The sequence below is a fragment of the Myroides sp. DW712 genome (assembly GCF_046557355.1).
GTDB lineage: Bacteria > Bacteroidota > Bacteroidia > Flavobacteriales > Flavobacteriaceae > Flavobacterium.
On sequence record NZ_JBKFDO010000020.1, the window covers coordinates 1 to 103,668 of the forward strand.

General features: G+C 37.2%; 86 protein-coding genes, 6 tRNA genes and 1 riboswitch. Of the genes, 55 read left to right on the forward strand and 37 right to left on the reverse strand.

All coding sequences use genetic code 11. The features are described from left to right. The first annotated feature begins 484 nt into the window (after positions 1 to 484). From ACLJX0_RS13425 to ACLJX0_RS13455, 7 genes are all read left to right on the forward strand, one after another. Positions 485 to 958, forward strand: a complete 474-nt coding sequence (locus ACLJX0_RS13425) for an Lrp/AsnC family transcriptional regulator (protein WP_410881088.1) — start codon at positions 485 to 487, stop codon at positions 956 to 958. A 2-nt stretch (positions 959 to 960) separates the two neighbouring features. After that, positions 961 to 1,986 carry an EamA family transporter gene (locus tag ACLJX0_RS13430; protein WP_410881089.1) on the forward strand — a complete coding sequence of 342 codons (1,026 nt, stop codon included), beginning with the start codon at positions 961 to 963 and terminating at the stop codon, positions 1,984 to 1,986. A 264-nt stretch (positions 1,987 to 2,250) separates the two neighbouring features. Then, complete coding sequence (rpsA, locus tag ACLJX0_RS13435) at positions 2,251 to 4,005, forward strand: 30S ribosomal protein S1 (RefSeq protein WP_410881090.1); 1,755 nt, start codon at positions 2,251 to 2,253, stop codon at positions 4,003 to 4,005. A gap of 143 nt (positions 4,006 to 4,148) precedes the next feature. Then, positions 4,149 to 4,676, forward strand: coding sequence for a GNAT family N-acetyltransferase (locus ACLJX0_RS13440; RefSeq protein WP_410881091.1), 528 nt, complete (start codon positions 4,149 to 4,151; stop codon positions 4,674 to 4,676). A 204-nt stretch (positions 4,677 to 4,880) separates the two neighbouring features. Then, on the forward strand, positions 4,881 to 5,681 hold the full coding sequence (locus tag ACLJX0_RS13445; protein WP_410881092.1) for a hypothetical protein: 801 nt from the start codon (positions 4,881 to 4,883) through the stop codon (positions 5,679 to 5,681). Continuing rightward, entirely contained in the window at positions 5,681 to 6,472 is a 792-nt protein-coding gene (locus ACLJX0_RS13450; RefSeq protein WP_410881093.1) for a hypothetical protein, read from the forward strand. Before ACLJX0_RS13445 ends, ACLJX0_RS13450 begins: the two co-directional genes overlap by 1 nt. A 110-nt stretch (positions 6,473 to 6,582) precedes the next feature. Next, positions 6,583 to 7,674 carry a toxic anion resistance protein gene (locus tag ACLJX0_RS13455; protein WP_410881094.1) on the forward strand — a complete coding sequence of 364 codons (1,092 nt, stop codon included), beginning with the start codon at positions 6,583 to 6,585 and terminating at the stop codon, positions 7,672 to 7,674. A 52-nt stretch (positions 7,675 to 7,726) separates the two neighbouring features. On the opposite strand, the gene pepT is transcribed toward ACLJX0_RS13455, so the two are convergent. Beyond that, positions 7,727 to 8,974 (reverse strand): peptidase T, encoded by a 1,248-nt coding sequence (pepT, locus tag ACLJX0_RS13460; RefSeq protein WP_410881095.1) that lies wholly within the window; start codon positions 8,972 to 8,974, stop codon positions 7,727 to 7,729. A 199-nt stretch (positions 8,975 to 9,173) separates the two neighbouring features. On the opposite strand from pepT, the gene ACLJX0_RS13465 reads away from it, so the two are divergent. Genes ACLJX0_RS13465 through ACLJX0_RS13475 form a run of 3 tightly spaced genes read left to right on the forward strand, consistent with a single transcriptional unit; the run spans position 9,174 to position 11,575 of the window. Then, positions 9,174 to 9,989: an alpha/beta hydrolase gene (locus ACLJX0_RS13465; RefSeq protein ID WP_410881096.1), complete on the forward strand. Its 816-nt coding sequence runs from the start codon at positions 9,174 to 9,176 to the stop codon at positions 9,987 to 9,989. 9 nt (positions 9,990 to 9,998) lie between these two features. Continuing rightward, positions 9,999 to 10,562, forward strand: coding sequence for a pseudouridine synthase (locus tag ACLJX0_RS13470; RefSeq protein WP_410881097.1), 564 nt, complete (start codon positions 9,999 to 10,001; stop codon positions 10,560 to 10,562). An 11-nt stretch (positions 10,563 to 10,573) separates the two neighbouring features. Next, the gene (locus tag ACLJX0_RS13475) at positions 10,574 to 11,575 is read left to right on the forward strand and encodes a cation diffusion facilitator family transporter (protein ID WP_410881098.1); all 1,002 of its coding nucleotides are present in this window, start codon (positions 10,574 to 10,576) and stop codon (positions 11,573 to 11,575) included. Here ACLJX0_RS13475 and ACLJX0_RS13480 read toward each other — a convergent pair. Further along, on the reverse strand, positions 11,559 to 12,332 hold the full coding sequence (locus ACLJX0_RS13480) for an ABC transporter ATP-binding protein (RefSeq protein ID WP_410881099.1): 774 nt from the start codon (positions 12,330 to 12,332) through the stop codon (positions 11,559 to 11,561). The genes ACLJX0_RS13475 and ACLJX0_RS13480 overlap by 17 nt on opposite strands. Before the next feature lie 167 nt (positions 12,333 to 12,499). Here ACLJX0_RS13480 and ACLJX0_RS13485 point away from each other — a divergent pair, with 167 nt between their 5' ends. Next, positions 12,500 to 13,351, forward strand: coding sequence for a transketolase (locus ACLJX0_RS13485; RefSeq protein ID WP_410881100.1), 852 nt, complete (start codon positions 12,500 to 12,502; stop codon positions 13,349 to 13,351). A 22-nt stretch (positions 13,352 to 13,373) separates the two neighbouring features. After that, positions 13,374 to 14,336 carry a transketolase family protein gene (locus tag ACLJX0_RS13490; RefSeq protein ID WP_410881101.1) on the forward strand — a complete coding sequence of 321 codons (963 nt, stop codon included), beginning with the start codon at positions 13,374 to 13,376 and terminating at the stop codon, positions 14,334 to 14,336. 119 nt (positions 14,337 to 14,455) lie between these two features. Here the strand turns inward: ACLJX0_RS13490 and ACLJX0_RS13495 are convergent, their stop codons facing one another. Beyond that, a complete protein-coding gene (locus ACLJX0_RS13495; RefSeq protein WP_410881102.1) occupies positions 14,456 to 15,547 on the reverse strand; it encodes a hypothetical protein in 1,092 nt (363 codons plus the stop codon). An 82-nt stretch (positions 15,548 to 15,629) separates the two neighbouring features. Between ACLJX0_RS13495 and ACLJX0_RS13500 the strand changes: the two genes are divergently transcribed. Genes ACLJX0_RS13500 through ACLJX0_RS13510 form a run of 3 tightly spaced genes read left to right on the forward strand, consistent with a single transcriptional unit; the run spans position 15,630 to position 17,083 of the window. Then, positions 15,630 to 16,019, forward strand: a complete 390-nt coding sequence (locus ACLJX0_RS13500) for an RNA-binding S4 domain-containing protein (protein ID WP_410881103.1) — start codon at positions 15,630 to 15,632, stop codon at positions 16,017 to 16,019. Next, positions 16,006 to 16,611: a methyltransferase domain-containing protein gene (locus ACLJX0_RS13505; protein WP_410881104.1), complete on the forward strand. Its 606-nt coding sequence runs from the start codon at positions 16,006 to 16,008 to the stop codon at positions 16,609 to 16,611. The genes ACLJX0_RS13500 and ACLJX0_RS13505 overlap by 14 nt, the downstream gene beginning before the upstream one ends. Next, a complete protein-coding gene (locus ACLJX0_RS13510) occupies positions 16,586 to 17,083 on the forward strand; it encodes a phosphoribosyltransferase family protein (RefSeq protein WP_410881105.1) in 498 nt (165 codons plus the stop codon). The genes ACLJX0_RS13505 and ACLJX0_RS13510 overlap by 26 nt, the downstream gene beginning before the upstream one ends. On the opposite strand, the gene ACLJX0_RS13515 is transcribed toward ACLJX0_RS13510, so the two are convergent. Further along, positions 17,080 to 17,601: a shikimate kinase gene (locus ACLJX0_RS13515; RefSeq protein WP_410881106.1), complete on the reverse strand. Its 522-nt coding sequence runs from the start codon at positions 17,599 to 17,601 to the stop codon at positions 17,080 to 17,082. The genes ACLJX0_RS13510 and ACLJX0_RS13515 overlap by 4 nt on opposite strands. A 139-nt stretch (positions 17,602 to 17,740) precedes the next feature. Between ACLJX0_RS13515 and ACLJX0_RS13520 the strand changes: the two genes are divergently transcribed. The 6 genes from ACLJX0_RS13520 (at position 17,741) to ACLJX0_RS13545 (ending at position 18,445) form a co-directional block, all read left to right on the forward strand. Further along, positions 17,741 to 17,813, forward strand: a tRNA-Lys gene (locus ACLJX0_RS13520). Between the two features lie 32 nt (positions 17,814 to 17,845). After that, a tRNA-Lys gene (locus ACLJX0_RS13525) sits at positions 17,846 to 17,918 on the forward strand. A 53-nt stretch (positions 17,919 to 17,971) separates the two neighbouring features. Beyond that, positions 17,972 to 18,044: transfer RNA gene (locus ACLJX0_RS13530), tRNA-Lys, on the forward strand. 38 nt (positions 18,045 to 18,082) lie between these two features. Further along, positions 18,083 to 18,155 (forward strand) — tRNA-Lys (locus ACLJX0_RS13535). Between the two features lie 41 nt (positions 18,156 to 18,196). Next, positions 18,197 to 18,269: transfer RNA gene (locus tag ACLJX0_RS13540), tRNA-Lys, on the forward strand. A gap of 94 nt (positions 18,270 to 18,363) precedes the next feature. Then, positions 18,364 to 18,445 (forward strand) — tRNA-Leu (locus ACLJX0_RS13545). Positions 18,446 to 18,543: 98 nt separating this feature from the next. Here the strand turns inward: ACLJX0_RS13545 and ACLJX0_RS13550 are convergent. The 4 genes from ACLJX0_RS13550 to gldJ form a co-directional block, all read right to left on the reverse strand. Next, on the reverse strand, positions 18,544 to 18,846 hold the full coding sequence (locus ACLJX0_RS13550; protein ID WP_410881107.1) for a hypothetical protein: 303 nt from the start codon (positions 18,844 to 18,846) through the stop codon (positions 18,544 to 18,546). 124 nt (positions 18,847 to 18,970) lie between these two features. Beyond that, a complete protein-coding gene (locus ACLJX0_RS13555; protein WP_410881108.1) occupies positions 18,971 to 19,423 on the reverse strand; it encodes an NUDIX domain-containing protein in 453 nt (150 codons plus the stop codon). Positions 19,424 to 19,487: 64 nt separating this feature from the next. Further along, positions 19,488 to 20,792 (reverse strand): UDP-N-acetylmuramoyl-tripeptide--D-alanyl-D-alanine ligase, encoded by a 1,305-nt coding sequence (locus ACLJX0_RS13560; RefSeq protein WP_410881109.1) that lies wholly within the window; start codon positions 20,790 to 20,792, stop codon positions 19,488 to 19,490. Positions 20,793 to 20,860: 68 nt separating this feature from the next. Continuing rightward, positions 20,861 to 22,390, reverse strand: coding sequence for a gliding motility lipoprotein GldJ (gldJ, locus tag ACLJX0_RS13565; protein WP_410881110.1), 1,530 nt, complete (start codon positions 22,388 to 22,390; stop codon positions 20,861 to 20,863). A gap of 205 nt (positions 22,391 to 22,595) precedes the next feature. Here gldJ and porU point away from each other — a divergent pair, with 205 nt between their 5' ends. The 5 genes from porU to ACLJX0_RS13590 all read left to right on the forward strand — a co-directional run bounded on the left by porU (position 22,596) and on the right by ACLJX0_RS13590 (position 30,364). Further along, positions 22,596 to 26,444: a type IX secretion system sortase PorU gene (gene porU, locus ACLJX0_RS13570; protein WP_410881111.1), complete on the forward strand. Its 3,849-nt coding sequence runs from the start codon at positions 22,596 to 22,598 to the stop codon at positions 26,442 to 26,444. A gap of 39 nt (positions 26,445 to 26,483) precedes the next feature. After that, positions 26,484 to 27,626: a type IX secretion system outer membrane channel protein PorV gene (gene porV, locus ACLJX0_RS13575; protein WP_410881112.1), complete on the forward strand. Its 1,143-nt coding sequence runs from the start codon at positions 26,484 to 26,486 to the stop codon at positions 27,624 to 27,626. Between the two features lie 87 nt (positions 27,627 to 27,713). Then, the gene (locus ACLJX0_RS13580) at positions 27,714 to 28,196 is read left to right on the forward strand and encodes a cytidine deaminase (RefSeq protein WP_410881113.1); all 483 of its coding nucleotides are present in this window, start codon (positions 27,714 to 27,716) and stop codon (positions 28,194 to 28,196) included. Positions 28,197 to 28,414: 218 nt separating this feature from the next. Then, on the forward strand, positions 28,415 to 29,806 hold the full coding sequence (locus ACLJX0_RS13585; protein ID WP_410881114.1) for a hemolysin family protein: 1,392 nt from the start codon (positions 28,415 to 28,417) through the stop codon (positions 29,804 to 29,806). 141 nt (positions 29,807 to 29,947) lie between these two features. Beyond that, positions 29,948 to 30,364: a GNAT family N-acetyltransferase gene (locus ACLJX0_RS13590; RefSeq protein ID WP_410881115.1), complete on the forward strand. Its 417-nt coding sequence runs from the start codon at positions 29,948 to 29,950 to the stop codon at positions 30,362 to 30,364. A 189-nt stretch (positions 30,365 to 30,553) separates the two neighbouring features. On the opposite strand, the gene bshC is transcribed toward ACLJX0_RS13590, so the two are convergent. Both bshC and ACLJX0_RS13600 read right to left on the reverse strand, forming a co-directional pair. Further along, a complete protein-coding gene (gene bshC, locus ACLJX0_RS13595) occupies positions 30,554 to 32,146 on the reverse strand; it encodes a bacillithiol biosynthesis cysteine-adding enzyme BshC (RefSeq protein WP_410881116.1) in 1,593 nt (530 codons plus the stop codon). 102 nt (positions 32,147 to 32,248) lie between these two features. Next, the gene (locus ACLJX0_RS13600) at positions 32,249 to 34,153 is read right to left on the reverse strand and encodes a gliding motility-associated C-terminal domain-containing protein (RefSeq protein ID WP_410881117.1); all 1,905 of its coding nucleotides are present in this window, start codon (positions 34,151 to 34,153) and stop codon (positions 32,249 to 32,251) included. A 136-nt stretch (positions 34,154 to 34,289) separates the two neighbouring features. Between ACLJX0_RS13600 and ACLJX0_RS13605 the strand changes: the two genes are divergently transcribed. Next, on the forward strand, positions 34,290 to 36,488 hold the full coding sequence (locus ACLJX0_RS13605) for a B12-binding domain-containing radical SAM protein (protein WP_410881118.1): 2,199 nt from the start codon (positions 34,290 to 34,292) through the stop codon (positions 36,486 to 36,488). On the opposite strand, the gene ACLJX0_RS13610 is transcribed toward ACLJX0_RS13605, so the two are convergent. The 10 genes from ACLJX0_RS13610 to ACLJX0_RS13655 form a co-directional block, all read right to left on the reverse strand. Further along, complete coding sequence (locus tag ACLJX0_RS13610; protein ID WP_410881119.1) at positions 36,485 to 36,826, reverse strand: SdpI family protein; 342 nt, start codon at positions 36,824 to 36,826, stop codon at positions 36,485 to 36,487. The two genes, ACLJX0_RS13605 and ACLJX0_RS13610, sit on opposite strands and share 4 nt — an antisense overlap. Positions 36,827 to 36,836: 10 nt before the next feature. Further along, a complete protein-coding gene (locus tag ACLJX0_RS13615; RefSeq protein WP_410881120.1) occupies positions 36,837 to 37,772 on the reverse strand; it encodes an alpha/beta hydrolase in 936 nt (311 codons plus the stop codon). A gap of 1 nt (position 37,773) precedes the next feature. Then, positions 37,774 to 38,355 (reverse strand): hypothetical protein, encoded by a 582-nt coding sequence (locus tag ACLJX0_RS13620; protein WP_410881121.1) that lies wholly within the window; start codon positions 38,353 to 38,355, stop codon positions 37,774 to 37,776. 25 nt (positions 38,356 to 38,380) lie between these two features. Then, a complete protein-coding gene (locus tag ACLJX0_RS13625; protein ID WP_410881122.1) occupies positions 38,381 to 38,662 on the reverse strand; it encodes a DUF2089 domain-containing protein in 282 nt (93 codons plus the stop codon). A 408-nt stretch (positions 38,663 to 39,070) separates the two neighbouring features. After that, positions 39,071 to 39,418, reverse strand: coding sequence for an SdpI family protein (locus ACLJX0_RS13630; RefSeq protein WP_410881123.1), 348 nt, complete (start codon positions 39,416 to 39,418; stop codon positions 39,071 to 39,073). Positions 39,419 to 39,715: 297 nt separating this feature from the next. Beyond that, positions 39,716 to 40,243 (reverse strand): TlpA family protein disulfide reductase, encoded by a 528-nt coding sequence (locus ACLJX0_RS13635; protein WP_410881124.1) that lies wholly within the window; start codon positions 40,241 to 40,243, stop codon positions 39,716 to 39,718. A gap of 5 nt (positions 40,244 to 40,248) precedes the next feature. Next, complete coding sequence (locus ACLJX0_RS13640) at positions 40,249 to 41,328, reverse strand: efflux RND transporter periplasmic adaptor subunit (RefSeq protein WP_410881125.1); 1,080 nt, start codon at positions 41,326 to 41,328, stop codon at positions 40,249 to 40,251. A 23-nt stretch (positions 41,329 to 41,351) separates the two neighbouring features. Beyond that, positions 41,352 to 44,525: an efflux RND transporter permease subunit gene (locus ACLJX0_RS13645; RefSeq protein WP_410881126.1), complete on the reverse strand. Its 3,174-nt coding sequence runs from the start codon at positions 44,523 to 44,525 to the stop codon at positions 41,352 to 41,354. A gap of 11 nt (positions 44,526 to 44,536) precedes the next feature. Continuing rightward, complete coding sequence (locus ACLJX0_RS13650) at positions 44,537 to 45,922, reverse strand: TolC family protein (protein ID WP_410881127.1); 1,386 nt, start codon at positions 45,920 to 45,922, stop codon at positions 44,537 to 44,539. A gap of 132 nt (positions 45,923 to 46,054) precedes the next feature. After that, positions 46,055 to 46,468: a hypothetical protein gene (locus ACLJX0_RS13655; protein ID WP_410881128.1), complete on the reverse strand. Its 414-nt coding sequence runs from the start codon at positions 46,466 to 46,468 to the stop codon at positions 46,055 to 46,057. 326 nt (positions 46,469 to 46,794) lie between these two features. Between ACLJX0_RS13655 and ACLJX0_RS13660 the strand changes: the two genes are divergently transcribed. The 3 genes from ACLJX0_RS13660 (at position 46,795) to ACLJX0_RS13670 (ending at position 49,734) form a co-directional block, all read left to right on the forward strand. Beyond that, positions 46,795 to 47,502 carry a hypothetical protein gene (locus ACLJX0_RS13660; RefSeq protein ID WP_410881130.1) on the forward strand — a complete coding sequence of 236 codons (708 nt, stop codon included), beginning with the start codon at positions 46,795 to 46,797 and terminating at the stop codon, positions 47,500 to 47,502. Between the two features lie 127 nt (positions 47,503 to 47,629). Next, complete coding sequence (locus ACLJX0_RS13665) at positions 47,630 to 48,223, forward strand: PH domain-containing protein (protein WP_410881131.1); 594 nt, start codon at positions 47,630 to 47,632, stop codon at positions 48,221 to 48,223. Continuing rightward, positions 48,223 to 49,734: a PH domain-containing protein gene (locus tag ACLJX0_RS13670; protein ID WP_410881133.1), complete on the forward strand. Its 1,512-nt coding sequence runs from the start codon at positions 48,223 to 48,225 to the stop codon at positions 49,732 to 49,734. The genes ACLJX0_RS13665 and ACLJX0_RS13670 overlap by 1 nt, the downstream gene beginning before the upstream one ends. Before the next feature lie 82 nt (positions 49,735 to 49,816). Here the strand turns inward: ACLJX0_RS13670 and ACLJX0_RS13675 are convergent, their stop codons facing one another. Continuing rightward, a complete protein-coding gene (locus tag ACLJX0_RS13675; protein WP_410881135.1) occupies positions 49,817 to 50,554 on the reverse strand; it encodes a DUF4369 domain-containing protein in 738 nt (245 codons plus the stop codon). A gap of 9 nt (positions 50,555 to 50,563) precedes the next feature. Continuing rightward, positions 50,564 to 50,887: a YbaB/EbfC family nucleoid-associated protein gene (locus ACLJX0_RS13680; RefSeq protein ID WP_410881137.1), complete on the reverse strand. Its 324-nt coding sequence runs from the start codon at positions 50,885 to 50,887 to the stop codon at positions 50,564 to 50,566. Positions 50,888 to 51,067: 180 nt separating this feature from the next. Here ACLJX0_RS13680 and ACLJX0_RS13685 point away from each other — a divergent pair, with 180 nt between their 5' ends. The 5 genes from ACLJX0_RS13685 (at position 51,068) to ACLJX0_RS13705 (ending at position 55,936) form a co-directional block, all read left to right on the forward strand. Continuing rightward, positions 51,068 to 51,385, forward strand: coding sequence for a GNAT family N-acetyltransferase (locus tag ACLJX0_RS13685; RefSeq protein ID WP_410881139.1), 318 nt, complete (start codon positions 51,068 to 51,070; stop codon positions 51,383 to 51,385). Between the two features lie 10 nt (positions 51,386 to 51,395). Beyond that, positions 51,396 to 51,941, forward strand: coding sequence for an NADPH-dependent FMN reductase (locus ACLJX0_RS13690; RefSeq protein WP_410881141.1), 546 nt, complete (start codon positions 51,396 to 51,398; stop codon positions 51,939 to 51,941). Between the two features lie 125 nt (positions 51,942 to 52,066). Then, positions 52,067 to 52,684, forward strand: coding sequence for a GNAT family N-acetyltransferase (locus ACLJX0_RS13695; RefSeq protein ID WP_410881143.1), 618 nt, complete (start codon positions 52,067 to 52,069; stop codon positions 52,682 to 52,684). A 90-nt stretch (positions 52,685 to 52,774) separates the two neighbouring features. Further along, positions 52,775 to 54,835: a S9 family peptidase gene (locus ACLJX0_RS13700; RefSeq protein ID WP_410881145.1), complete on the forward strand. Its 2,061-nt coding sequence runs from the start codon at positions 52,775 to 52,777 to the stop codon at positions 54,833 to 54,835. Positions 54,836 to 54,901: 66 nt separating this feature from the next. After that, positions 54,902 to 55,936, forward strand: a complete 1,035-nt coding sequence (locus ACLJX0_RS13705; protein WP_410881147.1) for a PLP-dependent cysteine synthase family protein — start codon at positions 54,902 to 54,904, stop codon at positions 55,934 to 55,936. Positions 55,937 to 56,238: 302 nt separating this feature from the next. On the opposite strand, the gene ACLJX0_RS13710 is transcribed toward ACLJX0_RS13705, so the two are convergent. Further along, positions 56,239 to 57,762: a SulP family inorganic anion transporter gene (locus ACLJX0_RS13710; protein ID WP_410881149.1), complete on the reverse strand. Its 1,524-nt coding sequence runs from the start codon at positions 57,760 to 57,762 to the stop codon at positions 56,239 to 56,241. A gap of 175 nt (positions 57,763 to 57,937) precedes the next feature. Here ACLJX0_RS13710 and ACLJX0_RS13715 point away from each other — a divergent pair, with 175 nt between their 5' ends. Together ACLJX0_RS13715 and ACLJX0_RS13720 are read left to right on the forward strand one after the other, a co-directional pair. After that, on the forward strand, positions 57,938 to 58,810 hold the full coding sequence (locus ACLJX0_RS13715; protein ID WP_410881150.1) for an ABC transporter ATP-binding protein: 873 nt from the start codon (positions 57,938 to 57,940) through the stop codon (positions 58,808 to 58,810). 3 nt (positions 58,811 to 58,813) lie between these two features. Then, entirely contained in the window at positions 58,814 to 62,473 is a 3,660-nt protein-coding gene (locus ACLJX0_RS13720) for an ABC transporter permease/M1 family aminopeptidase (RefSeq protein ID WP_410881152.1), read from the forward strand. Positions 62,474 to 62,606: 133 nt separating this feature from the next. Here the strand turns inward: ACLJX0_RS13720 and rplS are convergent, their stop codons facing one another. Both rplS and trmD read right to left on the reverse strand, forming a co-directional pair. Next, positions 62,607 to 62,957 carry a 50S ribosomal protein L19 gene (gene rplS, locus ACLJX0_RS13725; RefSeq protein ID WP_410881153.1) on the reverse strand — a complete coding sequence of 117 codons (351 nt, stop codon included), beginning with the start codon at positions 62,955 to 62,957 and terminating at the stop codon, positions 62,607 to 62,609. Between the two features lie 216 nt (positions 62,958 to 63,173). Then, positions 63,174 to 63,854 (reverse strand): tRNA (guanosine(37)-N1)-methyltransferase TrmD, encoded by a 681-nt coding sequence (gene trmD, locus ACLJX0_RS13730; protein WP_410881155.1) that lies wholly within the window; start codon positions 63,852 to 63,854, stop codon positions 63,174 to 63,176. A gap of 175 nt (positions 63,855 to 64,029) precedes the next feature. On the opposite strand from trmD, the gene ACLJX0_RS13735 reads away from it, so the two are divergent. From ACLJX0_RS13735 to ACLJX0_RS13745, 3 genes are read left to right on the forward strand one after another with little or no spacing between them, the layout of a single operon-like run. Then, positions 64,030 to 65,196: an MFS transporter gene (locus tag ACLJX0_RS13735; protein WP_410881157.1), complete on the forward strand. Its 1,167-nt coding sequence runs from the start codon at positions 64,030 to 64,032 to the stop codon at positions 65,194 to 65,196. A gap of 13 nt (positions 65,197 to 65,209) precedes the next feature. After that, positions 65,210 to 66,142: a peptidylprolyl isomerase gene (locus ACLJX0_RS13740; RefSeq protein ID WP_410881159.1), complete on the forward strand. Its 933-nt coding sequence runs from the start codon at positions 65,210 to 65,212 to the stop codon at positions 66,140 to 66,142. A gap of 59 nt (positions 66,143 to 66,201) precedes the next feature. Further along, a complete protein-coding gene (locus ACLJX0_RS13745; RefSeq protein ID WP_410881161.1) occupies positions 66,202 to 67,137 on the forward strand; it encodes a pyridoxal-phosphate dependent enzyme in 936 nt (311 codons plus the stop codon). A gap of 41 nt (positions 67,138 to 67,178) precedes the next feature. Here ACLJX0_RS13745 and ACLJX0_RS13750 read toward each other — a convergent pair whose 3' ends face one another. Next, entirely contained in the window at positions 67,179 to 68,876 is a 1,698-nt protein-coding gene (locus tag ACLJX0_RS13750) for a hypothetical protein (protein WP_410881162.1), read from the reverse strand. Positions 68,877 to 69,082: 206 nt separating this feature from the next. Here ACLJX0_RS13750 and ACLJX0_RS13755 point away from each other — a divergent pair, with 206 nt between their 5' ends. Further along, a complete protein-coding gene (locus ACLJX0_RS13755) occupies positions 69,083 to 76,699 on the forward strand; it encodes an MBG domain-containing protein (protein ID WP_410881164.1) in 7,617 nt (2,538 codons plus the stop codon). 79 nt (positions 76,700 to 76,778) lie between these two features. After that, positions 76,779 to 77,636, forward strand: coding sequence for an outer membrane beta-barrel protein (locus ACLJX0_RS13760; protein ID WP_410881166.1), 858 nt, complete (start codon positions 76,779 to 76,781; stop codon positions 77,634 to 77,636). 314 nt (positions 77,637 to 77,950) lie between these two features. On the opposite strand, the gene ACLJX0_RS13765 is transcribed toward ACLJX0_RS13760, so the two are convergent. The 4 genes from ACLJX0_RS13765 to ACLJX0_RS13780 form a co-directional block, all read right to left on the reverse strand. Next, entirely contained in the window at positions 77,951 to 79,504 is a 1,554-nt protein-coding gene (locus ACLJX0_RS13765; RefSeq protein WP_410881168.1) for an FMN-binding glutamate synthase family protein, read from the reverse strand. 324 nt (positions 79,505 to 79,828) lie between these two features. Next, positions 79,829 to 81,046, reverse strand: coding sequence for a chloride channel protein (locus ACLJX0_RS13770; protein WP_410881170.1), 1,218 nt, complete (start codon positions 81,044 to 81,046; stop codon positions 79,829 to 79,831). Positions 81,047 to 81,075: 29 nt separating this feature from the next. Then, a riboswitch (Fluoride riboswitch) is annotated at positions 81,076 to 81,136 on the reverse strand. Between the two features lie 64 nt (positions 81,137 to 81,200). Then, positions 81,201 to 81,572: a PUR family DNA/RNA-binding protein gene (locus ACLJX0_RS13775; RefSeq protein WP_410881172.1), complete on the reverse strand. Its 372-nt coding sequence runs from the start codon at positions 81,570 to 81,572 to the stop codon at positions 81,201 to 81,203. 74 nt (positions 81,573 to 81,646) lie between these two features. Then, on the reverse strand, positions 81,647 to 83,398 hold the full coding sequence (locus tag ACLJX0_RS13780; RefSeq protein WP_410881174.1) for an ABC transporter ATP-binding protein: 1,752 nt from the start codon (positions 83,396 to 83,398) through the stop codon (positions 81,647 to 81,649). 432 nt (positions 83,399 to 83,830) lie between these two features. Between ACLJX0_RS13780 and ACLJX0_RS13785 the strand changes: the two genes are divergently transcribed. From ACLJX0_RS13785 to ACLJX0_RS13795, 3 genes are all read left to right on the forward strand, one after another. Then, on the forward strand, positions 83,831 to 85,150 hold the full coding sequence (locus tag ACLJX0_RS13785) for an aspartate kinase (RefSeq protein WP_410881176.1): 1,320 nt from the start codon (positions 83,831 to 83,833) through the stop codon (positions 85,148 to 85,150). A gap of 10 nt (positions 85,151 to 85,160) precedes the next feature. Further along, a complete protein-coding gene (gene lysA / locus ACLJX0_RS13790; protein ID WP_410881178.1) occupies positions 85,161 to 86,318 on the forward strand; it encodes a diaminopimelate decarboxylase in 1,158 nt (385 codons plus the stop codon). A gap of 80 nt (positions 86,319 to 86,398) precedes the next feature. Beyond that, a complete protein-coding gene (locus ACLJX0_RS13795) occupies positions 86,399 to 86,632 on the forward strand; it encodes a hypothetical protein (RefSeq protein ID WP_002987186.1) in 234 nt (77 codons plus the stop codon). A gap of 42 nt (positions 86,633 to 86,674) precedes the next feature. Here the strand turns inward: ACLJX0_RS13795 and ACLJX0_RS13800 are convergent, their stop codons facing one another. After that, on the reverse strand, positions 86,675 to 87,163 hold the full coding sequence (locus tag ACLJX0_RS13800; RefSeq protein ID WP_410881180.1) for a hypothetical protein: 489 nt from the start codon (positions 87,161 to 87,163) through the stop codon (positions 86,675 to 86,677). A gap of 126 nt (positions 87,164 to 87,289) precedes the next feature. Continuing rightward, entirely contained in the window at positions 87,290 to 88,513 is a 1,224-nt protein-coding gene (locus ACLJX0_RS13805; protein WP_410881182.1) for a porin, read from the reverse strand. Positions 88,514 to 88,635: 122 nt separating this feature from the next. Here ACLJX0_RS13805 and prmA point away from each other — a divergent pair, with 122 nt between their 5' ends. Next, entirely contained in the window at positions 88,636 to 89,466 is an 831-nt protein-coding gene (prmA, locus tag ACLJX0_RS13810) for a 50S ribosomal protein L11 methyltransferase (RefSeq protein WP_410881184.1), read from the forward strand. A 27-nt stretch (positions 89,467 to 89,493) separates the two neighbouring features. Continuing rightward, positions 89,494 to 89,769, forward strand: coding sequence for an ATP-dependent Clp protease adaptor ClpS (locus ACLJX0_RS13815; protein WP_410881186.1), 276 nt, complete (start codon positions 89,494 to 89,496; stop codon positions 89,767 to 89,769). Positions 89,770 to 89,845: 76 nt separating this feature from the next. Here ACLJX0_RS13815 and ACLJX0_RS13820 read toward each other — a convergent pair whose 3' ends face one another. After that, a complete protein-coding gene (locus tag ACLJX0_RS13820; protein ID WP_410881188.1) occupies positions 89,846 to 91,237 on the reverse strand; it encodes an RtcB family protein in 1,392 nt (463 codons plus the stop codon). 457 nt (positions 91,238 to 91,694) lie between these two features. Between ACLJX0_RS13820 and ACLJX0_RS13825 the strand changes: the two genes are divergently transcribed. Continuing rightward, positions 91,695 to 92,438, forward strand: a complete 744-nt coding sequence (locus tag ACLJX0_RS13825) for a hypothetical protein (RefSeq protein ID WP_410881190.1) — start codon at positions 91,695 to 91,697, stop codon at positions 92,436 to 92,438. Positions 92,439 to 92,700: 262 nt separating this feature from the next. On the opposite strand, the gene ACLJX0_RS13830 is transcribed toward ACLJX0_RS13825, so the two are convergent. Together ACLJX0_RS13830 and pyrE are read right to left on the reverse strand one after the other, a co-directional pair. Next, the gene (locus tag ACLJX0_RS13830) at positions 92,701 to 93,093 is read right to left on the reverse strand and encodes an SRPBCC family protein (protein WP_410881192.1); all 393 of its coding nucleotides are present in this window, start codon (positions 93,091 to 93,093) and stop codon (positions 92,701 to 92,703) included. A gap of 16 nt (positions 93,094 to 93,109) precedes the next feature. Then, positions 93,110 to 93,751 (reverse strand): orotate phosphoribosyltransferase, encoded by a 642-nt coding sequence (gene pyrE, locus ACLJX0_RS13835; protein WP_410881194.1) that lies wholly within the window; start codon positions 93,749 to 93,751, stop codon positions 93,110 to 93,112. Positions 93,752 to 93,758: 7 nt separating this feature from the next. Here pyrE and ACLJX0_RS13840 point away from each other — a divergent pair, with 7 nt between their 5' ends. Next, on the forward strand, positions 93,759 to 94,364 hold the full coding sequence (locus tag ACLJX0_RS13840; RefSeq protein WP_410881196.1) for an NUDIX hydrolase: 606 nt from the start codon (positions 93,759 to 93,761) through the stop codon (positions 94,362 to 94,364). 46 nt (positions 94,365 to 94,410) lie between these two features. Here ACLJX0_RS13840 and coaD read toward each other — a convergent pair whose 3' ends face one another. Next, on the reverse strand, positions 94,411 to 94,863 hold the full coding sequence (coaD, locus tag ACLJX0_RS13845; protein WP_410881198.1) for a pantetheine-phosphate adenylyltransferase: 453 nt from the start codon (positions 94,861 to 94,863) through the stop codon (positions 94,411 to 94,413). Positions 94,864 to 94,877: 14 nt separating this feature from the next. After that, positions 94,878 to 95,852: a D-alanine--D-alanine ligase gene (locus ACLJX0_RS13850; protein WP_410881200.1), complete on the reverse strand. Its 975-nt coding sequence runs from the start codon at positions 95,850 to 95,852 to the stop codon at positions 94,878 to 94,880. Between the two features lie 114 nt (positions 95,853 to 95,966). Between ACLJX0_RS13850 and ACLJX0_RS13855 the strand changes: the two genes are divergently transcribed. The 6 genes from ACLJX0_RS13855 (at position 95,967) to purB (ending at position 103,525) form a co-directional block, all read left to right on the forward strand. Then, positions 95,967 to 96,560, forward strand: a complete 594-nt coding sequence (locus ACLJX0_RS13855; RefSeq protein WP_410881201.1) for a PASTA domain-containing protein — start codon at positions 95,967 to 95,969, stop codon at positions 96,558 to 96,560. A 12-nt stretch (positions 96,561 to 96,572) separates the two neighbouring features. Continuing rightward, positions 96,573 to 97,616: an RluA family pseudouridine synthase gene (locus ACLJX0_RS13860; protein ID WP_410881203.1), complete on the forward strand. Its 1,044-nt coding sequence runs from the start codon at positions 96,573 to 96,575 to the stop codon at positions 97,614 to 97,616. A gap of 161 nt (positions 97,617 to 97,777) precedes the next feature. Beyond that, a complete protein-coding gene (tilS, locus tag ACLJX0_RS13865) occupies positions 97,778 to 99,100 on the forward strand; it encodes a tRNA lysidine(34) synthetase TilS (protein ID WP_410881205.1) in 1,323 nt (440 codons plus the stop codon). Continuing rightward, positions 99,097 to 101,079, forward strand: a complete 1,983-nt coding sequence (locus tag ACLJX0_RS13870; RefSeq protein ID WP_410881207.1) for a protein-disulfide reductase DsbD family protein — start codon at positions 99,097 to 99,099, stop codon at positions 101,077 to 101,079. The genes tilS and ACLJX0_RS13870 overlap by 4 nt, the downstream gene beginning before the upstream one ends. Before the next feature lie 133 nt (positions 101,080 to 101,212). Then, entirely contained in the window at positions 101,213 to 102,067 is an 855-nt protein-coding gene (locus tag ACLJX0_RS13875) for a DUF2911 domain-containing protein (protein WP_410881209.1), read from the forward strand. A gap of 114 nt (positions 102,068 to 102,181) precedes the next feature. Next, positions 102,182 to 103,525 carry an adenylosuccinate lyase gene (gene purB, locus ACLJX0_RS13880; protein WP_410881211.1) on the forward strand — a complete coding sequence of 448 codons (1,344 nt, stop codon included), beginning with the start codon at positions 102,182 to 102,184 and terminating at the stop codon, positions 103,523 to 103,525. Positions 103,526 to 103,668: the final 143 nt, after the last annotated feature.

The following is a 103,668-nucleotide window of genomic DNA, read 5'->3' on the forward strand; positions in this document are numbered from 1 at the left end:
CCCATTTCGAACAGAGAAGTTAAGCCCGCTAGCGCAGATGGTACTGCCACATGGTGGGAGAGTATGTCGTCGCCCTTCTTTTAAAAGCCTGATTACGCAAGTAGTCAGGCTTTTTTTGTTTACAGTTGACAGTGAACGGTTTACGCTAGAGAAGGGAAATGGGAGATGAGTGTTTTCCTCACCTAACCTCACCTAATCCTCACCCAATATCACCCAATCCTCACAAACAACAAACCGAACGAAGTACAAAAGCCGAAAGCCAAACAACAAAAGTCAGCACGCTACTCACTTTTTACTACTCATTAAACATAATTATCAAATATGTTTTTTTTATCTTTTTTTATTGAGTAATCCTCAATATTTGATTTTAGTCCAGAATTTTTTTGTTTACAAATATTTAACTACCGAATAATATTCATTAAACTTTAAATATTTCCGTATATTATTCTTTTGTATTATCTTTGCCGTGTAAAACTAGAAAACAATGGAATATAAGTTGGATGAAATTGATTTGAAGATCTTGCGTATGATGCAAGACAATGCTCGAATCAATAATTCTGAATTAGCTCGTGAGCTTGGTATGGCACCTTCAGCTGTATTAGAACGTGTGAAGAAACTCGAACATAAGGATGCAATTGTTGCTTATCATGCCCGAGTGAATCCCAATGCGATTAATCAAAAGATGCTTTCTTTTATCTTTATTAAAGTAGATGAAATCATTGGAGATGAAAATACAGGAAAAGCTCTTGCTGAGATTCCAGAAGTTCTAGAAGTACACGATATAGCCGGGGATGATGGTTATATTGTAAAGGTGAGAACATCCGATTCGATTGCCCTTGTTCATTTAATGCGTAATTCTTTATCTAAAATAGATGGAATTATTTCAACAAGAACAATCATCGTCTTACAAACAGTAAAAGAAGATAATAAATTAATAATTCCAGATACATTAGAATAGTTATGAAAGCAGTAGCTACAAATCAAGCGAATAATAAAGTAGTACTTGGTGCCTATTTAGTAGTGTACTTTGTATGGGGATCTACTTTCTTTTTCATTCATAAAGCATTGAGTGATTTTACGCCCTTTGTTTTAGGTTCTTTGCGTTTTTTTGCAGCCAGCATGATTTTATTGACTTATTGTAAAATGCGTGGCTACAAGATTTTTAATAAACAGGTAGTAAAACAAGCTTGTATCACGGGGTTTTTATTGCTCTTTATTGATATGGGGGCTTTAATCTGGGCTGAACAACACGTGTCTAGCGGTATTGCCGCGATTATGGCAGCAGCAGCGGCCTTGTGGTTTATTATTTTAGACAAACCACAATGGAAACAAAATTTCTCAAGTTTGCCTATTATAGTAGGGTTAATTCTTGGTTTTGTTGGTGTAATTATGTTGTTTGCAGAACAGATTACTATTGCGGGAGATGAGAGTCAACGACTATTGAATATATTTTGTATGGTTTTATTGATTCTAGGATCAATCGCCTGGACTGTAGGATCGTTATATTCCAAATATTCAAAAGCAAAAAATGAAGACAAAGGAGAGGATTTACACGTGATGGTTAAAACATCTTGGCAAATGATTACTGCAGGAGTGTTGTTCACAATTGTTGCTTTATTGAATGGCGAGTATGCACAATTTGATATCTATGAAATTTCTGCATCAGGCTGGTTTTCTTTGGCGTATTTAATTACGTTTGGATCGATTTTAGCCTTTGGGTCTTACATTTGGTTGATTCAAAATAGACCTGTTACAGAGGTTAGTACGTATGCATATGTTAATCCGGTAGTGGCGGTAGCGTTGAGCTATTTCTTTACCGATGATATTATCACCAGTCTTCAAATTGGTGGATTAGTTGTTGTTTTGGCAAGTGTTGGATTAATGAATTGGGATCTTTACAAGGATAGTAAAATCTTTAAACGTGCGTTTTCTAAAAAGCGCGCAATATCCACACCAGACGAAGAACAATTAAATATGAGTAATTAATTCTTTTTTCATTATTATAAAATTGATTAGGCTAGCGGAGCGATTCGCTAGCTTTTTTTTTGTAAAACTTTCAAGGCGAGTTATTTGATTATAAAAAACATAGAAATATTTTTTTTACAATTAAAAAATATCGTACTTTTGCACAGCTTTTAGATCAGCGTAGTTTCCCTAAGAGTCAAAACATTATATATGTAAAACCACTTCTGTTCTTTATTGCTGAGTAACGAAACAAAATAATACAGAATACAAATTTTTTATCAGCATATGTCTGAAAACATCAAAACACAGGAAGAATTTTTAACTGATTTTAATTGGGATAACTATGAAAATGGTATCGATGCGGTTGATGAAGCACAATTAAAAGAGTTTGAAAGCTTAGTAGACAAAACTTTTATTTCTACAGATGACGAGGAAGTAGTTGAGGGAGTTGTTGTAAGAATCACTGACAGAGACGCAATTGTAGATATCAATGCTAAGTCTGAGGGTGTTATTTCATTAAACGAATTCCGTTACAATCCAAACTTAAAAGTAGGAGACAAAGTTGAAGTATTAATCGACGTTAGAGAAGATAAATACGGACAATTAGTTTTATCTCACAGAAAAGCTCGTACAATCAAAGCTTGGGATAGAGTTATTGCTGCACATGAGTCTGGAGAAATCGTTAATGGTTTCGTGAAATGTAGAACTAAAGGAGGTATGATCGTTGACGTATTCGGAATCGAAGCATTCTTACCAGGTTCTCAAATCGATGTTAAGCCTATTCGTGATTACGATCAGTATGTAAACAAAACAATGGAATTCAAAGTAGTTAAAATTAACCACGAATTCAAAAACGTTGTTGTATCTCACAAAGCGCTTATCGAAGCAGATATCGAAGTTCAGAAAAAAGAAATTATCGGTCAATTACAAAAAGGTCAAGTGTTAGAAGGTGTTGTTAAAAACATTACTTCTTACGGAGTATTCATTGACTTAGGAGGTGTTGACGGATTAATCCATATTACAGATTTATCTTGGTCAAGAATCAATCACCCAAGTGAGGTGTTAGAGTTAGATCAAAAATTAAATGTTGTAATTTTAGATTTCGATGACGAAAAAACAAGAATTCAATTAGGTTTAAAACAACTTTACGCTCACCCTTGGGATGCTTTAGATGCTAACTTAAGTGTTGGAGATAAAGTAAAAGGAAAGGTAGTTGTTTTAGCTGACTATGGTGCTTTCATCGAAGTTGCTGAAGGTGTTGAAGGTTTAATCCACGTTTCTGAAATGTCTTGGTCTACACACTTACGTTCAGCGCAAGATTTCGTAAAAGTTGGGGATGAAGTAGAGGCAGTTATCTTAACTCTTGATAGAGAAGAAAGAAAAATGTCTTTAGGTATTAAACAATTATCACAAGATCCTTGGACAGATATTACATCTAAATATCCAGTTGGATCTAAGCATTCAGGTATCGTTCGTAACTTTACTAACTTTGGTGTATTCGTTGAATTAGAGGAAGGAATTGATGGATTAATCTACATCTCTGACTTATCTTGGACGAAAAAAATCAAACACCCATCAGAGTTTGTAAACGTAGGGGATAAATTGGATGTTGTAGTGTTAGAGTTAGACGTTGAAGGACGTAAATTATCTTTAGGACACAAACAAACAACTGCTAACCCATGGGATAAATACGAAGATGCTTATGCAGTAGGTACAGTTCACAATGGTGAAATTTCTGAATTAGTTGACAAAGGAGCTACTGTAGTATTCGAAGAAGACGTTGTAGCTTTCATTCCAACTCGTCACTTAGAAAAAGAAGACGGTAAGAAATTGAAAAAAGGTGATGCAGCTGAGTTCAAAATCATTGAGTTCAATAAAGAATTCAAAAGAGTTGTAGCTTCACATACTGCTATCTTCCGCGAAGAAGAAGAGAAGAATGTGAAAACAGCTGAAACTTCAGCAAATACTAGTGAAAAAACAACTTTAGGAGATATCGATGCTCTTGCTGAGTTGAAAGAAAGAATGGAAAAAGGAAACTAATCCTTTCGCTATATAAGCTTAAAAGCCCTAACACATTGTGTTGGGGCTTTTTTTTATTTAGATAAATGAAGAAAGTATCCTTTTTTTGCGAATGAGCTATATCTTTGACGATTCGATACAATATAAATACAACAGTAACAAGTATGATAGAATTAAAACCTTTGTCAAAAGAAGATGTAAGGCATTTTTATATGTGGTTGAACGATGAAGAAGCGATTAAATATTCGTTGAGTCTTTTTCAGCGCTTAACCTCAAAAGAGCAAATAGATACCTGGTATGAAAGTTTGTTTGTCGAACAGAATGTCTACAATATCGGCGTGTTTTTAAAAACAACAGGGCAGTTAATAGGCTATGCTGGTCTAAGTGGTCTATCGAAGCTTAATCACAGCGGAGAGTACTTTATTTTTATTGGAGATAAGTCCCAGTGGGGAAAAGGAGTTGGAACAAAAGTAACAGAAGAAGTAGTTGCATATGGATTTGATGTATTGCAGTTGAATCGCATTATGCTTACGGTTTCTGAACTAAATTATGGTGGAGTAAAAGCATATGAAAGAGCAGGATTCACCGTTGAAGGTGTACTGAGAGAAGCCTGTTATCGCGATGGTGCTTATCACGATAAGATTGTCATGGCAATGTTGCGCTCCTCCTATGTAAAGAACAGCCAAGAATAAACCATTAAAAAAGAAAGTAGATGGTTCTCTAGTGGAAAAGATTGAAAAGGAAAACCAATTAGGCATAAATAAAGTTATTCGTTTTATTATGTTATTAAATGAATTAAATTATATTTGATAAGTCGTTATTTTAACTATAATTAATAATGTTTGTCGGAAATAAAGTGGATTTCTCTTTTTTTATTCACAGGAAATTAATGTTATATGGGAAGATATACTGATAGAAGTCGATTGTGGGAATTGTCTCATACATTTTCTTTATTCTCTGTATTGGTGGTTTGTTCACTTTTGACTTACGGTCTATTTGCGCCTTTAGTCATTTTGTTTGTTGGATACCAGGTGTCTTACTTTTCCTGGGTGATAAAGTCCTTGGTTGTATTAGCTATTCATACACTTGTTTCTCTTGTTATTTTATATGGATTTACTTCACAGGGAGGAGATGTTTTTGTAAAAACATTTCTTATCATGGCGGGTGGAGCTTATGTTTTTGTTGTGTTTTTGTCCTTTTATATTCGAGAGTATTTGGAGCGATTAGATTTGAAAAAATACATGAAGTTAGAAGCAGATGTGTCCTATAGTTATCGTGAAGTGAAAGATAGTATACGAAAATTACAAGCGCAGGAACCAGATGAAAAAGAGCTTTTTTTGGCTATGTTAGCTGGATTTCGAGCGAAAATAACGGATTCCACTATGCAGGATAATATAAAAAAAATGGAACATCTGGCTAGTTTAATTGTAGAAAAAGAAAAGGAAAGAAGTGGACTCTTTTTTCTTAAACATTCTTCTGCTTTAGAAAGTATAGTAAAACAGTATATTGAATTACAAGATTTGCCTTTAGTTGATCCAGAAACGGAACAGCTGAAAATAAAACTACGGGAAGTCATCGGGTTGTCTAGAAAAGCATTTGAAAATGAATTGCTAGCGCTGTTCGATGAAGAAATCATGTCGATGACTAGTGAAGCGGATTTTTATAGAAATTACGTCCAATCTAAAGGGTTAATATAATGGGATGGCTAACAGAAAAATCTGTACTATGGGAAATACGAAAAGGAAGTGTGCTCTTAGGGTGTTTATTGTTTCCTATTTTCCTCGTCTTTGGTATTTGGTATATGGGAAAACAAGCGAAAATGACCAAAATGATGCGTGGATTGTGGGGGGTAGGTGTTTTGTTTGTCCTTAATGTATTGAATGTTATTGTGATATGGATCACAATTAAGACTTCATTCACTATTAATGATACATTACATATGATTGTAAGTATGCTTTTGTTTGGAAGTTTTCTTTTTTATGCTGTAATTTTATTAAGTGCAAATGCTAGAGAGTTCTTGGAACGCGAGCACTTAAAAGAGTTTATGGAATTAGATTGGGAAGAATATGATTATCTTGCCCTTGTAAGAAATAAACAAATTCGAGAGGTAAAAACAATACCTAGTTTTGTGGAGGAGTTAAAACGTTGGGATGAGGCTATTTTAGATGAAAAAGTTTCTACGCAGATTATTGATTTAATAGCTTTAATGACTAAGGTAAATAGCCTTAAACAAGGACAAACTGAGTTGTTTATTGAACGACATGTTTTTTCTTTAACTAGTTTATTACGACAATTTCACCAAGTTGAATTAAGTAAATTAGAAGGGAATTCCATTCATCGCGTTAAAGAAAAATTAAGACAGACATTGGATATTGCGTTAAGTGCCATTCGGCAAGAGATATTGGTTGAATTAAGACATCAGAATCGCGCAGCGGAAGTAGAAGCTGATATTTATTTGACCTCTTTACGCAATGAAGGTTTACTCTAAAAAACTTTGACTCATTGGGTTTTGTTTGAAAAAGAGAAAACAAAAGTTAAAAATAGAAATAAATGATATTCGTTAACGCTTATAAAACTAGGATACGCTAGACATAGACTATGGAAAAAGATATTCAACAAATGCGCGCTGAAAATTTAGCAACAGAAGTTAAAGTCGAATTTACACCAGAAGAAGTCGCTAAAATTGAAAATTACAAAAAAGGTATTGATTTACGTAATACGACGCAAGTGATTCAATATGGCTCTAGTAGCCAATTAAAAGCCAGTACATTTGCTACAGAGATTTTAAAACAAGTGCAAACAAGGGACTTAGGAGAAACTTCGGGGCTTTTAGTATCTTTGAAAGAAGATGTTAAGTCATTTGAAGGAATTGCCAACAAGAAGAGCTTTTTTCCTTTTTTAGATTCCTTAAAGAAGAAAATTAGCCGATTACAAGCACAATACAGCAAAGTAGAGACCAATATTAATCAGATTGAACTTCAGCTGGAACGTCATTATAAGTTAATGATGAAAGATGTGGCTATGTTTGATAAGCTATTCGATGAGAATAAGAATTATTTTCAAGAATTATCTTTATACATTGCTGCAGGAGATGAAAAGTTACACGAATTAAATACGATTGAATTACCGCGTTTAAAAGCCGAAGTGGAACAGGAACAAGATCCTGCAAAAATTCAGGCCTATAAGGATTTAGAACAGCAAGTGGTTCGATTTGATCGCAAAGTACACGACCTGAAATTGACACGGATGATTATCTTACAGTCTTCTCCTCAAATTCGAGTGGTACAGAATAATAGCTTGATGTTGATGGAGAAATTACAATCGAGTATTGTCAATACCATTCCTTTGTGGAAGAATCAAATGATTTTGACTTTGGGTATTGCTCGATCTCAACAAGCGTTGAATGCGCAACAAGCCGTAACGGATGCGACAAATACGTTATTGACTAAAAATAGTGAAATGCTTAAGGATTCTACGCTTCGAATTGCCAAAGAAACGGAAAGAGGAATTGTAGATATTGAGACGATCCGTAAAGTTAATACGGATATTATTAGTACAATAGGCGAAATAGTTCGTATTCAGGAAGAAGGTAAAGTAAAACGCAGAGCGGTGGAAGTTGAATTACTCGAACAAGAGAATGAATTAAAGAAACATTTGATTGGTGCGGATACAGGAGTGAGAACAAAATAAAAACAAAAAGGAGATTCATTGAACCTCCTTTTTTTTATCTGAATAACTCGTTTTATTTTGCTGCATTTTGAGCAGTAAGCTCTGCAATCTTAACGATTACTTCTGTGGCTTTAACCATGCTTTCAACTGGTACATATTCGTATTTTCCGTGGAAGTTGTGTCCTCCAGCAAAAATATTCGGACATGGTAATCCCATATACGATAGTTGTGATCCATCAGTTCCTCCGCGAATTGCTTTGATTAAGGGTTTAATCCCTAAATCTTTCATCGCTTGTTCTGCCGTATCAACGATATGCATTACTGGTTCAACTTTTTGTTTCATGTTGAAGTATTGATCGCCAATTTCACAAGACACAATAGGACCTCCAAATTTTTTGTGGTGCTTTTTGTTGAATTTCTTCGCTAACTTCTCCACGAATACTTTTCTTTGTTCGTATTTTTTTAAGTTGTGATCGCGAATAATCAACTCTACAACTGATTCTTCAATACTTCCACTTACCGTGTGTACATGGAAAAACCCTTCGTATCCAGTTGTTTTTTGTGGTACTTCATCTTTAGGTAATTTATTGATGAATTTATTAGCCAAAAGAATAGAGTTAATCATCTTTCCTTTTGCATAGCCTGGGTGAACACTTTTTCCAGCGAACGTCAACTTAGCATATCCTGCGTTGAAGTTCTCGTATTCTAACTCTCCAATTTGACTTCCATCCATGGTATAGGCCCATTCAGCACCAAATTTCTTTACATCAAATAAATGCGCTCCACGACCGATTTCTTCATCTGGTGTAAAACCAATTCTGATTTTCCCGTGTTTAATTTCTGGATGTTGTACCAAGTATTCCATAGCCGAAACAATTTCCGTAATACCCGCTTTATCATCAGCGCCTAACAACGTAGTTCCGTCAGTGGTGATTAAGGTTTGTCCTTTATATTGTAATAGATCTTTAAAGTAAGAGGGCGATAAAATAATGTTTTGCTCTTTGTTTAAAACGATGTCTCCTCCATCGTAATTCGGCACAAGTTGTGGTTTTACGTTAGCGCCAGAAAAATCGGGTGAAGTGTCAAAGTGAGCAATAAAACCAATTGTTGGTACTTCGTGCTCTACATTGCTTGGCAAAGTAGCCATCACATATGCGTTTTCATCTATTGTTACGTCTTCTAGACCAATTTGTTTTAGTTCTTCAACTAATTTGTTTGCTAAATCCCATTGCTTTTCAGTACTTGGACAAGTTTGAGAAGAAGGATCAGACTCAGTATCAACAGTTACATAACTGATGAAACGATCAATAATATGCTGCATAGTATTAAATTTTATATCTAACAAAAGTATGAATTTATTAGCGGAATGCCTTACAATGTCCCAGCTTTTTCTCCTGCATCTAAGAAGAGAACACCAAGAATATTAGAATATCATTAGTATACTGTTTTTTTGAAAGCTTGCAATTATTTGAAAGCAAGTATTGTTGTATCTTTGATTTTTATTTAAAATATCATCGCAAATGAAGCATTTACTTTGTTTATTTACTTTGTTCATTGTGAATCTAGTGGGGGCTATTACTCCCATCAAGGAATATGTAGATACACCTGCAAATTCAAATTTTAAATATGAAGAGGTGTATATTGAAACGTCGGATAACTATGCGTTAAAGTCGTGGATTTTGTATGCCAAGGAGGAAAATAAACGCAATAGAACCTTGGTTTTGGCTTATGGAGATGCGGGAAATATGTCCTATTGGTTGAGACAAGCGATAGAAGTTGTCAACCAAGGCTATAATGTTGTACTATTTGATTATCGCGGATTTGGTGAGAGCCAAGTGTTTCCTCTAGATGAAGATCAATTGTATTACGATGAATTTGCTACCGATCTACAGGCTGTTGTATCCTATGCTAAAACAAAGTTTTCAACTAAAATTGGCGTTTGGGCTTTCTCTATGGGGACGATTTCCGCCGTGTTGACGTATGATGTTGAACCGTATGATTACTTACTTGCCGATGGTTTTGTAGTAAGTCCCAAAACGATTGCCAAGCGATTGGATGAATTCTTACAAAAAGAAACCAAACTACCTGAACCCGCTCGAGATTATGATAAAGCCTTGACGCGTTTATCCATTCCAGTGCTGTTTTTTGCAGGAGACCGTGATGGATTGACAACAGTACACGATAGTAATCGCGTTAAACCTTTAAATCCAAAAAGTCAAGTAGTGATGTTTAAAGGAGGACATTTACAAGGTTTTCAAGCGATGACAAATACCTATCACGGAGAAGGATATATCGATGCGATTAATTCGTTTTACGACAACACTTTTGAAAAGTAATCAATACAAATGGAACACAGACATTTTCTGCTATACAAGCCGCACGGGTATATCAGCCAATTTATTTATGAGAAAAAGAGAGCCAAACACAAATTAGGAGAGTTATTTGATTTTCCTGAAGGTACAATGGCTATCGGGCGCTTAGATGAACAGTCGGAAGGTTTGCTACTCTTGACCACTGATGGAATGACGAGTGAACGAGTGCGTGGAGAGAAATACGAGAAAGAATACTATGCTCAAGTCGATGGTCAAATCACGACTGAAGCTATTGAAATGTTGCGTAAGGGAGTGGAAATTGGAGTAAAAGGAGAAAAATACTGGACCAAAGAATGTGAGGTAGAGGCTTTAACTCATCTACCTGATTGGATTGGTGTAGGCAGGAGAATACGCGATGAAAGACATGGTCCAACGAGTTGGGTTCGCCTTGTTTTAACAGAAGGTAAGTTTCGACAAGTGCGTAAAATGACCGCTAGTGTTGGATTTCCTACCTTGCGTTTGGTGCGTGTTCGCATAGGAGATATTTCCCTAAAAGGATTAGCTGTAGGAGAAGTAAAAGAAGTAACAACAATATAAATACAAAGGGAATGCATAGTAAAGCCCATGAGAATTACCAATTTCAAAAAATAGTAGCTATCGTCGGAGTCCTTCTGTTTGTAATTAAACTAGTGGCTTGGTATATGACCCGATCTGTTGCTATTTTTACCGATGCGTTGGAAAGTGTAGTCAATGTAATTAGCGGATTTATAGGGTTGTATAGCCTTTATCTGTCCGCACAACCTCGTGATCGAAATCACCCTTATGGCCATGGAAAGGTGGAGTTTATTTCCGCTACCATTGAAGGAGGATTGATTGTGATGGCAGGAATTGCTATTATTTTTGAAGGGGTTCGAAACATTGTTAATCCACAGCCTATTGGACAATTGGATTATGGTATTTTGTTAGTCGCAGTAACGGCAGTAGTCAACTATATTTTGGGATGGTATGCTATAAAGAAAGGGAAAACCAATAAATCCTTAGCCTTAGTTGCTAGTGGGAAGCATCTGCAATCGGATACCTATTCAACGGTAGGTATTATCTTGGGGTTGTTGTTGCTCTACTTTACCAATCTGCATTGGTTGGATAGTGCTGTTGCTTTGATTTTTGCCTTTATTATTATTGTGACAGGATATAAAATTGTCCGTGGAGCCGTTTCAGGAATTATGGACGAAACGGATGAAGCTTTATTAAAAGAGGTAGTGGATTATTTGGAACTCAATCGCAAAGAGAATTGGATTGATTTACACAATATGCGCATCATCAAGTATGGGAGTGTTTTGCATTTTGACTGTCATATGACAGTGCCTTGGTACTTTACGATTGTAGAAGGGCACAAGGAAGTGGAATTGCTTGAAAAGGATATCAGTGAACACTTTGGAGACGATTTAGAACTTTTTGTACATATGGATGATTGCAAGACATTTTCTTGTAGTATATGCAGTAAACAAGACTGTCCATTTCGAAAAGAACCGTTCGTTGAACAAATCAAATGGACCATAGAAAACGTATCAAAGAACAAACGGCATACCCGTACTACAGGGAAAGAGTAAAGCGCTTGCTCGGTCTGTCAAATTGAAGGACATCATCTTGAAAAAAGTGATCAAAGACACCATTGGAAATTAGGTTTTCAATGGTGTTTTGCGTCGTATGATGTTCTTGTAAAACAAGGGCTTCATCCGCAAATTGAAGGGCTAATTCAATATCATGACTTGAAAAAAGAATGGTTTTTTGCTCTTTTTGAGTAAGGTATTGGAGTAATTGGTACAGTTTTACCTTGTGGTTTAAATCCAAGTGACTAGCAGGTTCATCTAAGACAATCAACGGTGTGTTTTGAGCTAAGGCTCGTGCAATACACACGCGTTGCAATTGTCCATCGCTTAAATGCAGGAGAGGCGATTGAACTAAGGTAGCAATAGAAGTCAAATCAATAGCTTTGTCAATCCAATAGGTATCTTCTGCCGTGCGCATGGATTTCCAATCGAGGTAAGGAGTACGACTAATTTGCAATACTTCAAGTACTGTTAATGAGGATGAGGGAATTGTATCAGTGAAAACCACACTCATTGCTTTGGCCAACGCACTGTTGCTATAAGAATTTAATTCCAGGCCGTTTAAAGTAATCGTTCCCGCTAAAGGATGTAGATGCCTTGTTAAGGTTCGTATTAATGTAGATTTTCCAATTCCATTAATCCCCAGTAAAGACGTTAAAGTTTGAGGGTGTAGTTGAAAATTGATGGCGTGTTGGATGGGAATCAACTGTTTTTTTCCTTGTAAATACCCAATCGTTAAGTCCTTTGTTTGTAGCATACTAGTCGTGTTAAGAGACGCAGTACAAACTTACTGCAAACTTTTTATCCTTTCGTGCCTAGTGGTGTAAAAAGATGATTTGTTGCGGTAGATTCATTTGATTATAAGAGAGAGTACAGTAAATAAGTTTTATATTTGTTGCGTAATAAATTTAGATTGTCGAAATAATGAAACCGAACACACAACAACTAACGGAGTTAACTACACAAGTAAGAAGAGATATTCTTAGAATGGTACATGCGGTGAATTCTGGACATCCAGGAGGTTCATTAGGGTGTGCTGAATACCTAGTGTCTTTGTATCAGTCGATTATGGCCCGCAAAGAAACATTTACAATGGATGGAGAAGGAGAAGATCTTTTCTTCTTGTCGAATGGACATATCTCTCCTGTATTTTACAGTGTATTAGCCCGTAGTGGATATTTCCCAGTACAAGAATTAGCTACATTTAGAAAGTTAAATACACGCTTACAAGGACATCCTTGTACGCATGATAACTTACCTGGTGTACGCGTGGCTTCAGGATCTTTAGGACAAGGATTATCCGTAGGAATTGGAGCGGCTCAAGTGAAAAAGTTAAACAAGGATGAACACTTGGTTTATGTTCTTTTAGGAGATGGTGAACTTCAAGAAGGTCAGAATTGGGAAGCAATCATGTATGCTTCTGCAAATAAAGTAGATAACTTAATTGCGACAGTTGATTTAAACGGTAAACAAATTGATGGACCTACGGAGGCTGTATTGAATTTAGGGTCGATGAAAGCGAAATTTGAAGCGTTTGATTGGACCGTAATTGAAATCAAAGAAGGAAACTCAATTGCGGCTATTTTAAAAGGATACGAACAAGCAAAAGCCTTAACGAAACAAGGAAAGCCAGTTTGTGTATTGTTGCATACTGAAATGGGGAATGGAGTGGACTTCATGATGGGGACTCATGCGTGGCATGGAAAAGCACCGAACGATGCACAGTTGGAAGAAGCTTTGAAACAAAATCCAGAAACTTCATTGGGAGATTATTAATCAAGTTGACGTTAGAATTATCATGAAAAAATATACAAATACAGGGAGTAAAGATACACGTTCAGGTTTTGGAGCTGGACTAACAGAATTAGGACAAAAGAATGAAAATGTAGTAGCTTTGTGTGCGGACTTAATTGGATCGTTGAAAATGGATGATTTCAAAAAGAATCACCCAGCGCGTTTCTTTCAAGTGGGAATTGCAGAAGCGAATATGATTGGAATCGCAGCGGGGATGACTATTGGTGGAAAAATTCCTTTTACAGGAACGTTTGCCAATTTCTCTACAGGGCGCGTATATGATCAAATTCGTCAATCCGTAGCGTATTCAGAGAAGAATGTAAAAATATGTGCTTCACATGCTGGATTAACCTTAGGTGAAGATGGAGCTACTCACCAAATTTTAGAAGATATCGGTTTGATGAAAATGTTGCCAGGGATGACCGTAATCAATACGTGTGATTACAATCAAACCAAAGCGGCTACTTTGGCAATCGCAGATTATGATGGTCCTGTTTACTTGCGTTTTGGACGTCCTGTAGTACCTAACTTTATGCCAGAAAATGAGAAGTTTGAAATCGGGAAAGCTATTCTTTTACAAGAAGGAAAAGATGTAACAATTATTGCAACTGGACATTTGGTATGGGAAGCTTTATTGGCAGCGGAAACGTTAGAGGCAAAGGGAATTAGTGCAGAAGTGATCAATATTCACACCATTAAACCCTTAGATGAGGAGGCAATTTTGCGTTCTGTAGCTAAAACGGGATGTGTAGTGACGGCAGAAGAGCACAACTTCTTAGGAGGTTTAGGCGAAAGTGTTGCTCGGGTTTTAGTAGAAAATAATCCTCTACCACAAGAATTTGTTGCGGTACAAGATACGTTTGGAGAATCAGGTACCCCAGATGAGCTAATGGAGAAATATGGGCTTAAAGCAAGTAATATTGTAGAAAAAGCAGAAGCTGTTATCAATAGAAAGTTTAAAAGATAATCAAGTATAGATTGCAAAGAGGGTATCCGAAAGGATGCCCTCTTTTTTTGGTGCTGTCAATAAAAAAAGCAGTTGAAGATAATTCAACTGCTTTTTTGTATGGTATAGAAAATATCTATTTATTTCGTAGGCCAAACCCATTCGCCGTCCACCATAAATGGTTTACAGGCAGCATCTAGATAGCGTGGTGTACCTGAACATGATTTTAACTCAGGAGCATCATAGCTGTAGTGTTTGATTTTGCCATTGGCGTCTTTGTATTGTAATTCGATGCGTGTAGGAACTCCATCACCATCATCATCAACATCTAGGAAGTTTGGAACTCCATTGTTATTGGTATCTAATTCAAAATAATCGTGAACAGTTAATTCCGTTCCTATTTTTTCTGGTTTAACTTCGTATTTAGAAGGAATACCATCTAAATCGTGATCTCTTTCAAAAGCAGAAACGAGTGTTAGGTCTGTAATATAAGGTTGATATGCTTTTAACGTGGAATAACCAGAACTGAATTGACCTACCCCTGCAGGGATAAACGCGATAATGCGCCCAGCAGTAGATTCGTCAAACGAAATCGTACCATCAGGATTAATACCCGCTTCTAAAGCCGTTTTTACAAAACGCAGCACTTGACGCTCACCTGTATACATACGAAGTGGAGCTGTTGCTGTTCCTCTTAATTCTGCAATCGTAGTAGGAAAGGAATAAAACCCTCCCGTATTCGGGTGATTTAAGGAAGCTACTTTTTCATTTTTTAAAGTGAAATTGTTTCGCTTTACAAAAATAGAGTCAATTGGCGAACTGGTGTTTCCTGCTCCTTCATTTAGTACGAGATAGTATATTTTATATTTAACCGTATCAGCAGATTTGGCATATTTGAAAATATTTTTCGTACGATCATAAGGATCTGGTAGTGAAAATGCGGTATAATCTTCATTGTTCATCACAATAGATTTCAAACGACTATCTTCAAAAATAGTAGGTTGATTTTTGTAGTTTGGATTCGTTATACTGTCAAAAGAAATAATACCATCACGCTCAATCATGTAATTGTTCTTCAAATACTTTTCGATTGAAGAGATGTTTTCCGTATAAACTTCTTTGGAATCTCTAAGTGGCACAACGGGTAAACTTCCAGAATCATCGCTCTTATTACAGTTTGTAAGTGTGAGAGCAATCGTTAAGATGCCTAAAATAGAAAATAGTCTATTCATTATTTTTGAATTATTTTAGTAGTGCAAGATACAATTTTACTTTATTTTTGTCTTGATTATTGAATAATTTTAATATTTAATTATGCGTATTGACAAGTATTTGTGGTGTGTACGGTATTATAAAACGAGAAACATAGCAACCGAAGCTTGTAAGAAGGGACATATTACAGTAAATGGACAAACAGTAAAGCCTTCGAGAGAAGTTTTTCCAACGGATAAAATTACGTTGAGAAGAGATCAAATTGTGTATAAATTGACTGTATTGGACATCCCTCAAAGTAGAGTGGGGGCCAAATTAGTGGATATTTACCGAAAAGATGAGACGCCAGCGGAGGCTTTTGAACATTTAGATTTATTGCGTCAAACCAAAGAGTACTACCGTGCAAAGGGCACAGGAAGACCTACAAAAAAAGACCGTCGAGATATTGATGGATATTTAGATCACGAAGATTATGACGATGACTTGGAATAAGGACTATTGGGAAGATCGCTATGCAAAAAAAGAGGATTTTTGGAACTCGAAAGCAATTACTACTCCATTAAAGGCATATATCGATCAAGTAAAGGATAAAACGTTATATGTATTAGTTCCTGGTGTTGGGCATGGACATGAGTTGGTTTATTTGGTTCAACAGGGATTTTCCCAAAGTAAAGGATTGGATTTTACCACAATGGCCTTTGAAGAGACCCTTAAAAGTGAACCCAGTTTGTCAATAGATCACGTCATTGTAGGAGATTTTTTTACACACGAAGGGACGTACGACTTGATTATAGAGCAAACCTTCTTTTGTTCGCTACCTCTAGATAAAAGAAAAGACTACGTACAAAAAATGCACGAGTTACTTCGACCTGAAGGAAAATTAGTAGGTTTGTTGTTTGATACGGTGTTTGATACAGCAACACCCCCTTTCGGAGGAAGTAAAGCAGAATATAAGGCGTTGTTTGAACCTTATTTTACGATTGAAGTAATGGAACGCGCATATAATTCTATTAAACCCAGACAAGATCGAGAATTGTTTATTATATTAAAGAAAAAACATGGCACAAAAAATCATTTTAAATAAAGAGCAAATTGGATTTAAAACCAAGCGTATTGCCTATCAGATTTACGAAACTTTTTCAGAAGAACAAGAGATTGTAATTGCTGGGGTAGCCAATAGTGGATTCACCTTTGCTCAAAAAATTGCCAGCGTACTAGAAGAAATTGCGGATATTCAAGTGAAGCTGTGTGAAGTGGAAATTGATAAAGCGAATCCCATTAATCCTATTCGAACGTCTTTAACTCCAGCAGAATATACAGGAAAAGCGATTGTATTAGTGGATGATGTTTTAAATTCTGGGGCTACACTGATTTATGGGGTAAAACACTTTTTAGATGTACCCGTAAAGAAGATGAAAACGGCTGTTTTAATTGATAGAAATCACAAAACCTATCCCATTAAAGCCGATTATAAAGGGTTGTCTTTATCTACTTCTTTGTTGGAGCACATTCAGGTGGTGTTTACGGCGGAAGATGAGTATGCGTATCTAAGCTAATTGTTGAGGATTGTTGTAATTTCTTGTACAATTTGGTCCACCGTTTTATTATCTACAGTCACGATGTGTTTGGCCTGATGGTAAAAATAGCTGCGATCAAACAAGTGTTTTGCTATAAAAGTTTCAAGAGTATCTTCTGTGTTGGTTTGCAATATAGGACGATGCTCTTTTTCTTTTTCAAGGCGTTGGGTGAGCGTTTGTATAGATGCCTTTAAATAAAAGGATTCTATGCCCTCTTGTTGCAAAACGAGGTGATTGTTGGCATAACAGGGAGTTCCTCCTCCTAAGCTAATAATAGCGCGTTCTTCTTGCTGTAAAAGTTGTTGTAAAACCTGGTATTCCATTTTTCGAAAGAACACCTCCCCTTTTTTAGCAAAAATTGTGGTAATTTTTTGTTGTTGCTGTTTTTCAATTTCATGGTCTAGATCATAGGACGGAAGTCGGAGTTCTTCTGCTAATTGTTGAGCAATTGTTGATTTTCCTGCGCCCATATAACCTAAAATAATTATTTTTTCCATAAAATAAGGGGTTGTAAAATAGTGAGTTATGCAAAAATAGCCCGTTTTTAGGGGATATTGTTGACAAAAATAAAACAAAAACATGATGTTTTTTAAAAAAAACATTCTATATTTGCACCCGCAATCAGGAATTGATTTAGACTCGATAGCTCAGTTGGTAGAGCACAACACTTTTAATGTTGGGGTCCTGGGTTCGAGCCCCAGTCGGGTCACAAAAATTCTAATACAATTTAATGATTGCAATGACTCGATAGCTCAGTTGGTAGAGCACAACACTTTTAATGTTGGGGTCCTGGGTTCGAGCCCCAGTCGGGTCACAAAAAAAACATACTTTTATAAAATACAATGTAGTTCGGTTTCGAATTACAATGACTCGATAGCTCAGTTGGTAGAGCACAACACTTTTAATGTTGGGGTCCTGGGTTCGAGCCCCAGTCGGGTCACATATTTTATAAAAAACATACAATTTTATAGTTGTAATGACTCGATAGCTCAGTTGGTAGAGCACAACACTTTTAATGTTGGGGTCCTGGGTTCGAGCCCCAGTCGGGTCACATTACTTTTATAAAAATATACGTACAAGGTAACTTGTAACGACTCGATAGCTCAGTTGGTAGAGCACAACACTTTTAATGTTGGGGTCCTGGGTTCGAGCCCCAGTCGGGTCACAAAAGCTATTCTTCATCGAATGGCTTTTTTTAATCGCTGGAATCAAAATGCCGTATTATTTTACTACATTTGAGCCAGTAAAAATCCAATACAGGCCGGGTGGAGGAATTGGTAGACTCGCCATCTTGAGGGGGTGGTGTCGCAAGACGTATGGGTTCGAGTCCCATTCCGGTCACAAAAAAAGCATCGAAAATATATTTTCGATGCTTTTTTATTTGTTTTTGTGTCATTTGTAGGGGGGAGTAATCCGATTTTTTTAGGACTTCTAACTCTCTATACACGCGGTCTTAACTTGAGGTAGCTGTTTTTTCCCAATGTAATATAGTAAATAGCCAGAATGGGATTGGTGCCACTTAAATCAAAAAATAATGTTTCGCCTTGTTGAAGGTGGAAGGTTTCTTTATTTGATCTACACCAATCGATTTTGGCACATAAGGTATGGTGTCCTGGTTGAAGATCAAATGCTTTAGTTTCTCCGTCTTTTATTTCGCCTATTTTTTGATCTCCACAATATAGGGCTATACTTCTAAGTTTGTTCGAAAATTCAGCATTTCGTTTAATTACAATTTGTGACATGGTTAGGTATTATTAAGATTTGATTGTGTAATGTGAATATACCTTTTTATAAGGTAGAAAAGTAAAAGGTGTGGTATAAAAAAAGGATAAGCTTCTTGCGCTTATCCTTGGGTATGTTGGGAAATTACAGTCTTTCAAAATACTTCATGAAAAGGGTCACAATAGGATGATGAACTTCCATAATATCATCTGTAGAAAAAGCGGATAACGGAAACCATTGTAGTGCTTTAATATCGTCTTTGGCTTGAATATCTTTCGTTGTTGTTGGAATTTCCAACAGGTATAAATGGGTGATGATTTTGTCTTTGTGGTTTCGGTAACGCGGATCATCGATTTTCGTAGAGCCTAAGTAACGGATCTCATCTGGAGTAGCCACGAGATTCGTTTCTTCGAATAACTCTCTTACAGCGGCTGATTCATAGCTAGAATCATCCGCATCGACAAATCCACCGACAAATCTCCATTTGGGCTCGTGTTCCTTTTTGCCTAGTAATAGGGAATAGGTTTGGTCTGCATTTACGCGCAGTACCGCAATATCCACTGTGGGTATTGCGTTGGGATAAACTTTTTCTTGCATTTTTGTTGTTTTTGTAGCCATGAAGGTAAAACAAAAAAGGCTGAAATTCCTTCCAGCCTTTGTATTATTTTAAAAAGGAAATGATCTTTTCCAAAGCCATGCCTCTAGAACCTTTAATTAAAACGGTGTGCTGCGCAAGTAACTGCGCTACTTCTTCATATTGTGCGAAGAAATCAGCAAGGGTTTCAAAAAAATAAATTTGCTGGGATTCAGAAGCGTCTTTTACTTTTGAAAATTCTTTTCCAATGAAAAAAGCCTGCTCAAAAGTTGTTGCTGCTACTTGTTGCACGATGTTTTTGTGTTCTTTTACACTAGCTGTTCCCAATTCAAACATATCGCCTAAAATGTAAATTTTTGGGGTAGTTGTAGGTAATTGCTCAAAGTTCGCAATAGCGAGCTCCATGCTTGACGGGTTAGCATTATAGGCGTCCAATAGTATGGTAAAAGCTTCTTGTTTAATCCATTGGGAGCGATTATTGGTGGGAATATAGTCGTGAATGGCTTGACTTGCTTCTTCTAATTCAACACCAAAATATCGACCAATAGCTACAGCAGCAGCCATATTAGTTGCATTATATTGACCGGTTAAGTGAGACGCGATGCGTTGTTCACCCAGTAGAATAGTGGCTACTTCCGTCTGTTCAATAAGTTCTATTTCTACATTGGGTTCTGTCTCTTTTGAGCCAAAAGTAAATCGAGAAAAGGTCATGGTTTTAGCGTCTTGTCTAGGATCATCTGCATTGACAAACGCCATTTTGTGGTTGTCTTCCAAGTAATCGTACAGTTCACTTTTTCCTTTAATAACGCCTTCGAAGCCGCCAAATCCCTCCAAATGCGCTTTGCCAAAATTGGTGATATACCCATAATCTGGTTGAGCGATGGTACATAAGAGTGCAATTTCGTTGAGGTGATTGGCTCCCATTTCGACGATTCCAATATCCGTTTCATCGTCAAATTGAAGCAAGGTCAATGGAACACCGATGTGGTTGTTGTAATTTCCTTGCGTCGCTTTAACGTTGTATTTTTGACTTAAAACCGCTTTGATTAACTCTTTGGTGGTGGTTTTTCCATTACTACCTGTTAAAGCAATAATTGGAAGTCCTAGTTGCTGTCTGTGGTAGTTGGCCAATTGTTGTAAGGCTTGTAATGCATTCGGTACCAAAAACATTTTGTCTCGATCCGTAAGAAGTTTTGGATTGTCCATAATCACATAACGAGCCCCTTTGTCTAAAGCCTCTTGCGCAAATTCATTAGCGTCAAAGTTGTCGCCTTTTAGAGCGAAAAAAAGACTATTGAGTGTAATATTTCTTGTGTCAATTGATATGCCGTCAGCTTCCGTGAAGCAGCTGTATAATTCCTGTATATTCATCCGTCAAAAATAAAAAAAAAGTCCTAATCAAAATTAGGACTTTTAAAAGAAATATAGGTTATCTTATTTTAGTTTTTCGTTTTGCGAATCACTTGCTTTTGACCCACTTTAGTCATAGCTAAACGGAATCCAATATAATCTGTTGCTTGATCTTCTGGATAGAATCTTCTTGTAGCTGGATCTAACCAGTACGCTCTATCTTTCCAAGACCCCCCTTTAATTACACGACTTTTCTCGTTGTAAATCGTTGAAATTTGGTTTCCTTTCTTGTTTGTTCTAGTTGTTTCTGCTAATGCTTCTACGTCTTCCTCCCCATTGTTTTGTTGTACATCTGCATCATAGGCAATTTGTGAAACTTGTCCAGGTAAGTTGCGTACACGTAAACGTCCGTTTGATAAGGTATCAAATTTAACGGATTGGTCGGTTACGATTTGTGGTTTTCCATCAGGACCAATTTGGTTTTTGTAGTAAATGTTCCCTTTGAAGAAGTTAAAATCGGTATCGATTTGATCAATTTGAGGATCGTAAACATCTGCGACCCATTCTGCTACGTTACCTGCCATGTCATATAAACCGAAATCGTTTGGAGCGTATGATTTTACAGCATTAGTAATGTCTGCGTTATCTGTTGCCCAACCTGCGATTCCACCGTAGTCTCCACGACCTTGCTTGAAGTTAGCATATTGAGATTTTAATGTATTGTTGCGTTTTTTTCCTGCTTTTTTCGTAGGATTTTCCCAAGGATATGTTTTTCTTCCTTGGTAGTTGTTGTATTCTCTTGTACCAGCCATTCCAATTGCTGCATATTCCCATTCTGCCTCTGTAGGTAGACGGTATTCAGCGGTGAAAAGACCATAGTTCATTGTTGCGTAAAGATTTTTCTCTCCGTCTCTTGCTTTGTTTTTTACCCCGCGATATACGATGTCTGTATTTCCACCGTAAACGGCTTCAGGATTTGCTAAATAAGTTTCTGTACTAAAGTGCGCGTCAGCATAAGCTTCCATAATCTTAGCATCTTTTTTCAGATAACCAGCACGCTCTAACGTTAATTCATTCACGCGGTCTGTTCTCCATTTCGCATAGTCATTCGCTTGCAACCAAGTTACACCAACTACAGGATAGTTTGCATAGGCAGGGTGTCTTAAATAACTAGAAATTAATGTTTCATTGAAACCAGAACCACTTCTCCAAACCGTTGTGTCAGGTAAAGCACTTTTGTAGATTTCTGCATAAACTTGATTTGTAGGAGGAAAAACACTCTTTAACCAGTATAAGTACTCGTTATAAGCAATGTTTGTTGTTTCAGCTTCATCAAGGTAGAATGATTGCACGTACTGCTGTTTAGGATTGTTGTTCCAATCAGCCATGATGTCATCTTGCACTCTTCCCATTGTAAAAGCACCCCCTTCAATGGATACCATACCCTTAGGATTCTGCTGTTCAAAATTCGTGTTGTACTGAAAGCCTCCTTTTTTATCATTTATTTTCCAACCAGTAGCAGAAGAAACTCCATTATTTGTGTTGCTGCAACTCGTTAAACCAACTGTAGCTAGTAGGCCAGCAAGCAGTTGTAAAGTCATAAGTCTATTAATCTTCATGTTAAAAACGGGTAAATAATTTGACGCAATATAAGAATTAACGATTAATTAGCAATATCCTTGCTGTGAATATTTTAAAAAAAACTTAATTTTTATGTCCAAAAATAATTATCATCACCAAAATAACGCTTTTTTTATTCGTGTATTGTGTATGGAAAAAATAATTATTTTTGCCTAGGAACAATTCTTCCTCATGCAAATATATATGAAAATAATTATTAATACACTACTGATTCTTACTTGCTTTACACTTTTTTCTCAGTCGAAAAGACTAGACTTCAAGTGGGACAATAAGTTAGTGGAACAAGCCTTAGCCTCAACTGATTTTGATGCCGTCAAAATAGATAAAAATTTAACATTTGAAAGTGTTAATAATATGTTAATTTACTCAAGTTTGGAACCAAATATTCCAGTTGGGTTTAAAAATAATGTACGAATTCTTCAAGTTTCGTATGAAGATTTAGATGGGAGTTTCTTGTCAGATGAACAGAAAAAACGATATCAAGGAGAGTTAAATGTACAAATTAAAACCGTTCAAATCAATCAATCACCTCAAAGTTATGTGTATTTTTCGCCTATTGTTTATGGAAATGGTGGATTAAAGCGTGTAAAAAGTATCTCGTACCAAGTAGAAAGTGTCTCTTCCGTATCGAATGCCAAGCAAAGTTTCGGTAACAGCGGCAGAAATCTTCCAATGGGTACAGTACTAAAGCAGGGGAATTGGTTTAAATTTGGAGTGACTAAAACGGGAATTTATAAACTAGATAAGAACTTTCTAACGCAACTAGGTGTTCCTGCTTCTGTCGATCCTCGTACGATTCAACTATATGGAGCAGGAGGGAAGATGTTGCCTTTGGTTAATCAGACGGATTATCAAACTGATTTACAGGAAAATAGTATTTATGTGCATGGGGAAGCCAAGGGAACATTCGATGCAGATGATTATGTTTTGTTCTATGGAATAGGAGTAGACCAATGGAATGATGAAAGCTTGACCTATCAGAATTTATATGTGGATGAGGCGATTTATTTTTTGACTTATGGACAGCAACAGGGATTGAGAATTTCCAGTTTTGTTGAACCTACAGAAAGAGAAGTGGCAACTTTAACGGAATTTGATGGGCAGGTGTTTCACGAGCAAGATCTTGTTAATATTGGTAAGTTGGGGAGGAAATGGTTTGGTGAAGAATTCGGAATTGTCAATGAACGCAACTTTTCTTTAGAGTTATTGCATTTGAAAACAAGTGAACCTGTTACCTTTGGTGTTAATACAGCCTCAAGTTCGTACGGAAATACATCCTTTACTTATGCGCTTAACAATCGATTTGTGGGTGCGGTTACCTTTTTCCCGATTCGCACCGCTACAACAAAAGCTTATGAGAGTTTTTTGGAGAAAGAAGCATATTTAAATTCGCCTTTGGTTGAGGTAACGCTTACTTATCAAAATGGAGGGGTGCCCAACTCAAAAGGCTATTTAGATTATATTGAGTTTTTCTATACAGGAAATTTAGTAGGGGGTACCAAACAGTATCGCTTTTCAAATAAAAAAAGCAAAACATTGGATGGTGTTGTGCGATGGAGTATGATGAATACCAATCAGGTCAATCGCATCTGGAATGTAAGCGATGTATCGGCAATAAGTACACTAGTCGTTTCTAATCAGAGTCAGTATAGCTTTAAAACCTATGGTGGGAGAGAACAGTTTTTTCACGTAGAAATTCCAACAGATTACTATACCCCGAAAATGGTAGCGAATAGCCGTGTACGTAATCAAGATATCAAAGGGGTAGTTCAAGCCCAAGGTAAGGTCGATTACCTTATTATTACGAATGATGCTTTTGCTTCAGCAGCACAGCAATTGGCGCAGTTTCACCGTCAACAGAATAATCTAAGTCCTTTGGTGGTAACAGTGGATCAGATATACAATGAATTTTCTTCTGGTCAGCAAGATGGGGCTGCCATTCGAAACTTTGTTCGTTATGTCTATCAAAGTATGCAACAAAGAGGTGGGGAATTAAAATACCTCAATTTATTTGGTACAGGATCTTATGATTACAAGCAGCGAATTGAACAAAATGCTAATATTGTACCGTTGCATTATGGGATGAGTAAGGTGAAAAAAGCGCAGAATAGCAATTCTAATTTTTCTATGTATACTACTTTTATGTCCGATGATTTTTATGGATTGATGGATGAAGGAGAAGGAGATATGCACAATCTTGTCTTTGGAATTGATGTGAGTGTAGGAAGAATTTTAGCGAAAAACGTAGAACAAGCCAATCAGGTTGTACAAAAAATTATAGCGTACCAAGGGGAACAAGCCCGTGGTCGTTGGAAAAATACGTTGGTCGCTATGGCAGACGATGTAGACAAAACATCAGATTATGTTTTACAGGTAGAGACGGATACCATTGTGAATCGCATTGTGTCTCATCATCCGTTTTTTAATGCCAAGAAAATATATTTAGACGCTTATGTACAAGAAACTTCTGCAGGGGGAAATCGTTATCCTCAAGCGCGATTAGATTTTTTAGACGCCATTGAGAAAGGAGCATTGTTCGTCAACTATTTAGGACATGGAGGAGAGGATGGTTTGGCGCAAGAGCGCGTATTTACCATTGAAGATGCTCGAAGATTAACCAATGAAAATAAATATCCTGTTTTCTCCATTATTACCTGTGAATTTAGTCGATTTGATGACCCGAATTATACCAGTGGTGGAGAAGTGCTGTTTAACAATAGTAAAGGAGGGGCTATTGCCCTGATAGGAACCACACGCGAAATAGGAATTGATATTGGACGATTATTAAATCGAACGTTTACCGACTTGTTTTTTGAACATTCGACAACCTATACGATGGCTGATGCCTTGAGACATACAAAAAATACGTATACCAATCGAGATAAAAATGTGGTCTCTTTTATTGGGGATCCAGCGCTGAAAATTGCCTTACCTCACTTGAAGGTTGTCTTGTCTGAGGTGAATGAAGAAGAGGTACAACAAACTGCAACAAATCCCGTTAAGGCTTTGGACTATGTCAACATGAAAGGGGAGGTGCGGGATGAAGGAAATCAATTGGTCGACGCTTTTACGGGAACTTTGGCTGTGGAAATTTATGATAAATACCTAGACAAGAAAACATTAGCTAATGATAATGTGATGAATAATGGTATTCCTTGGGTGATGGATTATCAAACGCTAGGCGAGGTGGTCTTTAGAGGAAATGCCAGTGTAAAAAATGGCGCTTTTTCTTTTGACTTCATTATGCCTAAAGATATTCGACTCAATGAAGGAAAAGGAAAGGTCAGTTTTTATTCGTCTAATCAAACCATTGAGTATACTGGAAATAATGACGATTTGGTAATCGGTGGGTTGAATGAAAATGCACCCAAAGACGTTACTCCTCCTTTAGCGCGATTGTATATGGATAATGAATCTTTTGTATCTGGAGGAGCAACAAGCAATAATCCTGTATTTCTCGCGTTTGTTGAAGATGAAAGCGGAATTAATACGGCAAGTGGGATTGGACATGATATTGTCCTAGTGCTTAATGATCAGGAGGATAAAAGCATTATACTTAACGATTATTATGAAACTGAGCTGGATAATTTTAGAAAAGGAAAAGTAGCCTATCAATTGAAAGACTTGGATCCAGGGATGTACACCATTCAATTTAAGGTATGGGATGTGTACAACAACTTGTCAACTACAGAAATCCAGTTCTTGGTTAAAGAAGATGAAGAGTTAAAAATAGAGAAAGTATTAAATTATCCGAATCCTTTTGTCAACTATACGGAGTTTTGGTTCACGCATAATAGACCTTTTGAGCCTTTGGATGTTCAGGTTCAGATTATGACCATTGCAGGTAGAATTGTCAAGACAATCAATCAGCAAATCACAACAGAAGGAAACTTAAGTCGTGAGATCCAATGGGATGGACGAGATGATTTTGGTGATCGTATTGGAAAAGGGGTCTATATTTATCGCTTGACGGTGCGTTCAACACAGACTGGAAAAAAAGTCGAAAAAATAGAAAAATTAGTTATACTTTAGGAAACAATTATATTTGTATAATATTATAAACACAACTGAATGAAAAATTTCACAGCATTAGTTCTATCTATACTCGGTGGTTCTGCCCTGTACGCACAGACAGAGATGCACCCCATTACAACAGGAGTTCCCTTCTTGACGATTGCAGCAGATGCGCGATCGGCAGCCATGGGAGATATGGGAGTTGCCACGACGACAGATGCTTTTTCACAACAACACAATGCCTCTAAATATGCTTTTGCAGTAAAAGATCAAGGATTTGCTTTAAGTTATACGCCTTATATGTCTAAAATTTCTAGTGGCATGTCCTTGGCGCAAGTTAATTACTACAACAAATACAATGAAAGAAGTGCTTTTTCAGTAGGGTTTCGCTATTTTGGAATGGGAGAGGTAACCTATAGAGAAGATTATAATAGTGTTGGAGCGACCTATAAGCCAAGTGAATTTGCGATTGACGCCTCTTATGCGTTGAAATTAAGTGAGAAATTCGGTATGGCTGTTACGGGACGCTTTATCAATTCCAATCTGAAATTACCCGATACTGGAGATGGAGATGCGTCAAGTGCAAGTACATTTGCTGTAGATATCTCTGGATTTTACCAATCGGATCGTATGTCTTTTTCTGATTTTGACGGCCGTTGGAGATTTGGTTTTAACTTCCAAAACTTAGGTCCTAAAATTAGCTATAGCGATAAACCAACAGGAGATTTCTTGCCTGCTAATTTAAAAGTAGGGGGAGGGTTTGACTTTATTTTAGATGATTATAATACATTAACAATTGGTGCTGAGTTTAATAAATTGTTAGTTCCAACCCCACCAGCGGATATTACAGATCCAGAAGAAATGCGCAAGTACAATGATACAGGTTGGTTCAAAGGCGTATTTAAATCCTTTGGTGATGCGCCAGGTGGTTTTAGTGAAGAGATGAAAGAAATTGCTTGGGCAATGGGAGCAGAATATTGGTATGACAATATGTTTGCCTTTCGTGCAGGTTATTTCAATGAAAATAAAAACAAAGGGGCTAGACAGTATGCTACGTTAGGAGCTGGGTTTAAATATAGTATGATTACAGTTGATTTATCGTATTTATTCTCCACTTCTAAAATCAATAACCCGCTAGAAAATACACTTCGCTTCTCCCTTACATTTGATTTGGGAAGAAAGACGTATCCGAAAGGATAAGTAGAAGAAAAATAGTATATTTGTATTTTAATCCAAACCGTTCAACCTAAAACGAGTTTGGATTTTTCATCTCAAATCGTTTGACATATGAAAAAAGTAGAAGTAGTAACGACATTCATTGAATACGAATCGATTCGCGAATTAGCCACACAAGATCAAGAACTGATGGAAAAGGCCATCGCCATTCGAAAAGATGCTTATGCTCCTTATTCTCAATTTCGCGTAGGTGCTGCTTTACTTTTGGAGGACGGAACTTTTGTATTGGGATCAAATCAAGAAAATGCGGCTTTTCCGTCGGGATTATGTGCAGAACGTACGGCTATTTTTCAGGCTGGGGCGTTGCATCCTAATAAGCGAATCTTAAAAATGGCCATTTCAGCCACCTCGGATGTAAAAGTAACCAATCACCCGATTCCCCCATGTGGTGCGTGTAGACAAAGTATATTAGAGTATGAAGTGAAACAGGCTGAACCTATTGAATTATTTTTTATGGGAGCGGAAGGAATCGTCTGTTATTCGCCCTCTCTTTTGAACCTATTGCCTTTTCACTTCGATGCAAAATCAATGTAAAAGACAAGAAATTTTAACGACACTTAAGTAGAAGAGCGTATAAATGAAAAAGTTTTACCCTCTTGATAGCTAGTTCCTTAACCTAGATAAAAAAAACGAGTGTTAACCTTAAGATTATATCAAATAAATTATTAATTTTGATATGAAATGGCGATGAAACTAAAACTTCGCTTCTAGGTCCCTAAAAAAATTGAACGCGGACCTCTTGAATTTATAAAATGGAGACATACCCCCAGATCATCACAATATTAGCTAGCGCTACTATTGTTCCCGAAGAAATTTCAATTGGTAAGTTATTGCTTACGTTATTCTTAGTATTCCTAAATGGATTTTTTGTGGCAGCAGAGTTTGCTATCGTAAAAGTAAGAACCTCACAAATTGAAGTACATCAAGAATTAAACTCTAAAGTAGCTGGTGTTGCTAAAAATATTGTAGCAAACCTAGATGCCTATTTGGCAGCCACGCAGTTGGGAATTACTTTAGCTTCACTAGGATTAGGTTGGGTTGGAGAAAGTTCATTGACTCCTGTAATTATGAAGATATTTGATTTATTCGGCATGACGGGACCAGAATGGTATTCCGTAGCCAAGAGTATTTCATTTCCAATAGCCTTCGCTATTATTACGATTTTGCATATTGTATTTGGTGAATTAGCACCAAAATCAATAGCGATTCACTTCCCTACGAAAACAACGTTTTCTATCGCTTTGCCATTGCGCGTGTTTTATTTTGTATTCAAGCCAATTATTTGGTTGATGAACGGATTAGCTAATGGTATTTTGCGTTTGTTCGGTATTACACCAGTACACGGTTCGGATATTCACACCGAAGAAGAATTGAAAATGATTATTACCGAAAGTCAAGCCGGTGGTGCGATTGAAGAGACAGAGCGCCTTTTGATTCAAAATGTATTCGATTTTGATGATAGACGCGTAAACAATATTCAAACGCTGCGAAAAAATGTTTCGGCTATTGAAATTAATACCAGCGTAAAGGAAGCAATCGATTATGCAATCACTGAAGGATATTCTCGTTTTCCTGTCTATGATGATTCCCTCGATGACATTAAAGGAGTAATTTATACCAAAGACTTAATGAAAGCAATGATTAAGGATAAAGAGGATGTTTCTTTGGCTTCTTTAATGCGTGAACCGATTTACATTTCTGAAAATGCACTGATTAAAAATGTATTGAAGCAGTTTCAGGCGAAACACCTTCAAATGGCCATTGCAACCAATGAAGTAGGAGAATTTACAGGTATTGTTACTATGGAAGATATCTTGGAAGAATTAGTTGGTGAGATTCAAGATGAATACGATAACGAAGAACCTATCGTTGTTTCTATTGGAGAAGGGGTTTATATGGTAGATGCACACTCGAATATTTCAGATATCAATCGCTGGTTGCCATTTAAATTCGAAGAAAGTGAACATTATGACACCTTAGCTGGACTAATTAGTGAGGTTTGCCCAGATCAAGAGTTGACGGAAGGCGATATCATCGATTTGAGCCACTATACAGGTGAAGTGATGAATATGTATCGAAATTCTGTAGAAAAGGTACAATTAACGCTAAAAGAAGAACACTTAGAAGATATAGCACAAAGCTAAAAAAAAAGGAACCGCGAGGTTCCTTTTTAGTTTACAGTTAACGGTTTACAGTTTATGAACCTCACCCAATCTCACCCAATCTCACCCAATCTCACCAAACCACATCCAACCCACATCCAACCCTCACCTAAAATTTAAAAAATGAATTACCAAGTTATATACCAAACCCTAGACGTACAAACCTATTGTCACTTACGAGTACAAACAGGATTATCTCCTAAAACAGAAGCAGCGGCAGCTCTTGGATTGCGCAATTCCCTGTGCTGTGTCGCAGTCATAAATACAGCGAATAGCAATGAAATTGTCGGTATGGGGCGCCTAGTGGGAGATGGGGCTTGTCATTGTCAAGTAGTAGATATCTGTGTCTTACCCGAACACCAGAAAAAAGGATTGGGCAAATTTATTATGAGTAAGTTGGATGCGTATATTCAGGAGCATATTCCCGATTCCTGTTATGTTAATCTTATTGCAGATGGCGAAGCCTATCGCTTGTATGAGCAATTTGGGTTTAAAGAAGTTTGGCCCGCTTCTCGCGGTATGGGATATACTAAAAAATAACAGTAGGTTGTAAATTATAGGACACAATACAACTAAAAAGAGCTGCTTTTCATGAAAAGCAGCTCTTTTTAGTTGTAGATTTTTTAAAACCATGTATGACTTACTATATTTAATAATGAAGTTATGGTATAAAAACGGTCAACCCTATTTAGGGACGTTCACTGTACATCCATCTCCCTTCACCCATCACTATATTTCAATAATATCAAAGTCCTGATCTAATGGTTGAAGTTGCTGGAAAAGTTTGTCTAGTAATTCATCACCAACTTCTTGATAGAATTGTGCAAAGTTGTAGTAGCGCTCTTGTAAACTATTTTTAGGAAAGAGCTCCAATTGAATCGATAGTATGCGATCGAGTACATCTTGATTTTTTCTCTTCTCCGCTTTCTGTAAGCGTTTTTCTAAGTTAGTAAGCCCCTTAAGTTGTTTTTTTTCTTGTGCTTCGACTGCACCTATAAATGAAGCATCGGTTTGTTTTGCAATTGCTCTCAATTGCTCAAATTGTTGCTGTAAAACCTGACGTTGGGAAGCAAAATCAAAGGAGACATCGGCTAATTCCGCTGTTTTATTTTGCACTAATACGTTTGCTGGAGCAAAGATGTCTGCCCATGTTAGTTGTAATTTATTTAGTTTCTTTATCTGTTTCTCTGTAGCGAGTAAAACGGAGTTTCTCAAGAGTAACATCGGAAAATCAACCTGATGTAAATCAAATACAGGTTTTAATTGCAACCAGTAAGCTAATTCTCCACCTCCGCCAATATAGCACAGATTCGGTAAAATAGTCTCCTGATATAAGGGACGCATAATCACATTCGGACTAAAGCGTTCGGGGTGATGTTGCAACTCCTCTAGGATTTCTTCTTTTGAAAAGGAAAGGGCGGTATTGTTGATTCTATAGCGATTATCCTCCCAAATAATACGTTCGCGCAATTGATCTTGAATGTAGAACAAATTGATGTCTCGAGGGGTAACTTGGATAAAATAATCTTTTAGAATGGCATACGTTTTTTCTACTTCAGTAATTGCATTTTTTTGGAGTAATTCTTGTTGCATGGACGGGACGAAAAGCGATTTTAGAGGAGCATAATCCCCATCGATAATAACTAATCCATAGGCTTCAAACAAAGCATTAGCCAAATAGCGTGTAGCGTCGGCTAAATTATCGTGTTGTAGGTAGCTGGCCTCGAATAGGGCTTTGAGCTTTTTAGCGTGATTTCCTGCGTTTAATTGTCCTTTAAATACCTCATACACCTTATCTAGTGACGCAGTACTCAATCGACCTACAGGGCCTTTACTCTCTTGGTCCCAACATATTTTTTTATCTTGAAAGTAGAAGTGATTGATCTCTTCAAAATCGTGATCCTCTGTAGCCATCCAATAAACGGGAACAAAGTTGTATTCAGGATAGTGTTGTTTGAGTTCTTTGGTTAAATTAATGGTAGAGACAATTTTGTATAAAAAATACAAAGGTCCCGTAAATAGATTCAACTGATGCCCTGTTGTGACAGTAAATGTATTTTCTTCCTTTAGTAAGGCAATGTTTTGCAGGGTTGCTGCCGAGGGAGTTATCCCTTCTTTATATTGCTCTACCAAAGCATCATGTAAAACAAGGCGCTTTTTGGCTGTGAAATGTTGCTGTTTGGCCTGTATTTGCAAGTTGAAATTAGCCAATGTAGGAAAATGGTTATAGAGTGGTTTAAGTTTCGCTGCTTGGTTGAGGTAATCAACCATAAGCTGAGAAAAGTAACCCGCGTTTTGAAAGGTTATATTGGGTGCAGTCATAAGACAGTAAATCAATTAGAAAGTTTGTTTTAAAAAAAAAGTTTTACTATCAAGATAGTAAAACTTTTTAAGTATAGTAAAATTACGGTTTTATTTCAAATATTAATGCATTAATTCAATCCAACCTGAATAAACACCTCGAAGGGATTCAAAATAGTACCAATACGTTCCACTAGGAAGTTTCGTACTACCATTGGATTGCCCATACCATTCTTTGGTGTATCCTCCTGTTTTTTTGTACACTTCAACACCATATCGATTGAATATTTTTAGATTTACTACACCATAAGGAGTAAGATCCCAAAAATCGTTCTGTCCATCTCCATTGGGAGAAATTCCCTTAGGGATAAAACAGCCTTTAGTTGTAATGGTGAAGCTATCTTCAAAGGTACAATCGTTTAATTTCGCTTGTCCATAGTCTTTTTTGGCGTGAATGTAAATGGTTTTAGGACCATATAAGATACTTTCTGGCATGTTAAAATCAATTTTCTCTCCCCCTTTATTTGGTTCTAAATAATACGCATATCCCTCTGGTAGATCAGGTAGTCTGTACGGTTTACATTCGGTGGTTACCTGATCTTCTATTCTAAATCTCGGTATAGCATGTAAGCGAATTTCCGATGTGGTCGTGCAGGTATTTTGGTCCATTATTTTAACTGTAAGTAATTGTTCTTCATAGTAAGGGACCACATGGTTCGCGGGATCTTCTATCGGATTACGTTCCAGTTCTGCGTCTTCTAGTGAATAGAAAAACTGAATGTTGTATTTTTCTGGATCTTTACTTCCAAAAATAGTTTCAAGGGTTTGATCTAAATTATAGCTTAATCCCGCCTCGGTTTCTGTTGCACAAAATTCCGAATAAGTGAAAGAAGTACTTTTTACATCAATGGTATTGACCGTTAATTGTAAGGGAATCTCAACGGGACATTTGTCGTCAATAGTCATGCGAATGGTAATCGTTTTGTTATTCGACTTATAGATTTTTGGGGTGTTAATTTTTTTGATCGTATCATTGAAAGGTTCAAAGTAAGTAAAATCAATGATTCCTCTGTGGTTTTCACTGAGAAGAGTTTCAAATTTAGTCAAGTCAAATGTGGCGTTCTTTTCTTTATCTTTTACTTCCTCTACACACAAGGCATATTTTAAAGGCTTTTTGGGGATTTTTGGTTTTTCATTGGCTAGTAAGGAAATAGTCATTGTTTTAAAATAAATACCGTTAGCTCTTTTGAAACGAGCATAAATTTCTTTGGGACTATCTTCTAGTGTAACCGTAAAAGGAGATTCTAATACATTTGTTGCTAATGGATTTTTTGCATCAGTTGCGGATTCAAAGAAATCAATAATAAAGGAGTTGTCAATATTGTTAATATCTGTTTTAATCAAATCTAAATCAAAGATTTCATTTTCATCATAGTTTTCGTCACATTGTTCATATTTTTTTTCAGTAAGATCACAGTTTAATACAGCATCACCACCAAAAGATAGGGTAAAGCCTGCATCCGTTGCTGACCAACGGTTAACAGCTATTAAAATTCCATCTCCTGGACTAACATCGTAATAACGAACAAAACCAGGTACTGTTGCTGTAGTTCCCATTAATTCTGTTGCCCCTGGAATTTCACATATCATGGTTTCTGTTAATGATAAACCAATATCATATTGTCGAGCATTCACCCCATCATTTTGTGAGCCACGATCAGCCGGACCTAAATTGGTTAAATCTGGATTTTTCCAAGAAGCAAAGTCGTAATCAACGGCTGCTTGTGGACTAACTCTAAAAGTGAAGGTAGATCCAGATTTTATTTCTACGTAGAATAGCGTTAAAGAGCTTGATAAAGGATCAAATGGACCACAACTAGTCCGCAAGGTCGTGTAGTTAGTACTTTGTGGAGTTTGCCCAACCACCTGTTGGTTAGAACATATTACAATTACATCATCAGGGTTTATTCGTTGTGAATATATTAAATTGGATGCTATTAGGGATATAATTAGTAGTAATTTCTTCATGTTGTTAGTTTTTGGGTTGAGTGTACGGTAAATATAACTTAAAATTAACTTAAAATAAATCAATTGGAGGAGAAAAATTTAAAATATTATTTATACTAAAAAAATGTAGGTAATTTTGTCGCTTAAATTATTGAGGGTGCAAACGACAATTACTTTAATTACTCCGCCTTTTACACAGCTGAATACGCCTTATCCAGCGACTGCCTATATTACGGGCTTTCTGAATACTTTGTCTATCTCAAGCTATCAGAGCGATTTGGGAATCGAAGTTATTTTACAGCTATTTAGCAAAAAAGGACTGATTCGCTTATTTGATTATATTCACACTGTAGTCGAAGAAGTCAACGGAAATACCCATCGGATGTTGGCCTTGGAAACAGAGTATATCGCTACCATTGAGGCAGTGATTAAGTTTTTGCAAGGGAAAAATCCTACGTTTGCCCATACAATTATTAAAGAAGATTTTTTGCCCCGTGCTTCGCGCTTTGAACAATTAGAAGAATTGGAATGGGCCTTTGGTTCCATGGGGATTCAAGACCAAGCCAAGCATTTAGCTACCTTATATTTAGAAGATTTAGCTGACTTAATTGTCGATACGGTTGATCCTCATTTTGGATTTAGTCGTTATGCAGAGCGTTTAGGGCGATCGGCTCATACGTTTGATGAGCTATATGAATCGCTCCAACAACCGTTGACCTTTATTGATGAATTGACGATTGAACTGTTGACGGAGATCATTGCGCAATCCAATCCTAAGATTGTCGGATTCTCTGTTCCCTTTCCGGGGAACTTGTACAGTGCTTTTCGCTGTGCACAGTGGATCAAACAAAATCATCCCACAATAAAGGTGACCATGGGAGGTGGCTATCCCAATACGGAATTACGCTCTTTATCCGATGCTCGCGTATTTGAGTTTTTTGATTTTATTACCTTAGATGATGGGGAAGCTCCTTTAGAGAACTTGATTCTACACGTAGAAGGAAAATTAACGCAAGAAGAATTGAAACGCACCTTCGTCTGTAACGAGGGAGAAGTGCGTTATATCAATAATCCACTAAAACGCGATTACAAACAAGCAGACGTAGGAACCCCTGATTATTCGAGCTTAAAGCTCAATGAGTATATTTCTGTAATAGAAGTGGTTAATCCGATGCACCGTATGTGGAGTGATGGACGTTGGAATAAATTGACGATGGCTCATGGTTGTTATTGGGGAAAATGTACCTTTTGTGATATTAGTTTAGATTATATCAAGGTATATGAACCTGTAGCCGCGAAGTTGATTGTCGATCGGATGGAAACGTTGATTGCACAAACAGGTGAGACGGGGTTTCACTTTGTGGATGAAGCGGCACCACCCGCTTTGATGCGGGAGGTCGCGTTAGAAATTATTCGCCGTAAGATTACCGTTTCTTGGTGGACGAATATTCGCTTTGAGAAGAGCTTTACGCGTGATTTATGTCAGTTATTGAAAGCTTCGGGTTGTATTGCTGTTTCTGGAGGATTGGAAGTTGCTTCGGATCGGTTGTTAAAACTCATCGAAAAAGGAGTAACGGTGGAACAAGTAGCTCGTGTAAATCGAAATTTTACAGAAGCAGGAATTTTGGTTCACGCCTACTTGATGTATGGATTTCCAACGCAAACGGCTCAAGAAACGATAGACAGTTTAGAAATGGTACGCCAACTATTTGAGGCAGGTATTATGCAATCGGGTTTTTGGCATCAATTTGCCATGACTGCTCATTCACCAGTGGGAATGAACCCTGAAGAATATAAAGTGATTGCACAAAAAACAGAAGATAGTGCTTTCGCCAATAACGATGTCCCTCACGTAGAAATGAATGGGGCTATTCACGATAAATTCTCTTTTGGATTAAAGAAATCCCTGTTTAACTTTATGCATGGCATGTGTCTGGATTGGCCTTTAAATGAGTGGTTTGACTTCAAAGTCCCTCGTACATCTATTCGCCCCGATTATATTGCTACTTGCTTGGAAAGTGAACTTTTCCCAACGTATAGAGGAAATCAAAAAATTGTTTGGTTGGGTACGTATCCCTATAAAGAGTATTTCGATAAAAAGAAAAAAGGAAACGTTTTTGAAATGGTCAACCTTATCTTTTATACCAAGAACGATACCCTTACGGTTAGTTTGGATCGAGAAGAAGGGGATTGGTTTGCCGCATTTATTGAGGAGTTAAAAGGTAGTGCCACACAGACCAAGACCTACCAAGAGATGAAAACGAGTTTTGAAACCACTTGTTCTACAGACTTTGAACCTTTTTGGTATTCCAAGCCTGTACAACAGTTGCGTGAAATGGCTTTGCTTGTGGTTTAAAATTTGTTGCTTTTTTCAAAGCAATATAAACGGTACTCTGTATAGAGAATAACTGAAAGAAGTCCACCGCCAATCAAAATCATTTCAGCTAAATTAAAATAGGCGGAAGGTAAGATAGCAAAGTAAAAAAGCGTATTGACCAAGAGCAATGTTAGACCCAAAAAGAGTAGGAGTTGTCCACTTAGTTTTTGGGAAAAATCCCAATTGGCTTGATTTTTCATGCTGCGAGGTGTACGATAGCCTATCGGACCAATTTGCTTACACTGTGGTAGCACAAAAGCGACAGCAAGAAATATAATGGGGGCAAAAAAGAGATTAAAAAGAAGGTTATCTGACATATGAACTTGTTTAAGGTATTAGAATAAAGGACACCAGGGTCGGAACTAGTTCGGGATGTAGCGGAAAAGAAGGGGCTCCATAGCTTTTCATATTGTCTTCCTCTTTGTCAATTTGTTTTAATACGTGATTCATGTTTTTCAAGGTCACACGTTTAGCCTTGGGATTCGCTTGACTCAACAAATCGCCTTGTTTTATTGGAACTTGTAAATCTTTATCTCCATCAATAATCAAGACGGGTTGTTTAATTTTTGCTATTTCTACACGAGGGTCATATTGTATCCACGAAATTAAGTATGGTTGTACGCTAGGACGATACAACGCCTGAAGCATAGAGGGGATATTCTCTACCGTTTGCCCTTTTTTGAGGGACGCATTAATTTCTGCTACTTTTGGACCTAAAGCTGGTAATTGTTGCATAACTTGTTCATAAATAAGCTGATCTGCAGTTGTTCCAGGGCCTTGTAAGGAGACGAATTTCGTAACTTTAGCCGACTTGTTTGCTAAAAGGTTGGCCACTAGAGCACCTTCACTATGCCCCACTAAGGTAATACGGGAATATTGTGGAGCAAAATAAGCAACAATCAGGGCTAAATCCGTTACTCCATCTTCGAAACGCCCCTCTTCTTCTTTTATTTGATTGGCTTTTAGTTGTGCAATAATGCGTTTGTCATAGGTAAAGACAGCAATGTTTTGAAGCGCTAAAGCAGAGGCTAACATTTTATACGAATCACCTTTTAATCCTATATAGCTATTTCCATTGCGATTGGTCGGTCCTGATCCAGGTACAATAATAACGAGATTCTCGTTTTGGGGCGTTGTGGTATATAGATCACCTAATAACTGCGGATCAATTGCAATTTCTTTGATGCTAGGCGTTTGAGCCATTCCCACTAGCGCAGTCAAAAGAGTAAACAGAAAAATAAAGAAATGAATAAGAACTTTCATATTAGTATAGGGTTGTTAGTAAGCGAGTTAAAAGGTCAATCCCAAGAGTTAAGACAATAAATATAATAATGTGTCCTGGTTTCTTTAGATGTGTAGCGGTCTTAAATCCTTGATAGAGATAATAACCAAAGACAATTAAAAGTAGTAAACAAAATATAGCAAAAATCAGAATCGGAAGGAAACCTTCCATTTGATTGGTTATAGCCTCTGGATTACTAATCGATTGGATGAGTGCTTTTTGTTTGTTGCTGATATAGCCCTTGATATCAAAAAAAAGTGGAAGAAACAAAGGGATCCGCGCAATAATAATGGTATTGAAAATATCGATCCATCGTGTTTTTGGATTGATGATTCGACCAAAGATAAATAATGCAAGAGCCATTGCGATTGAACTAATAGTATAATCGCAAATCGCTTGTAAAAAAGTTGGGGGTTGATCTAGGGCGGTCAGTTGCAAAATAGAAATGATGCGCGTATGCGTGATAAGTTGTAGCAGGCAACTGAGCAGGCCAATAACTAGTCCAAATAGAAGTAATTGTTTTTCTTGAAAATAAGTAAAAGGTTGAAGTAAACTATTTTTCATATTGATGGTGTTGGTTGCGGTTGTCTTATTGATTTTGTAGTTTTTTAATATGGTCAATCATGTCATCTAATTTATTTCGCACGGTTGGATAACTAATATTCATTTGCTGTGCCATTTGTTTCAAACTACCGCTGTAAAGAAAAAATTGCAAAATAAAGTCTTGTTCCTCTTGCGTTAATTGGGAGAGTAGAGGAAGATTAAATTGTCCACCTACGATTGTTTCACAATGTTCACAGGCTAATTGTGTCACGTGTAATTTATTATGGCAACTTGGACAATGGGTAGGTAATTTGTGTTTTGTTTTCAATTTTTTTAATTTTCTTAAGCACTAATTTAATAAAATTTATTTTAATATAAATAATAATTATTTAAATCAATTCAAAATTGATTTCTTAGCCTCTATTTTTAGTCTTGTTCTCGCTTCTTTTTTTATGTTAGCAAGGTGAGTGGGTGTTGAGAGCAAGGTGAGTCTATAAAAAAGGGTGGTTTTAATGGACTTAGTATGGAGACACTATGGAGACACTATGGACACACCCTATAAAAAAAAGGTAAGAACCCATACAAGCTCTTACCTTTTTTGCGTAAGTAAAATAATATTGTTTGATAAAAAACCTCTTTCTTGCCCCAGTAGTAGTAGTGATTTTAAAGCAAAGTAAAATGTTTTCTGGCTGTTGTAATCGTTAGCACAAGAAAGAGGAAGAAATAATAATTGAAATTATTTTTGAATATAGTTTTTATTGATTTTTTGATCTACTTTTTCCAAAACCATTTCTGTATGGATGATGGTATATAAGACACAAAAGATATTGGCAGTAATCATAATTGCCTGTACGGTTTGTGCTGCGTAGTCGAATTGAGCTAAGGTATAATTCATACAAATGAGAAATAAACTAGCTGCAATAAGAGACGAGCTACTGGTGCGTTGTGCGATGCGCCAGTGTTTATCATCTTTTAAAGCATTATGACTTCGGTAGCCTAGTAAGTTCACCTGTTTAAAATGAAAAAGTAGGTTGAAGAAGCCGATTAAGCCTAAAACTACTGGAAATATGTATAGTAGCGTCATTTATTTTGTTTTTTGATTGGTTTTGGTATTTGCTAAAATAAACAAAAAATTAACTTAAACTTAATCTTAAGGCCTAAAAGAAAAGAATTATTTGTTTTTTAATATTTTAAGGGATAGTGAAGTGTTTATTCTTTTATTTTTTCTTAATAGCTAATTTTATTGCTCTTAATTCAGTAAAATCGCAGTGTTATTAGTGTATCTGTTTTTAGAATAAATTAAAAATGAAGAAAAAATAGATAAAAAAACAGCCTACTGGGGTTCAGTGGACTGTTTTCTAACTGTTTGAAAATAATTAATTTACAATTTCAAAACCTGATTCATAAATTGTTCTACTTCTTCTGAAGCAAAGTCAACCCCGCCTACAATGCGTTGAATCATATTGCCGTTTTTATCAAAGATGATTGTGGTAGGAATAGAAGATCCTAAATACGTACTTGAAACGGTAGCTGCTGGTGTATATACTGGAAGATCAAGCTTTCGCTTATCCATAAAAGCTTTCGCTTTTTCGTGATTTCCATCAATATCTACAAGTAAAAAAACGACATCTTTGTTTTTCATTTTCTCTTTCAAAGTCTGAATAGAAGGCATTTCCTTAATGCATGGCGGGCACCAAGTAGCCCAAAAGTTAACAAAAACCACTTTCCCTTGAAGGGAACTCAGCGAAACTTTGTTTCCTTTGGCATCTAAAAATACAGCATCCGTTGTTTGGGTATTAACTGTTGGGTTTGTTTTTTGTTGGGCATAAAGGGAGAACGACCCGCTTAAACTCAATCCTAAGACCAAGGCAAGTCCCCAAAATCTTTGTTTTATTTTTTGTTGAATCATATAAATTATTTTTTTGCGTTTTTCATATCTTCTGTCGGCTTATTTACTACTACATCTGTTTTAGTTAGCGAGCCGAATATTTCGGTAATTGTATCCAATTGTACACCTAATTCCACGGGAACTCTCGTTAGTTGATCCCCGTTTTTGGTAAGAACAAAATTTCCTGATTGTGTATTGAGGATACTTTTAGTCGCAATCCACAGCGTTGGTTGTTTGCGCTGTAGGTTGAGTTTTACTTGTGCATAATCTCCACCTTGTAATTTTCTGGTGTGATTATCAATATCAAATTCTAAAGTTAGCGAGCGATCATGTTGATTGAGTACGCCCGAAGTGCGGGAAAGTGGAGCCTTGAATTGCTCTCCTGGATAGGCGCTAATGCTAAAGGTCGCCGCTGTGGTTGACGAGATGGCTGCCGCGTGTTTTTCTGGAATAGAAACTGTTAGACGCAATTGATTGTTTTGAGCCATCTCAAAAATAGGAGGTGTACTGTTAGTGCCTACCAATGAACCACTGGATAGATGACGTTGAGTAATAATCCCATCAAATGGCGCTATAATGCGTAAATAATCCTGCAATTGTTTGGCTTGCGCTGTACTGGCTTTGGCTGATTCAAAAGCAGCTTTCGCACTGTTCATCGTGCTTTGTGCTCGCTCTAACTCCACTTGAGCCACAGCACCTGTCGTACTAGAAGCTTCAACCAAGCGGTCGTGTACTTGTTTTGCTAATAGGTAATCACTATAGGCTTTGTCCTGGATGGATTGATCAGACAATGCACGTTGGTTCAGTTCTGGCGCTTCTAGTACCGCCAATAGCTGACCTTTTTTTACGTAATCACCTCGGTCTACATATAAATGTTTGATAAAACCTGATACTTTCGCGTAAAGTGCTACTTGTTCATAGGGTTTGATTTCACCTGGTACACTGATGGTATAAGTGGGATTTAATTCCTGTAAGATAGAAGTGCTTAGTTCTTGAGCAACAGGTAGCTGTGTTTCCTTTGCTTCGGTTGATGTATTGTCCTTGCACGCCGTAAAAAATACAGCGCTACTCAATAGTGCAAGGGATAAAATGGAATATCGTTTCATAAGTATGCTATTAAAAATCAAAATTAGTGGGTTTCAAGGGTATGGAATTTACTTTTAGGATCATCAGGATCTAAGGAAGGACCAACCACGGTTGCTTTGCTCATTGTTGAGGTAAAGAAATGAGGAAGCAGCAGTAAAATCGTAACGGTTGAGGCTAAAAGCCCTCCAATTACTGCCTGTCCTAGGGGAGCTACTTGCTCTCCACCATCACCTAAACCTAACGACATGGGAAACATACCCGCTACCATGGCAGCAGCTGTCATTAATACGGGACGTAAACGAGAAGAAGCTGCTAAACGAGCTGCATTAACCGTGCGTAATCGCATTTCTTTTCGGTAGTATTCTGCCTGATTAATCAGGAGAACAGCATTGGATACGGACACCCCAATCGACATAATGATTCCCATATAGGATTGTAAATTTAAGGTGCTCCCACTGAGGAATAACAAGAGTAAACTCCCCGTAATAACAGCCGGTAATACGGATAGAATAACCAAAGGCAATCGGAAGGATTGATAGTAAGCCGATAGCATCAAGTAGATGGTAATAACAGCAACTCCTAACCCTACTAATAAATTCCCTAGGGTTTCATCGAGTAAATTGAGGGTTCCCTCGGTCCATACAATGGTTCCCCTTGGGGGTTCTCCAACATTGGCAATGGCTTTTTTTACTGCTTTGGATGCAGCTCCTAAATCTTTATCGTGAATATTAGCAATTACTGTCACATAACGGTTTGGCCCTTTTCGGTTGACCTGCGCAGCTTCATTCATTTGCTTAACTGTGGCTACATCTTCCAAGATGGGACGTAAACTGCCTTTCTTTAGGGGAATTGCCTTGAGTTTTTCGGCGCTGTCAATAGTTCCTTCTGGCATTTGAACTTGTACTTGGAACACCAATCCAGAATTGGGATCCACCCATAAGTTTTTGTCTGTATAACGCGTAGAGGATGTTGCTGTAGCTAAGCTTCGCGTTACATCACTCATTGTTAAACCAAATTGGCCCAGCAGCTCACGGTTGACTTCAATTTGCAAAGTGGGATAATCCAACGGTTCTGCAAGTCGAATATCGCGCAAATAGGGGATTTCTTTTAACTCTTGTTCGATTTTCTTTGCATGAGTCTCCGCCATTTTAATCTGTCTAGCGCCTACTTTTACCTCGATAGGTGTCATGGCTCCTTGTCCCATGATTTTCTCCACCAATTCCATGGGTTCGAAATTAATCAATACCTCTGGACGATTTTCGTGTACTTTAGCGCGAATTTCTTCTTTCAATTCGGCAATGGAACCAGTGTAAATCGTTTGATCGATAGCTACTTGTAGTACCGCTTCATGGGAAGCATTCGTGAATAAGAAAATCGGGTTAATCGGTGTTCCAGAGGGGTGCATACCCACAAAAGAAGAGGTAATAGAAATGCCGTTTTCAGGAAGTACAGCAGCAATATCGCCAATGATATCTTTCACAATTTCCTCCGTTTTTTCGATTCTACTGCCTTGAGGCGCTTCGATTCGAATTTGAAAATCTCCACTGTTAGAGGCAGGCATAATATCGGTTCCTATAAACTGTAAGAGAATGACAATACAGCCTACTGCTACAACGACATAACCAACGAAAAGTGCACGAGATCGCTTGTGCCATTTGCGAACTACTTGAGAATAACGCAAGCGGAATTTTTCAAAGAATTTGCGTTGTCTTTTTGTCTTTTTGTCATAAATCGCCAAATATTTGTTCTTCATTAACCAATTAGCTAAAATTGGAACAAAGGTTTGAGAGGCTAAGAAAGAAAAAATCATCGCAAAGGCTACTGCCATGGACAGTGGCATGAACATATCCTTCGGAATCCCTGTCATGATAAAAGCGGGGGTTAACACCGCTAAAATACACAGTAAAATAAGCAACTTAGGAATTGAAATTTCCAATAAAGCATCTAAAATCGCTTGGGCCTTGGATTTACCCATCTCAAAATGCTGATGGATATTTTCAATGGTTACCGTGGCCTCATCGACGAGAATACCAATGGAGAGAGCCAGTCCGCTCAACGTCATGATATTAATGGTTTGCCCCATAAAATATAGGGCTGCTACAGCAGATAAGATAGCCACTGGAATTGTCAAAATCACAATGATGGCTCCACGGGTATCCCCTAGGAATAAGAAAATCATCAAGCCCGTAAATAACGCTCCTAAAATTCCTTCGTGAATTAAATTAGTCAGCGAACGTTCGATGTATTTGGATTGATCAAATTCATAACGGATGGAAACATCTTCTGGAAGTGTATTTTCCAGCATAGGCAAAGATGCTTTTAAATTCTTAACTACATCAATGGTAGAGGCATCTGCTTTTTTAATAATAGGTAAGTATACGGAACGTGTGCCATTAATTAACGCATATCCAGTGGTTTGATCTGCAGCATCAATAACCTGAGCGACGTCTTTGACATAAATCGTTCGATCCGCCGTTGTGCGGATAGGCGTTTGCAGAAATACTTCTGGATTTGAGGCAATGGAATTAATGGGCGCCATTAGATTTTGCTCGCCAATGCGGATGTTACCCGCTGGAGAAGGGTGGCTGTTTTTAGTAATGGCCAAGGTAATTTCTTCAGGACTTAATCCATGGGCTTGCATGGCATGTGGGTCAATATTAACTAAGATGGAGCGTACGTTTCCTCCAAAGGGAGCCGGGGCAGTCACCCCAGGAATCTCGACAAACATCGGTCGAATTCTCGTTTGTACCATGGTTTGTAATTCGGTAATACTGCGTTGGGGACTCTCAAAAACGAGTTGCCCTACTGGAAGTGAACTACCGTCAAATCTAACCACCATGGGAGGAACAGCACCAGGAGGTAAGAAGCCCATCGCACGCGATACTTGAGTAGATACTTCTCCCGCGGCTTGCGCCATATCTGTTCCTGGGTAAAAGGAAAGCTTCATCAAGGTTAATCCTTGTACACTTTTAAAATCAATGTTTTGTACGCCTCCAACGAAGAGCAATACTTTTTGAAATTCATTCGCCATAAATCCGTCCATATAGGCAGGAGAAAGCCCACCATAAGGCATGGCAATATAAATGGAAGGAAGCTCTATTTCAGGGAAGATATCGACATTGATTTTCTTAATCGAATTAATCGATAAGAAGCCCAAGGCTAATACAACGATTAGAATAGCAATCGGCTTTCTTAAGGCAAATCGGATCAGATTCATAGGTGTCTATATTATAAATTAGTAAATAAAAAATCAAAATCAGCGGTTAAGGTCGCTGCTGTAACAAGTTGTTTCCAATATTGTTGGGTAGCTTCAATATGGGTTTTCTCCGCTTGTTCCAGTAGCTGTTGAATCTGTAAGAGTTCACTAAGGGTAATCAACCCACTCTTGTAACGCGCCATATACATCGTATAAGCTTCTGTAGCATGGACAATGGCTTGGTGGGTTTGCTGTAGTTGATGGACTTGTTCTTTTAGTTGAACTTGACTCGCCTCTATATTGGTTTGAAGTGCCTGTTCATACGTTTGATGCTTTTTCTCTGCACTTTCAGTCTGCTTATTTAAGGCTTTCTTTTTGTGTTGATTGGTCAATAAAGAAGAGAAATTCCACGTAATTCCAACCCCAACAAGATAGTTGTCTACACTATTGGAAAAGCCATCTTTCCATTTATCTGTTGCGGTATGGGCTTGAATACCAGTGCCTCGAATAGCATATCCCCCTAAGAGTTTTATACTAGGGAGTCCTGCTCTTGCTATAGACTTACTGCTATGCTCAAAGTAAGAGGCTTCTTGTTTGTATTGGGTTAATAAGGGATGTTCTACGGTTTCCGCAGCAGTTGATGTATAGGTTTCATGGAGAGGAAAGCTTAGAAAATGACGGACGTGGTTGGCATCTAAGGTGTCGATGGAATTTCCAACGAGTTCTGTTAATGCAATATGCGTCGCTTGGCGGTTTCCTTTCCAATAACTTTGTTGACCTGCCGCCTGTAAATAAGAAGATTGTGCTAATAAGTTATCTGCTGTTGGTTTTAACCCAGATAGTGCTAATCCCTCCGTGATTGATTTAATACTTTTTAATCGATCCGCATTTTTGTTCATCCAATCGCAATTGGCTGTAGCATAGAGATTTTGAATATGTCTCAAGGCTAATTCTTTCTTTAATTGGAGGATATAGGCTTCTTTTTGAGCCACTTGTTGTTGGTATTGTGCCTGGGCAGCCTGATTTTCTTGTTGCTGTTTGCCAAAAGCAAAAACTTCCCATTCTACTACAGCAGAACCGAAGGTATTGAAGGTTTGGTCGGTACCAGTGAGCAGATCTGGATTTCCACTGACATTGAAGAAACCAGCCTGTGGAAAAAAGGCGCCATTACTTCCTTCAAAAGTACCATAGGAGTTTTGGGCTTGAATTTTAAATTGAGGTAATGCTTGACTTTTTACTGCTTGTTGCTGACTTGCCTTGGAGGTAACTAAGGCTTGTTGTGCCTGTAAACCTGGATAATTGTGTTCCACTTCTTGCCACAAGCTACCCAACGTCATAGTAGGCTGCTCTTGGGCCTGTAGTGTCATACTCAAACAAGTCAACCACAATAAAGTAGCTGAACGAAAATTCGTTTCCATGAGAAAGAGAATTTGAAAGAGACCTAAGAAAACTAGACCTCAAATTGTTGATTTGTTTTAACGATACAGAATAGCTATAGCCATAGCCGGTCTAAAAAAAGAAGGCTAGCGATAGATAAGTAAAGCATTAAATCAAATTCTCAGATTCTGAAACGCAATAAATAGAGGAAGTTTTCCCTGAAGTTGTGAACTGTCCGGATAAAGAGGGTGATTGGTAGTGTCTCCTGTGAGACGAACTCCTAAAAAGAAAACTAAAAATGTAGAGACTAGAAGCGCAACAAAAGGAGAAGAAAAATCCCATCCCGCTTGCTGTAAGATAGTTGTGTTGTCATCTTGTATACTATTTTGTTGACAACTGCGTTCTACTACTGTAGTTTGTTTCTTCGTTTTGTTTGGTTTTGTCGGTAGCTCTAAAGCAAGGGAATCCTGTTGAAGTAAATGAGACAAACTTGTTTGCATCGAACAGGTAGAGAAAATAAGCCATACCGCACAAAACAAAGCAAGTGTTTTGTAGATGTTTTGCTGGGCGATATGTAAGGCGTTCATTTTCATACAAGGACAAACATATACTTTTTAAAAATTAAATACAACATTTTTTTTTAGAAAGGATCAGATTTGGTGAGGATTTGGTTTGATTTACACGGTTTATCTCGCCTACTTTATATTTGTTTGGGTGTTCGATGAATCTACACTTCGTTGCGATTTTCACTTCGTTGCGATTTGTTTGTATAAGAAAATCGTTCTTACTACTGATGGTTTTATCAAAAGCCAAAGAACAAACACCAAAAGCCAAAGAACAAACAACAAAAAATGGTATAGATTTTGATTCATTAATTAGAACAAAAGAATAACAAACAAAAAAAGAACGAAATATGAAAAGAATAGTCAAAGTATTTGGGTTGATCCTTAGCTTATTTCTAGTCATGAGTTGCAGTACAGATGATAATAGGGGATGGCGACCTTATCCTGTTGGAGGATTGACCATGGTAAATGGATATTCGGGTTCAGAGGCTGTGTGGTATATCGCCAATGGTCGTTTTGTACAACCACCCTACCAAGGACTGCAATATAAAGGATATAATTACGTCGGCTTATATACGGGAAATCGCTCATTGGATATCATTAACAATCAGAATGAAAGATTGGTGAACAATGCTCAATTACACGTAAAGGAAGGGCAGTTGTACACTTCTTTTGTTGGAGGGAAATCAAAAGAAAATATGCTGCATTTTATTACCACGGATCAACGTATTATACTCGGTGAAGAAGGAAATCTTACCCAATCAGGACTTCGCTTTTTTAATTTGACAGGAGAGGATTTAGCTGTAAATGTAAAACTAGATGATACGGTGGTGTTTAGTGATCGAAACACCGAAACACCTACTTCTGCAAAAGAACATGAAGCGTTTATTGCACAGCCAAGTAACGTTTATACCGTTAGCATTCAAGATAAAAACGGAAAAGAAATAGTCAAACGCGATCAAATTGCGTTGGAAAAAGGAAGGTATTTTTCCTTAATTCTAGTGGGTTCTAATGCTGCTGATACGCCCTATTATATAGGAGTTGTTAAGCAGTTTTAATTCTATATCTATATATCAATTGGGAAAATAGTCATCATGTATATGATGGCTATTTTTTTATAAGATAAGCATTAGCTTCCTCAAATCGAAAAGGATATATTTGTTTCTTTAAATGCTTATTGTCGATATGAATACAACTTTTTCTAACCAGCAAATTAATACAACGACGCTTCCTAATACGGATGGGCTACTCTTTCAACCGTTGCATATAAAATATAAAGGAGTTGTAGTGTTGAGCACCAGTATAGCCATCTTGTTTCTATTGATACTAGGAGCAAGTGGTTTTTATTTACCTCTACCTGAAGAAAATGCACTACTGTTCGAATATCGAAATGTCGTATTGGGGGGAAGTCTTGTTTTTTCTGCGCTTTTACTTGTTTTAAATATCGCAGGTGTACGAAAAAAAGGGTATGCGGTTCGAGAGCATGATATTATTTATAAAACGGGATTGTTAAATCAAAAGCAAATCACAATTCCCTTTAATCGCGTACAACATGTTGAAATTTATGAAGGAGCTTTGTTGCGATTATTTGGTTTGTGTCGAATTGAGTTTTTTACTGCAGGAGGAAGTTTTGGCGATTTGAAAATTCCTGGTTTACCTCTTGAGGAGGCTAATAAAATTAAAACCTATGTTATTGAGCAAGTTATTCCACAGACAGTAAACCCAGTAGTAGAACCTACTGAAGGTGATACTCTTACTGTTTTAAATTCACAAGACTAATGAATTTCTATATCCCCAATCGACAAGCGCCTATTGGCATTGTTGTCAATTTTATTTACGCTTCACAGAAATTTGTTCGCGCTTTTTTTCCTCTGGCAATTTTGCTTCTCGTTCGCTTGAATAAGGGAGAAAAAGTATATGGATTGACCATGTTTATCGTGATTTTTGTTGTTTTAGTACTGCTTACTTTTGCCATAGCATACTTCAATTATCGCTTTTTTACTTTTCATATTGAAAAAGAAACGGATGCTTTTGTGTTGCAAAAAGGGATCTTTAATAAAACTAAAACAACTATTCAGTTGCGAAAAATCCAACAAGTCAATATCAATCAATCTTTTATAAATAAGGTATTGGGAATTTATTCCATTGAAATTGATTCGGCGGGGAGTGCAGCAAAAGAAGGGTTGATTCGATCTGTTTCGCATGAAGTGGCTCAAACATTAAAAGAAACACTACTGACGTACAAGGAAGGCTTGTTACAGGAAGAAGATTCAACAAATGTTCAATCAGAAAATCAAGAAGGTGTAACAGCGCAAAAGGTTCGATCCATTCGTTTACTCACGCTATTGAAGGTAGGGGTAACCACGAATTATCTCTATACTATGGGGATTGTTTTACTATTTGCTAATTCGTTGATCTATGAAGGTTCTCGTATTTTTGGTGATTCTTTCGATGATGAAGCCATTGATACTTTCATCGAGGAGCGTATTACTATTTACGTGGGGTTAGTTTTGATGCTTTTCTTTTTAGCAGTTATTTTTATTGCTAATATTATCCGGACAGTACTTAAATTCTATAACTATAAAGTGGTAGTACAAGAGCAAAGCTTGTTCCTTTCATATGGATTGCTCCATACTAAAAGTACTATCATCAAACCTTCTCGGGTTCAATTGGTTAAAATTGTACGCAATTACTTTCAAAAGTTATGGGGGATTTCGAGTTTTAAAATACACCAAGTGTTTGGCAAGGAATCTATGAATAAGAAAACAGCCTTAGAAATTCCTGGTTGTTCGAATAGTGAAACCCAAGAGTTTTTTGATATGATTTACAAAAAACCGTTGGATTTTAAAGGGGAAGAATTAAAGTATAACTATCGTTTTTTTGGCTTTCGCTTTTTCTTTTTAGTAGTAGTTCCTGTAGCTTTATTTATAAGCTTTACTCAGGATATGTTAGAAACAAGTTGGATATTCACTAGTGCAGGAGGCTATTTTGTAGTGGTAACTTTACTGATCTGGCGTTATTTTAAAGTAGGGCGATTAATTATTACCCCTGATTTTATTCTAGTAAAAACAGGGGCATGGGATATTACCCATACCATTTTAGAACCGCATAAAATTCAAAAAATAGTCCTGTCCCAATTTGTTTGGCAAAAAGCAGCCAATGTGGGGAGTTTAACACTTCATACCGCAGGTGGAATGGTTCAGTTTAGTACGACGAATTATCAAAAATTGAAGCAATTAAAAGACCAATGGTTATTTCAAATTGAAAGTAAAAATAAACCTTGGATGTAGGGGTTTAGTTTACGGTTTACAGCGAACGGTTTACCGATTCATTAAAAAAAAATTGTCCTTTGATTCAAAGGACAATTTACAATTATTCAGGAGCATTTGCTTCTTCTTTTTTTCTTTCTTGAATAAACTCATTCAAGCTTTTCCCATACTTGTGATTGATTACTTCTGGCGTTAATGCATTATAAATGGTATCCAAGTATTTGATGTTGCGGTCATAGAGCTCTGTAAGGGCTATATAAGGGGCAACATCAGAATTTTTATTGTTTAAGGCAAAGTTAATTGCATTGAGGTATAAGCGCCCTGTTAGTTTTTTATTTACCTCTTGTAAACTGTCTAATTGAGCTGTGTTGTTGTTTTTTTGTGCCTCAAATAAAGCAACATACAAATCGTTTTGACGATCTGTAATCATCGCTCTAGACTTTAAGTATTCTTTGTAGATTTCATTGGTTTGAGAACCTTTTACTTTTGCATCTTGATAAAAGTTCTTCAAGGTGGTTTCTATGGTGATGGTTCCTGGTTCTGCAAAGAAGGACAACTGGTTGTCAATGGAGGTGCTGTGTCCACGATCTAATGAAAGGAAAAGTACTTCAGGTGATTCCAATTGATGTTTGAAGGTGAAAGCGGTCGTTTTACCATCGAAAATAACGGAATCAAGTGCAACAAAAGTAGTGTCTAGCACTTGATAAAGGTATACTTTACCCTGTTTTAAGCCTTCAATTTTCCCGTTAATTATTACATTTCCTGTTTCTTTTGTGTCCTTGGAACAAGAAGCAAGAAGAGAAGCTCCTAAGAGAAGAGCAACACCAATATATTTTTTCATCTTATTTTATTATTTAAATAAATCTAAACCTGGAATATTTGGCATACCATCTTTGGCTGCAGCCGCTAATTCTGCTTCGTGAATCGCTGTTGCTTTTTCAATAGCCCTATTCAGTACCATTACAAGATAGTCTTCGAGTTGTTCTTTATCTTCCATCAGTTCCTCTGCAATGGATAAGGAGCGAATGGTTCTGTTGGCCGTTAAAGTAACCTGCAATAAACCGTCATTACTTTTCTCATCAATTAGAATGGTATCTAATCTCTTTTTTGTTTCTTCAATTTTAGCTTGGGTTTCTTGTAATTTACCCATCATGCCCATTAGGTCGCCAAACATAGTAGTGTACATTAAAATTTAATGGAACAAAAATAACATAATCTTTTCAAGTTTTGCTCATAATCTAGACAAAGACCAGAACTAATTTTATACTTTATGCGAATAGAAATTAATTTACATTAAGGAGTAGTAGATTTATAATGCGTATTTTTGATTGTAGAATAACCGTTAATAAAAAAAATGAAAGAAGAGTTTATATCCTTAGCTGTTACTAAAAATACAACCAATCACCGCTATGAATTTGTTGTAGATGGATACACGGCCTTTATTGATTATAAAGAAGAAGGAACGCGCATCCATTTAATTCATACGGAAAGCCCCGCAGCATTAGCGGGTCGTGGTGTGGCAACTGCCTTAATTGAAAAGACACTCATGGATATAGAAGAGCATCACCAAACAGTGTTGCCCTATTGTCCTTTAGTTTTTGCCTATATTAAAAAAAATCCAGCGTGGAAGCGAATCGTAGATTTAAGTTTCCCTGCATATGATAAATTGTAATACTATTGAGATGAAAAAGAAAATAATTGGATTTGGAGCTAGTATTTCTACTAGTTCTATTAATAAAGTATTGGCGGCCTATGCTTTGACCTTTTTTCCAGAATATGAGGTTGAATTAATCGATTTAAACGATTATGAGGTACCCGTGTTTTCAGTCGATTGTGAAAAAGAAAATTGCCCTGCTGAGGCAAAGGCATTTTTAGCTAAACTAAAAGAAGCGGATGTCCTTGTTTGTTCTATGGCAGAGCACAACAGAAACTGGACGGTGGGTTTTAAAAATCTATTTGATTGGTGTTCGAGATTGGATTTGAAATTACTTCAAAACAAGCCCATGTTGCTCTTGTCAACCTCACCAGGAGGTTATGGTGCTCAAAATTCAATGAATATCGCGAAAACGATTTTTCCTGCTTTTGGCGGAAATATACAAACTACATTCGCATTGCCGAAATTTTATGAAAACTTTCAGGAGACGCAAGGAATTCTTGACCCAACCTTGTTGGCTGAATTTAAAGAACAGATAGCTGCATTTAAAACGAAAGTAACGGAAGAAAACTAGCAAAAGAAAGAGATAGCTCTAGGCCTATCTCTTTTTTTGTTAGTATGCTGTTAAAGATTCACACCTAGCCCAAAAAGTATGAATATATTTGGGTGAAATACAACTAATCGTTAATCCACCTTGTTATGATTCAATCAACTGTTGCCTCTTCCACTTTTGATTTTTCCAGAGACTATGTCTTAGAAAATGAACGTGTAAAACTAATCCCCTTAGGTGAAAAACATTTGCCTGATTTACTCTATTACGCCTTACATGAATCCGATATCTGGTTTTATTCGTCCGATAAACCAACGGATAATGAGGCCATGATTAAGTACGTAAAAGCTGCCTTAGCAATGCGAGAAGACAAGCAAGGCTACGCTTTTGTTGTGTGGGATAAAGAACAGCGTAAATTTGTGGGTTGTACGCGTTACTATCGCATGGATGTACGCAATAAAGTAAGTGCGATTGGTTATACCTGGTATAGTAAATTAGCACAAGGAACGGGAGTAAATAAAAACTGTAAATATTTATTGTTTGATTTTTTATTTGAAAAAATGGGATTTGAGCGTATTGAATTTGAGGCTGATAGTGAAAATAAACGGAGTATAGCTGCTATTCTTAGCTTAGGTTGCCAGCAAGAAGGTCTTTTGCGTCAAAATAAAATTAGAACGGATGGCACTCGTAGAAACAGTGCTATTTTTGGCTTGTTGCGAGAGGAATGGTTAGCCGAGACCAAAGAGAAACTACAAATCAGATTGTAACAATTACCTCCTCAGAAGCCTAGAAACTTAAGAACGAAATCTTAGCCTTCCCCCCGAAAAACCCTTATTTTTGTATTTTAAATGAAAAAAATGAACGAATCTATTCAAGCTCCTAGAGCAAAACAAATACCACACGAATTACAAGCGCATAATCACGTCCGTATAGACCCTTATTTTTGGTTAAACGACAGAGAAGATAAAGAGGTGTTAGCGTATTTAGAAGCGGAAAAAAACTATTATCAAGCCTCAACAGCTCATACAAAAGAACTACAAGAAGCCTTGTTTGCTGAAATGAAAAACAGAATCAAAGAGGATGATTCTTCAGTGCCTTATTTCTATAACGGTTATTATTATATCACGCGATTTGAACAGGGCAAAGATTATCCAATCCATTCCCGTAAAAAGGGAAGCTTAGAAGCAGAGGAGGAAATCATGTTCGATTGTAATGAAATGGCTGAACCTTATGCCTATTTTCATCTCAGAGGCATCACAGTATCTGAAGATAATCAATGGGTAGCCTATGGGGTAGATACGGTTTCTAGACGAGAATATACGCTATATGTCAAGAACCTAATTACCGGTGAAGTATTGGATTTTGCGATTCAACATACAACTGGAGCTTCGACGTGGGCAAGTGATAATCAAACACTTTTTTATTCGCGAAAAGATACAGTCACTTTGCGTTCAGATAAAATTTATAAACATGTGATTGGTACAGCAGTGACTGCGGATGTCTTGGTGTACCACGAAACCGATGATACCTTCGATACCTTTATCTACAAAGAAAAATCAAGAAAATTCTTGGTGATTGGAAGTGAGAGTACGTTGACTAGTGAATATCGAATTCTAGAGGCTAATAATCCCAATGGTGTATTTCGCATTTTCCAAAAAAGAGAAAGGGGAGTAGAGTATGGAATTTCTCATTACGACAATCGTTTTTATATCCTAACCAACAAAGATGAAGCGGATAATTTTAAACTTATGTCGTGTTCGGAAACAGAAACAGCGAGTAAGCATTGGGTAGAATTAATTCCGCATCGAGAGGATGTTCTCTTAGAAGGAGTGGATATCTTTAAGGATTATTTGGTGATTTCTGAGCGTTCGAATGGGTTGCCTCACATCAAAATCCAACCGTGGAAAGATGGTGAGCAAGCGTATTACTTGCCTTTTGAAAGTGAAACATATAACGCACAAGCACAGATTAATGCTGATTTTGAAACAGAGAAATTTCGCTTTGTATACCAGTCGTTGAATACGCCTTCTTCTGTGATTGATTTTAATATGCGTACCCAAGAAAAGGAAATCTTGAAAGAACAAGAGGTATTGGGAGATTTTGATAAAAATAACTATGTTGAAGAACGCATTTGGGCAACGGCAAAAGATGGAGTGAAAGTGCCTATTTCTATGGTGTACCGCAAAGGAATGGAGCGCAACGGAAACAATCCTTTTTTACTATATGCTTATGGATCCTATGGTATCACGATGGAACCTTATTTTTCTACGACGCGTTTAAGTTTATTAGATCGCGGGTTTGTCTACGCCATTGCACATGTTCGCGGTGGGGAAGACATGGGGCGCGATTGGTATGAAGATGGAAAATTATTAGTCAAGAAAAATACGTTTACGGATTTCATTGCCTGTTCAGAATATGTAATTGAACAAGGGTATACGTCCAAAGAATGCCTTTTTGCTGAAGGAGGGTCTGCTGGAGGAATGTTGATGGGAGTAATCATCAATGAACGTCCAGATTTATATCAAGGGGTAATCGCACAAGTACCTTTCGTTGACGTGGTGACAACCATGTTAGATGACAGCATCCCACTTACAACAGGGGAATACGACGAATGGGGAAATCCAAATGAAAAAGAATATTACGACTATATGTTGTCCTATTCTCCTTATGATAATGTAAAAGCACAAGCCTACCCGAACCTATATATTTCTACAGGATTGCACGATTCACAAGTGCAATATTGGGAACCGGCTAAATGGGTAGCCAAATTAAGAGCAACCAAAACAAACGATAATCAGCTGTATTTTGATATTAATATGGATACTGGGCATGGTGGGGCTTCGGGACGATTCGAATCGCTGAAAGAGGTAGCCAAAGAATTTGCGTTTATGTTCGACTTAGTGGGTATTAAACAATAAAAAGAAGTAACTTAGTTTCGTGTTTTTCTCAGTTTTTGAGGGAACGACAATATAAATAAATGAAAGATGAAAGAAGAAATCCAAGCTTTTGATACGGTAATTTCCCTAGTGGGAGATACACCTTTGGTGAAATTAGACAAGGTGACTGCTTCGTTAAAAGGACAATTCTATGGTAAAGTAGAAGCGTTTAATGCTGGACAATCAGCCAAAGATAGAATTGCGTTGCATATTATTGAAACAGCAGAAAAAAAGGGAATTTTAAAACCTGGAGGAACTATTGTAGAAACGACTTCTGGAAATACAGGTTTTAGTATTGCGATGATTAGTGCAATTAAGGGATACAAATGTATCTTATCTGTTAGTGATAAATCTTCCCCAGATAAGATTGATATGTTGCGTGCCATGGGAGCCAAAGTATATGTTTGCCCTGCCAATGTGGCCGCAGATGATCCAAAATCGTATTATGAGGTGGCGAAGCGTGTGCACCAAGAGACACCTGGTTCTATTTATATTAATCAATATTTTAATGAACTGAATACAGAAGCACATTACTTATCAACTGGACCTGAGATTTGGAAACAAACCAAAGGACAAATTACTCATTTTGTTTGTTGTTCTGGAACAGGCGGAACTATTTCAGGAACGGCTCGTTTTTTGAAAGAGAAAAATCCAGCTATTCAGATTTTAGGAGTGGATGCGTATGGTTCAGTACTGAAAAAATACCACGAAACAGGTGAATTAGATCCCAATGAAATTGCACCCTATAAAATTGAAGGATTAGGAAAGAACTTAATCCCATCGGCTACCGATTTCTCAGTAATTGATCATTTTGTCAAAGTAACAGATAAAGATGCTGCTTTAGTAGCAAGAGAATTAGCACGGACAGAAGGCTTATTCTTAGGGTATACGTCAGGAGCTGTTTTACAAGCCACGCGCTTGTATGCAGAGCAAGGAGCATTCGATGAAAATAGCGTAGTTGTTATGCTATTTCCCGATCACGGCTCTCGCTATATGAGCAAAATCTACAGCGATGAATGGATGCATCAACAAGGATTTCTCGATGAGCGTGAACCTCAAAATGAAATAAATTACATCAAATAAAAATACAAAAGGCTGTTTGGGTTACAAACAGCCTTTTTTTGTCTTTCAGATTAAGGGGTTATCAGAAAGAATTCTTAGCCTCTAAACTAGTCGGACTTTTTATGTTCTTACCCTTAAAGGGAGTTCCTCATTTTAGTTGTTCTAGTAAGAATGATAAACAAATGTATGTAAAAAAACGAAACAAATGTTTTTATATAAGTTTATTTTGTTAAAAAAATGAAGTATTCGTTTTTATTCCCTGCTAAGGGAATTGTTTTATGTGTAATTTAACGACTGGTATCTCTTTCTGTGTCGAGGTTCTACTATTCATCTATGTCTCTTTTTACCTCGAGTTTAATATGCGAAAAATATTGGCTGTTTTCTAGTAAGCGAATACTGTCTGCACGCAGGTTGCGCAAATGAACTATTTTGTTTAGTTCTTCGTATTTGTCAAGTACTTTTTTGAGGACTTCTAAGGCTGACATATCGGCAATATGGGAATCGGAAAAGTCGATAATAATGGTATCTGGATCGTCTTGAGGGGTGAATTTTTCTGCAAAAGCAGTAGTACTACCAAAGAATAACGGACCATATATTTCGTATGTTTTATTTCCATTCTCATCGAAAGATTTTCGAGCACGAATGCGTTTGGCGTTATCCCAAGCGAAGATTAAAGCAGATACAAGTACACCTATTAAGACTGCTAAGGCAAGATTACGAGAAAAAATAATGATACCTGTTACAAGAAAAAGAGTAAAAATATCGGCTTTGGGCATTTGTGTAATCAGTCGAAAAGAGACCCATTCAAACGTAGAAAGTGCTACGACCATCATAACCCCAACAAGTGCAGCCATAGGGATTTGTTCAATGACTGGTCCTCCGATGAGGATAATAAAGAGAATGGTTAATGCACCAATAATTCCTGCTATTCTCGTTTTGGCACCTGCTCCAATATTGACAAGGGTTTGTGCAATCATCGCACAACCGCCCATTCCTCCAAAAAGACCATTGATAACATTGGCTCCGCCTTGTGCCATAGCTTCTTTGTTGCTGTTGCCTTTGGTATTGGTTAGTTCATCTACAATATTTAAGGTTAACAAGGATTCAATCAAGCCTACGCCAGCCATTACGAGAGAGAAAGGAAAAATAATTTCTAAAGTTTCCCACGTAAAAGGAACAAGAGGGAGGTGAAAGCGAGGGAATGAACCGTGTATTGATGCGATATCTACGACTTTTTTGGTGTCAATTTGAAAAAAGAAAACTAAGAGGGTAATCCCAATAATGGCAACTAAAGAAGCGGGGATTTTTTGGGTTAGTTTAGGAAAGAGCCAAACGATTCCAATCGTAAGGGCGGTTAACCCCAACATCCAATACAAGGGTAATCCGCTTAACCAGGAAGGAGAATTACCATTTGTATTTTGAAATTGAGCGACTTGAGCCATGAAAATAATAACAGCTAGCCCATTTAAAAAGCCGTACATCACAGGCTGGGGAATTAGCCGAACAAATCGCCCTAGTTTACAGGCCCCTACAATAAATTGTAAGATTCCTGCTACCACTACTGCTGCAAACAGATACTCCACCCCGTGTAGAGAAGCCAAGGCAATGAGCACAACTACGGTTGCACCAGCACCTCCAGATACCATACCGGGTCTTCCTCCAAAAACAGCAGTAATAATCCCCATTAAAAAGGCCGCGTATAATCCTGTTAAAGGAGATAAGCCTGCGAGAATAGCAAATGATAAAGATTCGGGAATCATAGTCATCGCTACCGTTAAGCCTGCGAGAATCTCATTTTTTAGGTTGATGTCTTTTAAGGTAGAACGGGAGAATAGAGCATGCATCATGTTGATTTTAAGTAGAGGTGCAAAATTAAAATTTTAATCGAACTAAAAAGGGAAAAAAGAAGAAGGAAGCAAAAGAAGCTGAGGTGGCTGGCGTTCGCATTAGAGAATATCATACTGTGTTGTGTAACAAAAGAGTAAAAGAGAACACTTATTAAGTAACTCAAAAAGTAGAAGTATGAAATTAGTGATAGAAAACTTAAGTAAGACCTATAAAAATGGGGTAAAGGCATTAGATGATTTGTCCTTAGAAATTGGACCTGGAATGTTTGGGTTATTAGGACCTAATGGTGCGGGAAAATCAACTTTAATGCGAACGATAGCTACCTTGCAAAAACCAGATACGGGAACCATTCGATTAGGGGATATTAATATATTAGAACAGCAAAATGAATTTCGAAAAGTTTTAGGTTATTTACCGCAAGACTTTGGGGTGTACCCTAATATGTCTGCAGTGGATTTGTTGGATTATTTTGCGCGTTTGAAAGGAATATCTGCTGCGGGAGAACGACGTGAAATTGTCAATCGCGTATTAGAAGTTACAAATTTATATGAAGTAAGACGTAAAAGTGTGAGTGGCTATTCTGGAGGGATGAAGCAGCGTTTTGGTATTGCCCAACTGTTGTTGAATGATCCAAAGTTAATTATTGTGGACGAACCTACGGCAGGATTGGATCCTGCAGAACGTCATCGTTTTTTAAATGTATTACGCGAGATTGGAACCAATAATATCGTTATTTTTTCTACCCATATCGTAGATGACGTCAACGAATTATGTCATGAAATGGCAATTTTAAACGGTGGACATCTATTGGAACGCAGTACGCCTAAAGAAGCAGAAGAGAAACTAACTGGGAAGATTTGGCTCAAAGAAATTAATAGAGAAGATGCAGATCAATACAATCAATTGAATATTCTCTCTGGAAAGTATAACCAAGAAAATCGTTTAAAAATTCGCGTATATGCAGAGGATTCTCTTGTAAGTGAAGGATTTGAACTGGCGAAACCAACGTTGGAAGATGTTTATTTTGTTGCATTAAAAAAAGAGTAAGAGATGATGTTTAGAACCGTTTTTACTTTTGAGCTTAAGCGCTGGTTTAAAAGCTGGGAGTTTTACTTATACATGGGAATTTTCTTCCTTATTAGCTTTTTTTCGATGATGTCTACCCTTGGTGTCTTTGATACGCTGACTAATACTTCAGCCTCCTTGCTACATATGAATTCGCCTTATTTATTAAATTCCATGCTGAATTCATTCAATACACTCTTGTATTTCCTCTTTCCTTCTATTATTGGGATGGCGATTTATAGAGATTATAAATACAATATGCACGCTATTTTGTATTCCTATCCTTTTTCTAAGTGGCAATATTTGCTTGGTAAATTTACCAGTTCGTTTGTTGTGACGTTATTGATTAGCCTGATGATGGGGATTGGCTCTTATCTTGCCACTTTAGTGCCTTGGGCCGTGCCAGAGCTCCTAGGCCCAAATACATGGTGGAATTATATCCAAGTTTATTTCATTAATTTAATTCCCAATATGCTCTTTATGGGAGCGATTGTTTTTACAGTAGTAACACTTTCGCGTAGTATATACGCTGGTTTTATTACGATTATTATTTTGATGGTTATCCAAGGATTAATTAACGCCATTGCTGCTGATGTAAATTACAAAGAATTAGGAGCAATACTTGATCCTTCTGGAAATTTAGGTATTAATTATTATACGCGTTATTGGAGTATTGATGAGATAAACGCGAATAACTTGCCTTTAGAAAAATACTATATTTGGAACCGCTTATTGTGGCTAGGAATTTCTATAGTTGCCTTGTTTACCTTAGGAAAAGTGTTCCGATTTTCTCAACAACCCGCAGGATTTTCTTGGAAAAAAAAGGTAGAAGGGGATCGAATGGTCAAGAATAATTTTGGAGGAATCTTTAAAATTGAACTTCCTAAAGTGAGCTACAACTTTTCAACTAAAACCAATTGGTGTAATATTTTTGCTTTTGCAAAGATGGAATTTAAATTCTTAGCGCGTAATCGTGTATTTTGGATTCTCATCGGTGTTGGTTTACTGTTTATGGTATTGGTAGCGAGTTTCGCTATGACACTTTTTGGTACAAATACGTATCCGTTGACGAGACAAATGTTGATGGTCCCTGGTTCAACGTTCCAGTTTTTCATCACCATGATTACCTTTTTAGGAGCAGGTTTATTAGTACACCGAGGAGCAAATACCCGAATGAATTTGCTGATTGATTCAACTGCTGTTCCTAACTGGGTTTTGTTTAGCTCTAAATTCTTTGCGCTAATAGGTATCCAATTGATGTTGCTACTCATTGTTATGCTAACAGCAATCGGTATCCAGGCTACTAATGGCTATTTTACCTTTGAGCTTGATTTGTACTTGAAGAGCTTAATCGGATTTGACTGGATTGAATTTGTGATTTGGGCGCTGATGAGTATAGCTGTTCAAACGTTTTTCAAAAATTATATTGTTGGTTTCTTTGCTTTATTGGTAATCCAAATGGGGTGGTCAGCCTTGAGACATATCGGAATTGAACAATCCATTTTCTTTTTTAATACTTTACCGAAACCTTCGTACTCTGATATGAATGGGTTTGGTTCTACAGGAAAATTAGGCAGATTTATTGTTTTTACACTGTATTGGGGACTATTTGTAGCAGGCTTAAGTGGAATAACCTTATTATTTTGGAGAAGAGGTGTTTTTAGTGGACTCAAAGAGCGATTCTATTATGCTAAGAAGCGTTCAACATTTAGCGTTGTTGGTCCTACTATTTTGTTTTTTGTTTGTTTTTTGGGGTTAGGCTCGTATTTATACTATGAAAATACCATTTTGAATGTTTTCCGTTCATCAAAAGAAACGGAGTTGTTACAGGTGGCGTATGAACAAACATATAAAAAGTATCAGTCATTACCTCAGCCGAGAATTGTCGATGTAAAAGTAGATGTGGATTTATATCCAGAACGCAATGATTTTCAGGCGAGGGGGATTTATATTCTTGAGAACAAAACCAATCAAGTAGTCGATACATTATTAGTGTCCTTTTATCAAGATTTAAATAATGATATTGCTATTGATGGGGCTACGTTGTTAACAACGGACGAAGAACAAGGAGTTCGTTTTTATCGCTTTGATCGTCCGATGCAACTTGGAGAAAAAAGAACAATGGAGTTTGTGGTAGAAAATAAACCTAATACGCTTATTCGGACAAATTCTCCAATTTTAAACAATGGAACTTTTTTAAATAATAGTTTTTTTCCTTCAATTGGTTATAGCGAAAATAGTGAGCTTGTCGATGATGATGTCCGAAAAAAATACGGATTAGCACCAAAAGAGCGTATGGCGAAACAGACAGATCAACAAGCACTACAAAATACGTATATCAGCAGTGACGCTGATTGGATCCACTTTGAAACTACGGTGAGTACAACAGCAGATCAGATTGCGATTGCACCAGGGTATTTACAAAAAGAATGGACGGAAGGAAATCGCCGTTACTTCCATTATAAAATGGATCAGAAGATGCTGAATTTCTATGCCTTTAACTCGGCTCGATACGAGGTGAAACGCGATACATGGCAGGGGGTTAACATTGAAATATACTATCACAAAGGACATGAATACAACCTAGACCGCATGATGGCAGGAGTGAAGAAGTCTTTAGCATACTATACCGAAGCGTTTAGTCCGTATCAACATAAGCAAGTGCGCATTATTGAGTTTCCTTTGACAATGGGAACTTTTGCACAATCGTTTGCCAACACGATTCCGTTTTCAGAGGCGATTGGTTTTGTGGCAGATGTAGATGACACTAAGGACGATGCTGTTGATTATCCGTTTTCTGTAACGGCACATGAAGTAGCACATCAATGGTGGGCACATCAGGTGATTGGAGCCAATGTACAAGGGGCAACGATGTTGTCCGAAAGTTTATCCGAATACAGTTCGTTGAAAGTGTTAGAACAAGAATATGGAAAAGGACAAATGCAACGGTTCTTAAAAGAAGCTTTAGATGGTTATTTGCGTGGGCGAGCAGGGGAACGTAAAAAGGAAAAACCACTGATGTACAACGAAAACCAACAGTATATTCATTACAATAAAGGGTCATTGGTCTTCTATACCATGAGTGATTATCTGGGTGATGCAGTATTAAATGGAGTACTACGTGAGTATATAAAGAAAGTTGCTTTTCAGGAGGCTCCCTATACCGTTTCTACAGAGTTGGTTGATGCGATTCGAACAGCAACTCCCGATTCGTTAAAATACATGGTGAAGGATATGTTTAGTACGATTACGCTATATGATAATTACGTAGATGAGGTGAAGGTAAAAGCTTTAGAAAATGGGAAATATGAGGTGAAAATAAAAGCTTACGTCAGCAAGTATAGAGCAGGTGAAAAGGGGGAAAAGATTTATGCTGATTCTGGTGAAACTCCACTAGTGTTTACAGGAGATAAGAAGCTAAAAATCGAATCCCTTCCCTTGTCAGATTACGTTGAGGTGGGCGTTTTTACTACGGATAAAGAGGCGAAAAACAAGGAAAAAATCTTGTATCTACAAAAAGTAAAAGTTAATGCTATCGAAAATGAGTTTACAATCATTGTAGATGAAAAACCAACAGTGGTGGGCATTGATCCTTACTATAAGTTGATAGATACCCGTTCGTATGACAATCGAAAAGTGATATAAAAAAAGGGAATCCTGTATTGGGTTCCCTTTGGTATGATTAGGATTTAGTTGCAGTATTTTTTTACTATAGTCAAATAATAAAAAAGGGAAAGTACGACGTACTTTCCCTTTTTTATTCGTCTTAGAATGAAGATTATCCTCTTCTTTCTTTGATTCTTGCTTTTTTACCAGTAAGTTCTCTGAAGTAGAAGATACGAGCTCTACGAACTTTACCTCTTTGATTTAATTCGATTTTTTCTAAAGCAGGCATGTTGATTGGGAAGATACGCTCTACACCAATGTTACCAGACATTTTACGGATAGTAAAAGTCTCAGTAGCACCAGTACCTCTTCTTTGGATCACTACACCTTTAAAGAACTGTGTTCTTTTTTTGTCACCCTCTTTAATTTCGTAGTACACTGTAATTGTGTCTCCAGCTTTAAATGCTGGGAAGTCTTTTTTTGCAACTAATTCGTCTTGAACGAATTTCATTAAATCTGCCATTTCTGAAAAAAAATAATTAATTAATTTAAACCAACATACACGGACCTCGTCAGAGGTTAGTTTAAAGCGAGTGCAAATATATGAAAATCTAATAAAATAATCCTAATATTTTGGGCTAAATAATTGGAATATTGTTTCTTACTCGATGAGGGAGAGAAGTTCAATATTCCGTTTGAAATAAAATAAGAAAACGTATTTAAAACGAGATATTTAGCTTTATTTTTCTTCTAAAAGATCAGGCCTTCTGTTCTTTGTATGTTCATACGCCATGTCCTCTCGCCATTTGTCAATAGCAGCAAAATTGCCACTCAATAAAACATCGGGTACTTTCCATCCCTTGTATTCCGAAGGTCGAGTGTAAATAGGCGGAGCGAGTAAATTATCTTGGAAACTATCCGTTAAGGCTGAAGTTTCATCATTTAAAACTCCAGGAATCAAGCGAATTAAAGCATCACATAAAATAACAGCTCCTAATTCTCCACCCGATAAAACATAATCGCCAATAGATATTTCTTTTGTGATAAAATGATCGCGAACCCGTTGATCTACCCCTTTATAGTGCCCACATAGAATGATGATGTTTTTCAATAAGGACATACTATTAGCCATGGATTGATTCAATGTTTCCCCGTCAGGAGACATATAAATAATTTCATCGTAGTCGCGCTCTTCTTTTAATTGACTAATACAACGGTCAATGGGTTCAATACTCATCACCATGCCAGCACCTCCGCCAAATTGATAGTCATCCACGTTTTTGTGCTTGTTGGTGCTATAATCGCGTAAGTTGTGAAAGTGTACTTCAACAAGTCCTTTGGCAATGGCTCGTTTCAAGATAGAGGCTTGAAAAGGACTTTCAATTAATTCTGGAACAACGGAAATGATATCGATGCGCATGAGCTATAAATTTGTGCAAAGGTACAATCCTATTTTTTATCATCCAATGGTAATCTTTTTCTGTACGGAATTCCTTGCCAATGAGGCGATGTAGAAGAAGGATATATTATTTATTTGTTGTAGAAATTATTCCTTTATTTGGTTTGAGAAAGTTGAGATGTTTACCTTTGCGTCTATGAGTTTATCCAAAGCCAATGTCTTGTTTATGGCAGCCGTTACGGGGTTAATAGTTGCCAATTTATATTATTGTCAACCTTTAATACCGCTAATTGCTGATGAGTTTGGAGTGTCTGAAGCATCGGCAGGTACCTTAACCTATTTAACCCAAGCGGGCTATGCGATAGGGATGTTTTTGATGATTCCTTTAGGCGATCGTTTAGAACGAAAGAAACAAATTACGGTGACTACCCTTTGTGCGATTATTGCGTTGGGATTAACCGCAACTGTCACGAATTTCTTCTGGTTACAGGTAATCAGTTTTCTACTCGGTGCCACTTCGATTGTCCCTCAATTGGTCTTGCCAATGGCAGCTAGTTTGGCCTCTGAGGAGCAGAGAGGAAAAGTAATTGGAACGGTGGTGAGTGGTTTGTTAATCGGAATTTTATTCTCCCGTACGCTAAGTGGGTTTGTTGGAATTTGGTTGGGCTGGCGCGGCATGTTTTGGATTGCTACTGCCATTTGCGTACTATTAGTAATTCTTATTCAGTTTCGATTGCCAATCAACAAACCAACCTATCAAGGAAGTATTTCGAGTTTGTATCGCTCCCTTTTTATTTTAATCAAAGAACAACCCGTACTACGTGAAGCAACTTGGATAACTAGCTTGGCGTTTGCTCAGTTTGGGGCCTTTTGGACCACAATGGTGTTGCTGTTGCACAATCCACCTTTTGGGTATGATAGTGCCTTGATTGGTTCATTTGGATTAATTGGCGCCTGTGGGGCTTTTGCTGCTCCTTTAGTCGGGAAAATAGGTGGTGCAGGTGGTGCACAAAAATTGATTTTATATGGCATAAGCATGACATTTTTGAGCTTTGTCGTTTTTGCCCTTTCTGCCACGTCTGTTGTCGGAATTATTATCGGAATAATCCTTATTGATTTAGGGCTACAAACGATTCACGTCTCCAATCAAACCCGAATTTACTCTTTATTGCCCGAAGCACGTAACCGACTGAATACTGTCTATATGTCATTTAGTTTCCTCGGAACAGCATTTGGCTCGGCTTTTGGTTTATATTTGTGGAAATATTTTGGATGGGTAGGTGTCTGTTTCGGTGGCATGGCATTAGCCTTTTTGTCACTTTTGATTTACCTGCGCACAAAGAAAAAAAACAGTAAAAATTAATAACATAAGAAGAATGGAAAACGGTATTTACGCAAAATTTAATACGTCAAAAGGCGAAATCGTAGTAAAGCTAACGGAAGATAAAACACCAGGAACAGTGGGGAACTTTGTTGCTTTAGCAGAAGGAAAATTAGAGAATTCAGCACGACCTCAAGGAAAACCGTACTATGATGGGTTAAAATTTCATCGAGTAATACCGGATTTTATGATTCAAGGAGGATGTCCACAGGGAATTGGATCAGGTGGACCAGGATACACATTTGATGATGAATTTGACGCTAGTTTAAAACACGATAAACCAGGAGTATTATCTATGGCTAATGCTGGACCTGGAACGAATGGATCTCAATTCTTTATTACCCATGTAGCTACACCTTGGTTAGATGGAAAACACACCGTTTTTGGTCATGTAGTACAAGGACAAGACATCGTGGATGCTATTGCACAAGACGATATAATTGAGTCAATCGAAATTATAAGAGAAGGTGATGCTGCTCAAAAATGGAATGCTGTAGAAGCATTTAGACAGTTTGAAGGGGCAAGAGAAAAAAGAATAGCGGATCAAAAGAAAGCAGGAGAAGAGGCTTTAGAGAAAGTTGCCGCTGGTTTTGAACGCACAGCAAGTGGATTGCGTTATCAAATGATTGTAAATGGATCAGGTAAACAAGCGGAAAAAGGAAAAACAGTAGCGGTTCATTATAAAGGAGCCTTAGAAAATGGGACTGAGTTTGACAACTCCTACAAAAGAAAAAAACCAATCGAATTCCCATTGGGAATGGGGCATGTCATAGAAGGATGGGACGAAGGTATTGCATTATTGCGCGTTGGAGATAAAGCGCGTTTTGTTATCCCTCCTTATTTAGGATACGGCGAGAGAGGAGCAGGCGGAGTGATTCCTCCTAATGCAATCTTAGTATTCGATGTAGAATTAATGGACGTGAAGTAATAAAATAAAACTCCCAAGCTTGTCTAAGTTTGGGAGTTTTTTATCCAACGCTAATTTTTATGAAAGAGAAAATCAATACGTGTTACGAAAAAATAAAATCCTATGTGCACCTTACGCCTATTATGGAGTCAGGGCATATTGAAAATTTTTTGGGTAGTGATTTGTATTTTAAATGTGAAAACTTTCAACGAGCAGGCGCTTTTAAAATGAGAGGCGCTACGAATGCTATTTTGCATTTAACTGAAGAGCAAAAAGAAAAAGGAGTGGTTACCCATTCGTCAGGTAATTTTGCACAAGCCTTGGCTTTGGCTGCTCGAACCTTTGGGGTAAAATGTTATATTGTCATGCCCTTTAATGCTCCTAATGTAAAGAGAGATGCTGTAGTGATGTATGGTGGAGAAATTGTAGAGTGTGCACCAACCATGGAATCTAGAGAACGCGTGTGTAATCAGGTGATGGATGAAACTGGTGCTACCCTCATTCATCCGTCAAATGAAATGCAGGTGATTCTCGGAAATAGTACGGCAACCAAAGAGTTGTTAGAAATGCAACCTGATCTAGATGCTTTAATCGTTCCAGTAGGTGGTGGTGGGCTTTTAGCAGGAACAATTTTAGCTGCTCAGGCCTTTGGAAAAGTGGGGATTGAAGTATATGCTGGAGAGCCATATGAAGTAGATGATGCTTTTCGCTCATTAGCAAGCGGAAAAATTGAAGCGAATCTTTCTGTGGATACGATTGCAGATGGGTTGCGTACGCAATTAGGAGATGTGAACTTTCCCATTATAAAAGAAGGGGTAAAAGCGATTATTCGCGTCAGAGAAAACGAAATTATCAGTGCAATGCGATTAATTTGGCAACGCATGAAAATAGTGGTAGAACCCAGTAGTGCCGTCGCATTAGCTGTTTTAATAAAGGAACGCCCACTATTTGAAGGTAAAAAAGTAGGGATTATTTTATCTGGGGGCAATGTAGATCTAGATAATTTACCCTTTTAAAAAGGTTTAGTTTGTTGCTAAACCTTTTTTTATTCTCGCTTTTAATCAAAAAGCTGTTGATAGGTATCCCTGTATTTCTTCTTTAAGCGCTGTTTGGTTTTCTTTACTGCGTCAATAGTGATTCCCAGGATATTAGCCGTTTCTTGATTGGTGAGATTTAATCGTTGGAGTAGAATTACCCGTAAATTAGAATCCGTTAAATCAGGAAATGTTTGCATTAAATGAGTATAATATTCAGGTTGTTCTGTTTGAAACGTTTTTTTGAAGACTAACCAGCTTTCATCCGTCATCAAATGAGAGGAAATCGTCTGTTCTAACTTTAAACGCTCGGTTTGTGACTTAACACTGGTAGAGTCTTTAATTTTGTTTAATTCAACTTCTAGAATATTGATTTGCTTGGTCTTTTCTGCTAAGTATTCTTTGTAGGAATCCAGCGAATGGTTGGTGTCTTGCCATCGCTTTTCTGATTCGGCCATTTCTTGTTCAATCTTTTGAATATTTGATTCGTAGAGTAAGGCTTGTTTGGATAGCTGTTTGCGGTATACCTTGTAAACAAAAATTAAAATGCACCCCAAAGAAAAAGAAAGGGATAAGAATAATAAACGTTGATAATTGATTTTTTCAAAGTGGTAACGTTGGGATTCTAGTTGCAAGTTGATGAGTTCAATTTCAGCATCCCAATTGATTTGATCAATGGCTTTCTGCCCTTCTGTTTCGCTGATGTATTCATTGAGCATGGTTACTTTTCTGCGGTAAAGTAATTCGCGTTTTTCATCTTTTTCTGCAATAGCTATCTCTAAGAGCAATTTCATAATATCATATTCAAACCCTTTTACATAGTTGAGGATTTGCGTATAAGAAAAGGCTTCTAAGGCTGTTTTTTTTGTGTTTTCAATGTCATTTTTGTCCCAATATACTTGAGCAAGAGACAACAGCGCAAACATGGTGTTCTTTTTATCATCTACTTTTTTAGACAAGGCGATATCTTCTTCTAGGTAAGCAATGGCTTTGTCCCAGTTTTGTTTCTTGTTTTCAATGATGGCTAAATCACCCAGTACTTTTGCATAACGCAAAAGATCCCCTTGGCTTTCTGCTAAATTTTTCGCTTGAATTAAATAAGGGTAGGCTAAGGCCTCTTGGTTGTCCTTAATGGCAAAATTGCCAATAGCATTGAGCAAACTCGTATAGTTGATGTTATCTTTGGGGGTGAATTGGAGGGCTTTGGTTAAATAAGTAATCCCTTGTTTATACTTGCCAATAGTGCCATAAAAGTAGCCTATTTTCCGATAAACATCAGTGGGTTGTATGGTGATTTCTTCTGGATGATGATCCAAAGCATAAGCCACTTCGCTATAGTAAGTAGCAGCTTCAATATAATGGTTGAAGTTATAGTAATAAAAGCCAATTTGCGTGTTAAACCAATGCGTTAAACTAGGGTAGTTTAAGACTTTTACTTGTCCTTCTACCTCTTTGAGTAGGAGGGTGGTTTGTTCGTTAAACGCACCTAGTTCTATGGCTTTTAATTGCGCTTTTTTTACTTTAAGTATAATGTTGCGTATGTTTTTAGGAATAGAATGATCAGTAGGTGATTGATTTTGAATAAGTTCCTCCAGTTTGCTAGGGTCTTCTATTTTGTGTAATTCGGTTAAAAGGAGATTGATTTGCAAGGCAGTATGTTCACTTGCACGACTACAAGCCAATAAACTTAATAAAATAACGAAGTAAATTATTTTTTTCATAAATCCCTTTATTTGTTGAAGAGTTGGCCTAATATAGTTAAAATTTGAAATGTCCACCCCTTTGTCCACCTTAATGTCCACCCCAAATATACTATTTTTTTAACAGAATGTTATATTTTGCTTAAGTTTTTGTATAGACCCCTTACGGCTTCAAAAACCAAAGAACAATAAAATCAATTATTAATCATTATTTACTCTATTATTTTATGAAGCAGAAATTACTTCTGACGTGGCTGTTCTTACTCAGCTTTTCGTTATCGATGCTCTCCCAGATCCAGATTGGTTCTGGTACGTCAACTAATAATTATATACCGATTCAAACCAGTTATAATTATAGCATCAGTCAACAGATTGTTCTTAAATCTGAATATACAGATGGACAAGGAATTGCAGGGGATATTACTAAAATAAAATGGTATGTTACCTCTAATTCCAACTATAGTAATAGCTGGGATTTATGGGATGTATATATTGGACATACCACAAAGACAAGTTTTACTGGGTCATCTGACTGGGTTGATCTAGATACGGCAACTTTAGTATTTAGTGGGACTATTACGCCTGTGAATGGACAATGGATGGAAATTGAATTGACTACACCATTTGCCTATAACGGAACAGATAACTTTGTTGTTACAGTTGTAGATAAAAAACCAGGATATACTTATTCTTATCCAGCGTTTAGAAGTTATTCGGCGACAAATAGAGGGTTGTATGCCTATCAAGATGGAGCTTTAATAAATACTACTGATCTGTCAGCCAATTCAAATAAAGCTAGGACAAGTACCGTGGCTCAGTTGCAGTTAGTAGGAACTTTAAGTCCCTGTAGTAAACCAGAAGATTTGTTCGTAACAGGAGTGACCGCAACAACAGCAACCATCAATTGGGTGAGTAATGCTATAGGTACGTTGTCTCATACTTATGAAGTACGTACTAATACCAATGTGGGAACAGCAGCAGGACGCGAACAAGATGGTACAGCGTCCAATGTGGAAGAGCAAATAGATTTGACAGCACTATCACCCGATACGCTTTACTATTTTTATATTAAAACAGATTGTGAAGATGATTTAACTACGCCATGGGCTATGATTAGTTTTAGAACTCCTTGTGAGTCTGTTAATATTCCGTACGTACTGGACGTTAATTCAACATCTACTTTGCCAGCTTGTGTGGTAGTGGAAGATGTTAATGCAGATAATAAAAAATGGGAACCAGTCGCTAAACCTTCTTCTTCTGGATTCGTAGATGCACGAGTGATGAGATATACTTATCATATTTCTAATGTAGCCAATGATTGGTTTTTTACTCCAGGCTTAAATATGGTAGCGGGACAGAGTTACCGTTTGAAATTTAAATATAGAGATTATGGTTATCGTGAAAAATTGAGAGTAAGCTATGGTTTACAAAATGTAAGCACGGCTATGACAGAGGAGCTCTTTACAGTTGAAACAGATGCATCAGAAACTACAGGCAGTGAAGAAATTGATTTTGTAGCACCAACGACGGGTGTGTACTATATCGGTTTTCAAGCTTATTCTCCTGTCAATTATTACTATCTATATGTAGGAGATATTAAGGTAGAGCTTTCACCTACTTGTTTAAAACCTACGAATGTAAATCTCACCAGTGCAACGCAGGTTTCAGCTACTTTTGGATGGACTGCTTCCACGAGTATGCCAGCGAATGGCTATGCGTATGAAGTGCGTACAGCTGGAAATCCGGGAGAAGCTACTGGTTTGGTAGAAGCAGGAACAACAGCCGCGGGAGTGGTAACAGCAACTGTAAATGGATTAACAGCCAATACAGCCTATAAATTCTATGTAAAAGCCGTGTGTTCTACAACAGATCAGAGCGAATGGGCAGAAGTACTTGATTTTAGAACACTATGTAATATAGAGAATGTTCCCTATGTACTCAGTATGGATGATGTGACTACGCCGACTATACCTTTCTGTGTGGGGGTAGAAGATGTGAATGAAGATGGTAAAACATGGCAAAGCTATGCCAAACCGTCTGGATCTTCTTTTGTTGGAACAAAAGTGATGGGCTATCCTTATCATGCTTCTAATGCCGCAAATGATTGGTTTTATACGCATGCGTTGAATTTAACAGCAGGGCAAAGCTATCGTTTAAAATTTAAATATTCACATGGTAATTATAGTGAAAAACTGAGAGTAAGTTATGGTACTTCAGCCGTAAATACAGCGATGACTACGCAACTATTTGAGGTAACTACCGGAACTTCAACCGCAACAGTAGAAGAGATAATCGATTTTACACCGACGACAACAGGAGTTTATTATTTTGGTTTTCAGGCTTTTTCTGATAGAAATAAAAATATTCTTTACGTAGGTGATATTGAAATAGATAAAACGCCAACGTGTTTTGTTCCAGGAGCAATTACTGTAGATGAGGCTACACTGACGTATGATACCGTTACTTTTTCTTGGATCGTACCCGAACAAGCACCTGCAAGTGGATATGAGTACGAAATTCGCACTTCTGGGAATCCTGGAGAAGCTACAGGACGTGTGGCTACGGGATCAGTGGCAGCGGGTGTGCTAACAGCTACAGTAAATGGATTAACTCCATTAACAGACTATAAAATATACATTCGATCTAAATGTATCGGAACGGATGTAAGTATTTGGACACCAGGACAAGCTTTTAAAACCTTATGTCTACCTCCAGTAATCACTTCTACAACAGGAGCTACTGTTTGTGGATTTGGTGAAGCCACCTTACAGGCAACTTCAAACGAAGGTACTTTTAGATGGTATGAAACAGCGACAAGTTCAACGGTATTAGGAACGGGAAGTAGCTTTACAACCCCAGAATTGACAGCGACAACTTCATACTGGGTTAGTGGAGTAGGAACGAATATGACTACAGGTTCTGGAGGTAAACTCCGTCCAGAGACTTCGGCAAGCAATAGTTCAACGACGAATTGGGGAATAGTATTTAATGTAACAGAAGATTTGGTGTTAAAATCAACGGATGTCTATTCTGGCGCCAATAACTCTGCAGTGACAGTAAAAATATTGAATCCAGCGGGTGTTGAGATTTTTACATCAGCAAGTATTCCTCTGGTGAATGGAGGGGCAACTACCCCTAATGTTATTCCGTTGAATGTACCTTTAGTTGCAGGCAATGGGTATAAAATATTACTTAAAGCCTATACTGGAAGTATACTTAGAGATAACTCTAATCTTGCATTCCCTTATGGAGGTTCAAATGATAAGATTAAAGTTACGTCTTCTGAATGGGGGGGAATTACAACATCTTATTACTATTATTTCTATAATTTACAATATGAAATAGCCTGTTTATCTGAACGTAAAGAAGTAGTGGCCACGGTAAACCCAGCACCTAACTTTACGCTATCAACAGCAGCAGTTGAAATATGTAGAGAAGCACAAAGCAATGTGGTTAGAATTACGGCGGGAGCTACAGATTATGATACGTATGAATGGATTCCAGCTACAGGAGTAACAGGAAATGCCACAACAGGGTGGACTCTGTCTCCAGCAGAAACAACAACGTATACGTTAGTGGCTAGCCAATCTAATGGAGCGTGTCAAACAAGAGTAATGGTAGAGGTGGTTGTAAAACCTACACCCGAGGCTATCGGAGCAACTGAATCACTGGAACTATGTCCTGGTTCAGTAGGAGAATTAACCGCAGGAATGGGAGCAGTTACGGAAGCTGTTTTTGGGACAGGAACGCAAAGCACTACTTCAAATTATCCAAATACATTTAGTGGATGGTATGGGGGTGTGAAGCACCAGATTTTATATACAAAAGAGGAGCTATTAACAAAAGGTTTAGTAGCAGGTAGTGAGATTAGAACACTTGCTTTTGAACTAGGAGATGCTGCAGCTAAAGAATGTAAAGATTTTACTATTCGAATTGGAACTACAACTCGAACAGCTATGACGTCTACTTTTGTAGATTCATCGACATTGACAACAGTGTATAACCAATCTTTTACGCCTTCTGTAACTGGTTTTGTTTCATTTACGTTGACCACACCTTATATATGGGATGGTGTTAGTAACTTAATTGTAGAGACTGTTCATAACGCTGGAAATAGTGGGAATGGTACGGGAACATCAAATCGTTATACGACTACTACATTTGATAGTGTAGCCTATGGTGCAAAAGATAGTGTTGGTCAAGGAATAGCGGGTATGGATGCTCTAACCTCTTTTAGTTCAAGTGGGACTTCAAAAAACAGACCGAATATTAAATTTGGTTTCACTACTTTTTCTCAAGGTAAATGGGCTCCAGTAGCTGGGTTATATACTAATCCAGAAGGAACGTCTCCTTATACAGGTGATGCTCGTACGAAAGTTTATGTGAAGTTAACCGAGCCAAAAAATTATACGTTAACGGTTAAGAATGAAGAATCTCTTTGTGAAATAACGAGAGAAGTAACGGTATCAATTGCTACTGTAGGTAGCTTTGAATTAGAGCAATCGACGTTCTGTCAAACAGTGAATGTGGCGGATATCCCAATGACGATCACAGCCGGAGTAACTGCAAAATGGTATGCCTCTGAAACAAGTACAACGGTATTGACAACGCTTACACAAACTGGAACGTATTATGTAGAATTGTCGAATGAAACCTGTAGCGCACCACGTGAAGCGGTAGAAATTGAAATCGTGCAACCTGTGCTTCCAATTGCCGATGCGGATCAATCGCTATGTGAGGATACTACATTAGCTGATTTAGTAGTTGAACATGCAGACCGATTTGAGAGCAAATGGTATGCCTCAGAAACAGCAACTGAAGCTTTACCTGATACAACAGTATTGACAAACGGAACAACGTATTATGTATCGAGTTATTTTTCACAAATAGCATGTGAATCTGACCGAGTAGCAGTAACAGTTCACTTGTCTCGTACACCAGCACCAACGGCATTGGCACAACAGAAATTCTGTTTGGTTACTAATCCAACGGTGGCTGATTTAGCAGCAGACGGAACGGATGTTAAATGGTATACTACTGCAGTAGGAGGTACAGCATTGGCAGCTACAACAGCGTTACAAGACAATACGGTGTATTATGCTTCACAAAAATTGAATAATTGTGAAAGTGATATTCGTACAGCAGTAACAGTTTCTGTGGAAGAAATTTTGTATGCACCAACAATTCCAGTAACTGAGGTACATTATACGTATGGAGATACGGCAACAGCTTTAGAAGCAATACTTACTGGAGGAGATGAATTAGTATGGTTTGTAGGAGATAGTACGCAAGAAAGTTTGACTGCTCCAACGCCTTCAACAAGTACAGTAGGTACAACATCCTATTGGGTAGCTCAACGTATTATTGATGGATGTGAGAGTGATCGTGCAGAGATTAAAGTGCATGTAGCACCAGCAGTGTTAACAGTTGTAGCAAATAATCAAACCAAAGTATATGGACAAGTAGATCCAGCCTTGACCTTTACAGTAACTGGATTTAAATTGACTGATACAGTTAGCGTTTTACGTGGTAGATTAGCTAGAGAAGTAGGAGAGAACGTAGGGGAGTATGAAATCGGACTAGGTACGTTAAGTGCTGAAAATTATACTTTCGATTATACACCTGCTACATTTAAAATTACACCAGCTGCCTTAAGGGTGAAAGCAAATCCAATAACGAAAGTTTATGGACAAGTAGATCCTGCTCTAACTTTTGTTGGAGAAGGGTATAAACTGAATGATAACAATAGTTCGTTAACAGGAGTTTTAGAAAGAGAAGCAGGAGAGGATATTGGTTCTTATGCAATTTTACAAGGAACGTTAGCTTCAACGAATTATACAATTACGTTTACAGAGAATACGTTTACGATTACACCAGCAAGCTTGAAAATTACACTAGCAAATCAAACGAAAGTGTATGGTGAGGCTGATCCAATATTGAACTATCAAGTCCAAGGATTAACAAATGGAGATACAACGGCTGTAATCACTGGTAACTTAACTCGTGAACCAGGGGAAAATGTAGGAACTTATGCGTACCAGCAAGGAACGATTGCTACAACAGCCAATTATAATTTAGAATACGAATTAGGTAACTTAGTAATTACGCCTGCTCCTTTACAAATTGAGCCACTTGTTGACCAACATAAAATATATGGCCAAGATGATCCCGTATTGAATTATACGGCAACAGGATTTAAATTTACAGATACAACAGCAGTTATCAGCGGAGCATTAGCAAGAGCTGAAGGAGAGAATGTACGAGTGTATCCTTATTCATTAGGTACGTTACGTTCGCTTCATAATAACTATGCTTTTGTGTTGAATACCAACAATACGTTTGAAATTAAACCAGCACCATTAATGATTGTGGTACATGAAAATCAACGTAAAGTATTTGGAAGTGTAGATCCCGTTTTCACGTATACAATCCAAGGAATGCAGTTTAATGATCGCGCAGTACAAGCAATCTCGGGAAGTTTAGGAAGAGTAGCAGGCGAAGCTGTGGGAATCTATCCGATTAACCAAGGGACACTTGTTGCAAGATCAAATTACTATATTGATTTGTTTACACCTTCAACGTTTGAAATTGTTCGCAATGAAGTTGGAAATATAACATTACCATCTAAAACATTTACATATGATGGTACGGTGAAAAGTTTAGCTGTAGTAGGAGATTTACCTCCAACGGCAGTAGTAACGTATGTGAATAACAATCAGACAGAAGTAGGTGACTATACGGTAAAAGCGATTGTAGATTACGGTCCGAACTTTGAGATAAAAGAATTGGAAGGAGAGTTGAGAATTGTTAAAGCTCCACAGGTAATTACGTTTGATGAGTTAGATATTGTTATCTTAGATGAAACACCTTCATTCCAATTAAATGCTAGAGCAAGCTCTAGACTGCCAATTCGATATGAAGTAACCTTTATCGATCAACCTATCTTAACGATGACCCCAGCAGGAGTAGTAACACCATTACAAGTGGGTACAGCAAAAATTACGGCTTACCAAGATGGAAATGAAAATTATTTACCTGCTATACCAGTATCGAGAACGTTAATTATTAAGAACAATAGTACTGAGATTACAGAGTTATTTGTAGATGGAGTTTCTTATGGTAAAATTCAAGAAGAAACGTATGTGATCTTAGATTGTGGTACAAATTCAAATACCGTAAATCTAGAGGTGGTTGTGCCAATAGGAACAACAGTAAAACCAGGTAATCACATTGTAGTAGACGTGACGGAGTATGGATTACATCAACAAGAAATTGAAGTGGTTTCTGAAGATGGTACGAAAACGAAAGTATACACCGTAATCATTGACAAGCGTCTAGCTACAACTAATATTGTATACCAGAAATATGAAAACATGTTATTGGTAAACAATGATCCAAAAACAAATGGTGGATATACCTTTGTGAAATTTGAATGGTATAAAGACAACGAATTGATTGGTACAGAACAAGCGTATTCGGCAGGAAATGAATATGGAATGAAGTTAGATCCTGCTGCAACCTATCATGCGGTGCTTACCTTGAAAAATGGTACGAAGTTTACAACTTGTCCAATTGATTTAGGATTTGAACTCGAAGAAGAATTACAAGTGTATCCAAACCCAGTTCGTAAAACAGAGGCGTTGAACATTGTATTAGATACGAAAACAGATTACGAGAACTCTTATATTATCTATAACGTATTAGGACAAGTAATTGCTAAAGGATCATTCAATGGCAACAGAACGGAGTTGAATTTACCAACTACAGTCACTACAGGTTCTTATTTCTTAGTATTGAAAGCAGGAGGCAAGCACCAATCGGTTCAATTTATTGTAAGAGAATAGTAGGGAAAAGTAGGTTTATTAATTTTAAATAGGTGTCAGGCGGTGGTACACTACCGCCTGATTTTTAAAAATGAAGTTTATGAAAAAAGTTATATATGCAGTAAGCCTGTTCGGGCTTTGTTTAGTCGCTCAAACAGCAAAAGCTCAATTTAGTCGCTATTATTACAATAAACACGAAGTAGGTGTGAGTGTACAAGGCGGATATTTAGGCGTACAAAATAGTTTGCCCTATAATCTTAAATCGGATGGAGGAATGTCAGTTGGAGCTGGATTGCACTATGATTACCATTTATCTCGAAAATGGAGTGTTGGAATTGGTGGAGTCTACTCCATGAATACGGTGAAATCCGAAAATACTCGATTTGAAGGAAGTATGCCTGTAACGGATTATGAAGGAACAAATTTCGTGTTGCGTTATAAAACAAGTACATTGAAAGAAAAAGTTACCCTAAACGATTTGAATATTCCAATCACCGTATCTTATACGATGGATAATAATATTTATTTCAGAACAGGGGTGCAGATTGGATTGAACATGACAAGTGAAGTAGAAACTACGTTTAATAACCTTCAAACAGAAGCTTATTTTCCGCAATATGAATTAGTTTGGGATAAACTCGAATATATGGGAATTGGCAATATGGGAGATATAAAAGAAAAGAAAGATATCGATGTGAATACGCGAATTGCTTGGGTTGGTGAAGTTGGCTATAAGTATGAGCTAGCAGACAGACAAAATTTGTATTTCGGTTTGTATTTTGATGTGGGATTAAATGACGTTAAAAAATCGAATAATGCTGCTAGTTCAACATCATTATTGGGGTATGAAGCGGAAAGAAAAGATCCTTTACGCTACAATAGTGCGTATGATAATTCGGCGTATAAGTTAAAGACTTATACGATCGGAATTAAAGTAAAATATGGTTTTGGTCTATAATTGATTTTTTGTTTTTAATTGTTTGTAAGCATTCATTCGCTAAGAATGAGTGCTTATTTTTAGAGAAAGAGGAGGCAGCTGAGAGGTTGCTTCTTTCTATTTAGTACAAATTAACTGCGCACGATGCAACCCTATATACTTCTTGTCGAAACAAGAATGGTTGAGATAGAAAATACCAGTAGGGGTGAAGCTGATAAAGCAGTATTCATTGTACGAAATAAAATAATCTCTAATTATACGTGCCGAATTGCTCGCAATAGTACACAAAAAAAGGCTGTCCTTGGAGACAGCCTTTGTGCTATATATGTATATACTTACGCTTTTTTACGTGTATCTAATTCTCCGAAATACATTTCTTGGAAGCTCTTGTTTACACCGTGATCTACGCGTTTGTGGAACGTTCTAGGATCAATTTCACTTGGTTTTTCATATCCTACAGCACTAATGAATTCTCCTAAAGCTTTCATTGTGTTTTTATGGAAGTTTGCCACGCGCATTCTCTTGTCAGTTACATCTAGCGCTTTGTAAAGGGTTTCGTCTTGGGTAGCAATACCTACTGGACAATGACCGCTGTCACACTGTAACGCCTGGATACAACCTAATGCGAACATCATACCACGTGCACTATAACAAGCATCTGCTCCTAAAGCAATCGTCTTTGCAATGTCAAAAGCCGAAATAATACGACCTGAAGCTAAAAGTCTGATTTTTCCTCTTAGACCATTTTCAATCAAGGTCTTATTGGCAAATACTAAAGCATCGTTCAAGGCCATCCCCATATAGTCGATAAACTCTAATGGAGCTGCTCCTGTACCACCTTCTGCGCCATCAATCGTAATGAAGTCTGGCGTAATGCCTGTTTGTTTCATCGCATCAACAATCGCTAAAAATTCATCTCTACGACCAATACAGATTTTAAATCCAACAGGTTTTCCGTTTGATAATTTTCTAAGTTTTGCTATGAAGTGAACTAACTCCACTGGATTGCTAAAAGCAGTGTGTCCAGATGGAGAGTGAACCGTTGTATGGGGGGTAATACTTCTAATCGCCGCAATTTCAACCGTGTTCTTTTCTGCAGGTAATAATCCACCATGTCCAGGTTTTGCTCCTTGTGAAAGCTTTAACTCAATCATTTTTACCTCGGGGTAGTTTGAACGCTCTTCAAATAGTTGGTCGCTGAAAAAACCTTTCTCATCACGACAACCAAAGTATCCCGTACCAATTTGCCAAATTAAATCGCCCCCTGAACGGTGATATTGACTAATTCCTCCTTCACCTGTATTATGGGCAAAACCACCAATTTTAGCTCCTTCATTTAAAGCTGTAATCGCTTTTTTGCTCAAAGCTCCATAACTCATCGCACTAATATTGTAAATACTTGCACTATAGGGTTGCTTACATTCATCTCCCCCAATTAAGGTTCTGAAATTGGTGTCTGAAACGTGTTTTGGATATACAGAGTGTGCAGCCCATTCATAACCAATTCGGTTAGGATCATCTTGCATACCAAAAGAAACCGTTTGTTTCTCGTTTTTTGCTCTTTGGTAAACAATTGAACGCTCACGACGGTTAAAAGGTTTTCCATCTAATTCTCCTTCCCAAAAATACTGACGCATTTCTGGACGAATAGATTCAAACATATATCTAAAACGAGCGAATAACGGGTAGTTTCTTCGAATCGTATGTCTGTTTTGAATTAAATCATAGATTGTTAAGTAGGTTAGAATTCCGGAGAGCACAAGATTAACAATGCTAGCTGTTGATTGGTAAAGAACAAAAGTAGTAACAGCGTACAATACGTATATCACAACTAATGCAATGGTCAATTGTCCAAATGTGAATCGATTAAAAAACTTTTTGTGAAACATAAATCTAAAATTTAGTGCAATCTTTTGTTGTCTAGTTTGTAATGTTAATAGTTTAAAAATAGGGTGAATAGGGCGAGTTTTCTACCTTTTCAGTTTCAAAATAAACAGAAAATAAAATCACTTCTATCGAAAGCAAAGGTAGTAAAGATTTTGAATTTAAAAGATTTTTGTAATTATTATTTTGACAGGATTAGGCGATAAAAATGCTAATATGATAATTTTACACGGATTGAATAATTATTTTTGATATATTTTTAATAATGCGTGCGTAAAATGTAATATTTGCTCTTGTTTTTTGGTATAAAAGTGTCTGAAAGCTTTGTTTTATAGGTATAATTGAAATTTATAGATGCCGTGTTTGCCACTAATGAAATAAGCAATAAGACAACAAAGAGCAGCATACATAAGTGTTTCACTGCCAAATAATTCAGTAGACATAAACACACAAGCTAATGGAGTTTTAGTGGCTCCCGCAAATACGGCTACAAAGCCTAAACTTGCTACAAATCCAATAGGTAACTGAAGGTATATGGCTAAAAAACTTCCTAAGGTAGCTCCAATAAAAAACAGAGGCGTTACTTCCCCGCCTTTAAACCCTGCACCAAGGGTAATCGCGGTAAATAGTATCTTGAGTAGAAATACACTAGAATCTTGGGCAGTTGTAAATGAGTCTACAATTGTTTCTACTCCCAATCCCAAGAATCTTGAATCGCGAATTAAGTAAAACAGGAGAAGAAAGAGTAGCCCTCCAAAAAATGGACGTAGGGGAGGATAGGAGATGGAAGTAGAGGCAAAATGCGTAATCGTATCTGTTGATTTAACAAATAAAATAGCTGTTAATCCGAATAAAATACCCGCTATTCCTACTTTAAGTAAAGTAAGAGCTTCGAGAGGGGGAACAAAATCTACCACATAGACTGTATGTGTAATCCCCCAAAGCAAACATACATAGTGTGAGATAATCGTTGTAAGTAATACAGGAAGGATATAGGTGTATTTGTTGCGCCCAACTACCATTAATTCTAGGGCAAATAGCGCTCCTGCTAAGGGAGTTCCAAAAACAGAAGCGAATCCGCCTCCAATTCCCATTAAGAGAATCGCTTGTCGGTCGGTGGTATTGAGTTTGAAAAGGGGCGTCAACTGATCGGCTATTGCGCCACCCATCTGTACTGCAGTTCCCTCTCTTCCAGCCGATCCTCCAAACAAATGAGTAACCCAAGTACCTACTAGTACTAAAGGAGCCATTTTGAATGGGACTTTCGCGACAGGGTGATGGTATTCTTGAATGAGTAAGTTATTTCCATTGTTGGCACGACCACCGTAGTAATGATACAGAAAACCGATAAGAAATCCACCTATCGGTAGTCCTAAAAGTAGCATCGGATGGGTGAGACGTAGGTAAGATACTTTTTCAAGTACGAATAGAAAAAGAGCAGAAGCGCTACCTGTCAAACATCCAATAGTTAAACTTAATATGCCCCAAAGAAGAGACTTGTTTGACAAATAAAAAATAAAATCTGTTGTTTTTTTAACTGTATTCATAACGGCTTTGTATAGATTATAAAAACTATAGTATACTAGACGTCATCAGCTCCAGGGCGGTTCAAGGCAGACATCATTGCCTATTATGATGATACAAAGATAAAAAAAAGTTCAACCTTAGGAGTTGAACTTTTGATTTTTTTTATGTAAAAGATTAAATATCATCAAATTCTACATCTGTAAAACTGTTTAAGGAATCCTCTCCTTCATCTTCTTTTTGATATTCTTTCTTGAAATCTTTTTGGTGTCTTTCAGAAATAACTTCTTCACCTTTGTGATTTACTACATATTCTGTCATTTCATCTAAGATGTCTTTAAAAGCAGTAAAATCTTCTTTGTATAAATAGATTTTGTGTTTTTTGAAGTGAAATGATCCATCGTCTTCTGTGAATTTTTTACTTTCAGTTACGGTTATGTAGTAATCATCAGCTTTTGTAGCTCTTACATCAAAGAAATAAGTTCTTCTACCTGCTCTCAATACTTTCGAGAAAATCTCTTCTTTTTCTAACATTTCGTTATCTCTCATAATCCTTCTATCAATTAATTGATTTGTATATATAGCTTTCAAAAGTCTAAAAAAAATCCTAATAAACCAACTTTTTACCCTATTTCTTTTTCTTTCAATTGTTTTTCATGTAACTCTGCATAATATCCTTGTTGATGAATCAACGTTTCATGTGTTCCTGCCTGAATAATACGCCCCTGATCAAGCACAATAATGCGATCAGCGTGTTTAGCAGATGATACACGATGGGTGACAATCAAGGTGGTAATATGTTTGCTGTGCTGTTCTAAGTGTTTTAAAATGCGTTCTTCCGTCTCTGTATCTACAGCAGATAAAGCGTCGTCTAATAGTAGAATTGGCGCATCTTTGATTAAGGCTCTTGCAATGGAAACCCGTTGTTTTTGCCCTCCAGATAAAGTTAAGCCTCGCTCGCCTAACACCGTTTCATATCCTTTCTCAAATTGCTCAATATTGTGATGAACTACCGCTTTTTTAGCTGCTTCTATAATCTCTTCTATTGTCGCATCTTCTTTTCCAAATCGAATATTATTGCTAATCGTATCCGAAAATAAAAAAGAATCCTGTGGAACTACGGCAACACTTTTTCGCAAATCTGTTAGATTACAATCCTCAATGGGTAATTCATCAAATAAAATACGCCCTTGGTCAATAGTATACAAGCGACTGATTAACGAGAGTAACGTACTTTTTCCAGATCCTGTTTTTCCTAAAATAGCCAGTGTTTCTCCTTGTTTTAATTCAAAACTAACCTCGCGCAAGGCTTGAATGCCTGTATCGGGATACGTAAAAGATACCTTGTCGAAAAGGATGTTCCCCTTGATCGCTGTCGGATTTGGATTGGTGTTATAAATTTCTGGCTGAACATCCAAAAATTCATTGATTCGCTTTTGCGAAGCTTCTGCTTCTTGAATCATGGAGGAAATCCAACCTAAAGAAGCTACGGGCCACGTCAACATATTGATGTAGAGAATAAATTGAGCAATTACCCCAATATCAGGTAGTTTACCATTAAAATACAAAATGGATCCAAGGGTAATAACAAGTAAATTACTCAACCCAATCAATAAAATCATCAATGGACCAATCAACGCTCCTGTTTTGGCTAATCGCAGTGATTTTTCTTTGCTACTTTGGGTTAGTTCTTCAAACTCCGCTACCTTTTTAGGCTCTATTGCATACGCCTTGATTACGCGCATGCCCGAAAAAATTTCTTGCGTAAATGTAGAGAGTACCGATAAATTTTGTTGAAAAATTAAACTTCGTTCGTTGATTTGACGACTCAGTTTAAAGATGAAGTATCCCAATAAGGGTAACGGCAATAACGAGTAAAACGTCAGTTGAGGAGAAATAATATACATCTGGGTCAATACCACAGCAAATCGAATTAGTGTGTTGATGGAATACATCACTGCGGGGCCTACATACTGTCTTACCTTTCCTACATCTTCACTGATGCGATTCATTAAATCTCCCGTGCGATTTTGCTTGTAAAAGCTTTGGCTAAGTACCTCGTAATGCTTGAAAATATCATTTTTTAAATCAAATTCGATATGACGAGACATTACAATCAACGTTTGACGCATTAAAAAAGTTAGAAAACCAGCCAGTAAAGTGGTTACTAAAATCCAAAAAATGTTAGATAACAAAAGCTCAGTTACTTTTTCCTTGTCAAAGGAAGTGAGCTGTTCTAAAATACGAATCGAATCACCGACTAACTTTGGTGTGTATAGCGTGAAGATTTGTGCTACGATTGTAATGATTACTCCCGTAAGAAAGTGATATTTATACTTGTAAAAATATTTGTTTAAGGACTGTAAAGCACGCATAGTTTGTTTGTATAGTCTTGCAAAGTAAGGAAAATGATGGAGATAAAACCGTTTTTCCCGAACTTTAAAAAATGAGGTACAAATATAAACTATTATTCTTTTTTAGGTCCATCTGATTTTTCCTTTTCAGCATAGAAAGTGGACCATAACCAAAGTAAAATCAATCCCTGAAATCAGGTAGATCATTCTTTTGTTTGTTAAAAATAAAACAACAAAGAGTTAAAATTAAATTAAAATAAACAAGAGGTAAGAAAAAGTAGATATATTTACCGAGTTAATAAAAGAAAGAAAAATGAATTTAATTGTTATAAAAAAGGGAAAGAAGATAAACTTACGTCAAAGGTCGTGAGCAATCTCCTCATTTTTTTATACGAAATAGAAATAGTAAAGGGTTTGTCATCGCGACAAACCCTTTTTTTGTAAAAGTAAAAGATGAAAGTATTAAAATTTGGAGGAACTTCGGTAGGAAGTCCAGAGCGATTGGCGCAGTTAGTGCCCATCATTCAATCGCAAGAGAGCAATCGACAGCTAGTAGTTTTATCCGCCGTAGCGGGAACAACAAATGCATTAGATGCTATTGCAACTCAATATGCTCAAGGAAATGTCGTTGAGGCACGGCAGCTGATTGCGCAGTTGTTGCAGTCCTATCAAACATTTGTTCAGGCACTATTTGTTACGCCTGAAGGAAAGGATAAGGGACAGGAGATAATTGATTGCCACTTTGCGTTGTTGGAAGATTTGGGCAATGATTTATTTACTTCAGTTGAAGAACGTTTGGTGTTGGCCCAAGGTGAATTATTATCTACCACACTTTTTCATCAGTACTTGACAGAGCAGGGAATATCGGCTATTTTACTTCCAGCATTGGATTTTATGCGATTAAATGAAGATCAAGAACCTGATTTACCCTATATTCAACAGCGACTAACGCATGAATTAAATCAATTTCAGGCGGAGACGCTGTTTATTACGCAAGGCTACATCTGTAGGAATACTTTTGGTGAGATTGACAACCTCAGACGGGGAGGATCGGATTACACGGCTTCTCTAATTGGTGCGGCTTTAGCAGCAGAAGAAATTCAAATCTGGACGGATATTGATGGTTTCCACAACAATGATCCTCGTTGGGTAGCAAACACTAAACCCATTGCACAGTTGAGCTTTGAAGAAGCAGCGGAACTAGCCTATTTTGGAGCAAAAATTTTGCATCCTCAGAGTGTGTTTCCTGCTCAAAAAGCCAATATTCCTGTACGCTTACTCGATACCTTGGATAGACAGGCTCCAGGAACGCTAATTTCTTCTGCTTTTGATCATCCCGATGAGATTGTAGCCGTAGCTGCTAAAGATAACATCACTGCAATTCGGATTCATTCCTCGCGTATGCTGTTGGCTTATGGCTTTTTAAGACGTGTTTTTGACGTATTTGAACGCTATAAAACTCCTATTGATATGATTACAACTTCTGAGGTAGCAGTTTCTTTGACTATCGATGATCGGGCGTATTTGCGTGAAATTATTACAGAATTGACTTATTTTGGAACGGTAGAAGTGGATGATAATCAAACAATTATTTGTATTGTAGGAGATTTTAAACGCAATAAGAATGGATATGCAACCGTGGTGTCTGAAGCCGTAAAACACATGCCTATTCGCATGATTTCTTATGGGGGGAGTGAACACAATATTTCGCTTTTACTACCAGCTAAATACAAAATTGAAGCCTTACGCGCTTTACATCATCGTTTATTTTAATGCTACAACTATGATTTCAACAACAGTAATAGAACAATTAAAACAGGTAGAAACGCCACTATATTATTATGATTTACCCTTGCTTCGAGCAACAGTATCTGCTGCACAAACAGCAGCAGATGCTTTTGGATATCACATTCACTATGCTGTCAAAGCTAATAATAATCCTAGAATACTTCACGAAATTAGCACGCTAGGCTTAGGGGCTGATTGTGTAAGTGGTTTGGAAATTGAACTGGCAATTGCGCAGGGATTTCAAGCAAAATCTATTGTATTTGCAGGCGTTGGCAAAACCGAAAAGGAAATTCGATTAGCCTTACGTCAGGGAATATTGGCCTTTAATGTAGAATCATTGGAAGAACTACGTGTAATTGCCATTCTCGCTAAGGAAATGAAAATTCGAGCTTCTGTTGCTTTGCGTATCAATCCCAACATCGATGCGAATACCCATCATTATATTACCACAGGATTAGATGAAAATAAGTTTGGCATTATGATGCACGAGCTCGAGGATTGCTTAGCGCTGATTAACTCCTCTGAACGTGCCTTAACGCTAGTAGGTTTGCACTTTCATATAGGTTCTCAAATTACAGATTGGAATGTCTTTAAGCAATTGTGTTTAAAAGTCAATGCTTGGAATAACTGGTTTATCGAAAGAGGAATAGAGGTACCCATACTGAATGTAGGTGGAGGGGTAGGAATTAATTATCAAGATCCTGATGGGGAATCAATCGTAAATTTTTCGGATTTCTTTGGGCTATTTCACCGCTTTTTAGAACCCAAGCCAGGGCAACATATTCACTTTGAACTGGGGCGATCGTTGGTGGCAAACTGTGGGAGCTTAATTAGCCGAGTTTTATATGTCAAAAGAGGAGTGAAGAAGAATTTTGCAATCCTTGATGCGGGGATGACGGAGTTAATGCGACCTGTACTCTATCAAGCGTATCATCACATCCAATGTTTGACACCGAATAGGCCTACCGCTCGGGAAAATTATGAAGTTGTGGGGCCTATTTGTGAAAGTAGTGACTGTTTTGGCAAGCAGGTTGAACTGCCTCTTTTAAGTCGTGGTGATTTAATCGCCATTCGGTCGGCAGGGGCTTATGGAGAGGTGATGGCTTCTCGTTACAACCTGCGTCAACCCTTGCAATTTTATTTTCAAGAATAACGGCTTTTGTAGTAAATATTAGAAATACTTTGTTAAATTTGATTTGAAATAAAATAAAACTTTAATTTAACACCAGTAAGATGAAATTAGGAGATATCGACGTAGCAGGAGAATTGATTGATTTAAACTTTCAATTATTAAGAACGCAAATCTTATTAGAAGAAGTATTAAAACACAATGCAGAAACATTAAAATTACCTTCACCTGAAGCCATGAATGAAATTAATGAATTCGCTTTACAATCTATTCAAAAGAAGTTTCCAAATATGAATATTGCGAAAAGGGATGATGAACAACAACCTCAAGCAGAATAAAGAATAAAAAAAGTCGTGATTCAATCACGACTTTTTTTTATATTATTTGCAGTAGGACGAATTCCAAGTGGTATGGCCACGTCCTTCCCAACATTGATAACTCTGTTTGATTTGAGTCACTTGGTATTGCCCCTCTTTTTCTTTTAGTGTCATCACCACCTTTTTCGCGCGTATGGAATCATCATTTATTCCATCTTCAACTAAAGTGACTAAAGTAAGGGCTGAATCCGCCATTTGCAAGACTGTGATATCATAAGTGTATTTACCCTCAGCTCCTTTGTCTTCTGGAGCATAGTAGCGCATAATATCTTCTACATTAGATAATTTTTTGTGCGTAATAGAAGTATTTAGTTTATCTACTTCTTCTTGTTTAATCTGTTCGAATTCCTTTATGTCTGAGGCTATTGTCGATTGATCAATGGTAGTATTTGTTTCTACATCTGTGGAGTTAGAAGTAGCTGTTTTTTGTTGGCAACTACTTACACCTAATCCAACCACTATAATACTGAGGAAATAAAATAATCTGTTCATAGCTAATTAGTTAAGATTATACTCTTATAAATATAAGTAAAAAAAAAACAAGTATTACAATTATATTGTATAATTATATGCAACTAAGTCTCCTTTTAGATGTAAACCTGTTAATAAAGGAGTATATTAGATGCCAATTTCAAATTGCATTCTAAAATACCAGTTGTTTTTAGAAGTTCCTTGGTAGAAATCTAATTTGTCATAGGTAACTTCTGCCTGAAGCTTAAAGGCATGTTCCCATAAGTATTTGGTTACGCCTAAAGTGAATTCAGTGGTATTAGGTAAATTCAATTGTTCATACAATTGGGTTTTCATTTTTTGGCTGGAAATACGTCCAATTAATTCGTAGTTACTTGGGAATAGATAACTCAATTGGTAGTCCATTCCATGGCCTGCATATACATAGCTGCTACTTTTAGTTCCATCTGGATTGGCGGCATAGGTAATAGCATCATCCACATTTCGGTTCATAAAGGAAACCATACCAGCCCATCCGTCGTATTTTAAAATGGCATCAGCCATGAATGAGTTTAGATTTCTCGTTTCATATAATTTCGTCCCCGTCTGTCCTTGTGCGTTTTCAGCATTGTTGTTGTGTGAAAAAGTACCAGCTAGCATTAATTTAGGTGTAGTTTCTCTGGCGATATCCCCCTCGAAATAAGCCCCATTATTTTTAAAACTACCCATCGGAAATAATTCGACACGTCCCGTTAGTGCGTAGCTATCGCTCTCTGAACCTTGGAAGTTTCGCCCACGTCCAGTAGAAACAGCCGTTTTGATAACATAGCCAAATTTATCTTTTCGCTCTTGATGATAGTAAGCTTGTAAACCAAAATCACGGTCAATATTAAATTTGGAGTTATTGATGGAACGGTCAGTTAGCTGTAAGGCTCCCGAAGAGTTGATGCGCTGTCTGTTTCCAGGGAGTTTAGTTTGTCCAAAAATGAAACTCCAATTTTCATTTGGACGGTAGGTCATAGCCGCATCTCGAATAATGTTTACGGATTCTCCTTCCACCGTTTTTCCCATATCTTTAGGCGCAAAAGACAATTGAATCACATATAGAAACTTCGGATTTCCAACATACCCATCAAAACGTAAACGCAAGCGCCTAATCTCTCCTTCATATTTTGTTTTTTCGCCCTCATTTCCCATAAAGGTCAAACGGTTCTGCATGCGGAAACGCAAATTCAATTGAAAAATACTGTCCGCCGAGGTAATACCAACTCCTTTTCCGAAGTTGTAATAAGGAAGTTGAGCTAATTTAATATCGTTATTAGCTGTCTCAATCTTTTGTGCCATTGCGTTAAGCGATAGTAACGACAAGATTAATAAATAGATTTTTTTCATGTGTTTGTGTGTTGAGATTGCAAAAATAAGATTAGTTTTGTTATCACATTTAGTTCGTTGTTATTGTAGTGTAAGGACAATGTTATTAAATAGTTAACTAAAGATAGTAAAGAAAAAACAGCATGTCATATATTGGATATCATTTTACAGTAGAGCCTTTAGTGCCTGGTGTAGAGATTCTTATCGCAGAATTAGGCGAGAAAGCATTTGAGAGTTTTGAAGAAACGCCCCTAGGAGTAAGTGCCTATGTACAACAAGACCTGTGGACGGAAGATATTTTAGAGGATATCTTCATTTTACAATCCGATCAATTTACCATTACGTATAGAAAAGAAGAAATTGAACAAGTGAATTGGAATGAGGAATGGGAAAAGAATTTTGATCCTATTGACGTTGATGGAATATGTTATATTCGAGCGCCTTTTCATGAAAAAACAGCGGCAAAATACGATATTGTGATTGAACCAAAAATGAGTTTTGGAACTGGACATCATGAAACAACCTATATGATGGTACGCCAAATCTTGAACAATGAAATGCAAGGTAAAGTGGTTTTGGATATGGGATGTGGAACGGCAATTCTCGCTATTTTAGCAGCTATGCGTGGTGCTAAACACGTAGATGCGATTGATATTGACAATTGGTGCTACTTGAATTCTATCGAAAATGCTGAACGCAATGGCTGTACAAATATTGAGGTATTTGAAGGCAATGCATCAATCTTGGTGAAACAACCCAAATACGATGTAGTATTAGCCAATATTAACCGCAATATTTTGTTGAATGACATGGAACATTATATCAGAACCATGACAGACAACGGAGAAATTTACTTCAGTGGATTCTATACAGAAGACGTTCCCAGTATTAAAAAAGCAGCCGAAGAAAAAGGTTTAACCTTTGAAAATCAATTAGAAAAAAATAATTGGGTATCTTTGAAGTTTAAAAAATAACTGTCATTATATTAAAACTTTGATATTATGAGTACAAAGGAAATAGTTGAAGAAAAAATTGATGTATCAGAATTGCTAAATGGTCAAAGTGAGATTATCTTGTATAATGATGATGTCAACACCTTTGATCACGTGATTGATACCTTAGTTAAAGTATGTAACCACACAGCGGAACAGGCTGAACAATGTGCCATTTTAGTGCATTATAAAGGGAAATGTACAGTAAAGACGGGGGAGTTTAAAAAATTAAAACCACAATGCTTACAGCTTTTAGATGCAGGGTTAAGTGCAGAAATACAATAAAAAAGGGAGCGACGCTCCCTTTTTTGTTTAAGCTAAGTTTTTTTTTCTTCTAGTTATAAAATACTACACGTACTTCTTACTTATCCATGCGTACAAACTTAGGGGTAAATGTACCCAGTACTTTGACTAAATCCTCCTGTGCTTGCATCACGGCGTTAATATCTTTATACGCCATTGGTGCTTCATCTACGCTTCCTCCAATAAGCTGAACACCCGCGGTTTTTAATTCCGCTTTGATGTCACTTTTGGTAAATTTACTCTTACAGACATTTCTGGAATGTAAACGTCCCGCTCCATGAGAGGCCGAATGTAAACTTGCCTCATTTCCTAGACCTTCTACAATAAACCCATTCGTGGTCATGGAGCCTGGAATAATTCCTAATTGACCTGCTGCAGCTGGGGTGGCTCCTTTGCGATGCACGATAAGTTCTTCGCCGTTGATAACCTCTTTCCACGCAAAGTTGTGATGATTCTCAATGGTAAATGCAATCTGTTTTCCTAAGGCTTTGGCAATGCGACGGTGAATATCATCGTGACAGGCCTTAGCATAGTCTCCAGCTAAATTCATCGCTAACCAATATTCTTGCCCGTCGTGGGTGTTGAGGTCCAACCAAGCCAAATGCTGTGCCTGACTTGGTAAAGGGCACTGTTTCGTTGCTAAGTAGGTGTAGTGCTTGGCAATATTGGCGCCTAAACCTCTTGAACCACTGTGGGATAGAACAGCGAGATATACTCCAGGAATTAACTTCCACTCGGGCTTGGTCTCCGTTAAGCGAACCACACCAATTTCAACGAAGTGATTTCCACTCCCTGAAGTACCTAATTGTTTATACGCTTTGTCTAACAAGCTTTTTACAAAGGGAATATGCTTAAATTCATCCCGGTAGAACACCTCGTGATCCACTTTGTTTTGATGGGTCTCGTACATCCCAAACTTCGTGTGATCCGCAAGTATATTCAACAACTGATGGTCTTTTCCCTTGAGGAAGCTCGCAGGTAAATTGAATACGGATAAGCTCATCCGACATCCAATATCCACCCCAACGCCATAGGGAATTACCGCATTGTGAGTAGCTAAGACTCCTCCAATAGGTAATCCATAACCGTAATGCGCATCGGGTAGTAAAGCTCCTGCCGCTGCAACGGGGAGTTTTAAAGCAGTATATAGTTGATATTTCGTTTGTTCATCAATGGCGTCTGCTCCAAAAATGGAAAAAGGCGCTCGTGTATGCCTTAATTCATGGCGTTTGACTTCCACTTGTTTAACCATACTTTCCGCTACTTTTCCCCAAATGCCATCTCCTAAATAGGCCTCGGGATTTTGTAACACTTGTTTTGCTTCTCGTAATACCGCGTCTTTACTTTCTTTTTTCTTGTAGCGACTAATGGTACCTAAAGCAATATTAATTGAATTGTTTTGGGGAAAACCAATTTGAATAAGGTCTTTCCCTGAAAGTTTCCTTCCCATGATAGTGAATTTAATTGACAATACTAGCCATGATTGCTGTTGAGCAGATGGCGTTAAAAAATTGTTGGCGTTTGACCAACATGTCAATTCGGGTTTGCTGTAAAGGGTCCGGAATAAACAAAAAAAGCCCGAATTTACATCTTCGGGCTTTTCATATATAAAGTAAGTGTTTTACTAAAAAGAAGTTGCACGAAGATACACCCCTGCACCTTGTGCTGGCGTAAACAATGTCGATGTAGAATAAAGTACAAACATTTTTTCTTCGGTTTTTAAGTGTTAAACGTATTTGGATGCAAATTTTGTAAAATTTTTCTGATATAAACAACAAAAAGTGAATTTTTATTTTTCAATTGGTGTTATATTGAGAAATATGTAAATTAGGAAAGAGCGAGAATTGCGTGCGGAAACGAAAACGGTTGATAAGATTTGTCTATTTTTGTAAATAAAACTAAAATATATGAAAAAAGTAGTTGGATTACTGATTGCCTTAGGCTTTCTATTTCAGTCGTGTGTAACCACAGAAGAAGTGTCCGTCAAAAAAGAAGGGAGTATAGATTATACCCTGGATATGGATTTCTCTGAATTGTTGAAAGCCATGCCGATGGAAAATACAACGTCAAAGGAAATGAAAAAAGCCTTAGACTTAGTGAATGGAGAGGAGTTATCTGTGGAGCAAATAATGGACCTTAGTTTATTGGAAAGTAAAAATGCAGAACAAAAGAAAGACAGTATCCTAAAGGCAAATCCCAATTTGTTGAAAAAAACAGAAAATCTTCGTCTACGCGTAATGATGAATGATTCCATTGGAAATATCGCTTTGAAAGTAAAGGCGAAAAATGCAGCTGACTTAAACACCTCCCTGGAGAATTTGGAAGCTTTAAATGCACTAGGTGATGGAAATGCTAAGAAATTAGATGCTCCTGAATTTGTGAAAAGATCTAAATTTGAATGGAAGAAAAAAACAGTGAAACGTACTATCGATGTGAAGCCAGAGGATTTGCAAAAAGGATTGGGAGAGCTAGGACAAATGGCAGCAATGTTTACCTATCGTCTTAAGGTGAATGTAGAACAACCTATTAAATCCGTTTCCTATGATGATGCGGAGATAGCCAAGGACGGAAAGTCGTTTGTCAAGACATTTAAAATGTCTGATATTGTCGCTAATCCAACTATATTGGAATTTACAGTACAATTGAAATAAAAGTTTATACAATAAACACAAGTATAGGGGGAGCTAATAAGCTCCCTTTTTTGATTTTCAATGTTTAGTATTCCTATTATTCACAGAACGAGGAGGACTTATACTGTATCAAGAGAGCAATTGGAAGCAATGAAGGAAAACAACAGCATAGAAAACCCACATGGATAGGCGTAAAAAAAACAGCAGTACAACTTGATGTACTACTGTTTATTCTTCCTGTTCAATTTGAAGTAAAATGAACCCAGTTAAAATCAAAAACTTGTTATAACTTACTCATATTTCCCGCCAAAGCTTCAATGAATTTTCCTATAGGACCTTTCACCATCATAGCCATCATGGGATTAAAACTTCCTTCAAAATGAAGTTGGATTTCAGTGTTGTTCGCGTCAACTTCCGTGATATTTCCTGTTAAGGTAAACGGTAACTTGTCACTCGCTGCTCCTAAAACTATTTTAGAATGTGGCGTTTCTTCTTTCTTTTTTAATTTGATTTCAGGCATTCCTTTCAAGGCGAAAATGAACGAATCTTCTCCCGTTACCTCAAATTTAGCAATCGATTCTGGCATTAACTTTTCAAAGTTTTTAACGTCAGATAAGGCGTTAAATATATATTCAGCAGATTGCGCTACGTTTACTTTTGGACTTTCTAATTGCATACTTTTATTTCTTTAATTATTGATTCCATGTTGATGGATTAATTCTCCATTCTTGTAGTGTCTCTAAATCAGAGGCAGAAATATAGTTCTGTTTTACTGCATTTTCCAATAGAGAAGTATAATTACTCAAGGTCGTCAATTCAACGCCAGCTTGTGCAAAGTTGTCTTTTGCCACTTGAAATTCATAGGTAAAAATGGCGGCCATACCCAAAATATCAGCTCCGTTTTCTTTCAACGCTTCTACGGCTTGCAAGCTACTTTTTCCAGTACTAATCAAGTCTTCTAGTACAACTACTTTTTTACCAGGCTCTAATTGCCCTTCAATTTGATTTTGTCTTCCGTGTTTCTTCGGCTCAGGACGAACATAGACAAAAGGCAATTCCAAAGCCTCTGCTACTAAAAGCCCAATTCCAATAGCTCCTGTTGCTACACCTGCAATCACGTCAGGCTGACCATATTTCGCTACAATGTGTTTGGCAAATTCCTCTTTTAGGTATTTTCTTATCGCTGGATAAGACAACGTAATACGGTTATCACAGTAAATGGGTGATTTCCATCCAGAAGCCCATGTAAAAGGATTTTTTGGATTTAATTTAATTGCGTTAATTTGCAGAAGTAATTCGGCCGTTTGTTGAGCTGTTTCTTTAGTAAAAATCATAATACAAATGTATAAAGTTTTTGTAAACGATAAACCGTTGTTCCTAACTGATAAAATTGAGAAAGAAACCGATTTTCAGTTGTTCTTGTTAGACAGTGTTGATATTGACAAAATTATCATTAAATATTTTCAAAATAAAATTGATAAGGCATTTTTATATCATCCAGATGAAAAAGCCATGATGAAAAGGCTAAAAGAAAAAATTCCCGTTCAGAAAGCAGGAGGAGGAGTAGTGTATAATTCCGAAGGAAAAGTGCTTTTTATCAAGCGAAATGGGAAATGGGATTTGCCGAAAGGGGGAATCGAAAAACACGAAGAAATCGAAGATACAGCCATGCGTGAAGTAGAGGAGGAAACAGGGGTAAGCCAATTAAAAGTTACCAAGAAATTGCCGAAAACCTACCATGTTTTTAAGCGAAATGGAAAATATCGATTAAAAATTACCAGCTGGTTCGAAATGACAACGTCTTATGAGGGAACCTTAGTTGGACAAGCAGAGGAAGGAATTGAAGAAGTGGTTTGGTTTGATAAGGAACAAATTAAGGCAGCTATGTCCAATTCATATGAAAACATTAAACTTTTAGTAGAAGAAGCAGGTTTGCTTAGTGAATAAAATAAAAAAGTCGCCCTTTTACACTTAGATGGGCGACTTTTTTATGTTAGATGCGTACCGGTAGTGGTACTAATTTCGTATAATCTCCGTGGTTGCGAATTACATCGCGTACAATACTTGAGCTGATAAAGGATGTACTCGCTGCAGTGAGTAAAAATACCGTTTCGATTTTAGTTAAGAAGCGATTCGTATGCGCAATAGCCTTTTCAAATTCAAAGTCCGCGGGATTGCGTAACCCTCTCAAAATAAATTGAGCTTCTTTTAGGTGACAAAAATCCGTTGTCAACCCTTGATAGGTTTCTACTTTAATCTTTGGTTCATCCGCAAAGGTCTTTTCTATAAAAACTTTGCGCTCTTCTAAACTAAACATGTATTTTTTATCAGCATTGACACCAATAGCAATGATAATCTCATCAAAAAGAGGCAAGGCTCGTTTAATGATATCGTAATGCCCATTTGTAATCGGATCAAATGATCCAGGAAAAACCGCTCTTCTCATAGTTTCGGGAGTCTTTATTTCTGCAAAGCTAAAACTATTGCATTGTCAAACAAATCAGGCAACGAAATTTTTGCCTCTGCCGCTTGTTGAGGTAAAATACTTTCTCTGGTTAAACCTGGAACAGTATTCATCTCTAATAAAAAGGGAGTATCTCCAACAATAATAAATTCACTTCTCGAAAATCCATCCATTTTTAAAATGCGGTAAATTTTAATGGCGATGTCTTCTATTTTCGCTTTAATTGCATCATCAATACGCGCTGGGGTAATCTCTTGTGATTTGCCTAAATATTTAGCTTCGTAATCAAAGAAGTCATTTTCACTGACAATCTCTGTAATCGGTAAAACAATCACTTCTCCTTTGTAGTTGATTACGCCTACAGAAACTTCGGTTCCCTTTAAAAAGCTTTCGATTAAAATCTCATTGTCTTCTTTATAGGCTATTTCAATGGCTTGAAGTAACTCTTCGGTGGTATGGGCTTTGGAAATACCAAAACTCGATCCTGAGCGATTCGGTTTGACAAAACAAGGCAATCCTACGCGTTGAATAATCTCCTCGGCATGAATATCATCCCCCTCATTTAAATAGTAGGAAATAGCCGTTTTAATACCATAAGGCTTTAAAACAGACAGCATATCCCGTTTATTCATCGTCAGGGCTGCTTGGTACGAATTACACGAAGTATGAGGCATATTGATCAATTCAAAATACGCTTGTAGTAAACCATCCTCTCCTGGTGTCCCGTGAATCGCATTGAAAACAACATCAAAGACAATTTTTTGCCCTTTATAAAGCACAGAAAAATCGTTCTTATCCACAGGGAACTCCTCCTTATGCTCGTCTACATAAACCCATTTATCGCGAAAAATATGAATTTTATATGGCGTGTACGTAGTACGATCTAAAGTTTCAAATACAACTTGACCACTTTTTAGCGAAATTTCGAATTCGCTCGAATAACCGCCCATAATTATTGCTACATGCTTCATATGCCTAGGATGTTGAGGTTCGTTTTATAAAAGAATTGTTCCAAACAAATTTATAATAAAAGACAGAAACAAAAAATCTTTTCGATTTTATATCTTTGTCAAAAATCTAACCCTATGAAATTAGTTCAATTTTTTAAAAGTAAAAGCTTTTTAATTTCTTTAGTCGCTGCAGGTATCATCTCTATTGTGGGAGTACTGGGTCTATTGAAATGGCTAAAAGTAACGACTAATCACGGACAACACATTGAAGTACCCAATCTATTGAAGCTGGATACCTATCAAGCTGAGCAGACTTTAGATCAAAAAGAATTGCGCATGATCGTATTGGATACGCTGGATTATAATAAAAATTTCCCGCCATTAACCGTATTGGAACAAGATCCAATGCCAGGCTCTAGTGTGAAGCAAAACAGAAAGATCTACGTTAAGATTAATGCGGCTGGATACGGAAAAGTTATCTTACCAGAATTGGAACAATTAACTTTCAGACAGGCAAGCGCAACGATTGCCTCTATGGGATTAAAAGAAGGAACCAAATCATACGCTACTTTCATTGGTAAAGATGTGGTATTAGAAGTGTTTCAGAATGGGAAAAAATTGAAAAAAGGAGATTTAGTAGTTAAAAACTCTAAAATTGATTTTGTTTTAGGGGATGGAAAAGCGGGACTTTCAGCAGAGCAACTGGATGTAGCTCCCGATATTGATTAAGAAAAGTGAGGTATGCAAGAAAATGTAAATGAAATGTTCGATGATTCAGAAGATGAATTGTACGAACATTTTCGATTTGAAGCAGGAAAAGGACAAGCGCCTTTGCGTGTAGATAAATTTTTAATGAACTTAGTTGAAAACGCCACGCGTAATAAAATTCAACAAGCAGCAGCAAACGGAAATATTTTTGTCAATGAGGTAGCGGTGAAATCCAATCACAAGGTAAAAGCCTTGGACGTGGTTCGCGTATTGATGAAACAACCCCCTTTTGAGAATATTATTATACCAGAAAATATTCCGTTGAATATTGTGTATGAAGATGAAGCCTTGTTGGTGGTAAACAAAGAACCAGGATTGGTGGTGCATCCAGGACATGGTAATTATACCGGGACCCTTGTGAATGCCTTGGCTTATCATTTTGATAACTTACCGTTGAATAGCAGTGAGCGTCCCGGATTGGTACATCGTATTGATAAAGATACGAGTGGATTATTGGTGGTGGCTAAAACAGAATGGGCTATGACGGAATTACAACGTCAATTTGCAGAGAAAACGACAGAAAGAGAATATATCGCCTTGGTTTGGGGTAATGTAGAGGAAGAAGAAGGAACAATTGAAAGCTATATTGGACGCCACGTTAAAGACCGTATGCAAATGGCGGCTTTTGACGACGAGGAAAAAGGAAAATGGGCCGTTACGCATTATAAAGTATTGGAGCGCTTTGGCTATGTTACCTTGGTCTCTTGTCGTTTGGAAACAGGACGTACTCACCAAATTAGAGTGCATATGAAGCATATTGGACATACGTTGTTTAATGATGAACGTTATGGAGGAAATGCAATCCTTAAAGGGACAACTTTTACTAAATACAAACAATTTGTTGAAAATTGTTTTCAACTCTTGCCACGACAAGCTCTTCACGCAAGAACGTTAGGTTTTGAACATCCAGTAACCAAAGAATATATGCGCTTTGATTCGGAAGTGCCTCAGGATATGATTGCTTGTATCGAGAAATGGAGGAACTATGCACAGAATTCCGCACTTGAATTAGAATAAAGAAAAACCACAAATTTAATTTTGTGGTTTTTTTATACACAGAAATGAACCTTGAATAAGGGGTTTTCACGAAAAAAAAGGTATTTTTGAAGTTTGCTAGACAAGTGTACGTAAAGAAGAATAACTAGAAGTAGCTTGTACTAGACAGGTTGAAGAACTCCATGGAAAATAAGTTTAAAAAGCATATCGAATCAAATTTTGCTGAATTGACACAGCATCCGCTTTTACTAGCGGTTAGTGGTGGGGTTGATAGTGTCGTTTTATTGCATATATGTCATTGTATAGGATTGAATGTGGCAGTAGCCCATTGCAACTTTCATTTAAGAGGAGAAGATAGTAACGATGATCAGGCATTTGTTGAAAAGCAATGTCAGATACTACAGGTTCCGTTTTTTGTACAAGAATTCGATACCAATCAATACGCAATCACTAACAAAGTGTCTATTCAGGTGGCCGCTAGAGAACTGCGTTACCAGTGGTTTGAAGAAATAGTTCAGCAAGGCACCTATCGTTATTTGCTTACGGCACACCATCTCGATGATTCGATAGAAACGTTCTTTATTAATTTTTCTAGAGGAACAGGTATTGAAGGGCTATTGGGAATACCAGAGAAAGCAGCCTATATTCGGCGGCCGCTATTGGTATTTAGTCGATCAGAAATTGAAGCATATGCAACAGCCAATCAACTGACTTGGAGAGAAGATTATACCAATGCACAAACAAAATATTTGCGAAATAAGATAAGAAAAAATATCTTGCCTGTTTTTAAGGAGATAAATCCTCAATTGGAGCAAACTTTTCAACAAACCATAGGCTTTTTAAAAGAAGCGCATCAAATGACAGCAGATGCAAGTCGAATAATGTTTGACAAAGTGGTGCTGAAACAAGGAGATGATTTGTTATTCCCTCTAAAAGAATTAAGTGAGTTGTCTTTGCCTAAAGCGTATTTGTATAAATGGCTGGAGCCTTATGGTTTCAAAGCTTGGGACGATATTGCAGATTTGCTCCAGGCAGAAACTGGAAAGAGAATTCTGTCCGAAAAGTATTGCTTACTCAAAGATAGAGGTTACCTTTTGCTGCGTTTGAAAAGTAAAATGGTAGAAAATATAGAAGATACTTTTTATCTGCAGGAGAATCAAATGGTTACAAGACCAATAGGCTTGACTGCAACAAATTTTGAAAGGAGTAAGATTGAATTGACTGCGGATCCTTTATGTGCGTATCTCGATCGAGATAAATTGCAATTTCCGCTGCTGATTCGCAAACCAAAAAAAGGAGATTATTTTGTGCCTTTCGGAATGAAAGGAACTAAGCGAATCTCAAAATATGTGAAAGATGAGAAAATGACCCAAATTGAAAAAGAAAATTTGTGGTTGTTGTGCTCTGGAGATACTATTGTATGGATTATAGGAAGTCGAATGGATGAACGATTTAAAGTAAGAAATACAACTACTAATGTTTTAAAAATTAAATTAACCGTATGAAAAAATTAGCTTATTTGCTATTTTTCTTTGTATCTATTTTCACGGTTCACGCGCAGATGATGGAAAATCCTGCCAAATGGACAACGAAAATTGAAAAGAAATCTGATACAGAATATACCATTACTTGGAATGGTATCATTCAGGATGGGTGGCATATGTATTCGCAGTATACTGCTGATGGAGGACCATTGCCAACCGAATTTATATATAACAATATAGAGGGGAATTATGAACTTCTTGGTGATGCCAAAGAAAGTGAAACAAAAACCGTATACAACGATGTCTTTGAAGTGGATGAGACCTATTTTGTTGGACCGGTTCAATTGGTGCAGGATATTAAATTAACAAATGTAGATACGCCCAATATTCAAGTAGAATTAGGATATCAAGTGTGTTTAGATGTTTGTATCAGCCAAAGCAACTTGTTTGTGTATGATTTAAAAACACTGCAAGTAACAGAAGTGGAGAACTTTGAGGCTTATGAAAATAAGACAACAACAAAAGAAGAAACAACTGGCATTGCGGATACGACAACTGCACCTAAATCAGAAGAAAAAAGAGGACTATTTACCATTTTTATCTTGGCTTTCTTCTCTGGGTTTGCAGCTTTGCTAACGCCTTGTGTATTTCCTATGATTCCCATGACGGTGAGCTTCTTTACCAAACAAAGTAAAACGCGTGCCAAAGGAATTAAAAACGCCATTATTTATGGGTTATCAATTATATTGATTTACGTAGTATTGGGTACCATTGTGACGGCAATCTTTGGAGCAGATTCCCTGAATGCCCTATCGACAAATGTCTATTTTAATATCATTTTCTTCTTGTTATTGGTCGTTTTTGCTACCTCTTTCTTAGGAGCATTTGAAATCATGTTGCCAAATTCATGGGCAAATAAAGTAGATTCTCAAGCGGATCGAGGGGGGATTATTGGAATTTTATTCATGGCACTAGCCTTGGCTATTGTATCCTTCTCTTGTACAGGACCTATTGTAGGAACACTATTGGTGGAAGCTGCTTCTAAGGGTGGGATTGCACCAATTGTCGGAATGCTAGGTTTCTCTTTAGCTTTAGCACTTCCTTTTATGTTGTTCGCCATGTTCCCTGGATGGTTAAATTCAATGCCTCGTTCTGGAGGATGGTTGAATACCGTAAAAGTATCGTTGGGATTCTTAGAACTCGCTTTAGCTTTTAAATTCTTGTCTAATGCGGATCTTGTTTTACAAGCACATTGGTTAGAAAGAGAAGTGTTCTTAGCGATTTGGATTACTATTTTTGGTGCTTGGGCCTTATACTTGTTCGGTAAGATTCGATTGCCTCACGATAGTCCAATGGACAGTATTTCAGTAGGTCGATTGTTTATGGCGCTATTTGTTACAACATTTACGATTTATATGGTGCCAGGTTTATGGGGAGCACCGTTGAAAATTATCTCAGGTTTCCCTCCTCCAATGACCTATTCTGAAAGTCCATATGGTGTAGGTGGTAAAGGCGGAGCAGGTGGAACTGCAGCTGCGGAAGTTTTACCTGATGGAGCAAAATACGGAGCTCATGATATTGTAGCCTTTACCGATTATGAAAAAGGAATGGCGTATGCAAAATCTGTCAATAAACCAGTGTTGCTCGATTTTACTGGATTTGCTTGTGTAAATTGTCGTAAAATGGAAGATTATGTGTGGTCAGATCCAGCAATTTTAACGCTACTGAAAAATGAAGTGGTCTTGATTTCCCTTTATGTGGATGATAAAAAAGATTTGCCAGAAAATGAACAATATATTTCAGAAACAACAGGCAAGAAAATTAAAACGATTGGGAATAAATGGAGTGATTTTCAAATGAAACACTACCACGCCAATGCACAACCCTACTATATTGTGCTTGATGCAGAAGGACAACGTTTATCCGAACCTGTAGGCTATACCCCAGATGTGGAAGAGTATAAAGCCTGGTTAGAAGGAGGTATTCAAAAAGAAAAATAAAAGTAAGAGATAAAAAAGCGATCGAAAATTTCGGTCGCTTTTTTTGGTTTATTTTAAGACTAAATCTGAAGATTAATTAATAAATTGTAAGCTAAAATTTTAAAATAAAGAAGATTATTAAATACAGGTAGACATGATAAGAAAGTTTGTTATAACTAGTTTGGCCGTATTAGCATTAACTGCTGCAGAAGCACAAGTGCAAACACCACCAACAAGTACAAAATCAGAAGTGCATCAAGTTGTGGGATTAACGGATGTTAAGATTGATTATTCGAGACCCAATATGCGAGGACGTTTGGTGTTTGGAGATTTAGTTCCTTATGGACGTTTATGGCGTACAGGGGCTAATATGAATACCGTTGTTTCTTTTGCTAATGATGTGGAAATAGACGGAAAAATACTGAAAAAAGGCTCTTATGCCATTTATACTATCCCCAAGGTAGAGGAGTGGGAGGTAATCTTCTACAAAGATACCAATAACTGGGGATTACCAGAAAAATGGGATGAAACTAAAATTGCCCTTTCAACCAAAGTAAAGGTGCAAAACTTGGATCGCAAATTTGAAACATTTACACTAGCTATAAATAATGTGAATATTGATTATGCCGATTTGGAAATTATGTGGGAACGTACCTTAATTCCTGTACGTTTCAAAGTGCCAACGGATAATTTAGCGATGGAAAGCATTTCTGAAACCTTTGAGGGCCCCAAAATCGTTGATTATTATGCCGCTGCAGAATACTTTTATCTAACAGGAAAAGATTTGACTAAAGCCTTGTCTTGGATTAATAGTGCTATTGATAAATCAGGAGATAAAGTACCCTACTATTTCGTGCGATTGAAATCGCAAATCCAAGCCAAAGCAGGGGATAAAGTAGGAGCGGTAGCTACAGCAAAAGTAGCCCTAGATTTAGCTGAAAAAGCAAATAACCTCGACTATGTGAAAATGAATAAAGACGCAATTAAAGAGTGGTCGAAAGCGATATAGTTTACGGTTTACAGACCGCGCAAAAAAAACAAAAGCCAAAAAACGAAAGTCAAAGAACAAAAATCAAAAACCAAAAAAAGAGTATCTTTGTCTCTTAACAACACAATCTAAATGATGCTGACAGAACTGAATGCTATATCGCCTATTGATGGACGTTATAGAAGTAAAACCCAATCCTTAGCACAATATTTCTCAGAAGAGGCGCTAATCAAATATAGAGTCTTGGTAGAAGTGGAATATTTTATTGCGCTATGTGAATATAATCTCCCGCAATTAAGTGGAATTTCCCCTAATCTATTTCCAGAGTTACGAAAATTATACAAAGATTTTACAGCTGAAGATGCACTTTGGATTAAGGAAAAAGAAAAGGTAACCAACCACGACGTAAAAGCCGTAGAGTATTTTATCAAAGATGCTTTTGATCGTTTAGGGCTAGAAGCCTATAAAGAATTTATTCACTTCGGATTGACGTCTCAAGATATTAACAATACGTCTATTCCTTTATTGACGAAAGAAGCATTTCATGAAGTGTACATGCCTTTATTCCTTTCGGTAGTAAATAAACTGAAAGAATTAAGTCAAGAGTGGAGTGAGGTACCTATGCTGGCGAGAACTCATGGACAACCAGCTTCACCTACGCGTTTAGGAAAGGAAATTAACGTTTTTGTACAGCGTTTGGAAGAACAATTACGCTTATTGAATAATGTGCCATTTGCAGCAAAATTCGGTGGAGCAACAGGAAATTTTAATGCTCATCATGTGGCGTATCCCAACAATGATTGGAAGCAATTTGGAGAGGATTTTGTTGAACTGAGCTTGGGATTAAAATATTCTTTCCCAACTACACAAATTGAACATTATGATCACTTTGCTGCGTTTTTCGATGCATTGAAGCGTATTAATACAATCCTTATTGATTTAGATCGCGATATCTGGACCTATGTATCCATGGATTACTTCAAGCAAAAAATTAAAGCTGGAGAAATTGGATCATCGGCTATGCCACATAAAGTAAATCCGATTGACTTCGAAAATTCGGAAGGAAACTTAGGAATTGCGAATGCCATCTTTGAACATTTAGCAGCTAAATTACCGCTGTCAAGGTTGCAACGCGATTTGACGGATAGTACGGTGTTGAGAAACATTGGAGTACCGCTAGGGCATACGCTTATTGCTTTTGAATCGACCTTAAAAGGATTAAATAAGCTCTTACTCAATGCTGAGAAATTCGCTGAAGATTTAGATCGAAATTGGGCAGTAGTAGCAGAGGCAATTCAAACGATTTTGAGACGAGAAGGCTATCCAAATCCATATGAAGCATTGAAAGATTTAACGCGTACGAATACCGTAATCAACAAAGCGTCGATTCACAATTTTATTGAAACGCTACAGGTAAGTGAGGCAATAAAAACAGAATTAAAACAAATTACTCCAAGTAATTATTTAGGAGTTAAATAAGGATAAAAACAAAGTAAAGAGGGTGTCCCAAAAGGTCACCCTCTTTTGTATTTTATAAAACGTTACTTTTCTCTTTGCTTAAAAATTCTTGCAATTAAAACGAGTTTTAGACTTATAATTTGTCATTTTTCGTTTATCAGTCT

Coding starts and splice junctions, on each gene's coding strand:
- lysA (WP_410881178.1), top strand. CDS start 85,161: ATGATTTCAACAACAGTAATAGAACAATTAAAACAGGTAGAAACGCCA.
- pyrE (WP_410881194.1), bottom strand. CDS start 93,751: ATGATTTTTACTAAAGAAACAGCTCAACAAACGGCCGAATTACTTCTG.
- ACLJX0_RS13680 (WP_410881137.1), bottom strand. CDS start 50,887: ATGTTTGGCGACCTAATGGGCATGATGGGTAAATTACAAGAAACCCAA.
- ACLJX0_RS13445 (WP_410881092.1), top strand. CDS start 4,881: ATGGGAAGATATACTGATAGAAGTCGATTGTGGGAATTGTCTCATACA.
- bshC (WP_410881116.1), bottom strand. CDS start 32,146: ATGACTGCACCCAATATAACCTTTCAAAACGCGGGTTACTTTTCTCAG.
- ACLJX0_RS13805 (WP_410881182.1), bottom strand. CDS start 88,513: ATGAAAAAAATCTATTTATTAATCTTGTCGTTACTATCGCTTAACGCA.
- gldJ (WP_410881110.1), bottom strand. CDS start 22,390: ATGAAGATTAATAGACTTATGACTTTACAACTGCTTGCTGGCCTACTA.
- ACLJX0_RS13610 (WP_410881119.1), bottom strand. CDS start 36,826: ATGTCAGATAACCTTCTTTTTAATCTCTTTTTTGCCCCCATTATATTT.
- ACLJX0_RS13455 (WP_410881094.1), top strand. CDS start 6,583: ATGGAAAAAGATATTCAACAAATGCGCGCTGAAAATTTAGCAACAGAA.
- ACLJX0_RS13650 (WP_410881127.1), bottom strand. CDS start 45,922: ATGGAAACGAATTTTCGTTCAGCTACTTTATTGTGGTTGACTTGTTTG.
- ACLJX0_RS13640 (WP_410881125.1), bottom strand. CDS start 41,328: ATGAAACGATATTCCATTTTATCCCTTGCACTATTGAGTAGCGCTGTA.
- pepT (WP_410881095.1), bottom strand. CDS start 8,974: ATGCAGCATATTATTGATCGTTTCATCAGTTATGTAACTGTTGATACT.
- ACLJX0_RS13715 (WP_410881150.1), top strand. CDS start 57,938: ATGAAATTAGTGATAGAAAACTTAAGTAAGACCTATAAAAATGGGGTA.
- ACLJX0_RS13475 (WP_410881098.1), top strand. CDS start 10,574: ATGCATAGTAAAGCCCATGAGAATTACCAATTTCAAAAAATAGTAGCT.
- ACLJX0_RS13840 (WP_410881196.1), top strand. CDS start 93,759: ATGTATAAAGTTTTTGTAAACGATAAACCGTTGTTCCTAACTGATAAA.
- ACLJX0_RS13615 (WP_410881120.1), bottom strand. CDS start 37,772: ATGAAAGTTCTTATTCATTTCTTTATTTTTCTGTTTACTCTTTTGACT.
- tilS (WP_410881205.1), top strand. CDS start 97,778: ATGGAAAATAAGTTTAAAAAGCATATCGAATCAAATTTTGCTGAATTG.
- ACLJX0_RS13815 (WP_410881186.1), top strand. CDS start 89,494: ATGAGTACAAAGGAAATAGTTGAAGAAAAAATTGATGTATCAGAATTG.
- ACLJX0_RS13665 (WP_410881131.1), top strand. CDS start 47,630: ATGAATACAACTTTTTCTAACCAGCAAATTAATACAACGACGCTTCCT.
- ACLJX0_RS13580 (WP_410881113.1), top strand. CDS start 27,714: ATGAAAAAAGTAGAAGTAGTAACGACATTCATTGAATACGAATCGATT.
- ACLJX0_RS13510 (WP_410881105.1), top strand. CDS start 16,586: ATGGCACAAAAAATCATTTTAAATAAAGAGCAAATTGGATTTAAAACC.
- ACLJX0_RS13740 (WP_410881159.1), top strand. CDS start 65,210: ATGGAAAACGGTATTTACGCAAAATTTAATACGTCAAAAGGCGAAATC.
- porU (WP_410881111.1), top strand. CDS start 22,596: ATGAAAATAATTATTAATACACTACTGATTCTTACTTGCTTTACACTT.
- rpsA (WP_410881090.1), top strand. CDS start 2,251: ATGTCTGAAAACATCAAAACACAGGAAGAATTTTTAACTGATTTTAAT.
- ACLJX0_RS13655 (WP_410881128.1), bottom strand. CDS start 46,468: ATGAACGCCTTACATATCGCCCAGCAAAACATCTACAAAACACTTGCT.
- ACLJX0_RS13470 (WP_410881097.1), top strand. CDS start 9,999: ATGGAACACAGACATTTTCTGCTATACAAGCCGCACGGGTATATCAGC.
- ACLJX0_RS13875 (WP_410881209.1), top strand. CDS start 101,213: ATGATAAGAAAGTTTGTTATAACTAGTTTGGCCGTATTAGCATTAACT.
- ACLJX0_RS13670 (WP_410881133.1), top strand. CDS start 48,223: ATGAATTTCTATATCCCCAATCGACAAGCGCCTATTGGCATTGTTGTC.
- ACLJX0_RS13760 (WP_410881166.1), top strand. CDS start 76,779: ATGAAAAAAGTTATATATGCAGTAAGCCTGTTCGGGCTTTGTTTAGTC.
- ACLJX0_RS13800 (WP_410881180.1), bottom strand. CDS start 87,163: ATGAACAGATTATTTTATTTCCTCAGTATTATAGTGGTTGGATTAGGT.
- ACLJX0_RS13850 (WP_410881200.1), bottom strand. CDS start 95,852: ATGAAGCATGTAGCAATAATTATGGGCGGTTATTCGAGCGAATTCGAA.
- ACLJX0_RS13465 (WP_410881096.1), top strand. CDS start 9,174: ATGAAGCATTTACTTTGTTTATTTACTTTGTTCATTGTGAATCTAGTG.
- purB (WP_410881211.1), top strand. CDS start 102,182: ATGCTGACAGAACTGAATGCTATATCGCCTATTGATGGACGTTATAGA.
- ACLJX0_RS13630 (WP_410881123.1), bottom strand. CDS start 39,418: ATGACGCTACTATACATATTTCCAGTAGTTTTAGGCTTAATCGGCTTC.
- ACLJX0_RS13785 (WP_410881176.1), top strand. CDS start 83,831: ATGAAAGTATTAAAATTTGGAGGAACTTCGGTAGGAAGTCCAGAGCGA.
- ACLJX0_RS13780 (WP_410881174.1), bottom strand. CDS start 83,398: ATGCGTGCTTTACAGTCCTTAAACAAATATTTTTACAAGTATAAATAT.
- ACLJX0_RS13765 (WP_410881168.1), bottom strand. CDS start 79,504: ATGTTTCACAAAAAGTTTTTTAATCGATTCACATTTGGACAATTGACC.
- ACLJX0_RS13485 (WP_410881100.1), top strand. CDS start 12,500: ATGAAACCGAACACACAACAACTAACGGAGTTAACTACACAAGTAAGA.
- ACLJX0_RS13745 (WP_410881161.1), top strand. CDS start 66,202: ATGAAAGAGAAAATCAATACGTGTTACGAAAAAATAAAATCCTATGTG.
- ACLJX0_RS13515 (WP_410881106.1), bottom strand. CDS start 17,601: ATGGAAAAAATAATTATTTTAGGTTATATGGGCGCAGGAAAATCAACA.
- ACLJX0_RS13585 (WP_410881114.1), top strand. CDS start 28,415: ATGGAGACATACCCCCAGATCATCACAATATTAGCTAGCGCTACTATT.
- ACLJX0_RS13685 (WP_410881139.1), top strand. CDS start 51,068: ATGAAAGAAGAGTTTATATCCTTAGCTGTTACTAAAAATACAACCAAT.
- ACLJX0_RS13825 (WP_410881190.1), top strand. CDS start 91,695: ATGAAAAAAGTAGTTGGATTACTGATTGCCTTAGGCTTTCTATTTCAG.
- ACLJX0_RS13620 (WP_410881121.1), bottom strand. CDS start 38,355: ATGAAAAATAGTTTACTTCAACCTTTTACTTATTTTCAAGAAAAACAA.
- ACLJX0_RS13500 (WP_410881103.1), top strand. CDS start 15,630: ATGCGTATTGACAAGTATTTGTGGTGTGTACGGTATTATAAAACGAGA.
- ACLJX0_RS13870 (WP_410881207.1), top strand. CDS start 99,097: ATGAAAAAATTAGCTTATTTGCTATTTTTCTTTGTATCTATTTTCACG.
- coaD (WP_410881198.1), bottom strand. CDS start 94,863: ATGAGAAGAGCGGTTTTTCCTGGATCATTTGATCCGATTACAAATGGG.
- ACLJX0_RS13675 (WP_410881135.1), bottom strand. CDS start 50,554: ATGAAAAAATATATTGGTGTTGCTCTTCTCTTAGGAGCTTCTCTTCTT.
- ACLJX0_RS13720 (WP_410881152.1), top strand. CDS start 58,814: ATGATGTTTAGAACCGTTTTTACTTTTGAGCTTAAGCGCTGGTTTAAA.
- ACLJX0_RS13700 (WP_410881145.1), top strand. CDS start 52,775: ATGAACGAATCTATTCAAGCTCCTAGAGCAAAACAAATACCACACGAA.
- ACLJX0_RS13795 (WP_002987186.1), top strand. CDS start 86,399: ATGAAATTAGGAGATATCGACGTAGCAGGAGAATTGATTGATTTAAAC.
- trmD (WP_410881155.1), bottom strand. CDS start 63,854: ATGCGCATCGATATCATTTCCGTTGTTCCAGAATTAATTGAAAGTCCT.
- ACLJX0_RS13450 (WP_410881093.1), top strand. CDS start 5,681: ATGGGATGGCTAACAGAAAAATCTGTACTATGGGAAATACGAAAAGGA.
- ACLJX0_RS13660 (WP_410881130.1), top strand. CDS start 46,795: ATGAAAAGAATAGTCAAAGTATTTGGGTTGATCCTTAGCTTATTTCTA.
- porV (WP_410881112.1), top strand. CDS start 26,484: ATGAAAAATTTCACAGCATTAGTTCTATCTATACTCGGTGGTTCTGCC.
- ACLJX0_RS13710 (WP_410881149.1), bottom strand. CDS start 57,762: ATGATGCATGCTCTATTCTCCCGTTCTACCTTAAAAGACATCAACCTA.
- rplS (WP_410881153.1), bottom strand. CDS start 62,957: ATGGCAGATTTAATGAAATTCGTTCAAGACGAATTAGTTGCAAAAAAA.
- ACLJX0_RS13555 (WP_410881108.1), bottom strand. CDS start 19,423: ATGCAAGAAAAAGTTTATCCCAACGCAATACCCACAGTGGATATTGCG.
- ACLJX0_RS13750 (WP_410881162.1), bottom strand. CDS start 68,876: ATGAAAAAAATAATTTACTTCGTTATTTTATTAAGTTTATTGGCTTGT.
- ACLJX0_RS13770 (WP_410881170.1), bottom strand. CDS start 81,046: ATGAATACAGTTAAAAAAACAACAGATTTTATTTTTTATTTGTCAAAC.
- ACLJX0_RS13860 (WP_410881203.1), top strand. CDS start 96,573: ATGCAAGAAAATGTAAATGAAATGTTCGATGATTCAGAAGATGAATTG.
- ACLJX0_RS13635 (WP_410881124.1), bottom strand. CDS start 40,243: ATGATTCAACAAAAAATAAAACAAAGATTTTGGGGACTTGCCTTGGTC.
- ACLJX0_RS13775 (WP_410881172.1), bottom strand. CDS start 81,572: ATGAGAGATAACGAAATGTTAGAAAAAGAAGAGATTTTCTCGAAAGTA.
- ACLJX0_RS13820 (WP_410881188.1), bottom strand. CDS start 91,237: ATGGGAAGGAAACTTTCAGGGAAAGACCTTATTCAAATTGGTTTTCCC.
- ACLJX0_RS13440 (WP_410881091.1), top strand. CDS start 4,149: ATGATAGAATTAAAACCTTTGTCAAAAGAAGATGTAAGGCATTTTTAT.
- ACLJX0_RS13560 (WP_410881109.1), bottom strand. CDS start 20,792: ATGAATATACAGGAATTATACAGCTGCTTCACGGAAGCTGACGGCATA.
- ACLJX0_RS13550 (WP_410881107.1), bottom strand. CDS start 18,846: ATGTCACAAATTGTAATTAAACGAAATGCTGAATTTTCGAACAAACTT.
- ACLJX0_RS13645 (WP_410881126.1), bottom strand. CDS start 44,525: ATGAATCTGATCCGATTTGCCTTAAGAAAGCCGATTGCTATTCTAATC.
- ACLJX0_RS13705 (WP_410881147.1), top strand. CDS start 54,902: ATGAAAGAAGAAATCCAAGCTTTTGATACGGTAATTTCCCTAGTGGGA.
- ACLJX0_RS13695 (WP_410881143.1), top strand. CDS start 52,067: ATGATTCAATCAACTGTTGCCTCTTCCACTTTTGATTTTTCCAGAGAC.
- ACLJX0_RS13855 (WP_410881201.1), top strand. CDS start 95,967: ATGAAATTAGTTCAATTTTTTAAAAGTAAAAGCTTTTTAATTTCTTTA.
- ACLJX0_RS13830 (WP_410881192.1), bottom strand. CDS start 93,093: ATGCAATTAGAAAGTCCAAAAGTAAACGTAGCGCAATCTGCTGAATAT.
- ACLJX0_RS13425 (WP_410881088.1), top strand. CDS start 485: ATGGAATATAAGTTGGATGAAATTGATTTGAAGATCTTGCGTATGATG.
- ACLJX0_RS13590 (WP_410881115.1), top strand. CDS start 29,948: ATGAATTACCAAGTTATATACCAAACCCTAGACGTACAAACCTATTGT.
- ACLJX0_RS13495 (WP_410881102.1), bottom strand. CDS start 15,547: ATGAATAGACTATTTTCTATTTTAGGCATCTTAACGATTGCTCTCACA.
- ACLJX0_RS13735 (WP_410881157.1), top strand. CDS start 64,030: ATGAGTTTATCCAAAGCCAATGTCTTGTTTATGGCAGCCGTTACGGGG.
- ACLJX0_RS13490 (WP_410881101.1), top strand. CDS start 13,374: ATGAAAAAATATACAAATACAGGGAGTAAAGATACACGTTCAGGTTTT.
- ACLJX0_RS13755 (WP_410881164.1), top strand. CDS start 69,083: ATGAAGCAGAAATTACTTCTGACGTGGCTGTTCTTACTCAGCTTTTCG.
- ACLJX0_RS13600 (WP_410881117.1), bottom strand. CDS start 34,153: ATGAAGAAATTACTACTAATTATATCCCTAATAGCATCCAATTTAATA.
- ACLJX0_RS13690 (WP_410881141.1), top strand. CDS start 51,396: ATGAAAAAGAAAATAATTGGATTTGGAGCTAGTATTTCTACTAGTTCT.
- prmA (WP_410881184.1), top strand. CDS start 88,636: ATGTCATATATTGGATATCATTTTACAGTAGAGCCTTTAGTGCCTGGT.
- ACLJX0_RS13430 (WP_410881089.1), top strand. CDS start 961: ATGAAAGCAGTAGCTACAAATCAAGCGAATAATAAAGTAGTACTTGGT.
- ACLJX0_RS13505 (WP_410881104.1), top strand. CDS start 16,006: ATGACTTGGAATAAGGACTATTGGGAAGATCGCTATGCAAAAAAAGAG.
- ACLJX0_RS13480 (WP_410881099.1), bottom strand. CDS start 12,332: ATGCTACAAACAAAGGACTTAACGATTGGGTATTTACAAGGAAAAAAA.